This window comes from Streptomyces sp. NPDC034037 (genome assembly GCF_055575715.1).
On the sequence record NZ_JBVISC010000001.1, the window covers coordinates 780628 to 895970 of the forward strand.

Here is a 115343-nt window from a genome sequence, read left to right on the forward strand (position 1 = left end):
GAGATGTGGCGCAAGAGGGGGGGATTTTCGATACCTACGCGGGGTGCGAGAGAAGGGGACCACACACAAGAAGGCCCCCACCCAACCATAGCCACCCCCCGGGCCCCTTCGTACGCGTACGGGCGCGGTCAGCTCTCGGCGATCTGCTGCTCGTTCGGGACGGCACCGCCGAAGCGGCGGTCGCGCGAGGCGTACTCGAGGCAGGCGCGCCACAGGTCGCGGCGGTCGAAGTCCGGCCACAGCACGTCCTGGAAGACCATCTCGGCGTACGCGCTCTGCCACAGCAGGTAGTTGGAGGTCCGCTGCTCGCCGCTGGGCCGCAGGAACAGGTCCACGTCCGGCATGTCCGGGTAGTACAGGTACTTCGCGAAGGTCTTCTCGCTGACCTTGGACGGGTCGAGCCGGCCCGCCCGCACGTCCTCGGCGAGGGCCTGGGCGGCGTCGGCGATCTCGGCGCGCCCGCCGTAGTTCATGCAGAAGTACAGGGTCAGCCTGTCGTTGTCCTTGGTCTGCTCCTGGGAGATCTCCAGCTCCTTGGCGACCGACTTCCACAGCTTCGGCATCCGGCCGACCCAGCGCACGCGGATGCCGAGGTCGTCCAGCTGGTCGCGGGTCTTGCGGATGAAGTCGCGGTTGAAGTTCATCAGGAACTTCACCTCGTCCGGGGAGCGCTTCCAGTTCTCCGTGGAGAAGGCGTACAGCGAGATCGCGCCGACGCCCATCTCGATGCCGCCCTGGAGGACGTCCAGGACGCGCTCGGCGCCCACCTTGTGCCCCTCGGTGCGCGGCAGACCGCGCTCCTTGGCCCACCGGCCGTTGCCGTCCATGACGATGGCGACGTGCTTGGGCACCAGCTCGCCGGGGATCTTCGGCGGCCGCGCGCCCGTGGGGTGCGGCTCGGGGGTGGCGTACTCGCGGCGGGACCGTCCGAGGATTCCGCGTCGTGCCATGGGGCTCTCTCTCCTACGTGACTTCAAGGGGGTGCTGCTCAGCTTTTCTCTACGTACCGCAGTGAGCGCAGGCCGCGCTCCAGGTGCCAGTGCAGATAGGCCGAGACCAGCCCGCTGCCCTCGCGCGCGTGCCGCGCCTCGCACGCGTCCGCCGTTGCCCAGTCGCCGGTGAGCAGCGCGCCGAGCAGGGTGAGGGCCTCCTGCGACGGTACGACGCTGCCGGGCACCCGGCAGTCGACGCAGACGGAGCCGCCCGCCGCGACCGAGAAGAAGCGGTTCGGTCCGGGCAGGCCGCACTTGGCGCAGTCGCCGAAGCTCGGCGCGTAGCCGTTCACCGCCAGGGAGCGCAGGAGGAACGCGTCGAGGACGAGGTGCGGCGCGTGCTCCCCGCGCGCGAGGACGCGCAGCCCGCCCACCAGCAGCAGATACTGCTGCACGGCGGGCTCGCCCTCGTGGTCGGTGAACCGTTCCGCCGTCTCCAGCATGGCCGTGCCGGCGGTGTAGCGGGCGTAGTCGGCGGCGATCCCGCTGCCGTACGGCGCGATGGTCTCACTCTGCGTGCACAAGGGGAGCCCGCGTCCGACCAGCTCGCTCCCGCGCGCGAAGAACTGCACGTCGACGTGGGAGAAGGGTTCGAGCCGGGCCCCGAACTTCGACTTGGTGCGCCGCACCCCCCGCGCCACGGCGCGTACCCGCCCGTGACCGCGCGTGAGCAACGTGATGATCCGGTCCGCCTCGCCCAGTTTCTGGGTGCGCAGCACGATGCCGTCGTCGCGGAACAGACTCATGGGGCCATTCTCGCGCACGGCGGGGGGTGCGAGGTACGCCGTACGGCTGAGCGGTCAGACCACCTCGCCCCTGCTGCGGGCGTTCGCGTACGCCGTCGCCGCGCGCAGCCGTTCCGCCATGGTCGCCGTGCGGACCTCCTCCGGGGCGCAGTCCCACTCGCGGCCGCCGCCGTAGGGGCGCAGCTGGACGTAGGGGCCCTCGTGCCCCATCACCCGGCCGACGCGTCCGCTGGTGGTGTCCACGACGTACGAGCCGACGGGGAGGTGCGCGGGAAGGCTCACGGCGCGCTCCTCAGGGCGGCGGCCAGGCGTTGCGCCACGGCGACGGAACACCCGCCCAATTCGATGCGGGGGCAGGGTGCCTCCCTGGCCACCGTCGCGGGGTCGATCCGCAAGGACGGCAAGGTGATTTCCGCTCGCGCGAGTGCGGCGCGCAATTCCCTCAATGTTTCCTCCGCCTGTTCGACGCATACCACTGCGTGGCGCTTGGATTCCGCCTCCACGTGACTCCCCTTCGCCTTCGGATTTCACTCTTCGCACCCCTACGGTGACGTATCGCGCCTACACTCGGCAGGGGTCTGCCCTCTACAACTGCGGGGCAGTGGAAGGCGGTTGGCCATGGCCAATGGTTCACGTCAAGCGGCGTGGGAGTTCTTCGGCACGGAGCTGAAGCGGCGCCGCGAGGACGCGGGGATCACCCAGTCGGCACTGGGGGCCCGGGTTTTCGTCTCCGGCGGCTACATTGGGCAATTCGAACAGGCTATTCGTAAACCGCAGTTGGACGTGGCCGAGCGGATCGACGAGGTCCTGCAAACCGACGGTATTTTCGGACGCATGTGCCGGAAGCTGATCGACGACAACCGGTATGCCGATTACTTCGCGGCGGTCGTGGAGCTGGAGGCCGCGTCGACGCGGATCTGCGAGTTCGCTCCCACGCTGATTCCGGGCCTGTTGCAGACGGCCGAGTACGCGCGCGCGGTGACGATCGCCGTCAACCCGTTCGTCACGGACGAGTACGTCGCAGAGATCGTCACTGCCCGGCTTGAGCGGGCGCACATCCTCAAGGACGCTACACGTCCCGAGTATTGGGTCGTGCTGCATGAGAACGTGCTGTACATCCCGGTGGGTGGTCCGGCCGCGATGGCTGAGCAGCTGGACCACGTCGCGGCACTGATGCGTGAGCGGCATGCGCTCGTGATGGTGCTGCCGTACACAACGGGAGCGCACGCCGGCATGGGCGGAATGCTGAAGCTCATGGAGTTCGAGGACGCGCCACCAACTGCGTATACAGAGACGGAGTATTCGGGAACCCTGCTGGACGACCCGGCAGTGGTGAAGCGCGCACAGCGCACATACGATCTGCTCAGGGGCGCCGCAATGTCGCCGGAGGCGTCCCTCGCCCTGATCGAGTCGGCGGCTGAGGACTACAGACGATGCGCGAGTACGACCTGAGCAACGCCCGCTGGCGCAAGAGCAGCCACAGCAACGGCAGCGGCGGCGACTGCGTCGAGATCGCCCACGACTTCATCGGCGCCGCCCGCTGGCGCAAGAGCAGCTACAGCAACGGCCAGGGCGGCGACTGCGTCGAGGTCGCCGACGGGGTCCTCGGGGTCGTGCCCGTGCGGGACAGCAAGGTCCCGCAGGGCCCGGCCCTGATCATCGGCGCCCCCGCCTGGCAGGCGTTCGTCAACGGCGCCCGCGGCGTACCGCTCAGGTCAGTTGCGTGACCAGCATGACCACCGCCGCGACCAGCACCACCGCGCCCACCGCCCGCTCCATCAGGTAACCGGCGCGAGTGGGCTCGGTGGCGTCGTAGTCCTTCACGAACGGCTTCTGCAGAGGACGGTTCACCCTCCACAGAAGCTGCGGCTTCACCACTTGGACCGCCGCCATCACGATGAACACGCACAGGAACGCCACAGCCATGAAGGGGACCTCTCTCCGGCTCTTCCGGGCTCGCACCGCCCGGTGACGTCACGCTGCCCCCGAACAGGTCCCTGACACGCGGCGGCGGTCAGGAGAAGCTGCCGGACAGGCCCCCGCTTCCGTGCGCGTCGCCCGTGGCCCAAGATGCCCTCATGAAGAGTGACTTGTTCTCCAGTGACCACATGGCGCAGCCGGCCCTCGCCCCCGGGATGACCCTCCAGAACGCCAAGTCGATCAAGTACGCGGTGAACGGCGAGATGTTCGCCCGGCAGGGCGCGATGATCGCCTACCGGGGCGAGCTGCAGTTCGAGCGCAAGGGCCAGGGCGTGGGCGGCATGCTCAAGCGGGCCATGACCGGGGAGGGGCTGCCGCTGATGGCCGTGCGCGGCCAGGGCGAGGCGTGGTTCGCGCACGAGGCGCAGAACTGCTTCATCGTGGACGTCGAGCCGGGCGACGTCCTCACGGTCAACGGCCGCAACGTCCTTTGCTTCGACGCGACCCTCTCGTACGAGATCAAGACGGTGAAGGGCGCGGGGATGACCGGGGGCGGCCTGTTCAACAGCGTCTTCACGGGCTCGGGCCGCCTCGGCCTGGTGTGTGACGGCAACCCGCTGGTGATCCCCGTCTCCCCGCAGCAGCCCGTGTACGTCGACACGGACGCGGTGGTCGGCTGGACCGCCGACCTGGCCACCTCGCTGCACCGCTCGCAGTCCATCGGGTCGATGATCCGCGGCGGCTCGGGCGAGGCGGTCCAGCTGATGCTGCGGGGCGAGGGCTACGTCATCGTCCGCCCCAGCGAGGTGACGCCGCAGAAGGCGCAGCAGCACTGAGCGTGCCGCCGCGCCGAGCGGTCGGCGCGGCGGCAGGTCAGGCGGCTTGGCCGGCCCGCTGCTCGTAGCCGGCGAGGCGGACGCAGACGGTCAGGCCGCGCATCGCCTGCTCCAGGTCGGCGAGGCCGGGGTAGCTGGGCGCGATCCGGATGACGGCGTCGCGCGGGTCTTGGCCGTAGGGGTGCGTGGCGCCGGCCGGGGTCAGCACGATGCCGGCCTCGGCGGCGCGGCGCACGACCTCCTTGGCGCAGCCGTCGGGCACCTGGAGGGTGACGAAGTAGCCGCCCTTGGGCGAGGTCCAGGTCGCGAGGCCGGTGCCGCCCAACTCGGCCTCCAGGATGCGGGCGACCGTCTCGAACTTGGGCCCGAGCAGGGCGCGCTGGCGCTCCATGTGGGCGCGTACGCCGTCGGCGTCCCGCAGGAACAGCACGTGCCGCAGCTGGTTGATCTTGTCGGGGCCGATGGAGCGCTTCTGGTTGTTGGCCAGGAGCCACTGCACGTTGGCGGGCGAGGAGCCGAAGAAGGCGACGCCCGCGCCGGCGGCGGTGATCTTCGAGGTGGAGCCGAAGACGAACACCCGGTCGGCGTTGCCGGCCTCGGCGCAGGCGCCGAGGAGGTCGGCGATCTCGGTGGGCTCGTCGGTCAGGTGGTGGACGGCGTAGGCGTTGTCCCAGAAGATCCGGAAGTCGGGGGCGGCAGTCTCCATGCGGGCGAGGCGGGCCACGGTCTCGTCGCTGTAGGAGACGCCGTCGGGGTTGCTGTACTTGGGCACGCACCAGATGCCCTTGACCGCCGGGTTCTCGGCGGCGAGCCGCTCCACGGCGTCCATGTCCGGGCCCTGGTCGGTCATCGGCACGGGGATCATGTCGATGCCGAACCGCTCGCAGAGCGCGAAGTGCCGGTCGTAGCCGGGCACGGGGCACAGGAACGCGACGCGCTCCTGGTCCACCCAGCGCGACTCGGCGCCGGGCAGCTTCCCGAGGAGGGCGTGCACGAGGCAGTCGTGCATCAGTTCCAGGCTGGAGTTGCCGAGCGCGAGCAGCTGGCCCACGGGCACCTGGAGCAGGCCGGCGAAGATCTCGCGCAGCTCGGGCAGACCCTGGAGGCCGCCGTAGTTGCGTACGTCCGTGCCGTCGGCGGCGGTGTGGCGTCCGCCGGGCAGGGCGAGCAGGTCCTCGCTGAGGTCGAGCTGTTCCGGCGCGGGCTTGCCCCGGGTGAGGTCGAGGGAGAGCCCGCGCGCGGCGAGCTCCTCGTAGTCCTTCCGGGCCCGCTCCAGGAGCCCGTCCAGGGCCGGGGCGTCGGGGCTCAGCTCGGTGGTCATGGTGTTGCCTCTCGCAGGGTGCGGCTTCGGTGGGTCACGCCCCCGGTGGGGCACGCGGGGGTCGCGTTCGGTGCGTCGCGCCTGCCGAGAATACAAACCGGCTCCGCCCCGTGCGCCGGGCGCCCGGTCCACGAGACCGGCGGTGCCCCGGGCCGCCGGGGGGCCAGCCGCCGGGCCCCGCTCACCAAGGGGGGTGAAATGCCGTGTGCGGGGCCTTGACCGGCCCCCGCACCCCTCTTATGGTCGCCACGCCACCCACGACGTAGGACGTGGGATCTCTCCAGGGAGCAAGGGAGACACCGTGAGCGACCCGATCCCTCGAACCGCGACGCGGCCCGACCGCCGGTCCTTCCTGCGGTACACCGGCGCCCTGGGCGCGGCCGCCACCGTCACCACCACGCTCTCCGCCTGCTCCTCGGGGCCGGAGTCCACCAACGAGACCGGAGACGGCGGCCAGGGCGGCGACGCCACGCTCACCGCCGTCATCGGCTACGGCAACGACGGCAGCTGGGACCCGACGCAGACCGCCTCCGCCTTCGCCATGGCGGGCAACGAACACATCTACGAGGGTCTGCTCGGCACCGACCCGATCAGCCGCGAGCCCTACCCGGCGCTCGCCACCGAGATCCCCGGCGACCTCCGGGCGACCACGTGGAAGTTCACCCTGCGCCCGGGCGCCAAGTGGCACGACGGCAAGCCCGTCACCGCCGACGACGTGGTCTTCGTGTTCGACCGCATCCTCGACCCGAGGACCCAGACGCTCGCCAAGGGGTTCTTCGCGAGCTGGCTCAAGGAGGTCAGGAAGGTCGACGCGACCTCCGTCGAGCTGATCCTGAAGTTCCCCTTCCCCGACGGCGCCGCCCGCCTCTCCCTCGCGAAGATCATGCCGAAGCACGTCTTCTCGCGGCCCGGGGCCTGGGAGGACGCGACCAAGGGCAAGGCGGTGGGGTCGGGACCGTACCGGCAGACCGCGCACCACCCGAAGTCGAACACCACCTTCGAGGCCTTCGCGGACTACAACGGCCCCCGCAAGGCCGCGTTCAAGAAGATGAACTGGCTGACGATCGTGGACGCCGCGCCGCGCGTCGCGAAGATCTCCGGCGCGAGCGCGGACGCGGAGATCGCCGACAACATCCCCTACGCCAACATCGCCCAGCTGGAGAAGAGCGGCATGAGCGTCGAGGGCGGCGCCGGGATGAACAACCTCTTCCTGCTCTTCAACACCGCGCACAAGCCGTTCGACGACGTACGGGTGCGCCAGGCGCTGCACTACGCCATCGACCGCGACAAGATGATCGAGGCCGCCCTGCGCGGGCACGGCAAGGCGTCGACGTCCTTCCTGAACGAGGCCAACCCCTCCTACCGGCCCGCGCGGACCGTCTACGCGTACGACCTGGCGAAGGCGCGCAAGCTCCTGAAAGCGGCGGGCGTCGGCAAGCTGCGGGTCGAACTGATGGCGGTGAACGTCAGCTGGATCGTGGACTGCCTGCCGACCATCCAGGACGGCTGGGAGAAACTCGGCGTCGAGGTGACACTCGACCCGCAGGAGACCACCGCCGTCTTCACCAAACTGGACCAGAAGAAGGACTTCCACGTCGTCGCCGCCGCCTCGAACCCCAACCAGTTCGGGCTCGACGCCGACCTGATCATGCACTACAACTACGGCCCCGAGAACCTGTGGATGGGCTACGCCCGCTGGGCCGGCGACCCGGTCGCCAGGAAACTCTTCAAGGACATGGCGGCGGCCACCCGCGAGCCCGAGGCGAGCCGCAAGAAGACCATGATCCAGGAGTACATCGACGTCATCGCCGAGCAGGCGGTGCTCTATCCGGTCGTGCACAACGAACTCATGACGGCCTGGGACCCGAAGAAGATCGGTGGCGTGCGGGCCCAGCCGTATCCGGGGATCAACCTCCTCCAGGCCAAGTGGGCCTGACCACCGCCCAGTCCACCGGCCAGTTCGGGGGTCGTGCTCCGTGACCGCAGTCCTCAGAATCCTCGCCCGCCGCATCGCCCTGCTCGTCCCGCTGCTGCTCGGCATCGTGCTCTTCGTCTTCCTCGTGATGCGGTTCTCCGACGTCGACCCGGCCTCCGCCTTCTTCCAGGGCGCGAACCCGACCCCCGAGCAGCTGCACCGGTTCCGCGAGGAGAACGGCCTCCTCGACCCGCTGCCGGCGCGCTACATCGCCTTTGTCGGGGACCTCCTCCACGGCGACCTGGGCATCAGCGTCCTCAACCGCTCCCCCGTCCTGGACCAGGTCACCACCGCCCTGCCGCTCACCATGCAGCTGACGTTCCTCGGCCTCGGCATCGCCGTCGTGCTCTCGCTGACCCTCGGCGTGACCGCCGCGATCCACCGCGACCGGCTGCCGGACCAGCTCATCCGCGTCGTCTCCCTGACCGGCGTCGCGGCGCCCGGCTTCTGGCTGGCGCTCCTGATGATCCAGTACCTGGCCGTCGACCTCGGCTGGTTCCCGACCGGCGGCTACATCAACCCCGCCGACTCCCTCACCGGCTGGCTGCGGACCATGACGCTGCCCGCCCTCGCCCTCTCCCTGCCGGTGGCGGCCGGCCTCACCCGCGTCATCCGCACCGCCGTGGTCGAGGAGCTGGACAAGGACTACGTGCGTACGGCCATCGGCAGCGGCCTGCCCCCGGTGGTCGTCGTCGGCCGCAACGTCCTGCGCAACGCCCTCATCAACCCGCTCACCGTGCTCGGACTGCGCGTCGGCTACCTGCTGGGCGGCGCCGTCGTCATCGAGACGATCTTCTCGCTGCCCGGCATGGGCAAGCTGATGATCGACGCCGTGAAGAACGGCGACCCGGCCGTCGTCCAGGGCGTCGTCATCACCACCGCCGTCGGCTTCGTGATCGTCAACCTCGTCATCGACATCCTGCACCTGCTGGTCAACCCCCGTCTGAGGGGGACGAGTTGACGTTCACCTCGCGCAAGGCGCTGACCGAGCGCCTGTCCGTGCCCGGCCTGCGGCTCCGCCCGCTGCGCCGGCTGCCCGTCCTGTCCCGGGTCGCGGTGGGCGTCCTCGCCCTGGTCGTCCTGGTGGCCGCCCTCGCCCCGCTCGTCGCCCCGCACGACCCCCTCGACCAGCAGCCCCAGACCGACGGCACCGGCCACCCCTCCGCCGGCCACTGGATGGGCCAGGACAGCCTCGGCCGCGACATCCTCAGCCGGCTGATGTACGGGGCGCGCTGGTCGCTGGCCATCGGGCTCGGCGCGACCCTGCTGGCCCTCGCCGTCGGCGCGCTCGTCGGCGCGGTCGCGGCGACCTCACGCAAGGCCGTCGACGAGACGCTGATGCGCTGCCTCGACGTCGTCATGGCCTTTCCCGGCATCGCGCTCGCCGCCGTGCTCGTCGCGGTCTTCGGCGGCGGCATCACCGTACTGATCTGCGCCATCGCGTTCCTGTTCACCCCGCCGATCGCCCGCGTCGTCCGGGCCAACGTCCTGGACCAGTACGGCGAGGACTACGTCGTGGCCGAACGCGTCGTCGGCGCGCGCACCCCGCACATCCTCATCCGGCACGTCGCCGTGAACTGCGCGGCGCCCATCCTGGTCTTCTGCACCGTGCAGGTCGCCGAGGCCATCGTCTTCGAGGCCTCGCTCTCCTTCATCGGCGCGGGCGTCCGGCCGCCCGACCCCTCCTGGGGCAGCGTCATCGCCGACGGCAAGAACATGGTCCTGATCGGCGGCTGGTGGGCGACGGTCTTCCCCGGCCTGCTCATGCTGATCACGGTCCTCGCCCTGAACATCCTCTCCGAGGGCGTCTCCGACGCGTGGGCCGCGCCCTCCGGCCGGGACGTGCCCGACGCGGCCCGCGCCGAGGACCGCCTCGAAGCGCCCGAGCCCGGCACCGGCGAGGTCCTGGACCTGCCGGGCCTGACCGAGGCCGCCGCGCGGCTGCGCGCCCGCGCCCGGCCGCTGCCCGAGGGGCCGCCCGTCCTGACCGTCACCGGCCTCGCCGTCGGCTTCGCCCAGCGGCACGCCGGGACGGACATCGTCGACGGCATCGGCTTCCACGTACGCCCCGGCGAAGTCCTCGGCCTGGTCGGCGAGTCGGGCTGCGGCAAGTCGCTGACGGCGCTGACGGTGATGGGCCTGGAGCCCCGGGGCGCCCGGGTGCGGGGCAGCGTCGTGTTCGACGGGCGGGAGCTGGTCGGCCTGCCCGCGCGGGCCCGGCGCCGGCTCCTCGGCCACCACATGGCGATGATCTACCAGGACGCCCTGTCCTCGCTGAACCCGGCGATGACGGTCCGCTCCCAGCTGGGGCAGGTCGTCCGCAGGGGCGGCCGCCGCACGGCCGCCGACCTGCTCGAACTGGTGGGCCTGGACCCCGAGCGGACCCTGCGCAGCTATCCGCACGAGCTGTCCGGCGGCCAGCGCCAGCGCGTCCTGATCGCCATGGCCCTCTCCCGCGACCCGAAGCTGATCATCGCCGACGAGCCGACGACGGCGCTCGACGTCACCGTGCAGGCGCAGATCATCGAGCTGCTGCTGCGGCTGCGCGCGGAGCTGGGGTTCGCGCTGATCCTCGTCTCGCACGACCTGGCGCTCGTCGCGGACGTCACCGACCGGGTGGTGGTGATGTACGGCGGACAGATCGTCGAGACGGGCGTCACCGCCGACCTGGTGGACTCCCCGGCGCACCACTACACGCGCGGGCTGCTCGGCTCCGTGCTCTCCCTGGAGTCGGCGGCACGGCGGCTCACGCAGATCAAGGGCGTGGTGCCGTCCCCGGCGGACTTCCCGCCGGGCTGCCGGTTCGCGGACCGCTGCCCGCTGGCCTCGACGGTCTGCCGGGACGCGACCCCGGCGCTGGTGGGCCCGGCGACCCACGAAACGGCGTGCCACCATCCGGCAGTGCCCCGTCGGGAGGCGCCCCGAAGGGACACGGGGAACTGCGCGCCAAGCCACGACGATCCCACACAGGGGGACCCGACATGACCACTCCCCACACCCCCCTGATCCAGCTGAGCAGCGTGCACGTCACCCACCGAACCCGTTCCGGAGGGCTGTTCTCCCGGGACCAGGTCCACGCCCTCACGGAGGCGAACCTGGACATCGCCCCCGGCGAGACCCTCGGCGTCGTGGGCGAATCGGGCTGCGGCAAGTCCACCCTGGCCAAGGTCCTGGTCGGCGTACAGCGCCCCACCGGTGGAACGGTGACGTTCAGGGGCAGGGACCTCTGGACGATGGCCCCCGCGACAAGGCGGACGGAGATCGGCACCCGCACCGGCATGATCTTCCAGGACCCGTCCACCGCCCTGAACCGCAGACTGTCGGTGCGGCAGATCCTCCGGGACCCCCTGGACGTGCACCGGCGCGGCACGCCGAGGGAACGGGAGGACCGCGTACGGGAGTTGATGGCCCTGGTCGGTCTGCCCAAGGCCCTCGCGGACGGACTGCCCGGCCGGCTGTCCGGCGGACAGCGCCAACGCGTGGCCATCGCCCGCGCCCTGGCCCTCGAACCGGACCTGGTCGTCGCCGACGAACCGACCAGCGCGCTCGACGTGTCCGTGCGCGCCCAGATCCTCAACCTCCTCCTGGACCTGAAGGAACGCCTCGGCCTCGCCCTGGTCTTCGTCTCGCACGACATCCAGACGGTGCGCAGGATGAGCGACCGCGTCATCACCATGTACCTGGGCCGGATCGTGGAGGAGGCGCCGGCCGCCGAGATCCTGGACCGCGCCCGGCACCCGTACACCCGCGCCCTGTTCTCCGCCACGCCGGGCCTGCTGGCCCCCATCGACCCGATTCCGCTGGTGGGGCCGGTGCCCTCGGCGACCCGGCCGCCGAGCGGCTGCCCGTTCCGCACGCGCTGCTGGAAGGCGGACGCCATGTGCGCCGAGGTGATGCCGGACGCCGAACCGGCGGGCCCGGGGCACCGGTTCCGCTGCCACCACCCGGTCGGCGCGGGCCAGTCGACCCACGAACTCGCCGCCCAGGCCGCCGCCACGGCCCGAACCCCGGCCGCCGCCACGGCCGAACACCCCAGGGAGCGTCCATGACCCTGCCCACCCCGCTGACCGGTGTCGTCCCGCCCGTCTGCACCCCGCTGACACCGGACCGCGAGGTGGACACCGCCTCCCTCGTCCGGCTCGTGGACCACTTGATCGGGGGCGGCGTCGACGGCCTCTTCGTGCTCGGCTCCACCTCGGAGGCCGCGTACCTGACGGACCGGCAGCGGGCGCTGGTCGTCGACACGGTGGTCCGGCACGCCGGCGGCCGACTGCCGGTGCTCGCCGGGGCGATCGACATGACCACACCCCGCGTCCTGGACCATGTGCGGGTGCTCGCCGAGGCGGGCGCGGACGCGGCCGTCGTCACCGCGCCCTTCTACACGCGCACCCACCCGGCCGAGATCGCCCGCCACTTCCGGCTGGTCGCGGAACGCTCACCGGTGCCGGTCATCGCGTACGACATTCCGATGTCGGTGCACTCCAAGCTGAGCGCGGAGCTGGTACTGGAACTGGCCGCGGAGGGCGTGCTGGCGGGCCTGAAGGACTCCAGCGGCGCCGAGGGAGCCTTCCGGAGCGTGCTCCTCGGCAGGCGGTCGCTCCCGACGCCCTTCAGCGTCCTGACCGGTTCGGAGGTGACGGCCGACGCGGCGCTCGCGATGGGCGCGGACGGAGTGGTGCCGGGCCTCGGCAACGTCGACCCCGCCGGATACGTACGCCTGTACGCCGCCTGCCGCGAGGGGGACTGGGAGCGGGCACGGGCCGAACAGGAGCGGCTGTGCGCCCTGTTCGGGATGGTCACGGCGGGCGCCCCGACCCGGATGGGCGCCGGCTCATCGGCCCTGGGCGCCTTCAAGACGGCACTGCACCTGCGCGGCGTGATCACCTGCCCGAGGACGGCGGAACCACAGATCCCACTGTCCCCCACGGAGACGGAGACGGTGGGCAGACACCTGAGGGCGGCGGGACTGCTCTGAGGAGCTGCCCCTCGGAGCCACTGCCCCCATCCTGGCTCAGCGCAAGGCGTCGGCGAGATAGGCGTTGCGGGTTCTGATGAGGCGGGGCATGTACCAGCGCAGAACGGTGCGGTCAGCGACGCGGCCGAGAAGTCCGAACGGCGAGGCGTATTCGATGACGTCCCTCATGACGGTGCCGCCGGTGCCGTCCGGCTCGAAGCGGTGGCTGTGATGCCACCGCTTGAAGGGGCCGGACTCCTGCTCGTCCACGAAGCACCGGGGCGGTTCGTACGACGTGATGCGGGCAGTGAGCCGCCAGGTCAGGCCGAAGTGGCGCGCTTCGAAGGTCACCGTGTCGCCGAGCGAGAGGGCGCCTCGGGTCCTGCCACCGACCGCCCGCTCCGCCGAATCGGCCATCGACCGGGTGTGCGCCTCCACGTCAAGGCACGCCTCGCACACCCGCTCCGGGGGCGCGGCGACGGCTGTCACGACTTCGAAGCGCGGCACCGGGGCTCAGGACGGCGTGCGTGCCGTGACCAGCAGGCGGGTCACGTCCTCCGTGCGGAGGGTGAGCGCGCAGCCCGTCGTGGTGAGGACATCGCGTTCGGCGGTGGTGTAGGGGCCATCGGCCAGGGCGATCCGGGCGCCCTGGAGGAGCAGCGCCTCGCGGCCCGCGGGGGCGAGGTGGGGGGCCAGCGGGCCGAGCGCCTCGTGCAGTTCTATGGCGAGGCCCGGCGTGCAGTCGGCCCCGGTGGCGCGGCCGGTGTCCGCGGCGAGCGCGCCGACGAGGGCGACGAGCTGCTCCTCGGAGCAGTCGGCGTAGCCCGCGGCGCGCAGCGTGCCGACGGCCGTGTCGAGGGTGGTGCGCGTGAGGGAGCCCGCGCTCGACAGGACGGCGAGGACGACGGTGTGCACGGCGTCGCGCAGCATGGCGGAGAGCCGTGTGGTGGTGGGGTGGTCCAGGACGTCGGGGTCGAACAGGCCCTGGCAGGCGGCGCATTGGACGACGGGCCCCGCGTCGCCGCGCGGCACGACGGGCAGGCCGAGCAGCATGAAGCGGCGCCGGCCGGTGAGCCGCTGATAGTTGCGGTCGCCCCCGCAGGCGGGACAGAAGAACTCGCCGTCGCCGACGGCGTCCCAGGCGGTGTGCACGCCGACCACCCGCTTGCACAGCGCCCGACCGCGCGAGACGGGCCTTGCGGAGATACGGGCCTTCTTGCCGTTCGCTCCCCGTTCTGGCAGCACCACGCACCTCCGTGACTCCCCGGCTGCATTGCCGCGTTGGCGTGATGTTAGCCACATCGTTGATGCGGCGTCAGCATCTCGTGCCGAAGAGCGGTCCGGACATGGCCGGGAGATGACGCGGCCCCGCCCGCCGGGGAGGCGGACGGGGCCGGTGGGAACGCGGGGGCGGGTCAGCGCGCCGCGCGGTTGACGGCCGACACGACGGCCTTCAGCGAGGCGCGCGTGGTGTTGGCGTCGATGCCGATGCCCCACAGCACCTTGTCGCCGATCGCGCACTCGATGTACGAGGCGGCCTGCGCGGACGCGCCCTCGCTCATCGTGTGCTCCTGGTAGTCCAGCAGGCGTACGTCGATGCCGACGCCCTGCAGCGCGTCGAAGAACGCGGAGATCGGGCCGTTGCCGGAACCGGTCAGGACGGTGTCCGCGCCGTCCAGCGTCGCCTCGACGGTGAGGGTGTCGACGCCGTCCGTGTCGGTCGTGGTCTGACCGTTCTTGACCTGAATCCGACCCCACGGGTTGTCGGGGTTGGGCAGGTACTCGTCCTGGAAGACGCTCCAGATAGCGCCCGGGGTGACCTCGCCGCCCTCGGCGTCGGTCTTCTGCTGGATGATCTTGGAGAACTCGATCTGCATGCGGCGCGGCAGGTCCAGCTTGTGGTCGTTCTTCAGGACGTACGCGACACCGCCCTTGCCGGACTGCGAGTTGACGCGGATGACGGCCTCGTAGGAGCGGCCGACGTCCTTGGGGTCGATGGGCAGGTAGGGCACGGCCCACTCGATGTCGTCCACGGTCTTGCCGGCCGCGGCCGCCCGCGCCTGCAGCGCGTCGAAGCCCTTCTTGATGGCGTCCTGGTGGGAGCCGGAGAAGGCGGTGTAGACCAGGTCGCCCGCGTAGGGGTGACGGGGGTGGACCTCCATCTGGGTGCAGTACTCGTACACCCGCCGGACCTCGTCGATGTCGGAGAAGTCGATCTGCGGGTCGACGCCCTGGCTGAAGAGGTTCATGCCCAGGGTGACCAGGTCGACGTTGCCGGTGCGCTCGCCCTGACCGAACAGGCAGCCCTCGACGCGGTCGCCGCCGGCCATGACGGCCAGCTCGGCGGCGGCGACGGCGGTGCCGCGGTCGTTGTGCGGGTGGATGGACAGGCAGACGAACTCGCGCCGGGAGAGGTTGCGGGACATCCACTCGAAGCGGTCCGCGTGGGTGGAGGGCGTGGAGCGCTCGACCGTGGCGGGCAGGTTCAGGATGATCTCCCGCTCCGCGTCGGGCTGCCAGACGTCCATGACGCCCTCGCAGACCTCCAGGGCGAAGTCCAGCTCGGTGTCGGTGAAGATCTCGGGGCTGTACTGGTATCCGAACGTCGTACGGTCGTCCAGCAGCTTGTCGGCGTACTCCATGACCAGCCGGGTGCCGTCGACGGCGATCTGCTTGACCGCCTCGCGCGAGCCGCGGAAGACCACGTCGCGCCAGACGGGCGCGGTCGCGTTGTACAGGTGGACCGTCGCGCGGCGGGCGCCCTTCAGGGACTCCACGGTGCGCTCGATCAGCTCTTCGCGGGCCTGGGTCAGGACGGAGATCGTCACGTCCTCGGGGATCGCGTCCTCGTCCTCGACGATCGAGCGCACGAAGTCGAAGTCGGTCTGGCCCGAGGAGGGGAAACCGACCTCGATCTCCTTGTAGCCCATGCGTACCAGCAGGTCGAACATGGCACGCTTGCGGGCCGGTGACATGGGGTCGATCAGCGCTTGGTTGCCGTCGCGCAGGTCGGTGGAGAGCCAGCGGGGAGCGACCGTGATCCGCTTGTCCGGCCAGGTGCGGTCCGGGATGTCGACCTGCTCGTACCGGCCGTACTTGTGGATCGGCAGGGACGTGGGGCGCTGGAAGTTCGGCATGTGCGGGGCTCCTCGGAAGTGTCCTGAAGGACGGCCGACGGTCTTAGCGCAACGCCGAACTCCGCGGGGAGGGGGTCGGCCTCGACTACAGGCCCTCGCCGCGGCAGCTAAGGAGAAGCAGCCCGAATCGCATGATGTGCCGCAGCCTAGCCGAGTCGCGCCCGGCGCGCGGGCCCGTATCAGTATGCGGGACCGGCGCGGATTAAACGTCCGGCGGTGAGCAATCCCTCTATTTCAGCAATCATGGTGGCAGGTAGTGACAGCGGCATGACCCAGTGCCACATTGCCGCCATGACCGCCAAACCGACGGGCTTCGAACCCGTCTTCTGCACCATCGTGCCGCCGCACGTCCTGGACACCCTGGCCCGCAACCAGGACGCGGCGCTCGCCGGACCGGCCCGCCGCACCCTGGAACGGGACGCCGTGGAGCGCACCCGGCGCCGGCTGACCACCGTGATCGGCGCGCCCGCCGTCGCCCCGCCCGGGGAAGCCGCGGCGGACAAGCCGCACCGCACCGTCTACGACGCCAGGAACCGCACGCAGCTGCCGGGCCGCAAGGTCCGCGGCGAGGGCGACGAGCCCGGCAAGGACGCCACCGTCAACCGCGCGTACGCCGGTCTCGGCGCAACCTTCGAGCTGTTCCAGAAGGCGTACGAACGCAACTCCATCGACGGCAACGGCCTGCCGCTGGACGCGACCGTCCACTACGGCGAGGACTACGGAAACGCCTTCTGGAACGGCGAGCAGATGGTCTTCGGCGACGGCGACGGCGAGATCTTCCTGGACTTCACCATCCCCGTGGACGTCATCGGCCACGAGCTGACCCACGGCGTCGTGCAGTACACGGCGAACCTCACGTACTTCGGCCAGCCCGGCGCCCTGAACGAGTCGATGGCGGACGTCTTCGGCTCGATCATCAAGCAGTACACGCTCGGCCAGAGCGCCCGGGAGGCCGACTGGCTGATCGGCGCCGGCCTGCTCGCCCCGCGCGTCACCGGCAAGGCGCTGCGCTCCATGAAGGAGCCGGGCACGGCGTACGACGACGACGTGCTCGGCAAGGACCCGCAGCCCGCCGACATGGACCACTACGTCAGCACGGGCCGCGACAACGGCGGCGTGCACATCAACTCCGGCATCCCCAACCGCGCCTTCTACCTGGTGGCCGACGCCCTCGGCGGCCATTCGTGGGAGCGGGCGGGACAGATCTGGTACGCCGTGCTGACCGGTGGCGAGCTGGCGCAGGACGCCTCCTTCGAGGACTTCGCGAAGCTGACGGTGGCCGCCGCGCGCCAGAAGTACGGCGACGGCGACGAGCTGAAGGCCGTCACCGACGCCTGGACCACGGTCAAGGTGCCGGTCTCCGGTGGCGCGTCCAAGAAGGCCTGACGGCCGCCGAGGCCGCCTCCCACGGGCCTCCCACGGGCCTCCCACGGGCCTCCCTCGGGCCTCCCACGGCTGACGGCGCGCTACCGGCCGCCCGCGCGGTGGAGTAGACAGGAGCCATGCGTATCCAGGTGAAGCGCACGGGCGGTTTCGCGGGCATCGAGCGGCACGCCGAGGTGGACACCTCGGAGCTGGTCGATGCCCCCGAGTGGCACGCCCTGGCGGAACAGGCCCTGGCCGACGGCCGGGACACGCCCCCCATCGGGGTGCCGGACGGCTTCGGCTACCAGCTGACGGTGGACGGGCGCACGGTGTACTGCTCGGACCCGCGGCTGACCGAGCCCCAGCGGACCCTGATCTCCCGGGTCCTCAAGGAGGGCGCGTAAGAAAGCGTGGTGAGAACTGGAGGGCACGTAAAAAACCTGAGCGTTGTTCATCTTTTTCGGGTCCGCCCATTGACTTCCCTGCCCGGCGGTACGCAGGATCCCGCCCATGGCAGCGACCGCGGCGAGCCCGATATCCCTCTTCCCCCGCGACTTCCTGTGGGGCGTGGCCACCTCGGCCCACCAGGTCGAGGGCGCCGCCGACGAGCGCGGGCCCTCGGTGTGGGACGCGTTCACGGCCGTGCCGGGGAACGTGAAGGACGGCACGACGGCCGCCGTGGCCTGCGACCACTACCACCGCTACCGCGAGGACGTGGCGCTGCTGCGCGACCTCGGCGTGGACGCCTACCGCTTCTCCGTCTCCTGGCCCCGCGTGCTGCCCGCCGGCACCGGCCGGGTGCATGCGGCGGGCCTGGACTTCTACGACCGCCTCGTGGACGAGCTGTGCGCGGCGGGCGTGCGGCCGGTCGCCACCCTCTTCCACTGGGACACCCCGCTGGCGGTGCAGGAGGCGGGTGGCTGGCTGAGCCGTGACACGGCCGAACACTTCGCCGCGTACACCGCCGTCGTCGCGGCCCGCATCGGTGACCGCGTCGAGAAGTGGATCACCCTCAACGAGCCCGCCGAACACACCCTGCTCGGCCACGCGCTCGGCCGGCACGCGCCCGGCGAGCGGCTCCTGTTCGACGCGCTGCCGGCCGCCCACCACCAGCTCCTCGGCCACGGACTCGCGGTGCGGGCGCTGCGCGCGGCGGGCGCGCGGGACATCGGCATCGCCAACTCACACGGCCCGACCTGGGCCGCGTCGGCCGCCGAGGAGGACACGGCCGCCGCCGACCTCTACGACGTACTCCTCAACCGCCTCTTCGCCGACCCGCTGCTGCTGGGCCGGTACCCGGACGGCTTCGGCGCGTCGATGCCCGCCGACGATCTCGACGCCGACCTGGCGGTCATCTCCGAGCCGCTCGACTGGTACGGGATCAACTTCTACCAGCCGACGAAGGTGGGCGCCCCGCTCCCGCACGCCACCGAGTTCGCGGGCCTGAGCCTGCCGCCCGAACTGCCCTTCGCGCCCCGGGAGATCGAGGGCCACCCGGTCACGGACTTCGGCTGGCCCGTCGTACCCGAGGCCCTCACCGAACTCCTCACCGCCTTCCGCGACCGCTACGGCGACCGCCTCCCGCCGCTCGTCGTCACCGAGAACGGCTGCTCGTACCAGGGGCTGGACGACCAGGAGCGGATCGCCTACCTGGACGGGCACCTGCGGGCCCTGCACCGGGCCCTGGCGGCGGGCGTGGACGTGCGCGGCTACTTCGTCTGGTCGCTGATGGACAACTTCGAGTGGGCGGAGGGCTACCGGCAGCGCTTCGGCCTCGTCCACGTCGACCACGCCACCCTGGAGCGCACCCCGAAGGCCTCCTACCACTGGCTGCGCGCGGCCCTGCGGGCGCGGCGCGCGTGACGCGCCGCGCGCCGGATCAGGGGCGCGGCCCGAGGCCGGCGGCCACGGAGTGCGCGGCGGCCGAGGGTGTGTCCCCGGCCGCCACGGCGAAGTCCCGCAGCGTTCCGGCGAGCACGTCGTCGGGAGCGTACTCACCCAGGAAGTAGCCCGCGCCGGCCAGTTGGGCGAGGCCGTGCATGGAGCCGAAGAGCTGACGCACCAGCAGGTCGGGGTCGGCGTCCGCCCGGAAGCGGCCCGCCTCGACGCAGCGACGGATCGCGTCACGCGGGAAGCGCAGCATGAACGTACCGATCCGCCGGTCCTCGTCGGACAGTTCGAACCCGGCGAGGACCGAGCCGCCGAACATCACGGCGTACACGTCGGACTCGGCGCGGGCGAACTCCTGGTAGACGCGGCAGAGTCCGGCGAGCCCGGCGACGGGGTCGGCGGGATCGGCGCGGCGGCACTCCTCCTGGACCCGTGCGCCGAACCGGGCGAAGCCCTCCCGCATCACCTCGCGCACCAGAGCGGGCATCGAGCCGAAGTGGGTGTAGACGGCCATCGTCGACGCGCCGACCGCCTTGACCAGGCGTCGGGCGCTCAGCGCCGCCGGGCCCTGCTCGGCCAGGACGCGCGCGGCCTCGTCGAGGAGACGCCGGCGGACGTCGGCCGGCTCCCGTCCGCCGGTCGTGCGCCCGCTCGGGTTGCCGGTTGACATCCGCGCAGCATAACGCTGTGATGGCTATAACAGCGTTATGCTGTCCTGCCGAAAAAGACCGCGCGCCGCCCGTATACGGGAATGCCGGTCAGCCCCGCGTGGTTGCCGAAGGCGGCGGGGCGCAGCGGCGGGACGGGGGTCCACCGCTGCGCCCCGCCGCTTTCGGATGCCGTGGGCGCCCCGCGCCCTGTGGCGCGTCCGGAGCGTGTCCTGCCTAGAAGCCGAGCTTGCGCAGCTGGCGCGGGTCGCGCTGCCAGTCCTTGGCGACCTTCACGTGCAGGTCGAGGAAGACGGGCGTGCCGAGCAGCGCCTCGATCTGCTTGCGGGACTTGATGCCGACGTCCTTCAGCCGCTTGCCCTTGGGGCCGATGATGATGCCCTTCTGGCTGGGCCGCTCGATGTAGACGAACGCGTGGATGTCGAGCAGCGGCTTGTCGGCGGGCCGGTCCTCGCGGGGCAGCATCTCCTCGACCACGACGGCGATGGAGTGCGGCAGCTCGTCGCGGACGCCCTCCAGCGCGGCCTCGCGGATCAGCTCGGCGACCATCACCTGCTCGGGCTCGTCCGTCAGGTCGCCCTCGGGGTAGAGCGCGGGCCCCTCGGGCAGCAGCGGCACGATGAGGTCGGCGAGCAGGCCGACCTGCTGGTCGCCGACGGCGGAGACGGGCACGATCTCGGCCCACTCGAAGCCCAGCTCCTTGCCGAGCTGGTCGATGGCGATGAGCTGCTCGGCCAGCGTCTTGCTGTCGACGAGGTCCGTCTTGGTGACGATCGCGATCTTCGGCGTCTTCTTGATGGAGGCCAGTTCCTTGGCGATGAACCGGTCGCCGGGGCCGAGCTTCTCGTTCGCCGGCAGACAGAAGCCGATGACGTCGACCTCGGCCCAGGTGGTGCGCACGACGTCGTTCAGCCGCTCGCCGAGCAGCGTGCGCGGCTTGTGCAGGCCGGGGGTGTCGACCAGGATCAGCTGGGCGTCCGGCCGGTGCACGATGCCGCGCACCGTGTGCCGGGTGGTCTGCGGCTGGTCGGCGGTGATCGCCACCTTCTTGCCGACCAGAGCGTTCGTGAGGGTGGACTTGCCCGCGTTGGGGCGGCCGACGAAGCAGGCGAAGCCGGCGCGGTGGACGGCCTCGGACGGCTCGGCTGATGACGGGGTACGAACGCTCATGGCGCCCATTGTCCCTGATCCCGGGAGCGCCGCCGTACCGTGCGGCCCCCGCCGTGGGCCGGGGCCGGGAAAACAGCGGCTTCGGCGCGCCCGTCCCCGTCCTCGGACCGGCGCTACTCGCCCGCGGCCACCCGGGACCTGACCTCGCCGTCGGGCCCCGCCAGGAACACCGGCACACCGGCCCCGCCGAGGTCCCGCACCGCGGCAAGGTCCTCCGCGGGCAGCTCCGGCGCGCCGGAGACGACCGCCGCGGCCTCCAGGGACTCGGCGCCCGAGGCGACCGCCATCGCCACGGCCGTCCGCAGCGCGGACAGCCGCAGCGAGTCGAGCGCGACGGTCCCCGCCACGTACGTACGTCCCGTCTCGTCCCGCACGGCCGCGCCCTCGGGCACAGCGTTGCGGGCCCGGGCGGAGCGGGCGAGGGTGACGATCTTGCGGTCCTCGGGACCGAGGTCGGTGCTCTGCGTCATGGCACGAGCATAAGGAGGCGCGGACCGGCCGGCGGGCCCCGGGTGGATCAGCCCGCGACCGAGCGGATCGCCTCGCGGCGTCCCTCGGCCGAGGCCAGCCACGCCAGCTTGCCCGCCGTGTCGGTCTCGGCGTCAGGCAGCGGGGTGTGCAGCACGATGGTGAGGTCGGGCCGCGCGGGCACCTTCAGCTGCGTGGACTCCAGGAACAGCGTGCCCGCGACCGGATGCTCGATCTCCTTGGCGACCTGCCCGCCGGGCATGATGTCGCGTCGCTCCCACAGCTCGGCGAACTCCGCGCTCACCGCCTTGGCCTCGGCGATCACCGCGGCGAAGCCGTCGTCCCCGGGCTGGTCCGAGCACGCGGCCCGGTACATGGCCACCACCTGGGGCGCGTTGCGCTCCCAACTGCTGGCGCGAGCGCGGTAGATGGGGTCGGCGAAGAAGGTGAGCAGGCAGTTCTCGGAGGTCTCCGAGCGCATGCCGAGCACGGAGGCGGCCGCGTCGTTGTACATGACGCAGTTCCAGTACGCGTCCATGATGTGCGCCGGGTAGGGCATCCACGTGTCGATGATCCGGCGCAGGCCCGCGCACATGTTCATGTCGTCCCGCGCGACCTCGGGCGGCGGCGGGTTGAGTCCGGCCAGCACGTACAGATGGCGCCGCTCGGCGCCGCTGAGCCGCAGGACGCGCGCCACGGCGTCCAGGACCTGCGGGGACACGGAGATGTCCCGGCCCTGCTCCAGCCACTGGTACCAGGACGCCCCGACGCCGGCGAGCACGGCGACCTCCTCGCGGCGCAGCCCCGGCGTGCGCCGCCGCCCGCCACCGCCCGGCAGGCCCGCCTCCTCCGGGGTGATCCGCGCGCGGCGGCTCATCAGGAACTCCCGCAGCTCCCCCAGCCTGCGCGCCTTGGAACTCTCCGCGACGTACGGCGTCTCTGAGGTGTCCGAGGTATCCGAGGTGTCCGCGACCGATGCTGACGACATGTGTGGCGCTCCCCCAAGCCCTGACTGGTGTTCCGACCACCAGCATAAGTTCCCGCTCCCCAGCGTTGTTCCGGCTGCCGCAGGCTCATGGCCATGGCGATCGACACCTCACCCGCTCCCTCTCCCCAAGCCGCACCGCCGGCGCCGCACCCCCACGGCCCCGCGCTCTCCTCCCGTGACCGGCTCGTCCTCTTCGTCCTGTGCGCCGCGCAGTTCATGGTCTCGCTGGACTTCTCCGTGCTGAACGTGGCGCTGCCGGTGCTCGGCGCCGATCTGGGCATGAGTCACTCCGCGCTCCAGTGGGCGGTCACCGCCTTCGCGCTGCCCTCGGGCGGCTTCCTCCTCCTCTTCGGCAGGATGGGCGACCTGTTCGGGCGGCGCAGGCTCTTCCTCGCCGGGCTCGCGCTGTTCGGCCTGGCGTCGCTGCTCGCCACGTTCGCGTGGGACCCGGCGTCGTTCCTGGCCGGGCGGGCGCTGCAGGGCGTGGGCGCGGCGGCCATCGTGCCCACCGGCATGTCCCTGCTGACCACGACCTTCCCCGAGGGCCCGCAGCGCGACCGGGCGCTCGGCATCTCCGGCACGCTGCTCTCGCTCGGCTTCACGGTCGGCATGGTGCTCGGCGGCGTACTGACCGACACCCTCGGCTGGCGCTCCACGATGGGCCTGCTGACCCTCTTCGCGCTGATCGTGCTGCCGCTGGCGCCCCTGCTGCTGCGAGAGTCCCGCACCCCGGAGCGCCCGCGCCTGGACCTGCCCGGGGCCGCCACGGTCACCGGCGGTCTCCTCGCCCTGATCTACGCCCTGTCCACGGCCGCCGAGCGCGGCTTCGGCGGCACCGACGTGATCGTCACGCTAATGGCGGGCGTGGTGCTGCTCACGGCGTTCGGCTACGTGGAGTCGCGGGCCGCGGCCCCGCTGGTCTCCCTGCCCATGCTGCGGCGCCGCACGGTGGCGTGGGGCAACCTCGCCGGGCTCGTCACCTTCTCGATGATGTCGACGGTCGTCTTCGTGCTGACCCTCTACCTCCAGGAGGTCCTGCGCCTCTCGGCCTTCGAGACGGGCATGGTCTTCGGCGTGCAGGGCGTCCTGTCGGTGGTCGCCGGGATGTACGCGCCGAAGGTCATCGGCCGCTTCGGGGCGCGCCGCACCCTGGTCGGATCGCTGCTGGGCCAAGGCCTGTTCGTGGCGACGCTGCTCGGCATCGGCGAGAGCGGCTGGTCGGCGTACCTGGCCACGGCGGCGGTGTCGGTGGCGAGCATGTTCCACCTGGGCGCCATCGTCGCGTACGGCGTGACGGTCACCTCCGGGGTCCCCGACGAGGAGCAGGGTCTGGCGACGGGCCTGGTCACCTCGACCCAGCAGGTGGGCATCACGATCGGCATCCCGCTGCTCGGCGTCCTCGCGACGACCGCGGCGGACCTGCTCACGGGCGTCCGGACGGTCCTGCTCATCGACGCGCTGGCGGTACTCGCGGCGGCGGCAGCGGTCTTCGCGGGCCTGCGCCGCGGCGCCGCCCGCGCCTGACGGTGCCGACGACGGCCCGCCGCTCAGCGGCGGGCCGTCGCCCCGTGCGGCGCGCGGCGGGGCACGGCGGCGGGAGCCGGCGCCCACACCATCGCACGGACCATTCCACTCCGAGGTCCTTTGCCGGGCAGCCCGGAGCGGGAGAGTGCGCCCGCGTACCAGCAGTCGCTCAGGGGCGGTCTAGGCGCAGTCGTTGTGCTCGGGGCAGGCCCGCGACCACCAGGTCGTACGAGTCCTCGATCAGCTCCCTGAGCTGCTGGTCCGGGAGGGCGCCGTCGACCGTGACGGTGTTCCAGTGGCGCTTGTTCATGTGCCAGCCGGGGACGATCTCGGAGTGTGCGGCCCGCAGCTGCACCGCCATGTCCGGATCGCACTTGAGGTTGACGGTCAGCGGGCTCCCGGCGAGGGCCGAGAGCGCGAACATCTTCCCCGCCACCTTGAAGACCGAGGTCTCCGGCGTGAACGGGAAGTCCTCCACCGCGTCGTTGAAGGACAGGCAGAACGAGCGCAGTTCCTCGGGCGTCATCCGGCTTCCTCCTCCTCGGTCGCGCCCGCGGGCTCGACCGGCTCCACGAGCACCGTGACGATCTTGTTGCGGCGGCCGGCCGCCGACTCCGCGGTGAGGGTCAGCTCCCGGCCGTCCGGCAGCGGCACGACCGCCGACGCGCCCGCGATCGGCACGCGGCCCAGCTGCTTGGCGAGCAGGCCGCCGACCGTCTCCACGTCCTCGTCGTCGAACGCGTCGAGGCCGAACAGCTCCCCGAGGTCGCCGATGTCGAGGCGGGCCGTCACGCGGTAGCAGCCGTCGGCCAGCTCCTCCACGGGCGGCAGCTCGCGGTCGTACTCGTCGGTGATCTCGCCGACGATCTCCTCCAGGATGTCCTCGATGGTCACGATGCCGGCCGTGCCGCCGTACTCGTCGATGACCACGGCCACGTGGTTGCGCTCCTGCTGCATCTCGCGCAGCAGGTCGCCCGCGTTCTTCGTGTCCGGCACGAAGGTCGCCGGGCGCATCGCGGTCGACACCAGCTCGGACTCGCTGTCGCGGTTGATGTGCGTCTTGCGGGCCAGGTCCTTCAGATACACCATGCCGACGATGTCGTCCTCACTCTCCCCCGTCACGGGTATGCGCGAGAAACCGGAGCGCAGCGCGAGGGTGAGGGCCTGGCGGATCGTCTTGAAGCGCTCGATGGCGACCAGGTCGGTGCGGGGCACCATCACCTCGCGCACCAGGGTGTCGCCCAGCTCGAAGACGGAGTGCACCATGCGGCGCTCCTCGTCCTCGATCAGGGACTCCTTCTCGGCGAGGTCGACCATCGCGCGCAGCTCGGCCTCGGAGGCGAACGGGCCGCGCCTGAAGCCCTTGCCGGGGGTGAGGGCGTTGCCGATGAGGATGAGCAGGGGCGGGATCGGGCCCATGATCCGGGCCAGCGGCAGCAGGACGTACGCCGCCGCGGTCGCGGTGTTCATCGGGTGCTGGCGGCCGATGGTGCGCGGCGAGACGCCGACGGCCACATAGCTGACGAGGACCATCACCCCGATGGCGACCGCCAGGGCCTCCCAGGTCGCGGTGAACTCCTGCAGGCAGGCGTACGTCACGAGGGCCGAGGCGGCCATCTCGCACGCCACCCGCACGAGCAGCGCCACGTTGAGGTAGCGGGTGGGGTCGGCGGCGACCTGCGCGAGTTTCGCGCTGCCCCGGCGCCCGGAGCGCACCGCCTCGTCCGCGCGGAAGCTGGAGACGCGGGCGATGCCCGCCTCGGCGCAGGCCGCGAGCCATGCCACGACGACCAGGGCGACGGCCCCGGCGATCAGCTGGAAGCTCATGGCGCTACGAGACGGTGGGCGCCGGGGAGGGACCGGTGAGGCCCTTCTCGGCACGCCAGCCGTCGACGATGGCGGCCTGCAGGCCGAACATCTCGGCCTTCTCGTCGGGCTCCTCGTGGTCGTACCCGAGCAGGTGCAGCACGCCGTGGACGGTCAGGAGCTGGAGCTCCTCGTCCATGGAGTGCTGCGTCGGCGCCTCCTTGCCCTGCCGCACGGCGACCTCGGGGCAGAGCACGATGTCGCCGAGGAGGCCCTGCGGGGGCTCGTCGTCGTCCTTCATGGGCGGCCGCAGCTCGTCCATGGGGAAGGACATGACGTCCGTGGGCCCCGGCAGGTCCATCCACTGGATGTGCAGCTGCTCCATGGCGTCGGTGTCCACGACGATCACCGACAGCTCGGAGAGCGGGTGGATGCGCATCCGCGCGAGGGCGTAGCGGGCGATGTCGAGGATCGCCTGCTCGTCGACCTCGGTTCCGGATTCGTTGTTGACGTCGATCGACATGGTGGTGCTGGTCTACTTCCCGTCGCGGCTGTCGTGCTGCTCGTACGCGTCGACGATACGGCCGACCAGCTTGTGCCGGACGACATCGTGGGACGTGAGCCGGGAGAAGTGGATGTCCTCCACGCCCTCCAGGATCTGCTGGACCTCGCGCAGACCGCTCTTGGTGCCGCCGGGCAGGTCGACCTGGGTGACGTCACCGGTGATGACGATCTTCGAGTCGAAGCCGAGCCGGGTCAGGAACATCTTCATCTGCTCGGCGCTGGTGTTCTGCGCCTCGTCGAGGATGATGAAGGCGTCATTCAAGGTGTTGTGCGTCAGCAGGTAATCCTGCGTGACGTACAGCGAGTCCTCGGCGGCCACCTGGATACAGACGGCCTCCTCCCGGCCTGCGGGCTCGATGCTGTCGATGAAGCGCATCGGACGCCCGCCGCCGCCGGCCGCGTGATACTTGTCGCGCTTGCGGGTGAGGCGGAATGGCTCGATGCCTTCCGGGAGGCGGATGTCGACCACGTGCGCGTCACGCCGATGGGCGGCCAGCGCGGAGCCCTGCTCGCGGCCCTCAGCCGGGCGGCGTCGGGTGTAGGCGACGCCGCCGAGGGACTGGACCAGCGCGATCACGTCGTCCCGCAGCACGATCGACGTGGTCGAGTACTGGACACGGCAGGTGCGGTCGGTCTGGGCAACCGGGCCGCCGTCCGAGTCGAGCAGGCCCTGCAGCACCGCGAGACGGACTTCCGCGGTGTTGTACCGGTAGTCGTCCGGCACGAACTTGGAACAAGAACGACTGCCGACAAGGTCCAGTTCACGCAGGATGCGGGTGACCGGGTTCTCCAGAGTGACCACGTCACCAGGCGACTTCACCCTGTTCAACACGTAATCCGGGCCGCTCTTGTGCCGGACGGTGACTCCCGGAAGCGCCGCCTCCAGGGCCTGGGCGAGCTCGTGGTCCTCGGTGGCGAACGACGGAGTGGTGGAGCCGGTCAGGCAACCGTCACCGAGAAGCAGGCCGAGCGCGTACGGATCCATGGGGACCGTGCGCTCGGGGAACGCCACGGGTGCGGTGAGCATCGGCAGCTCGTACCGGCGGGCGTGCGCCGCTCGCAGGTTGCCGATCATGTCCCGGGTCTCCAGGACGCGCCACGGCTTGTCACGGCGCTTGTCCGAGGCCGTCCTGACCGTCCACAGATGCTCACCGCAGCACAGCGTCCACGAGCCGTCCTGAGCGGTAACGCGGTAGATGTCCTTCTCGCCCTGCGGATAGACACCGAGAACCGGAGTCGGCTCACCGTTGGAACCGATGACGAGGTCGCCGACCCGCAGGTCACCGATGGGACGCCAGCCATCCGGGGTCAGGACGTTGGTGAAGCGAGGCTGCGCACGGCCCCGCATGTAGGCGAGGGGGGCCACCTCGATGGTGCCCGCCGCCATCAGGCGCGGGATCGAGTCGGGGTCGAGCATGTCGTGCAGCGCGTCGTAGAGCGGGCGCAGGTACGGGTCGATCTTCTCGTACAGGGTGCCGGGCAGGAAGCCCAGGCGCTCGCCGGCCTCGACCGCGGGGCGGGTCAGGATGATGCGGTTGACCTGCTTGGACTGCAGGGCCTGCACGGCCTTGGCCATGGCGAGGTAGGTCTTGCCCGTGCCGGCGGGGCCGATGCCGAAGACGATGGTGTGCTTGTCGATCGCGTCGACGTACCGCTTCTGGTTCAGCGTCTTGGGGCGGATGGTGCGGCCGCGGGAGGAGAGGATGTTCTGCGTGAGGACCTCGGCGGGGGTCTCCTGGTCGCCGCCGCCGTTCTCGTCCGCCCTCAGCATGGCGATCGAGCGTTCCACTGCGTCCTCCGTCATCGGCTGACCGGTGCGGAGCACCAGCATCATCTGGTCGAACAAGCGCTGGATGAGGGCGACTTCGCGGGCCGTGCCCACGGCGCTGATCTCATTGCCCCGGACATGGATGTCGGCCGCCGGGAAGGCCTTCTCGATCACCCGCAGGAGAGCGTCGCCGGAACCGAGGACGGTCACCATGGGATGCTTCGCCGGGACCGTGAAGTGGGCTCGCGCCTCGTCCTGGCCTGCGGGGGGAGTGATGGGTGTCTGCGTCATGGGCCGGCTCTGAAGGCCTGCTCATCCTCCTCGTGCGGGGCGGGGGCCGCGTGGCCTTGCGGTTCCAGGGTACGACGGCGCTGCCGCTGTGCCGTAGGGGATTTCGTGCCGCCGCTGCGCGGCGGATGCTTTCCCACCCACCCGCCCGTTTGCCCCGGGTCCAGTCCTTGCCGAAACCCTCTTCCCCCCTACGCCTGCCTGAAGCCGATCGTCGGGACCGCTCGGCGTAGGGGCCAGGGGCGGCTCTGGGCCGGGAGCAGGGTTTCCAGGAAGCTGTAGCGGCGCAGCGCCACCGGGTCCTGCTCGTCGAACTCGCTCACCCGCCGCCACCAGGCGCCGACCTCCGCCCAGCCGGGCGCGGACAGAGACCCGCCGAACTCCTGCACGGAGAGCGCCGCCGTGAGGCCCGCGAAGGCCAGCCGGTCGGCCAGCGGCCAGCCGGCGAGGGTCCCGGTGACGAAGCCCGCCACGAAGACGTCACCCGCCCCGGTCGGGTCCAGCGCCTCCACCTCGATCGCGGGCACCTCCGCCGTCTCCCCGGTCCGCCGGTCCACCGCGTAGGCGCCCTCCGCGCCGAGGGTCACCACGGCCAGCGGCACGTGCTCGGTCAGCGCCCGTGCGGCGGCCCGGGGGCACGAGGTGCGCGTGTACCGCATCGCCTCTTCCGCGTTGGGCAGGAACGCCTCGCAGTGCCGCAGGTCGGGGAGGGTGGCGAGGTCCCAGCGTCCGGTGTCGTCCCAGCCGACGTCGGCGAAGATCCGGGTGCCGGTGGCGGCGGCGCGGGCGATCCAGGGGGCGGGGGTGCCGGGGGTCAGCGAGGCGACGGCGGCCCTGGCCCGGGGCGGGCAGGAGGGGGCGCCGCCGTCCGGGGCGTCGGCGTCCGGCGGCGGCTCGTGGCCGTGGCTGACCATGGTCCGCTCGCCCTCGTACGCCATGGAGACGGTCACCGGGGTGTGCCAGCCGGCGACGGTGCGCGACGAGGTGAGGTCGATGCCCTCGCCCCCTTCGAGCGCGTCCCAGCAGTACTCCCCGTAGTGGTCGTCGCCGAAGGCGGCGGCCAGGGAGGTGTGCAGACCGAGCCGGGCGAGCGCGGTCGCCATGTTGGCGACGCCGCCGGGGCTCGACCCCATGCCGCGCGCCCAGGACTCGGTGCCGCGCACCGGCGCGGAGTCGAGGCCGGTGAAGATGATGTCGAGGAAGACCGTGCCGGTGAGGTAGACGTCGCAGGCCGGATCGCCGGCTCTGCGGGACGCCTTCAGCGGGTCGACGGTGGGCTCTATGGATACGACCATGCAGGCAACGTAACGGACGAGGCGCCCGAGGTCCCGGGTTCTGTGATCGTCGCGTCGCCCGGCGCTACCAGCGCGGCACGGCAGGGGTCGTCCAGGCGGGGTCCGCGACCCGCATCGCGGCGGTGTCGTCCCGCTCCCGCAGGGCGCGGAAGTCCTCGTCCAGCCAGCGCGCGTGCAGGGCGGCGAGCTTGTCCCGGTCGAGTTCGACGCCGAGTCCGGGGCGGTCGGTGACGGCGATCCGGCCGGCCACGAACGGCAGCCGCTCGCGCAGCACGTCCTCGGCCTGCCAGGGGTAGTGCGAGTCGCAGGCGTGGTGGAGGTCGGGCACGGTCGCCGCCACGTGTGTCATCGCGGCGAGGCTGATGCCCAGGTGCGTGTTGGAGTGCATGGAGACGGCGACATCGAACGTCCGGCAGACCGCGGCCAGTTCGCGGGTGCGCCGCAGGCCGCCCCAGTAGTGGTGGTCGCAGAGCACCACCTGCACGGCGTCCTCGGTGAAGGCCCGCGGTATCTCCGCGAAGGTCGTCACGCACATGTTCGTGGCGAGCGGCACCGAGGTGCCCGCCGCGACCCGGGCCATGGCGGGGGTGCCGAGCGCGGGGTCCTCCAGGTATTCGAGTACGTCGGCGAGTTCGGCGGCGACCCGCAGCGAAGTCTCCACCGACCAGGCGCCGTTGGGGTCCAGGCGCAGCGGCCTGCCCGGGAAGGCCTCGGCGAGGGCGCGGATCGCGGCGATCTCCTCGTCCGGCGGGAAAACGCCACCCTTGAGCTTGAAGGAGCTGAAGCCGTGGCGCTCGGCGAAGAGGCGGGCCTGGGCGACGATGCCGGCCGGGTCGAGGGCGGCGCCCCAGCCGTCGTCGGGCTCGCTCGCGCGGCCCGGGGGATGTTCGGCCCACTTGTAGAAGAGGTACGCGCTGTACTCCACGGTGTCGCGCACCTTGCCGCCGAGCAGGGCGTGCACCGGCAGCCCGAGCGCCTTGCCGAGCGCGTCCAGGCAGGCCACCTCGAAGCCGGAGACGACGGACAGGCGCAGCTTGTCGGCGCTCTGCACGCCGCGCAGCCCGCCGACGTCCACCGCGTCCTCCACCCGTGCGGCGTTCACGGCCGTGTCGTCCGCGAGTGTGAACAGCCGGTTCACGTCCGAGACGTCCGTGCCGACCAGCCGGGCGGCGAGCGGCCGCGCGATCTCCAGATACTTCGTGTCGCCGTACGTCTCCCCGACGCCGGTCTCCCCGCCCGCCGTGACCACTTCGACGACGAGGCGGGGGGTGTAGGGCTGATGGACGCCCTGGGTGTTGAGCAGCGGCGGATCGGCGACGAGGACCGGTGTGAGGCGGACGTCCGTGATGACCAGACTCTGTCCATACATGAGAACGGAGACTAGGTATGCGAACGGTTGGCCGTCAATGGTGCGGTGCCCGGGGAGGCGGCCGTCCGGCGCCGGTAGTAGTGCACGGTGACCGCGCCCAGCAGGGGGCCCCAGAGGAGCAACGGCGCGTAGACGACGTTGAGCAGCCAGATGCCCCAGGTGGTGGCGTCCAGGTCCGCGTGGAGCGAGGCGGCCACACCTCGCCCCAGCTCCGCACCAGTCCCAGGGTGAGGAAGGCGAGGACCTCGGAGACCAGGCTGAGGCCGACGAGGGCCAGTGAGGCCGGGCGCCCCCATCTGCTCGTACTCGGCGGGGGCGAGCCCCACGGGGACGCCCACGGCGATGGCCGACCGCCAGAGCGCCGAGGGCACATTGGTCCAGGCGGCGCCCACGGCGGCGCGCCGGGCCCAGCGGGGCACACCGGGCAATACCTTCGCTGTCAGCATGCGAGCCATGCTCGTCGCGGGGGCGCACGCCCACATCGCCCCGCGGGGCCATCCCCTCTCCCCCACGAGGCGGAACCACGTGTACGACGGTCCCGGGCGGGCCCGGGGTGCGCGGTCAGTCGAACGCGTAGGCCTCGACCTCGGCGAGGTAGCGCGCCCGCAGGGCCTCGTCCGCCGCGTCGCGGTCCAGGAAGGCCGCCTCGAAGGAGTTCCGCGCCAGGGTGCGCAGCCGCTCCTGGTCGATGCCGAGGGCCTCGCGCACGGCGTGGAAGGTGTCGTCGACGTACCCGCCGAAGTAGGCCGGGTCGTCGGAGTTGAGCGTGCACATCAGCCCGGCGTCCAGCATCCGCGCCAGCGGGTGCTCCTCCAGCGTGTCGATGGCGCGCAGCCGGACGTTGGAGAGCGGGCAGAGCGTGAGCGGCACGCGCTCGCGGACCAGACGCTCGACCAGCTCCGGGTCCTCCATGCAGCGCAGCCCGTGGTCGACGCGCTCGACGCGCAGCACGTCCAGGGCCTCGGTGATGTACGCGGGCGGGCCCTCCTCGCCGGCGTGGGCGACGAGCCGCAGGCCGAGGGCGGCGGCGGCCTCGTACACCTCCTTGAACTTGACCGGCGGGTGGCCGACCTCGGCCGAGTCGAGGCCGACGCCGATGATCCGGCCGAGGTGGGGCCTGGCCGCCTCCAGCGTCTCCATCGCGGACTCGGCGGACTCGTCGCGCAGGAAGCACATGATGAGCCGCGTGGAGACGCCGTGCCGCTCCTCGCTGCGCTCCAGCGCGCGGCTCAGGCCCTCGACGACGGTGGCGAGGGGGACGCCGCGCTTCATGTGGGCCTGCGGGTCGAAGAAGATCTCCGCGTGGCGCACGCCCTGGGCGGCGGCGCGGGTGAGGTAGGCGTCCGCGAGCTGCTCGAAGTCGGCCTCGGTGCGCAGCACGGCCATCAGGCCGTAGTAGAGGTCGAGGAAGGACTGGAGGTCGTCGAAGAGGTAGGCCTTGCGCAGTTCCTCGGTGTCGGCGTAGGGCAGGTCGACGTCGTTGCGCGCGGCGAGTTCGAAGGCCAGCTCGGGTTCGAGGGTGCCTTCGATGTGGAGGTGGAGTTCGGCCTTGGGGATCGGCATGGTGCGGTCTCGCTCAGTTCTGTGCTGTGGGGGGGGGGTGGGCTCAGGTGCGTTTGGGCAGGGGGACGCGGGACAGGTCGCGGGCGATGGTGAGTTCGCCCGTGAAACCGGCGGCGCGGGCCTGCTGTGCGTAGACGTCCGGGTCGGGGTAGCGCTGGCTGAAATGCGTCAGCACGAGATGGCGCACGCCCGCGTCGAGGGCCACCCGGGCGGCCTGACCCGCGGTCAGGTGCCCGTGGTCGGTGGCCAGTCGTACGTCCTCGTCCAGGAACGTCGACTCGATGACCAGCATGTCGCAGCCCTCGGCGAGCGCGTGGACGCCGTCGCAGAGCCGGGTGTCCATCACGAAGGCGAAGCGCTGCCCGCGCCGCGCCTCGCTGACCTCTTCCAGCGTGACACCGCCGAGGCTGCCCTGCCTCTGGAGCCGCCCGACGTCGGGTCCCTGGATGCCGCGCTCGGCGAGCAGGCGGGGCAGCATGCGGCGCCCGTCCGGCTCGACGAGGCGGTAGCCGTACGACTCGACGGGATGGGAGAGCCGCACCGCGTCGAGGGTGTAGGAGGGGCCGGTGGCCAGCGGCCCGTCGGCGGTGACCGGGGCCTCGGTGAGCGAGACGGTCTCGCGGTAGGCGGTCGCGTACCGCAGCCGGTCGAAGAAGCGCTGCCCGGAGGCCGGGTAGTGGGCGGTGACGGGGTGCGGGACCCGGTCGAGGTTGATGCGCTGGATCACTCCGGCGAGGCCCAGGGAGTGGTCGCCGTGGAAGTGCGTCACGCAGATCCGGTGCAGGTCATGGGCGGCGACCCCGGCGCGCAGCAGCTGCCGCTGCGTGCCCTCGCCGGGGTCGAAGAGGATGCCCTGGCCGTCCCAGAGCAGGACGTAGCCGTTGTGGTTGCGGTGCCGGGTCGGGACCTGGCTGGCGGTGCCGAGCACCACCAGTTCACGTGACGACAAGAGGAGCCGGCCCCGCTATCCGGGGGGCCACTGGAGGCCGCGGCCGCCCATGATGTGGGCGTGGGCGTGGAAGACCGTCTGTCCGGCGCCCGTACCGGTGTTGAAGACGGTGCGGTAGCTGTCCAGGCCCTCCGCCGCGGCGATCGCCTCGGCTTCCCGCAGCACGTCGGCGGCGATCTGCGGCTCGGCGGCGGCCAGCGACGCGGCGTCGGGGTGGTGCGCCTTGGGGATCACCAGGACGTGCGTGGGCGCCTGCGGGTTGATGTCGCGGAAGGCGACGGTCGTCTCGGTCTCGCGCACCACGGTCGCCGGCACCTCCCCCGCGGCGATCTTGCAGAACAGGCAGTCGCTTCGCGCTTCACCCGCCATGGGTCCGGCCTCCTCGTCAGCAGTGATCCGTACGCACGGAATGCTATCCCTCCGCGTCACGAGGGGGCGCGGCACCAGGGGAACACACCCCCTCGCGCGCGGGCGCGGGCGGGGCCACGGCGCCCCGGGGAGGTCCGGCGCCACCTCGGCCGGGTTCTCCCGCGGCGCGGCGAGCACGCTCCGTACCGCCTCGGCCAACCGCGAGTCGTGGCCCACCGCCTGGGGGTGGTCACCACCGTCCGGGGGCCGGCCGGGTCACCGGGTCATTTTCCCGGGACGCAGTCGCAGGTGGGGGTCGGCCGCGGGTGCGGAGTGACGGTCACCGTGACGGTGGTCGTGGGGCCGGGCTCCGGCTCGTCGTGGGCGGGCGGCGGCTGCGAGCCGGGCGGCGGGGAGGACGCGCCGCCGCCGGCCCCGCAGTTGCCGAGGACGTCGACGCGGAACCACTGCTTGCCGTCGACCTTCGCGGTGAGGTCCCCCCGTACGCATCTGCCGTTGACGACGGCGCGCACGGTGCCCTCGACGGTGATGTCCTTGCCGTCGTCGGACTCGCCCCGGCAGTCCACCTCGACCACGGCCTCGGGCGTCGGGGCGCCGCTCTTGGGGGTCACCCGGTCCCGGTAACGGGCGGTGCAGCTCAGCCACGCCACGTCCAGATGCCGGCGCTCCAGCTGCTTCGTGCCCAGCTGGTCGACGGTGAGCGAGACCGCCGAGGTGTTCAGGCCGCCGGCCACGGGGTCGCACGCCGTGACGCCGAGCGCGGCGGCGCCCGCGAGCCAGAGGGCGTACAGGATCGGGGTACGCCGTTTCCCTGCGTTCCGTTGCCGTAACCGCCTCAATGCCCCCATGGGCGGCAGAGTGCCACTTCGGGCGGCGGTGCGGTAGACCGCATGCGGCCATGTGCCGGCGGCCCGGCGAGGGCGGGCCCGTCAGGACCAGCGGCCGGTGCGGCCCAGGAGCAGCGCCGTCGCCGCCGTCCCCGCGGTCGAGGTGCGCAGCACGCTGCGGCCGAGACGGTACGGCTTCGCGCCGGCCTCGGCGAAGGCCGCCAACTCGTCCGGGGAGACGCCCCCTTCGGGTCCGACGACGAGCACGATCCGGCCGCTCGCCGGGAGTTCGGCGGTGGCCAGCGGCTCGCTGCCCTCCTCGTGCAGGACGGCCGCGAAGTCGGCGTCCGCGAGGAGGGCGGCGACCTGCTTGGTGGAGGCGGCGTCGGCCACCTCGGGGAAGCGGGCGCGGCGCGACTGCTTGCCCGCCTCGCGGGCGGTGGCCCGCCACTTGGCCAGCGCCTTGAGGCCGCGCTCGCCCTTCCACTGCGTGATGCAGCGCGAGGCGGCCCACGGCACGACGGCGTCGACGCCGGTCTCCGTCATGGTCTCGACGGCCAGTTCCCCGCGGTCGCCCTTGGGCAGCGCCTGGACGACGGTGATGCGGGGCGACTCCTCGGGCTCCTCGGTGACCGCGTCCATCCGTACGACGAGCCGGTCCTTGCCCTCGGTGTCCAGGACCACGCAGTGCGCCCAGCGGCCCGCGCCGTCGGTCAGGACGACGTCCTCGCCGGCGCGCAGCCGCTTCACGGAGACCGCGTGCCGCCCCTCGGGTCCTTCGAGCACGTAGTGTCCGTCGGCGCGCGCGTCGAAGTGCTCGACGACGAAGACGGGGGCGGTCACGGCGTGCCGTCCCGGTCCTCGCGGGCCGCCGCGTCCCTCGCCTCGGCCAGCTCGGCCGCGAGGACCTCCACGAGCTGCCCGGCGGGCAGCTCCCGGGCGAGGCGGTGGCCCTGTCCGGCCCACAGGGCCATGCCCTGGGCGTCCCCGGCCTTCGCGGCGGCCTTGCGCAGGCCGCTGGTCAGGTGGTGCACCTCGGGGTAGGCGGCGGGCGCGTACGGGCCGTGCTCGCGCATGAAGCGGTTGACGAGGCCGCGGGCGGGCCGCCCGGAGAACGCCCGGGTCAGCTCGGTCCGCAGGAAGAGCGGGTTGGTCATGGCCTGCTTGTGCAGCATGTTGGCGCCCGACTCCGGGGTGACCAGGAACGCCGTGCCGAGCTGCGCCGCGTCGGCGCCCGCCGCGAGCACCGCGGCGATCTGCGCGCCGCGCATCAGGCCGCCGGTCGCGACGAGGGGGATCTGCACGGTCTCGCGGACCTGCGTGACGAGGGAGAGCAGCCCGATCCCGGCGCCGTCGGCCTCGGGGTCGTCGCGGTGGGTGCCCTGGTGGCCGCCCGCCTCGACGCCCTGGACGCAGACCGCGTCGGCGCCGGCCCACTGGGCGGCCTGCGCCTCCTCGGGCGTGGTGACGGTGACGACGGTGAGGGTGCCGACGCGGGCGAAGGAGTCCAGGACGTCGCGGGTGGGGCAGCCGAAGGTGAAGGAGACGAGCGGCACGGGGTCGTCGAGGAGGATGGCGAGCTTGGCGTCGTAGCCGTCGTCGCGCCCGCTGTCGGGGTCGCCGAGCGGGGTGTCGTACCAGGTGGCCTCGCCGGCGAGCTGGCTGCGGTAGACGTCGACCGCGGCGGCGTCGGCGGTGTCGGGCTGCGGCATGAAGAGGTTGACGCCGAAGGGCCGCGAGGTCAGCCCCCGGACCTGCTTGATCTCCTCATACATCCCGTCGGCGGTCTTGTACCCGGCGGCGAGGAATCCCAGCCCCCCGGCCTCGGAGACGGCCGCGGCCAGCCGCGGACAGGACGCACCGCCCGCCATGGGGGCCTGCACGATCGGATGGCGGCAGAGCTCGGTCAGCACGGAGGACATACAAGCATCGTGCCATGCCCCACCCACCCCACCGAACGCCACCCCACAGCCCCCCGCAAGGGCCACGAGCCCGCCACACGCGGGCTCCGCCACGGGAAGCGAGAACCCCGTAAGGGGCACGAGGAACGGCGCGAGCAACCCCGTAAGGGGCGCGGGGAACGGCGCGAGCAACCACCCACAACCCGCACGGGAAGTCCCATCAGGGGCGCGGGGCTGTGACACGTGCGGCTCCGCCGCGGGGCGCGAGCAACCAAAAGCCGACCCGCACGGGAAAAGCAGGGCGCCCCCGGGCACGGAACAACCACCCGGGGACACAGTGACCCAGCTCCAGGCGCTACCGCCCGTTGAACGCGTCCTTCAGCCGCGAGAACAACCCCTGCTGCCCCGGCTGGAACTGCCCGGTGGGCCGCTCCTCGCCACGCAGCTGGGAGAGTTCCCGCAGCACCCGCTCCTGCTCGGCGTCGAGCTTCGTCGGCGTGAGGACCTCGACGTGCACGATGAGGTCACCGCGCCCGCCGCCCCGCAGATGCGTGACACCGCGCCCGTGCAGCGGCACCGACTGGCCGGACTGCGTGCCCGGCCGGATGTCGATCTCCTCCACGCCGTCCAGCGTCTCCAGCGGCACCTTCGTGCCGAGGGCCGCCGCGGTCATCGGGATGGTGACCGTGCAGTGCAGGTCGTCGCCGCGCCGCTGGAAGACGGCGTGCGGCAGCTCATGGATCTCGACGTAGAGGTCGCCGGCGGGGCCGCCGCCGGGGCCGACCTCGCCCTCGCCCGCGAGCTGGATCCGCGTGCCGTTGTCGACACCTGCGGGGATCTTGACGGTCAGCGTCCGCCGCGACCGGATGCGGCCGTCCCCGGCGCACTCCGGGCAGGGCGTCGGCACGACGGTCCCGAAGCCCTGGCACTGCGGACACGGGCGCGAGGTCATGACCTGCCCGAGGAAGGACCGCGTGACCTGCGACACCTCGCCGCGACCGCGGCACATGTCACAGGTCTGGGCGGACGTCCCCGGCGCGGCACCCTCGCCGCTGCAGCTCGTGCAGACGACCGCCGTGTCGACCTGGATGTCCTTGGTGGTGCCGAAGGCGGCCTCGTCGAGGTCGATCTCCAGCCGGATCATGGCGTCCTGGCCACGGCGCGTGCGCGAGCGCGGCCCGCGCTGCGACGCCGTCCCGAAGAACGCGTCCATGATGTCGGAGAAGTTGCCGAAGCCACCGGCGCCGAAGCCGCCCGCGCCCCCGCCGCCCGCTTGGGACAGCGGGTCGCCGCCGAGGTCGTAGACCTGCTTCTTCTGCGGGTCCGACAACACCTCGTAGGCGGCGTTGATCTCCTTGAAGCGCTCCTGAGTCTTCGGGTCCGGATTCACATCCGGGTGAAGCTCACGCGCCAGCCTCCGGAAGGCCTTCTTGATCTCGTCCTGGGAAGCGTCGCGGCGCACGCCGAGTACGGCGTAGTAGTCCGTGGCCACTTACGACTCCGCCAGGATCTGTCCGACGTAACGTGCCACTGCGCGTACTGCTCCCATCGTTCCCGGATAGTCCATGCGGGTCGGTCCGACCACGCCTAGTTTCGCGACTGCCTCGCTGCCCGAACCGTAGCCGACCGAGACCACGGAGGTGGAGCTGAGGCCCTCATGGGCGTTCTCATGACCGATCCGTACGGTCATGCCCGAATCCGTGGCCTCGCCGAGCAGCTTGAGGAGCACGACCTGCTCCTCAAGGGCTTCGAGCACCGGCCGGATCGTGAGGGGGAAGTCGTGTCCGAAGCGGGTGAGATTGGCGGTTCCGCCGATCATCAGCCGTTCCTCGGTCTCCTCGACCAGCGTTTCGAGGAGGGTGGAGAGGACCGTGGCGACCGTGCCGCGGTCCTCGGTCTCGAATGCCTCGGGCAGGTCCTGCACCAGCTGCGGCACGTCCGCGAAGCGGCGCCCCGCGACCCGGCTGTTGAGCCGGGCCCGCAGATCGGCCACCGACGTCTCCCCGAAGGGCGCCGGGCAGTCGATCATGCGCTGCTCGACCCGGCCGGTGTCGGTGATCAGTACGAGCATCAGGCGCGCCGGCGCGAGCGAGAGCAGCTCCACGTGACGCACGGTCGAGCGCGTCAGCGAGGGGTACTGCACCACGGCGACCTGCCGGGTCAGCTGCGCGAGCAGCCGCACCGTACGCCCCACGACGTCGTCGAGGTCGACGGCGCCGTCGAGGAAGTTCTGGATGGCGCGGCGCTCGGGGGCGGTCATCGGCTTGACGCCGGCGAGCTTGTCGACGAAGAGCCGGTAGCCCTTGTCGGTCGGGATGCGCCCGGCGCTGGTGTGGGGCTGGGCGATGAACCCTTCCTCCTCCAGCGCCGCCATGTCGTTGCGCACCGTGGCCGGGGAGACGCCGAGACTGTGCCGCTCGGTGAGCGCCTTGGAGCCGACGGGCTCCTCCGTCCCGACATAGTCGTGGACGATGGCGCGCAGCACTTCGAGCCTGCGTTCACTGAGCATCGCGCACACCTCCAGCCGTCATCCGTCGCGGTGTTCCCCGCTCTGGCACTCAACGCGGGTGAGTGCCAGCTTGTCAAAGGCTCAGTGTACGGCCGTGGGGTACGGGCCCGGCAAGGCCGGACCCCACCTTGGTCCGCCGGGGGCCCGCCGGGGGTCCGCCGGGGGTCCGCCGGACGTTCGTCGGGGGTTCGTCGGAGGCTGCCGAGGGGCCGCGCACCGGCTAGCGTCACCGTATGGATGTGGAGCCGGCATGGGAAGCGGCGGGCTGGGAACGGCTCGCACCTGGTGTGGGGCGGTGCCGCCTGCCGGTGTGGGACTGCACGGCGGGGCTCGTCGTCGGTGCCGACGCGGCCCTGATGATCGAGGCGGGGTCGAGCCTGGCCGAGGGCGCGGCGCTGCGGACGCGGGCGAGGGAGCTCCTCGGCGGCGGGCGGCGCGTGACGCATCTCGCGTTGACGCACCCCCATTTCGACCACGTCCTCGGGGCGGCGGCGTTCGCGGGCGTGGAGGTGTACGGCGCGGTCGGCATCGAGACGGTCCTCGCCGAGGGCCGCGAGGAGCTGCGCGCGGACGCGGTGCGGCACGGCGTGGACCCCGAGGCCGCGGCGGAGGCCGCCGACCTCCTGGTCCGTCCGCACCACCTGGTGTGCGGCGAGTGGACGCTGGACCTCGGCGGGCGCCAGGTCCTGCTCGCCAACGTCGGCCCCGGGCACTCGGGGCACGACCTGGCGGTCCTGGTGCCCGCGGCGGACGGCGGGCGGGAGGTCGTCTTCTGCGGCGACCTCGTCGAGGAGTCGGGCCAACCGCAGGCGGGGCCGGACGCGGTGCCGGGGCGGTGGCCGGCGGCGCTGGACCGGCTGCTCGCGCTGGGCGGCGAGGACGCGCGGTACGTGCCGGGGCACGGTGCGGTGGTGGATGCCGCTTTTGTCCGTGCGCAGCGCGCCACACTGGCGGCCCGATTCGGCGTGTCGTAGCGGTCCGTCCGCGCTCTCTTCCTATCGTCGGGAAAATGCGCCCACCCGTCTCCCGCCGCCACCCCGCCGAGGGCCCCACGGGCCCGCAGCGCCGCCTGTACTCTCCCGACCTGACGCCTCCCTGGAAGAAGCCGAAGGCCGTTCCCGAGGTGGCGGCGGACGCCGGCCTCGTGGTGGAGGAGGTGGGCACCGGGTTCTGCGGGGCGGTGATCCGCTGCGAGAAGACGGCGCAGGGGCCGACGGTGACGCTGGAGGACCGCTTCGGCAAGCACCGCGTCTTCCCGATGGAGCCGCGGGGCTTCCTCCTGGAGGGCAGGACGGTCACGCTGGTCCGCCCCGCCTCGGCTGCGGCCGCCGCTCCCGTACGCCCCGCGCGCACCGCGTCCGGCTCGGTGGCCGTGCCCGGGGCGCGGGCCAGGGTCGCCCGCGCCGGGCGCATCTACGTCGAGGGCCGGCACGACGCGGAACTGGTCGAGCGGGTCTGGGGCGACGACCTGCGCGTGGAGGGCGTCGTCGTGGAGTACCTGGAGGGCATCGACGACCTCCCCGCGATCGTCGCCGGTTTCTCCCCCGGCCCCGACGCGCGCCTCGGCGTCCTGGTGGACCACCTCGTCCCCGGGTCCAAGGAGTCCCGCATCGCGGCACGGGTGACCGGCGAGCACGCGCTGGTGGTGGGCCACCCCTACATCGACGTGTGGGAGGCGGTGAGACCGGCCTCGGTGGGCATCGAGGCGTGGCCGCGGGTCCCGCGGGGGCGGGACTGGAAGACGGGCGTGTGCGAGGCGCTGGGGTGGCCGCCGAACACGGGTGCGGCCTGGCAGCGGATCCTGGGCTCGGTGCGCAGCTACAAGGACCTGGAGCCGGCGCTCCTCGGCCGGGTGGAGGAGCTGATCGACTTCGTCACGCTGCCCTGAGGGCGGCTCCGCCGCCGGGACGGCTCCCCTCAGTCGACCAGGTCCCGCACCACCGCGTCCGCCAGGAGCCGGCCCCGGAGCGTGAGGACGGCCCGCCCGTCCGCGTAGGGGCGGGCCTCCAGCAGTCCCTCGGCCAGTGCCTTGCGCGATACCGCCAGACCGGCCTCCCGCAGCAGCGAGAGCGGGCAGCCCTCGCGCAGCCGCAGCTCAAGCAGGATCCGCTCGACCCGCCGGTCCTCGGCGGAGAGCACCTCGCGCCCCGCCCCGGGCGACCTGCCCGCGGCGAGCGCGGCGGCGTACGCCCCCGGGTGCTTCACGTTCCACCACCGCACGCCCCCGGCGTGGCTGTGCGCCCCCGGCCCGGCCCCCCACCAGTCGGCGCCCCGCCAGTACAGCTCGTTGTGCAGGCACCGCCCCGCCTCGGAGGTGGCCCAGTTGGACACCTCGTACCACGCGAAGCCGGCGCCGCTCAGCGCCTCGTCGGCGATCAGGTACCGGTCGGCGTGGACGTCGTCGTCCGTCATCGGCACCTCCCCGCGCCGGATGCGCCGGGCCAGCTGCGTGCCCTCCTCCACGATCAGGGCGTAGGCGCTGATGTGGTCGGGTCCGGCGCCCAGCGCCGCGTCCAGCGTGGCCCGCCAGTCGTCGTCGCTCTCCCCCGGCGTGCCGTAGATCAGGTCGAGGTTGACGTGCTCGAAGCCGGCCGCCCGCGCCTCGGCGACGCACGCCTCGGGCCGCCCGGGCGTATGCGTGCGGTCGAGCACCTTCAGCACGTGCTGCCGCGCGCTCTGCATGCCGAACGAGACCCGGTTGAAGCCGCCCTCCCGCAGCTCCGCCAGGTAGGCCGCGTCGACCGACTCCGGGTTCGCCTCGGTGGTGATCTCCGCGTCGTCCGCGAGCCCGAACTCGTCCCGTACGGCGGCGAGCATCCGTACGAGGTCACGGGCGGCGAGCAGCGTCGGCGTACCGCCGCCGACGAAGACGGTGCGCACCGGGCGGGGGTCGTCGCCGAGGACCTTCCGCGCGAGGCGCACCTCGTCGGTCAGGGTGTCGGCGTAGTTGTCGCGCGAGGCGAGCACACCGCCGGAGCCGCGCAGCTCGGTCGCGGTGTAGGTGTTGAAGTCGCAGTAGCCGCAGCGCGTGGCGCAGTACGGAACGTGCAGGTAGAAGCCGAGAGGGCGGGAGGCCGCGCCGTCCAGGGCGGACGCGGGCAGCGCCCCGTCCTCGGGCATGGGCTCACCATCGGGCAGTGCGGAAGGCATACGTCGATTGTCCCGCACCGCCGGACCACACCCGGCGCCCCTCCGCACCGACCCACCCCACCGCCCGGCCCGCCTGCTCCGTGCACCGGCCCGTCCACCCGGCCTGCTCCGTGCACCAGCCCGTCCGCCTGGTCCGTCCACCGGCTCGTCCGCCTTGATCCATCCGCCCGGCCCATCCACCCGGCTCGTCCACCCGCCTGCTCTGTGCACCGGCCCGTCCACCGGCTCGTCCGCCTTGGTCCGTCCGCCGGCTCGTCCGCCTTGGTCCGTCCGCCGGCTCGTCCGCCTGCTCCCTCCACCCGGCCCGTCCACCCGCCTGCTCCGTGCACCGGCCCATCCACCCGGGCCCATCCGTCCGGCCCGTCCACCGGCTCGTCCGCCTTGATCCATCCGCCCGACCCACCCGCCCGGCCTGCTCCGTGCACCGGCCCTCCACCCGGCCCGTCCGCCCCGCCCATCCACCCGGCCCGGTCTAGTTCGCCCGGAGCACCAGCAGTGCCACGTCGTCGTCCGGGGGCCGCTCCGAGAACTCGTGCACGAGTTGTCGGATCCACTCCGCTACCAGCCCCGCGTCGAGTCCCGCGCAGTCCGCGAGGGCCTGGGCGAGGCCGTCGCCGTCGTCGAGCTGGGAGCGTCCGGAGCGCCGCTCGGTCACCCCGTCGGTGACGCACAGGAGGGTGTCGCCGGTGCGCAGCTCGAAGCTCTCGCTGGTGTACGTCTCGTCGTCGATGACGCCGAGCAGCATCTGCGGGGAGGCCGCCGCCCGCACCTGTCCCGAGGGGGAGAGCAGCAGCGGCAGCGGGTGCCCGGCGCACGCGATGGTGCAGCGCACGCCGCCCTCGTAGGGGACCAGCTCGCCGTAGAGGAGGGAGAGGAAGCGCGAGGTGGGGCCGTCGGGCGACACGCCCTGGCCACCCGCGACGGCGACGACGGCGGCCGCCGCGTCCGCCGCCTCGGTCGCGTCGTCGAGGAGCAGCTGGTTGAGGCGGTCGAGGACCTCGGCGACCTGGTAGCCCTCGCGGGCGAGCAGCCGCAGCCAGGGCCGGGCGAGGCCGATGACGACGGCGGCCTCGGGCCCCTTGCCCTGGACGTCGCCGAGGGCGAAGCACCAGCGCCCCTCGCCCGCCTGGAACACGTCGTAGAAGTCGCCGCCGGGCCCGCCCTTGTCCCGTGGCTCGTACACCAGGCCGCTCTGCACGCCGGGGATCTGCGCGACCTTGCTGGGCAACAGGCCCCGCTGGAGGATCTGGCTGATGTTGGCCTGCCGCTGGTAGCGGCGGGCCGTGCTGACGGCGAGCGCGACGCGCCGGCTGAAGTCCTCGACCAGGCCGGTGACTTCGTCGGGGAAGGGGACGTCCCCGGCCCGTGCGCGGTGCACGGCCGCGGGCGGGGCGAATCCCGCCCGGCCGATCACCAGTGTGCCGAGCGCCCGGCCGCCCGCGATCAGGCGGTACCCGAGCGCCGTGCCGAACGGCTCGCCGCCCAGCGCCTCGCCCGGCCAGCGCACCGGGAACGCGCCCGAGCCGGTCGCCTCGGGCAGCTGGGGCGGGTCCTTCTCCAGGACGCGGCGCAGTTCCTCTATGCGGTGCTCGCTGGTGTGCCAGACGCGGGCGAGCCGCGCGCCCGGCGCCCCGGTGGCCGCGCGGCCCGGGCCCTCCGAGGCGTCCTCCAGCCAGATCGCGCACCAGTCGGCGAGGCGCGGGACGAGCAATTGTCCCGCGAGCGCGGCCACCAGGTCCTCGTCGAACTGCCCGGCCAGCAGGTCGGACGCCTCGGCGAGGAAGCTGAGCGCGCCGCGGCCCACCCACTCCGTGTCGTGCGTGACCCGCTTGGGCAGGGGCGCGAGGATCTCGTCGGTGCGCAGGCCGCCCAGCGCCGCCTGCTCACCGGCGTACGACTCGCTCTCGTGCCCCGCACCGGCCCCCTGGACGGGCAGCCGCGCCCAGACGGTCTTGGTGCCCGTGCGGTAGGTGATGCCCCAGGACTCCGAGAGCGTGGCGACCAGTTGCAGGCCTCGGCCGTACTCGGGGGTGCCGGGCGGCGGCGGTCCCTGCTCGCTGCGCAGCGCGCGGGAGGGGTGGTGGTCGGAGACCTCGATGACGAGGGTCTCGGGGTCCTCGCCGGGCACGGCGCCGTCGAGACGGCACAGCAGTTCGACGGCGGTGCCCGCGTGCACGACGGCGTTCGTCACCAGCTCGCTGACCAGCAGCACCGCGTCGTCGGTGAGGCGTACGGTGATCCCGGCGGCCGCGGGCACCCCCAGCTCGGTCCAGTCGGCGAGCGCCGCGCGCACGAACCGGCGGGCGGCGGCGGGTGCCAGGGGGTTTCCGGGCAGGGAGGTGCGCACCACCGCCGGTGGTCCGGGGCGGGCCTGATTCTCGGCGGAAGCACCGAATTCGGTCTCCCGTTGCATCGGAATGGACCCCACGGTTGCGCTCCTGAGCAGTTCGGGTGATTACGCCTCAGGCGACACCGCCAGGGTGACAGACTGGCCGCGCCCATAAGCACCGAGTTACCGAAGTGGGCCGCCATGAGTGACAACCGTGCTATGCCCGGGCCCGCCTCCGGCCGGATCGCGGCGTCGGCACCCGCTGCCACCTCCCCCGCGCCCGCGACGGCCGAGCCCGCCCTGGAGACCGCCACCGTGACCGCGACCACCGCCGGGGGCTCCGGGGACTTCGGGGCCGCCGACACCGCTGCCCCCGCCGGATACTCAGGGGTCGGCGGTGCCGCCGGTGCCGCCGAACTGCGCCCGCTCCTCGCCGCCCTGCGGGCCGCGCGGGACGGGGCCTTCACCAAGGTCGCCCCCGTCGGCGAGGGCATCACCGCCGAGCTGTACGCGGTCTTCAACGAACTGCTCGACCGCTCGCTCCACTTCGACGCCGAACTGGTCCGCGTACGCCGGGAGATCATCCGGCACGGCCGCCTGGGCGAGCGGTTCGACCCGAGCCCCGGGCAGGGCAGGTGGGCGGGCCGGGTCCAGGAGGTGAACTCCCTGCTCGACGCGCTGGTCGCCCCGGCCGCCAACGCCACCCGGGTGCTGAACGCCGTGGCGGGCGGCGACCTGACCCAGCGCGTCGATCTGCACGACGGCAGCCGGGAGCTGCGGGGCGACCTGCGCGGGCTCGGCCGCGCCGTCAACACGATGGTCGACCAGCTCTCCCTGTTCACCGGCGAGGTGACGCGGGTCGCCCGTGAGGTCGGCACCGAGGGGCGGCTCGGCGGGCGCGCCAAGGTGCGCGGCCTCTCGGGGAGTTGGCGCGATGTCACCGAGGCCGTGAACACGATGGCGGCGCGGCTCACCGCGCAGGTGCGGGACATCGCCCTGGTGACCACGGCGGTGGCGCAGGGCGACCTGACGCGTACGGTGACGGTGGAGGCGACCGGCGAGCTGCTGGAGCTGAAGCTGACCGTGAACACCATGGTCGAGCAGCTGTCCGCCTTCGCCGCCGAGGTGACGCGGGTGGCCCGCGAGGTGGGCACGGAGGGCCAGTTGGGCGGCCGGGCCCAGGTGCGCGGCGTGTCCGGTGTGTGGAAGGACCTGACCGACAACGTCAACTTCATGGCGTCGAACCTCACTTCACAGGTCCGCAACATCGCCCAGGTCACCACCGCCGTCGCCAACGGCGACCTGAGCCAGAAGATCACCGTCGACGCCCGGGGCGAGATCCTGGAGCTGAAGTCGACGGTGAACACGATGGTCGACCAACTCTCCGCCTTCGCGGACGAGGTCACCCGCGTCGCCCGCGAGGTCGGCACCGAGGGCAATCTGGGCGGCCGGGCCCAGGTGCGGGGCGTGTCCGGCGTATGGAAGGACCTCACGGACAACGTCAACTTCATGGCCGACAACCTCACTTCGCAGGTGCGCAACATCGCGCTGGTGTCGACGGCCGTCGCCCAGGGCGACCTCGGCAAGAAGATCACGGTGGAGGCGAAGGGGGAGATCCTGGAGCTGAAGTCGACGATCAACACGATGGTGGACCAGCTCTCCGCCTTCGCGGACGAGGTCACCCGCGTCGCCCGCGAGGTCGGCACCGAGGGCAATCTGGGCGGTCAGGCCCAGGTGCGGGGCGTGTCCGGCGTATGGAAGGACCTCACCGACAACGTCAACTTCATGGCGTCGAACCTCACCTCGCAGGTCCGCAACATCGCCCAGGTCACCACCGCCGTCGCCAACGGCGACCTGTCGAAGATGATCACGGTGTCGGCGCGCGGGGAGATCCTGGAGCTGAAGGACACCGTCAACACCATGGTGGAGCAGCTGCGCGCCTTCGCCGACGAGGTGACGCGGGTGGCCCGCGAGGTCGGCACGGACGGCAGGCTGGGGGGCCGCGCGCAGGTGCTCGGGGTGTCGGGGGTCTGGAAGGACCTCACCGACAACGTCAACTACATGGCGGACAACCTCACCGGCCAGGTCCGCAACATCGCGCAGGTCGCGACCGCCGTGGCGCAGGGCGACCTGTCCAAGAAGATCGACGTGGACGCGCGCGGCGAGATCCTGGAGCTGAAGACCACCATCAACACCATGGTGGACACGCTGTCCTCCTTCTCCTCGGAGGTCACCCGGGTGGCCCGCGAGGTCGGCTCCGAGGGCCAGCTGGGCGGCCAGGCGCGCGTCGAGGGCGTCTACGGCACCTGGAAGCGCCTGACGACGAACGTGAACGAGCTGGCGCTGAACCTCACCACCCAGGTCCGCGCCATCGCCGAGGTCGCCTCCGCCGTCGCCCAGGGCGACATGACCCGGGCCATCACCGTCGAGACGCGCGGCGAGGTCTCCGAGCTGAAGGACAACATCAACCTCATGGTCTCCAACCTCCGGGAGACCACCCGCGCCAAGGACTGGCTGGAGTCCAACCTCGCCCGCCTCGCCGGCCTGATGCAGGGCCACCGCGACCTGATGGAGGTCGCCGACCTGATCCTGCGCGAGCTGACCCCGCTGGTGAACGCCCAGTACGGCGCCTTCTTCCTGGCCGACCCGGACGCCGCCGAGTCCCCGGCGCCCACGCAGGTCACCGCGAAGGGCCTCGCCTTCATCGCGGGGTACGGCGCGGCGCAGGACGCGGTGGTGGACACCGGCGGGATGCCCGCGCAGGGGCTGGTGCGCCAGGCGGCCCAGGAGAAGAAGCGCATCCTGGTCGAGGAGGTGCCGCCGGACTACATCAAGATCCACTCGGGGCTCGGGGACGCCGCCCCCGCCACCGTCGTGATCATCCCGATCCTCTTCGAGGACAAGCTGCTCGGCGTGATCGAGCTGGCGACGTTCTCCCGCTTCTCCGACGTCCACCTGGCCTTCTTCGACCAGTTCGTGAACACCATCGGCGTCGCGATCAACACCATCATCGCCAACTCCCGTACGGAGTCACTGCTCGGCCAGTCGCAGCGCCTGGCCACCCAGCTCCAGGAGCGCTCGGACGAACTCCAGCGCCAGCAGGCGGAGCTGCGCCGCTCGAACGCCGAGCTGGAGGAGAAGGCGGCGCTGCTCGCCACCAGCTCCCAGTACAAGTCGGAGTTCCTCGCGAACATGTCGCACGAGCTGCGCACGCCGCTCAACTCCCTGCTGATCCTGGCCCGGCTGCTCTCCGACAACCCCGACGACCACCTCTCCGACCAGGAGGTGCAGTTCGCGGCGACGATCCACCGCTCGGGCTCGGACCTCCTCCAGCTCATCAACGACATCCTGGACCTGTCGAAGATCGAGGCGGGCCGGATGGACGTACGCCCGAAGAGGCTGCCGCTGATCAAGGTCCTCGACTACGTCCACGCCACGTTCCGCCCGCTCACCCTCGACCGGGGTCTGGCCTTCGAGGTGGTGGTCGACGAGGACGTGCCGCCCGAGATGTTCTCCGACGAGCAGCGCCTCCAGCAGATCCTGCGCAACCTCCTGTCGAACGCGGTCAAGTTCACCGCGGGCGGCCGCGTCGAACTGCGGGTCAGCCGCGTCCGGGACGACCGTGCCGGAGCCGGGGACAGCGCGGGCGAGGGGGCGTCCCACGCCGGCGACGACGTGCTCTGCTTCGCCGTCAGCGACACCGGCATCGGCATCCCGGCCGAGCAGCTGCCGGCGATCTTCGAGGCGTTCCAGCAGGCCGACGGCACCACCAACCGCAAGTACGGCGGCACCGGCCTCGGCCTGTCCATCAGCCGCGAGATCGCGGGCCTGCTCGGCGGCCGCATCACCGCCGAGAGCCGCCCCGGCCAGGGCTCCACCTTCTCGCTGTACGTGCCGGTGGTGCACCCGGGCCACGGCGCGGCCGCCGTCGCCTACGCCGCCGCGTGCGCCCAGCAGCCGCCCGAGCAGCGGGAACCCGCCGCGCCGCGGCCGCACACCGCTCCCGACCCCGAACCCGACGGCTGGCCCACCCCGACCAAGCTGGAGGAGTGGAAGGCGGGGAGCGCGGGGCGCCTGCTGCCGGGCCGCAAGGTGCTCATCGTCGACGACGACATCCGCAACGTCTTCGCGCTGACCCATGTGCTCAGCCGCGTCGGCATGCCCGTCCTGTACGCGGAGAACGGCCGCGAGGGCATCGAGACCCTGGAGCGCAACCCGGACGTCGACCTCGTCCTGATGGACATCATGATGCCGGAGCTCGACGGCTACGAGACCATGGCCGCCATCCGCCGCAGCCCCCGCTGGCAGGGCCTGCCCATCGTCGCCCTCACCGCCAAGGCCATGCCGGGCGACCGCGAGAAGGCCATCTCCCGGGGCGCCACCGAGTACGTGCCCAAGCCCGTGGACGTGGACCAGCTCCTCGGCGTCGTCTGCGCCCTGCTCGACCCCGGGGACGCGGCGCCCGACGGCCGGCCCGCGCCGGCCGACGCGGCGCCCGTCCTGCCGGAGCAGGCCGGCGCCCGAGGAGAGCGAGCCGTGCCGCCGGCCGCCGATTGAGGCCCCTCGGCCGGTGCGCGGCGCCGGCTTTCCGGGTTCCCGGACCGCGAGACGGGCGGGGCCGGCGGCTCAGGCCTCGCCCGCGACGGGCGGGGCCGATCGCTCAGGCCTCGCGCGAACCCGCGTACATCTCGTCGATCAGGTGCTTGTACTCCCGCTCGACGACCGGGCGCTTCAGCTTGAGGCTGGGGGTCAGCTCGCCGTGCTCGACGTCCAGGTCGCGCGGCAGGAGGCGGAACTTCTTGATGGTCTGCCAGCGCTGGAGGCCTTCGTTGAGCTGCCGCACATAGCCCTCGATCAGCTCGACCGTGGCGGGGGCGGCGCAGACCTCGGCGTAGGACTTGCCGCCCAGGCCGTTCTCCTCGGCCCAGCCGAGGATCGCGGGCTCGTCGAGGGAGATGAGCGCCGTGCAGTAGTTCTTGTCGGCGCCGTGCACCAGGATGTTGGAGACGTAGGGGCACACGGCCTTGAACTGGCCCTCGACCTCGGCGGGCGCGATGTACTTGCCGCCGGACGTCTTGATGAGGTCCTTCTTGCGGTCGGTGATCCGCAGGTAGCCGTCGACGGACAGCTCGCCGATGTCGCCCGTGTGGAACCACCCGTCGGACTCCAGCACCTCGGCCGTCTTGTCCGGCAGCCCGTGGTAGCCCTCCATGATGCCGGGGCCGCGCAGCAGGATCTCGCCGTCGTCCGCGATGCGCACCTCGGTGCCGGGCAGCGGCTTGCCGACCGTGCCGGTGCGGTAGGCCTCGCCCGGGTTGACGAAGGAGGCGGCGGAGGTCTCGGTCAGGCCGTACCCCTCCAGGACGTGGATGCCGGCGCCCGCGAAGAAGTACCCGATGTCCGGCGCGAGCGCGGCCGACCCGGAGACCGCGGCGCGCAGCCGTCCGCCGAAGGCCTCGCGCAGCTTGGAGTAGACGAGCGCGTCGGCGGCCCGGTGCTTGGCGCGCAGCCCGAAGGGCACCGAGGCCGTGCCGGTCCTGCGGAAGTTGTCCTGGCTGACCTTCGCGTACTCGCGGGCCACCTCGGCGGCCCACTGGAAGATCTTGTACTTGGCTCCGCCGCCGGCCCGGGCCTTGGCGGCGACGCCGTTGTAGACCTTCTCGAAGATGCGGGGCACGGAGGCCATGTACGTCGGCTGCACCACCGGCAGATTCTCGATGATCTTGTCGACGCGGCCGTCGACGGCGGTGACGTGCCCCAGCTCGATCTGCCCGGAGGTCAGCACCTTGCCGAAGACGTGCGCGAGCGGGAGCCACAGGTACTGCACGTCGTCGGGGCCGAGCAGGCCGGTCGCCGCGATGGCCTTCGCCATGTACGACCAGTTGTCCTGCGGCAGGCGCACGCCCTTGGGGCGGCCCGTGGTGCCGGAGGTGTAGATGATCGTGGCGAGCTGGTCCTTGGAGATCGCCGCGACCCGCTCCTTGACGGCGGCCGGGTTCTTCTCCAGGTGGGCGGCGCCCCGGGCCTCCAGCTCGGCGAGCGTGAGCAGCCAGCCCTCGGGGTCGCCCTCGGCGGGGCCCGCGCCCTCGGCGTCGATCACCACGACGTGGCGCAGCTCGGGCAGCTCGGTCCGCTTCTCGCGCGCCTTGGCCAGCTGTGCGGCGTTCTCCGCGATCAGCACCCGGCTGCCGGAGTCGGCGACGATGAACGCGGACTCCTCGGCGTTGGTCTGCGGGTAGACGGTCGTGGTGGCCGCGCCGGCGCACATGATGCCGAGGTCGGCGAGGATCCACTCGACGCGCGTCGAGGAGGCGAGGGCGACCCGGTCCTCGGGGCTCAGCCCCAGCTCGATCAGGCCCGCGGCGATGGCGTAGACACGCTCGGCGGCCTGCCCCCAGCTGAGCGACTTCCACTCGTCGGGGCCCTCGCCGGAAGGAGCCGGCACGGGGTAGCGGTAGGCCTCGGCGTCCGGCGTGGCCGCCACGCGCTCCAGGAAGAGGTGCGCCACGGAGGGCGGACGGTTCTCGATCAAGGTCTGTGTGTCGCTCACGACATCCTCCGGGCCCACGACGGTGCGGCGAACTGGCTGGCGGCGGCTTCTGCTTCTTACGGCTGCTTCGTGTGTCTTCGTATGTCTTCGTCGTACGCGTGCTTCGTACGTCCACGGCGTACGCCTGCTTCGTACGACTACTTGCCCTGTCGGCTACTTGTTTAACTAGCGAGTAACCTACGAGTGGAGATCAGAGTAGAGCGCCGACGCCCGGTGCGTAAGGGGCATCTGCCGGTCACTTCCCGCGGACACCGCCTTCCCCGGACATGCCGCGGGCCCGGCGCGGTGGAGCGCCGGGCCCGTGGGGGCAGCGGCCGGGCCGGGGCCGGGCCGCTGGACCGGTTACTTCTTCGCCTTGCCCGGTCCGCTGTCGTCGCTGGAGAGCACCGCGATGAAGGCCTCCTGGGGCACTTCCACGGAGCCGACCATCTTCATCCGCTTCTTGCCTTCCTTCTGCTTCTCCAGGAGCTTGCGCTTACGGGAGATGTCACCGCCGTAGCACTTGGCGAGGACGTCCTTGCGGATGGCGCGGATGGTCTCGCGGGCGATGACCCGGGAGCCGATGGCCGCCTGCACGGGCACCTCGAAGGCCTGGCGCGGGATCAGCTCGCGCAGCTTGGCGACGAGCCGCACGCCGTACGCGTACGCCTGGTCCTTGTGCGTGACCGCCGAGAAGGCGTCGACCTTGTCGCCGTGCAGCAGGATGTCGACCTTGACGAGCTGCGCGGACTGCTCGCCCGTGGGCTCGTAGTCCAGCGAGGCGTACCCGCGCGTCTTTGACTTCAGCTGGTCGAAGAAGTCGAAGACGATCTCCGCGAGCGGCAGCGTGTAGCGGATCTCGACGCGGTCCTCGGAGAGGTAGTCCATGCCGAGCAGGACGCCGCGCCGGTTCTGGCACAGCTCCATGATCGAGCCGATGAACTCGCTGGGCGCGAGGATCGTGGCGCGCACGACCGGCTCGAAGACCTGGTCGATCTTGCCCTCGGGGAATTCACTCGGGTTGGTGACGACGTGCTCGGTGCCGTCCTCCATGATCACGCGATAGACCACGTTGGGCGCGGTGGCGATCAGGTCGAGGCCGAACTCGCGCTCCAGGCGCTCGCGGATCACATCGAGGTGCAGCAGCCCGAGGAAGCCGACGCGGAAGCCGAAGCCGAGCGCAGCCGAGGTCTCCGGCTCGTACACCAGCGCGGCGTCGTTGAGCTGGAGCTTGTCCAGGGCCTCGCGCAGGTCCGGGTACTCCGAGCCGTCCAGCGGATACAGGCCCGAGAACACCATCGGCTTCGGGTCCTTGTAGCCGCCGAGGGCCTCGGTCGCGCCCTTGTGCAGGGAGGTGATCGTGTCGCCGACCTTGGACTGGCGGACGTCCTTCACGCCGGTGATGATGTAGCCCACCTCGCCGACGCCGATGCCGTCGGCGGAGGTCATCTCGGGGGACGACACACCGATCTCCAGCAGCTCGTGCGTGGCCCCGGTGGACATCATCCGGATCCGCTCGCGCTTGTTGAGCTGGCCGTCGACGACTCGTACGTACGTCACGACGCCGCGGTAGGAGTCGTAGACCGAGTCGAAGATCATCGCGCGGGCGGGGGCGTCGGCGACGCCGACCGGCGGCGGGATCTCGGCGACGACCTTGTCCAGCAGCGCCTCGACGCCCATGCCGGTCTTCGCGGAGACCTTCAGCACGTCGGCGGGGTCGCAGCCGATGAGGTTGGCCAGCTCCTCGGAGAACTTCTCCGGCTGGGCGGCCGGCAGGTCGATCTTGTTGAGCACCGGGATGATCTTGAGGTCGTTCTCCATCGCCAGGTAGAGGTTGGCGAGAGTCTGCGCCTCGATGCCCTGGGCCGCGTCGACCAGGAGGATCGTGCCCTCACAGGCCGCGAGCGAACGCGAGACTTCGTAGGTGAAGTCGACGTGGCCCGGGGTGTCGATCATGTTGAGGATGTGCGTACTGCCCTGGTCGGGGCCCTCGTTCGGGGCCCAGGGCAGACGCACCGCCTGGGACTTGATCGTGATGCCGCGCTCGCGCTCGATGTCCATGCGGTCGAGGTACTGAGCACGCATCTGCCGCTGCTCCACCACCCCGGTGAGCTGGAGCATGCGGTCGGCGAGCGTGGACTTGCCGTGGTCGATGTGCGCGATGATGCAGAAATTGCGGATCAGAGCCGGGTCGGTACGGCTCGGCTCGGGCACATTGTTAGGGGTCGCGGGCACGCAGGGTCCTGTCTCTTGAGGCGCCTGTAGCCTCGGGTCGGATCTATACGTAGCTTCCATGGTCCCACGGGTGGGGCACTGCGCTCGGTTTGGGCCGGTCCGAGAGCGGCTGGTACCGTGGGCAGCTGTGTCTCGTAGCCCTCTCAAGCGTCGAGGCGCGTGTCATCACACCCATCTGCAGTACCTCTGCAGTACCTGAACCTGAGAAGGCTCTTTCGTGGCGAACATCAAGTCCCAGATCAAGCGGATCAAGACCAACGAGAAGGCGCGTCAGCGCAACAAGGCGGTCAAGTCTTCCCTGAAGACCGCGATCCGCAAGGCCCGCGAGGCCGTTGCCGCCGGTGACACCCAGAAGGCCGCCGAGCTCACGCGTGAGGCCACGCGCCAGCTCGACAAGGCCGTCTCCAAGGGCGTCATCCACAAGAACCAGGCCGCCAACAAGAAGTCGGCGCTTGCGACGAAGGCCGCGTCCCTCAAGGGCTGAACCCTTCTCCCCGGCCGGTGCGCCGGGGTCTGATCAATCCTTCCGCGAGGGTAATTCGAGCCCTCTACCTCGAATCGCGGTCAGACCACGCAGTACGCCACGCTGCGCCAATGCCCCCGGCCCACTCCGGGGGCATTGCTGTATCCGGGGGCGGGTTGTGTCCGGGGGCGCTGCTGTGCCCGGGGCGGGCTGCTGTGCCCGGGGCGGGCTGTGAGGGGTGTACCCCCTAGGGCGCGGCGCTGTGCTGCGGGCTGGGGTGAGGGGCCGGGGGGATTTTGCGGCCGGCCACGGCGTACCCCCTAAGGGGCGCGGGGAACTGCGCAACCAGCCACGACGTGCCCGTCACGAGCGCGACGGGCTCCGGGCCCAGCTCCGTCAGGGGCGCGGCAATGACGGCCCGAGCTGCCCGTAAGGGGCGCGGGGAACCGCGCGACCAGCCCGGGGGCGACCCGCAGGGGACGCCGATCGGCCGGCCCGGCGGGGGCGAACGCTAACGGCGCCCTGACCGCGCCGCCCGCGCAATCGCGACGACGGCCTTCTCCAAGGCGTACTCCGGATCGTCCCCGCCCCCCTTGACCCCCGCATCGGCCGCCGCGACGGCGATAAGCGCCTCGGCCACCCCGTCCGGCGTCCAGCCACGCATCTGCTGACGCACCCGGTCGATCTTCCAGGGCGGCATCCCCAGCTCGCGGGCGAGATCCGCGGGACGGCCACCCCGCGCGGAGGAGAGCTTGCCGATGGCACGAACCCCCTGCGCGAGCGCGCTGGTGATCATGACGGGGGCGACACCGGTCGACAAGGACCAGCGCAACGCTTCGAGCGCCTCGGCCGCCCGTCCCTCCACGGCCCGGTCGGCGACGGTGAAGCTGGAGGCCTCGGCCCGGCCCGTGTAGTACCGCCCGACGACCTCCTCGTCGATCGTGCCCTCGACGTCCGCCGCCAGCTGCGACACCGCCGAGGCCAGCTCCCGCAGATCGCTGCCGATCGAGTCGACCAGGGCCTGGCACGCCTCCGGGCTCGCCGAACGGCCGATGGTGCGGAACTCGCCCCGCACGAACGACAGCCGGTCCGCCGGCTTCGTCATCTTCGGGCAGGCGACCTCGCGCGCGCCGGCCTTGCGGGCCGCGTCGAGCAGGGCCTTGCCCTTGGCGCCGCCGGCGTGCAGCAGGACGAGGGTGATCTCCTCCGCCGGCGCCCCGAGGTACGCCTTCACGTCCTTGATCGTGTCCGCCGACAGGTCCTGCGCGTTCCGCACCACCACGACCTTGCGCTCGGCGAAGAGCGAGGGGCTGGTCAGCTCGGCGAGCGTGCCGGGCTGGAGCTGATCGGAGGTGAGGTCGCGCACGTCCGTGTCCGCGTCGGCGGCGCGGGCGGCTGCCACCACCTGCTGCACGGCGCGGTCGAGGAGCAGGTCCTCCTGCCCCACGGCGAGCGTGAGGGGAGCGAGCGGATCGTCGTGAACTGTCTTCCTGGCCATCGCGCCCAAGCATCCCACGCCCCACCGACAGCTGACCCCGGACACCGCGCCCCACCGACAGCCCACCCCGAGCACCGGCCCCACCGACAGCCGACCCCGAGCACCGCACCGCCCCCCACCGTGCCGTTCCCGGACGGGCGGCCCGGGGTCGGTGGTCGCCGGACGGGCGGTCCGGGGCGGGCGGTCGTCGGACGGGCGGCCCCGTGTCGGAGAATGGGCCGGTGACCGACGTACGACATGTCCTGGTGCTGCCCGACCGCGATGCCGCGGAGGACGTCGCCGAAGAGCTGCCCGACCGTTTCGGCGTCGCCGAGGAACCCCAGCTCGTCCGGGACGCGCTGGCCGGCGAGGACGACGCCGAGGACGCCCAGTGGCTGGTCGTGGTCGAGGACCCCGACGCCCGCCTCGACCCCGCGGCCCTCGACGCCCTGGCCGCCGAGCACGAGGGCTGGCTGGAGGTTCCCTAGGGGCCCCGGCGCCGGGAGGTCAGCCGCTCTTGGGGATGACCTGGATGTCGAGGTCGATGGTGATGCTGTGCCCGACGGCCGCGATGCCGCGCGCCAGCATCGTCTGCCAGGTGATCGTGAAGTCGTCGCGGTGCAGCTCGGTGGTGGCGCGGCAGGCCACCCGGGTCTCGCCCTCCAGCCCCTGCCCGACCCCGAGGTACTCGGTGTCCAGGGTGACGGTGCGGGTCACGCCGTGCAGCGTGAGGCCGCCCGAGACGGCCCAGCGGCTGCCGCCCTTGTGCACGAAGCGGTCGCTGTAGAACTCCATCGTCGGAAAGCGCCCCACGTCGAGGAAGTCGCCGGAACGCAGGTGGTCGTCGCGCATCCCCACCCCGGTGTCGATGGAGGCCGCGTCGATGACGACGTGCATCGCGGAGTCCTCCATCCGCTCGCCCATCCGTATCGCGCCCGCGAAAGTGTTGAACCGCCCGTGGATGCGGGCCAGCCCGATGTGCCGCGCGGAGAACGCGACCGAGGAGTGCAGGGGGTCGATCTCCCATTCCCCGGGTTCGGGGAGCGCGGGCGGCGGGGCCACCTGGAGCATGACGTCACCGAGCGAGGCGTGCGTGTCCTGGCCGACCGTGGCGCCTCCCCGGTACGGGGTGAACCCTTCCGCCGAGACCACAAGGCGGTACTCCCCCGCCGGGACGGTCGTCACGAACGACCCGTAGGGGTCCGTCCCGCCACCGACCACCTTGCGGCCCATGGCGTCCGACACGGCGAACTCCGCGTTGCGCACGGGTTCGTTGACGGGATCGAGCACCCGGCAGCTGAGCACCCCCGCGTTCGGCGGAACCGTGAACGCCGACATGAGTCCCGTCCGCCCCACCCGATTCGTACGGTTTCCCACCCAACGGCCGAACACGTGCGACACACCCCCGCGATCCTTGACAACACCTGCAAACTGCGACGAATAGGCATTCGATCACCGTTGTGGCTTTCGATGCAACACGGCCCTACATCACGGCAATGCTGCCGATGCGCTGGAACTGTCGCGACTGGCCCGAAATGGCCTCCGTGGGGGGTAAGAGTGAGAGTGGGTCCCGGGCGGACGGCGCGCTACGGCGGTCGGGTGGCGGCTTCGAGGCGCGGGGCCGACCTCGGGCCGGCGCTCACCACCGCGACCGCCCCGTCCACATCCGTGCGCAGCACCCGCGTCCCCTCGGCCCGCAGCGCCGCGACGGTGACGGGCGCGGGATGGCCGTACGAGTTGTCCGCCCCGCAGGAGATCAACGCCAGCCTGGGCGCCACCCTGCGCAGCAGCTCCGGGTCCTGGTGGGCCGAGCCGTGATGCGCCACCTTGAGCACGTCCACGGACGTCAGCGCCGCCCCGGCCGGGGTGCGCAACAGCGCGCGCTGCGCGGGCGGTTCGAGATCGCCGAGGAGCAGCAGCGTCAGTCCCGCGGTCCGCACGAGCAGCGTGACGCTCGCGTCGTTCGGCCCTTCGGGTGCCGTCACCGGCCCGGCCGGGGGCCAGAGCACCTGCCAGTCCAGTGGCCCCGCCCGGCGCCGCTCCCCCGCGACCGCCCGCGTCACCGGAACGCGCGCGGCGGCCGCCTGCTCCCGCACGAACTGAGCCTGCTCCGGCGGCTCCTGGAACCCCGTCGTCTGGATCACGCCCACCTCACGCCCCCGCAGCACTCCCGGCAGGCCCGCGACGTGGTCGGCGTGGAAGTGCGTGAGGAGCACCAGGGGCACCCGGGTGATCCCGAGCGAGCGCAGGCAGCGGTCGACCGCCACCGGGTCCGGGCCCGCGTCGACGACCACCCCGGCGCCGTCCCCCGCCGCCAGCACCGCGGCGTCGCCCTGCCCCACGTCGCACATCACCATGCGCCATCGCGGCGGCGGCCACCCCGCGATCACCCGTGTGAGGGGCGGCGGCTGAATGACCGTCAGCAGGAGCAGCAGCGCGCAGGCCGCGGCGAGCCACGGATGCCGGGCCAGGCGGCGGCCCACCAGGACGAGCCCCGCCGTGGCGAGCGCGAGCAGCAGTCCGCCACGCCATCCGCCCGGCCAGTCGACCCCGCTGCCCGGCTGCGCCGCGCCGGTGCGGGCGATCTCCGCGATCCACTCGACCGGCCAACTCGCGCACCACGCCAGCGCCTCGGCGACCGGCATCGCCACCGGCGCCAGGGCCAGCGCCGCGAACCCGAGCACCGTGGCGGGCGCGACGGCGAACTCCGCGAGCAGATTGCACGGCACCGCGACCACGCTCACGCGGGCGGCGATGACCGCGACGACCGGCGCGCACACCGCCTGCGCGGCCGCCGCCGCGGCCAGCGCGTCGGCGCACCGCGGCGGCATCCCCCGCCCTCGCAGCGCCGCGCTCCAGCGGGGTGCCAGGGTGAGCAGGGCGCCGGTGGCGAGCACGGAGAGCAGGAAGCCGTGGCTACGGGCCAGCCATGGGTCGTACAGGACCAGCAGCAGGACGGCGGCGGCGAGCGCCGGGATGAGCGATCTGCGCCGTCCGGTGGCGATGGCGAGGAGCGCGATGAGCCCACAGGCCGCGGCCCGCAGCACGCTCGGATCCGGTCGGCAGACGATGACGAAGCCCAGGGTGAGCAGCCCGCCCAGCAGCGCCGTCGTGCGCAGCGGAAGCCCCAGCTTCGGGGCGAGCCCCCGCCGTTCGACCCGCTGGGCGCTGCCCGGCGGCCCGATGAGCAGGACCAGGATCACAGTGAGGTTTCCCCCGCTGACGGCGAGCAAATGCGTCAGGTCAGTCGCCCGGAACGCCTCTTCCAGTTCGGCCGGTACCCGGGAGGTGTCCCCGACCACCAGCCCGGGGAGCAGCGCTCGGGCGTCGGCCGGCAGCCCGTCCGTGGCCTCCCGCAGTCCGCCCCGCAGCTCCCCGGCGAGCCGCTGCGCCCCGGACGGGCCCTCCACCACCTGGGGCGCCCACCCGCCGGTCACCCGCAGCACGGCCGCGACCTTGTCCCCCTGTGCCAACGGCGGCGCCAGCCGCGCCCGTACCCGCAGCCGGGTGGAGGGCAGCAGGGCCAGCCAGGCGTCACCGGGGCGGGACGCGGCAGGACCCTGTCGAGCCCCTTCCCCGTGCGGCGGGCCTTGGCCCCGGCTGCGGGGCGGGTCCGGTGCGCTCGCGGCGCCCGTGTTCTCGCCCCGCACGACGACCAGCACCGGAGTGCGCGTCACGGTCTCCGTGCCGTCCGCCTGCCTGACGCGGACGACGTCGGCGTGGAGCACCACCGAGGGCGGCATCGCGTGCGCGCTCGCCACCCGGGGTCTGGTCCGCCGGGGGTCCGACGTCACCACCACCTCCGCCTCCACCTGCGCGTATTCCTCGGCGAGGGCGGGGACGGGGCCTCGGTGGAGGTCCGCCCCGTGCAACGCCGCCGAGGCCGCGGAGGCGGCGGCGCACAGCAAGGTCGCCGCCAGGGAGAACCGCCCCCACGGGGACCCGCGGCCACGCCGCTGCCACCGGCCTCGGCGCCACCCCCGAGCCGTCCACGCCGCCAGCACCGCGCCGGCGACCGCCACGCAGACCGCCACCGTGGTGACCGCCCACCGCGGCGGGGCGTCCAGCATCAGAGCCGCCGCCGCCCACGCCGCCAGGGCGGGCGGCACCAGGCGGAGGTCCACCGGCCCCTCCTGCCGGGGGTGTGCGGCACCGAGACGGTGTCCCGAGGAGACGTGGACCTCCGCACGTGTCGCCCTGGACCGGGACCCCGGCGTCATGGCCGCACGAGATCCTGGAGATCGGCGAACCGCCGGTCCCCGATGCCGTTGACCTCACGCAGCTCTTCCACGGTGCGGAAACCGCCGTGTTCGGTGCGGTAGTCGATGATGTGCTGGGCCAGCACCGGGCCCACGCCGGGGAGTTCGTCCAGCTGCTCCGCGGTCGCCGTGTTCAGTCCGACCGGGCCCGTGGCGGCCGGCCCCGCGGCCCCCGCCGACCCCGCGGCCGCCGAACCCGCGCCCGCGGCCGTGCCGGTGCCGCCGCCCCCGGCGGGCGGTCGCGGCGCTCCGACCACCACCTGCTCGCCGTCCGTCAGGAACCGCGCGCGGTTCAGCCCCGCCAGGTCGGTGCCCGGGCGGGCCCCGCCCGCCGCCCGCAGCGCGTCCGCCACCCGGGAGCCCGCGGGGAGCCGGCGGACACCGGGGTGGCGGACCTTCCCGCTGACGTCCACGACAATCCCGCCGCCGCCCTGCCCGGCCGCCGCTCCCACCGCACCGCCCGTGTCGGCCGCCGCCCGCCCCGCCGGCGCCGGAGGTCCGGCCGAGGGAGCCGGTCGCGCGCCTCGATCGGCGGCTGCGCCCGCCGCGCGCACCACCTCCGGTGCTCGCACCGGTCGCGCCCGCCCTGTCCAGAAGTGCTGTGCCGCGAGGACGGCGGCGACGACCAGGACCACGGCGAGCGCGATGACGCCGCGCCGCTCCATGCCGCACCGCGACTGGAGCCACACCGGCAGCCGCTCCCGTACCGCGAGCCCCATCCGCTCCCGTCGCGAGGGCCCCGCCTGCGGATCCTCCAGCCCCGAAGCGGACTCCGCCTCCAGCAGCCCGCCGGGCCCCGCCTCCGGGGCAACCGGCCTCGCGCCCGCCGCGACGGGCTCGCCATGCGCCCGGCCCTCTCCCCCGTCCCCCGCGCGCCGCGCCCACGCCGGCACAGCGCCGGCCGAACGCGTCACGTCCAGCGGCTTCGCGCCCAACCCGGGTGCGGCAGGCGGTGGTTGCGGCTCGGCGAAGAGGCTCTCCGCCCGCAGCCGCACCGCCTCCGCCGAGGCCTGTCCGCGCCGGACCCGGCCCGGACCGCGGCCCCGGACGTGAGGGTGCTGTGCGCTGGCCCGGCGGTGGCGCGTACGGGCCTGGCGGTGCTGTGCGCGGCCGTCGGAGGCGCGGTCCCGGCCGGGACCACTCGTCACGGAAGCCGCACGGGAGGATGCTCGAAGTGAAGTCATGCCGACGACGGTAGGCACCGCGGCGACATTGTGTTGATCTTGGTCAATTCCGGGGGATTACCCGGCAGTTGTGGATAACTCCGTCACCCGCACGAAGGAAATCACCCTCTCATCGCGAGGGGACCAGCCCCTCATCGCGGGGAGACCACTGCCCCCAGCAGCCCGGGGCCCGTGTGCGCGCCGATCACCGCGCCCACCTCGCTGACGTGCAGCTCCCCCAGGCCGGGCAGCCGCTCCCGGAGGCGGTCCGCGAGGGCCGCCGCCCGGTCCGGCGCCGCCAGGTGGTGCACCGCGACGTCGACCCGGCCCGTCCCGGCTCGTTCGACGACGATCTCCTCCAGGCGGGCGATCGCCTTCGACGCCGTACGCACCTTCTCCAGCATGTCGATGCGGCCGCCGTCCAGCTTCAGGATGGGCTTCACGGCGAGCGCGGAGCCCAGCAGCGCCTGCGCGGCGCCGATGCGGCCGCCCCTGCGCAGATAGTCGAGGGTGTCGACGTAGAAGTACGCGGACGTGGCCGCGGCGCGCTTCTCGGCCGCCGCCACGGTCTCCTCCACCGAGTCGCCCGCCTCCGCGGCCTGTGCCGCCGCGAGGGCGCAGAAGCCGAGGGCCATCGCGACCATGCCGGTGTCCACCACCCGCACCGGCACCGGCGCGTCCTTCGCCGCGAGGACCGCGGCGTCGTACGTACCGGAGAACTCGGCGGACAGGTGCAGCGAGACGATGGCCGTGGCGCCGCCCTCGGCGACCTCGCGGTATGTCTCGGCGAAGACCTGGGGGCTCGGCCGGGAGGTGGTCACCGACTTCCGCTTCTGCAGGGCGAGGGCGAGGGAGCGGGCGGAGATCTCGGTGCCCTCCTCCAGCGCCTGGTCACCCAGGACCACGGTCAGGGGCACCGCGGTGATGCCGTGCCGCTCCATCGTCCGCTGCGGCAGGTAGGCCGTGGAATCCGTGACGATCGCGACATGGCGGGACATGAGCTGGAGGTTACCCGCCTGGACCACCGGGCGGCAGCCCGGCCCCCGATCCCCCTGGCTCGCCCCGTCCACCCGGTTTCCCGGGGGCACCCGGCGTCACGGGCGGTTCAGGTCGTGCTCTCGGGCTTGGCCTTCTTCTCCCACGGATAGGTGGGCCTCGCGGCGGGCGGCGTGATCGCGGGCCGCGCCGCCTCCCCGGGCTCCGGCGCCGCGGGCTCGGACCAGGACTGCTCGGTGTCCTTGGCGGGCTGCGCCGGGGGCTCGGGCCAGGCGGCCGCGGCCCGCGTCGGCGCCGGACCGGTGGTCCAGTGCCGCAGGGCGCCCGCCTCCATGTCGATCTGTGTGCTCAGCGCGTCCAGGTCGTCGTCGGCGAACCGGTGGGCGCGGTCGCGCGCCGACCACCGCAGCGAGTCGGCCGCCTTGACGATCCGCTCCGTGCGCTCCCGCAGGCCCGGGAGCCGCTCGGCCGTGGCGGCCTTGTCCGGGTCGCGCTCCAGGCGGCGCAGCTCGCCGTCCAGCTCGTGCCCATGGGCGCTGAGCCGGTCGAAGAGCCCGAGGGACTCCTTCAGGGAGGCGTCCTCGACCGCGCCCGCCCGCAGGACGTCCTGGGTGGCCCGCATCGAGGAGCGCAAGGACAGGCGCAGCTGGGCCAGTTCGCCCGCGGTGCCCGGCTGGGCGAAGCTCTTCGCGCGCAGGGTGGTGTCCTCCACCGTGCGGCGGGCCTCGGAGATGGTGCGGTCCACGCCCCGCTTGGCCGCCTTGACGACCTTCACCGTGGCATACACCCCCACCAGCAGGAACAGCACGACGAGCAGCGCCACGATCACACCCACGGCTTCCACATGACGCCCCTCTCCGAGTCCGGTCCCGCCCGCTCCGGCGGCGGTCCCTCCACCGTAAACGGAGAAGGCAGGTCGGAGGTTCCATCGGAACCCCCAACCTGCCCGTAAGGGAAGACCCCTATGCGCTACGCGGGAACGATGTTCACCAGCTTCGGCGCCCGCACGATCACCTTGCGGATGCCCGCGCCGTCCAGCGCGGCGACGACCTTCTCGTCGGCCAGGGCCACCTTCTCCAGCTCCTCGTCGGAGATCGACGGGGAGACCTCCAGGCGCGCCTTGACCTTGCCCTTGATCTGCACGACGCAGGTCACGGACTCGTCCACGACGTAGGCCGGGTCGGCGACCGGGAAGTCCTGGTGGACGACGGAGTCGCTGTGGCCCAGCTTGCGCCACAGCTCCTCGGCGATGTGCGGGGCCAGCGGCGCGATCAGCAGCACCAGGCGCTCGGCGACGGACCTCGGTACCGCCCCGCTCGCCTTCGTCAGGTGGTTGTTCAGCTCGGTGATCTTGGCGATGGCGGTGTTGAACCGCATGCCGTCCAGGTCCTGGCGCACGCCGTCGATCGCCTTGTGCAGGGCGCGCAGGGTGGCCTCGTCGACGTCCGTCTCGGCGACGTCCGCGACGGTGACCTCGCCGGTCGCCTCGTCGACGATCAGGCGCCACAGGCGCTGCAGCAGGCGGTACTGGCCGACGACCGCGCGGGTGTCCCAGGGGCGCGACACGTCCAGGGGGCCCATCGCCATCTCGTACAGCCGCAGGGTGTCCGCGCCGTACTCGGCGCAGATCTCGTCCGGCGTGACGGCGTTCTTCAGGGACTTGCCCATCTTGCCCAGCTCGCGCTTGACCTGCTCGCCCGCGAAGAAGAACTGCCCGTCGCGCTCCTCGACCTCGGCGGCCGGCACCGGGAAGCCGCGGCTGTCCCGGTAGACGTAGGCCTGGATCATGCCCTGGTTGTACAGCTTGTGGAAGGGCTCGGCGGAGGAGATGTGCCCCAGGTCGAACAGCACCTTGGACCAGAAGCGCGCGTACAGCAGGTGCAGCACGGCGTGTTCGGCGCCGCCCACGTACAGGTCGACGCCACCGGTGGGCTGTCCCTCGCGCGGGCCCATCCAGTACTGCTCGACGGCGGGGTCGACCAGCTGCCGGTCGTTGCCCGGGTCCAGGTAGCGCAGCTCGTACCAGCACGAACCGGCCCAGTTGGGCATGGTGTTGGTCTCGCGGCGGTACTTCTTGGGGCCGTCGCCCAGGTCCAGGGTGACGTTGACCCAGTCCTCGTTGCGGGACAGCGGGGTCTCCGGGGAGGTGTCCGCGTCGTCCGGGTCGAAGGTGCGCGGCGAGTAGTCGTCGACCTCCGGCAGCTCCAGGGGCAGCATCGACTCGGGCAGCGAGTGGGCGATGCCGTCCGCGTCGTAGACGATCGGGAAGGGCTCGCCCCAGTAGCGCTGGCGGCTGAACAGCCAGTCGCGCAGGCGGAAGTTGACGGTGCCCTCGCCGATGCCGCGGGTGGCCAGCCAGCCGGTGATGCGGGCCTTGGCGCCCGTGACGTCCAGGCCGTCCAGGGAGACCTCCTCGTTCGAGGAGTTGATCAGCTTCGCCTCGTAGGAGGAGAAGGCGTCGTCCCAGGCGCTGGTGTCGGTGCCGCGGCCGTCCGAGGGCTCCACCACGCAGCGCATGGGCAGGTGGAAGGCGCGCGCGAAGGCGAAGTCACGGCTGTCGTGCGCCGGGACGGCCATGATCGCGCCGGTGCCGTAGCCCATCAGGACGTAGTCGGCGATGAAGACCGGGACCTGCTCGCCGCTGACCGGGTTGGTGGCGTAGACGCCGGTGAAGACGCCGGTCTTCTCCTTGGCGTCGGCCTGGCGCTCCACGTCGGACTTGGAGGCGGCGAAGGCGCGGTACTTGGCGACGGCCTCGGCCGGTGTGGCGTGGCCGCCGGTCCACACCTCGTGGGTGCCCTCGGGCCAGGCCGCGGGGACGACCTTGTCGACCAGCTCGTGCTCGGGCGCCAGGACCATGTAGGTCGCGCCGAACAGGGTGTCCTGGCGGGTGGTGAAGACGGTGATGGCGTCGCCCTCGGTGCCCACGGGGAAGTTCACGCGGGCGCCTTCGGAGCGGCCGATCCAGTTGCGCTGCTGCAGCTTGATGGCCTCGGGCCAGTCCAGCGCGTCCAGGTCGTCCAGCAGGCGGTCGGCGTACGCGGTGATACGCATGTTCCACTGGCGCAGCTTGGCCTTGAAGACGGGGAAGTTGCCGCGCTCGGAGCGGCCGTCGGCGGTGACCTCCTCGTTGGCCAGGACGGTGCCCAGGCCCGGGCACCAGTTGACGGGCGCGTCGGAGGCGTAGGCCAGGCGGTACTGGCTCAGTACGTCGGCGCGCTCGGCGGCGTTCAGCTCGCTCCACGCGCGCGTGGAGCCAGGAACCACGCGATCACCGCTGTCGAACTGTGCGACCAGGTCGGCGATCGGGCGGGCCTTCTTGGCGTCGGCGTCGTACCAGGAGTTGAAGATCTGGACGAAGATCCACTGGGTCCACTTGTAGTAGTCCGGGTCGATCGTCGCGAACGAACGCCGCTTGTCGTGGCCCAGGCCCAGGGCGCGCAGCTGGGCCTTCATGTTCTCGATGTTGGCCTCGGTGGAGACCCGGGGGTGGGTGCCCGTCTGCACGGCGTACTGCTCGGCGGGCAGGCCGAAGGCGTCGAAGCCGAGGGTGTGCAGGACGTTGTGCCCGGTCATGCGCTGGAAGCGGGCGAAGACGTCCGTGGCGATGTACCCCAGGGGGTGGCCCACGTGCAGGCCCGCTCCGGAGGGGTACGGGAACATGTCCATGACGAACTTCTTGGGCTTGGCCGCCAGAGCGGCCTCGGCCTCGTCGCGCGCGGCCAGCTCACCGCTCGGGTTCGGCGCCTCGTAGGTGCCCTCGGCGTCCCAGAAGTCCTGCCAGCGTGCCTCGATGTCAGCGGCCAGAGCGGCCGTGTAGCGGTGCGGCGCGGCCACCTCGGAGGCGGCGGCAGAATTCGTTTCGCTCATGATCCTCAAAGCTCCATCGATCGTCTCTGCCTGCGGAATTGACCGTGTGGGTCAAACAAAAATGCCCCTCGCACAGGAGGGGACGCCGCGCCGATGCCGACCGCGATTCAGCGGCGGTCGGGAGTGATCAGCGCGGCCCGCCAAGCAGAAGGCGTACGGCACGCATGGCGTCAGGGTACCGCAGCCCTCCCGCGGCCCGCGACGAGCCGGCGGGCGGGGTGGCGCGGGTCTGCGGGCGGGGTTGCGCGGGCCGGCGGGCGGGGCGCCGGACTGCCGCGCCCGCGACCTTTGGCCAATGATTACTCCGCGTACCGCCCACTATCGGGGCAACACCACGAGCACATGACCCTTTGATAACAACGCAATAACTCAAACCTCGTACCCACCGGTATGGAGCGACTTAGCATGCGGCGGGACCGAACCTTTCGGAGCCGCCCCCATGAACTCATCGCACCCTCATCGCCGCAGCCGTCTGCTCGGCGCCGGAGCACTGCTGCTGATACCCCTGCTCGTCCTCGCGGGCAGTGACGGCTTCCGGGCCGCCCTGGACTTCACCACCGGCGTCCTGTGCCTGGTCTCCCTCACCGCGGCCGTGGTGTGGGGCCTGGTCGCCACCGACCGCCTCTTCCTGCGCTCGCGCCAGCGGCTGCTCGCCCAGGCCGTGCACCGGGCCACGGCGGTCGCCTCCGTCGGCTTCCTGCTGCTCCACGGCACCGTCAAGGTCGCCCTGGACCATGTGCCGCTCCTCGGCGCCCTGGTGCCCTTCGGACTGGGCGTCACCGGCGGCGCCGGGCTCATCGGCCTCGGCTCCCTCGCGGGGCTGCTCATGGTGGTCACAGGGGTCACCGGCGCCCTGCGCAGCGCCTTCGCCTCCCCCGCGCGGGTCGCCTCGCGCTGGCGGGCGCTGCACACGCTGGCCTACCCCGCCTGGTGCGCGGCGCTCGTCCACGGCCTGTACGCGGGCCGGCCGCCGAAGCCGTGGGTGATCACCATGTACTGCCTGTGCCTCGTCGCCGTCGCCGGGGCCGTGGCCCTGCGCGCGGCACCACCGCCCGTCAAGCGGGAGGTCGCCGCCCGCCTCCTGGCCCTGCTCGAACCGGAGCGCGGCACCCCGCCGCCCCCGGGCCATCCTCCCGTACGAGGCCCCCTGTTCCCGCCGCTGCCCGACGCGAGCCCCGAGCGCGCCCCCGCCCCCGGTCCCGTCGCCGGCATCTGGGCGGCCTACCGGGCGCTGACCGAGCCCGCGCGCCCCGCCGGCCCCCCGCCACCGCGCGCGGAACCCGCGGAGCGCTGGCCCACCCCCTGCCCGCCCCCGCCCGCGCAGGCCCCGTACATCCCCCCGCAGCCCGCGTACGACACGGCGCGGTGGCCCCGCCACGACTCCGGGTGCGACAGCGGCCCCGCCACCGAGCCGCTGCCCCGGCCCTATCAGGCCCCCAGCACGGGCGAGCCCTGGAACGCCGCCACCGGAGGCCACCCGTGAACGCGCCGCTGCCCGACGTCCCCGAGGTCCGCGTCGTCGGCCTCCCCCTGCTCACCTCGGGTTTCGACCTCGTCGAACGCCTGGACCTGACCATGCACCTGAAGGTGCACGGCCCCCTGGAGCCGATGGCGGGCGAACCGCTCGCCCGCCTCGCCGAGCACATCGCGCTGCGCGGCCGCGGCGGCGCCGGGTTCCCGTTCGCCCGCAAGCTGCGGGCCGTCGCCGAGGCGGCGATACGCCGCGGGGTGCGCCCCGTGGTGGTCGTCAACGGCAGCGAGGACGAACCCGCCTGCCGCAAGGACACCGTCCTCATCAACCGCGCCCCGCACCTCATCCTGGACGGCGCCCTGCTCGCCGCGGAGGCCCTCGGCGCCCGCACCCTCGTCATCGGCGTGACCCGCGACTCCACCGAGGCCTCGATGCACGCCGCCCTCGCCGAGCGCGGCCTCGGCAACCGGCGCGGCTCGGCCCTGCGCGCGCGGGTGCAGCGCAATCCGGTGCGCATGGTCACCGGCGAGTCCTCCGCCCTCGTCCGCTCGGCCGACGGCGGCCCCCCGCTGCCGCCCGGCCGCAAGGTGCGTACGTCCGACTCCGGGGTCGGCGGCGCGCCCACGCTGCTCTCCAACGCGGAGACCTTCGCCCAGCTCGCCGTGGCCGCGCGGATCGGCGCCGACCGCTACGGCCGCACCGGGCTGCGCGAGGAGCCCGGCACGGTCCTGCTCACCCTCTCCGGAGCGGTCGCCCGGCCGATGGTCGTGGAGGTCCCCACCGGAGTGCCCCTGCGGTACGTCCTCCAGCTCGCCGGCACCCCGCCGCTCCCCCAGGGCGTGCTGACGGGCGGCTATCACGGCAAGTGGCTGGACAGTGTCACCGCGCACGACGCGGTCGTCTCGCGCGCCGGCCTGGAGGCCTGCGGCGGGACGCTGGGGGCGGGCGCGATCCTGCCGATCGGCGAGGGCACCTGCCCGCTCGGCGAGTCCCTGCGGGTCGCCCACTGGCTGGCCGGGGAGAGCGCCGGGCAGTGCGGTCCCTGCTACCTCGGCCTGCCCGCGGCGGCCCGCGGCCTCGCGGACGTGCTCCAGGGGGGCGGGCCGACCGCCCTGGAGGCGCTGCGCGAGGTGACCCGGGCCGTGAAGCGGCGCGGGGCGTGCAAGCACCCCGACGGCTCCGCGGCCTTCCTGGAGTCCACGATCGCGGCGTTCACGGACGACCTCGCGGCACATGTCCTGGGGGACGGTTGCGGCCGCCCCGTCGAGGGCGTCCTGCCGCTCCAGGCCGAGGCTCCCCCGGTCACGGCGCCCAGCGGGCGCAAGCTGGCCGTCGACTGGACCCTGTGCGAGGGGCACGGGCTGTGCGCGGACATCGTCCCGGAGCTGATCCAGCTCGGCCCGGACGGCTTCCCCTCCGTGGCGGAGGCCTCCGTACCGCGCTACTCCGAGGCACGTGCCTCGCGCGCGGTGCGCCGCTGCCCGGCGCTCGCCCTGCGCATCGAGGAGGACCCGAAGGCGGCGCCCCCTGCCCGGCCCTCTCCGCCCGCCGCGCTCCCGCCCGGCCGGGGCCGGCGGGCGCTCGGCAGCGGGCGGCAGTGAGCGGCAGTGAGCGGCAGTGAGCGGCGGAGAAAGCGCCGGAAACGAGAAGTGGGCCACCCGATCCGGGTGGCCCACTCTCATCTGCTGTGGAGCTAAGGAGAATTGAACTCCTGACCTCCTGCATGCCATGCAGGCGCTCTACCAACTGAGCTATAGCCCCTTGCTGCGTCCGCCCGGTTTCCCCGGCGGCTCCGCCAACATTACACGGTCATACCCGTGCTCCACCAAATCGTTTCCGGTCTGGACCGATACCGCCCGATAAGGCCGGTACTGTCAGCCTGCGTGACCGTGATCGCGTTCGCCGCCACCCGCCGCCGCGTCCCGCTGGCCGCCGGGGCCTGCCTGCTCTCCTTCACGGCCTTCTGGCTCGCGCAGCGCGCCGCCGATGTCTCGATGATCGACCTCATGGTCTACCGCGCCGAGGGCGAGACGGCGCGCGCGGGCGGTGACCTCTACGCGCTGCGCACCACCGAAGCCCATCTGCCGACCACCTACCCGCCGTTCGCGGCGCTCCTGTTCACGCCGCTGACCCTCCTGGAGATCCCGGACATGCGCGCCCTGGCGACCCTGGGCAACCTGTTCCTCCTGTGGGCGTTCGTCGCCCTGTCCCTGCGGCTCGTCGAGGAGGGCGGCCACGCGCGCGTGGAGCACGTCCGCGCGGAGAGCGCCCTGTGGGTGTCGGCGGCCGCCGTCTGGTGCGAGCCCGTGTGGACGACGCTGCGCTACGGACAGATCAACCTGCTGCTCGCCGTCCTCGTCCTGTGGGACCTGTCCCGGCGGCCCGGGCACCGCTGGACGGGGGCGGGCATCGGCATCGCCGCGGCGGTCAAACTCACCCCCGGCCTCTTCGCGGTGTTCCTGCTGCTGACCGGGGCCGCGCAGGCACTGCGGCGCGGCGGGTGGCGGCCCCCGGTACGGCACGCGTGCGTGGCGGTCGTCTCGTTCGCCGGTGCGACGCTCCTCGCGGGGGTCGTCCTGCCCCGCGACTCGTGGCGGTTCTGGACCCGGATGGTCTTCGAGGCGGGCCGGGTCGGGCTCGTGGAGGACACCGCCAACCAGTCGCTGCGGGGTGTCCTCGCGCGGCTCCTGCACACCACCGAGCCCGGCGTCTGGTGGATGGTGTCGGCGGCGGCGTGCGGTGCGCTCGGCCTCGGCGTCGCGGTGGCCGCCGCGCTGCGCGGGGAGCGGGCCCGGGCCACGCTGTCCTGCGCGGCGACGGCGCTCCTGGTGAGCCCGGTGTCGTGGTCGCACCACTGGGTGTGGTGCGTGCCGATGGTGCTGCTCCTGGGGACCGAGGCGGCCCGCCGGGGCGGCCGGGTCCGCTGGACGGGCGCCGGAGCCGTCTTACTCGTCTTCTGCTCGTACGCCCTGTGGTGGGTGCCGCACGGAGCCGGTCGACTCGAACTCGGCCAGAATTATGGCCAGATGACGCTGTCCGCCCTCTACGGAGTGACCGCTTTGGGGTTTTTGCTGACCGAGGTCACGCGGTGGCGAACGAGTAGAACCGCTTGAGGGTGCAGTGCTCGTCGAGCAACCGGCCGTAGATCGGCTCCCCTTCGAGCTCCCGGTAGGTCTCGATGGGGTCGCCTTTTATGATCAGCGCGCGGGCGCATTCCTCGCACCAGTACTGGTACTCGGCGTTGACCGGCTCCATGTCGCGGACGATCGGTGTGCCACTGCCGCACCAGTCGCATTTCCGCCTGTGTGCACCCATCGATCAGCTCCAGCTGTGGCCGCAGGCGGTACAGACGTAACTGACCCCGCCGTTGTCACCGAGTACTTGGGCGACGTGGGCCGAGCCGCAGGAAGGACACTTGAGGAGCGTTCGGAGCGCGGCACGGCCTCGTGTCGCCGCCGCGTCGAAGAGGCGGTCGACCTCTTCGAGGATGCTCGCAGGCATCGCGCTCTCCCTCCCTCGGGCTGCGTCCCCTTCCGGCCGTTTGATTCTGCCACGCTCCGAGCGGGCCGGTCAGCGACGCCTTCGTACCAGTCCGGACACGGCACCGACGCCGAGAGGCCGGCGAGCGCGTGGCGGCACAACAGAAAATCCCGCCCCCTGACGGGGACGGGATTTCCGAACTGTGGAGCTAAGGAGAATTGAACTCCTGACCTCCTGCATGCCATGCAGGCGCTCTACCAACTGAGCTATAGCCCCTTGCCCCACGCGGATCGAGCCGCGTGGTGTCCCGGCCCGCTCTGCGGGCCGAACAAGAAGAACTTTAGCCTGCGACCAGCCGGAATGTGAAATCCGGGTCCGGTGCCCGCCCGACCGGGCGGCCGAGCGGTCCGCGGGCGCTCAGTCGTCGTCGCCGAGCACCGGCTCCGGCAGCGTGCCGGCGTTGTGCTCGAGCAGGCGCCAGCCGCGCGCGCCCTGGCCGAGGACCGACCAGCAGCAGTTGGAGAGACCCCCGAGCCCTTCCCAGTGGAGGGACTCCAGACCGAGGAGGCGACCGATCGTGGTGCGGATGGTGCCGCCGTGGCTGACCACGACCAGCGTGCCGTTGTCGGGCAGCTTGTCCGCGTGGCGCAGCACGACGGGCGCGGCGCGGTCGGCGACCTCGGTCTCCAGCTCGCCGCCACCCCGGCGCACCGACTCGCCGCGCTTCCACGCGGCGTACTGCTCGCCGAAGCGGGCGATGATCTCGTCGTGCGTCAGGCCCTGCCACGCACCGGCGTACGTCTCCCGCAGGCCCTCCTCGTACGTGACGGGGAGGCCGGTGACGGCGGCCAGCTCGCTCGCGGTGGCCGCCGCCCGCTTGAGGTCGGACGCGATGATCGCGTCCGGCTTCAAGGAGGCGAGCAGCCGGGCGGCGCGCCTGGCCTGGTGGACACCCGTGTCGGTCAGCTCGATGTCCGTGGAGCCCTGGAAGCGGCGCTCAAGGTTCCAGGCCGTCTGGCCGTGCCGCCACAGGATGATCCGGCAGCCGCGGTTGTTCACCGAAGCTCACCGTCCAGGTCAGCCTCCTCGGCCCGCTGCTGCTCGGCGTGCTGGGCGGCCTTGCCGCGGGTCGCCTTCGCCTCCTCGGGCAGGTCGATCTCGGGGCAGTCCTTCCACAGGCGCTCGAGCGCGTAGAAGACGCGCTCCTCGCTGTGCTGGACGTGCACGACGATGTCGACGTAGTCGAGGAGGATCCAGCGGGCGTCGCGGTCGCCCTCACGGCGGACCGGCTTGGCGCCGAGCTGCTTGTTCAGCTGCTCCTCGATCTCGTCGACGATCGACTTGACCTGGCGGTCGTTGGGCGCGGAGGCGAGCAGGAAGGCGTCCGTGATGGAGAGCACGTCGCTGACGTCGTACGCGATGATGTCGTGCGCGAGCTTGTCGGCAGCCGCCTGGGCGGCGACGTTGATGAGCTCGGTGGAGCGGTCCGTGGCGGTCACTGGTGAGCTTTCCTTCAGATGGTCAAGACACCCCCAGGGTCTCACGGACCGCCGCCCCCGCCCCAGACGATTGCGTCACCGCCTCCGCGACCCACGCTCTCACCTCGTCGCGTAGTCCTGTCCGAGGATCACGGAGACGTCGGCGTTCGCCGTGGTGCGGCCCTTGCGGACGGCGCCGGTGGGCAGGCCCAGGGTCTTGGCGACCTCGGTGGCCTGCGCCTTCCGCGCCGCGTCGGCGTAGGTGACCCGGGAGGCGGTCCTGGCGGCGGAGCCCGCGCCGCCGTCGACGAAGGTGTAGCCGCCGTTGACCAGGGAGATCCGGGCCTCCTGCGCCGCGCCCTTGGCACCGGAGGCGTTCGTGACGGCGACCCGGACGGCCGCGCCCTGCTCGGGGCTCTTCACCGCGCCGCCGAGGATGTCCTTGACCACCCGGTCGCCGGCCTGGTCGGCGAGGGTGCCGTCCGCCCGTACGGGGAGCAGCGTCGTCTTGTAGTCGCCGCCCTTCGCGCGTTCGGCGAGCTTGGCGAGGAAGGCGCCGAGGTCCTTCTCCTTCAGCGAGGGGTCGAGGATCTGGGTGAGCGACTCCACGGTGGTCGTGGCCGCCTGCGGGTCGGAGGAGAGCTTGCGCAGGACCCCCTGCATGACCTGGCCGAAGCGGGCGAGCTGCGCGCTCTCGCTCTCGCCGGACGCGCGGTAGGTGGCGTAGGCGACGGCCATCGGCCCGCTCAGGGTCTGCCGCTCGCCCTTCTTCACCAGGGGCGCCTCGCCATTCCCGGCCTTCGGGTCGGGCACGTCGGTGTCGGTGTCGACGTCGATGTTGCCGACGAGCTCCACGAGGTTGTCCAGATACGGGGTGTCCAGGCGCCAGGTGCCCTCGACCTCGGTGCCGAGGACCGTGTCGATGGCCTCCCTGGTGCCCGTCGAGCCGTCGTCGTCGACGGACTTGCCGAGCGTCGTGGCGCTGCCGTTGTCGTCCGAGACGGACAGGGAGTTCGGGAGCAGGACGGTGGCGCCCTGGCCGGTGGTGGTGTTGTTCACCAGGAGCGCGGTGGAGGTGCCGCCGGCCTTGGTGTTGTGCAGGTGCAGGACGATCACGTCGCGCTTCTGCGGTCCGCCCGCGCCCGCGGCGCCGTCCTCGCCGCCCGACCGGCCCGGCAGCAGGCCCGCGAACCAGAGGTAACCGACGCCGCCGGCGACGACCAGGGCGAGGACCACGGCGAGCGCGACGACGCGGGAGCGTCCACGCCGCTTGGCCTCCTCGCGCCGCTCGGTGCGGCTCTCGGTGAACTTCAGCCAGTCGATGACGTCTTCGGAGTCCTCGTCGGGCTCCTCGATGAACGAGAACTGCTCGGTCTTGTAGTCCGGCTGCGACGCCGTCCGCGGCTGCGGCTCTGACTCCGGCTCCGGTTCCGGTTCGGGCGGAAGGTCCTGCGGGGGCTGCTGGGCCTGCGGTTGCTGCTGCTGAGGGACCCAGGCGGTGTTGTCGTACGAGGTCGCGGCGGGGGCCTGCGCGTCGTACGCCTGCTGCTGCGCGCCGGCGTACGGGTCGTACCCGTACCCCTGGTACTGCTGGGGCACCTGCGGCTGCTGAGGCGCCTGGTACTGCTCGGGCGCTTGAGACTGCTGGGGCACCTGGGGCTGCTGCCTGTGCTGCTGCCTGTGCTGCTGCCCCTGCGGCTGCCGCACCAGCTGATACACCGGCTGCCCGTACTCGTCGTACCCGACGACCTCGTACTGATCGACCCCGTACTGGTCGGCCCCGTACGGGTCGCCCCCGTACTGGGCACCCCCGTACTGGTCGGCCGCGTACGCACCCCCGTACTCGCCCGCATACGGGTCGCCGCCCGCATAAGGGTCGTACTGTCGGTCGTTCACCGGTGGTGCCCCTCTCGGCTCATTCGCCGCGGTACAGCTCGCGCTTGTCGATGTAACGCACCACGCCGTCCGGCACGAGGTACCAGACAGGATCGCCCTTGGCGACCCGCGCGCGGCAGTCCGTGGACGAAATGGCCAGGGCCGGCACCTCCACCAGGGAGACACCGCCCTTGGGGAGGCCGGGGTCGGCCAGGGTGTGGCCGGGCCGGGTCACACCGATGAAGTGCGCGAGGGAGAACAGCTCTTCCGTGTCCCGCCAGGTGAGGATCTGGCCGAGGGCGTCGGCGCCCGTGATGAAGAAGAGGTCCGTCTGCGGATTGAGGGCCCGCAGGTCCCGCAGCGTGTCCGTGGTGTACGTCGCCCCGCCGCGGTCGATGTCGATGCGGCTCACGGAGAACTGCGGGTTCTCCGCGGTCGCGATGACCGTCATCAGATAACGGTCCTCGGCCGGGGACACCCGCTTGTCGCTCTTCTGCCACGGCTGCCCGGTCGGCACGAACACCACCTCGTCCAGGTGGAACTGCGCGGCGACCTCACTGGCCGCCACGAGGTGTCCGTGGTGGATCGGGTCGAACGTGCCGCCCATGACGCCGAGGCGGCGCTTGCCGTTGCTCACCGGACCGGTCCCCGGAAAGTTCTCCGGACCGGTAGGCATGTCCTGCTCTCCCATGCGTGCAGACCCTACCGGCCCGGCCGAGGGGCCCCGCTCCGGTCCCGCCGGTTCCCGGGGTCGCGGCGGTCCCGGCGGTTCCTAGCGGTCCCGGTTGAAGCGCGTGGTGATCCACAGGAGCAGCAGGAGGGCGGCGAACGCGCCGCCACCGGTCAGGAGGGGGCTGAGGCTTTCGTGGTTGCCACCGTGCTCGCCGCCCTCGGAGGCGAGAGTGACCAGCTGGGCGGCGGTGCTGTGGAGGCTCATCTCAGGCAGGACCTATCCGGGGGTGGGATGGACGTAAGGACTTCCGGGCCATCGTATGCGGGGGCCCGGCTCCGGCTCACGCCGACTCAGCTCTCGCGGCCGTCGCCGCCGTCTCGCGGGCCCCGCCCGTCGCCCCGATGGCCCTGCTCGCCGCCGGGCCCGCCCGGCTGGTCCTCGTCCCCGCCCCGGCGGTACCCGCGCAGCAGGAACCACCCCACGAGGACGCACCCGACGACCATGACGATCAGCACGATCCGCAGCAGATTGCCGGCTCCCTGCTGCTCGGCGGCCTTGGCCGCCTCCGTGAACCAGGCTGCCCCGGCGTTGTGCTCCATGACGGAAGACTCCTTCTGTGCGCTGCCCTGTCACGGTATCTCCGCCTAGGCTGGGCCCCACCTCGGGGGCATGAGGAGGATCAGACATGGGGGAATCGGCATGACCGACGGCAACCACCACGACACCGGCGCGCGCGGCGAGGGCCACGAGCGCGTGCCGGGCCGGCAGCGCAGGCGTTTCCCCGGCATCTCCTCGCGGGCCTACGAGCATCCGGCGGACCGCTCGGCCCTGGTGGCCCTGCGCAAGCTCAGCGGTTTCGACACGGTCTTCAAGGCGCTCAGCGGTCTGCTGCCCGAGCGGAGCCTGCGGCTGCTGTTCCTCTCGGACTCCGTGCGGGTCTCCGACGCGCAGTTCGCCCACCTCAACACCATGCTGCGGGACGCCTGTTACATCCTGGACCTGGAGAAGGTCCCGCCGATGTACGTCAACCAGGACCCCAATCCCAACGCGATGTGCATCGGCCTGGACGAGCCGATCATCGTCGTGACCACCGGCCTCGTGGAGCTGCTGGACGAGGAGGAGATGCGGGCGGTCGTCGGCCACGAGGTGGGGCACGCCTTGTCCGGCCATTCGGTGTACCGCACGGTCCTGCTGTTCCTGACCAACCTCGCGCTGAAGGTCGCGTGGATCCCGCTGGGCAATGTCGCGATCATGGCGATCGTGACGGCGCTGCGGGAGTGGTTCCGCAAGTCGGAGCTGTCCGCCGACCGCGCGGGCCTGCTGGTCGGCCAGGACATCAAGGCCTCCATGCGCGGCCTGATGAAGCTCGCGGGCGGCAACCACCTGCACGAGATGAACGTGGACGCGTTCCTGGAGCAGGCCGAGGAGTACGAGGCCGGGGGCGACCTGCGCGATTCGGTCCTGAAGATCCTGAACGTCCTGCCGCGCACGCACCCGTTCGCCACGGTGCGCGCCGCCGAGCTGAAGAAGTGGGCCGAGTCCCGCGACTTCCAGCGGATCGTGGACGGGCACTACCCGCGCCGCGACGAGGACAAGGACACCTCGGTCTCCGACTCCTTCCGGCAGTCGGCAGCCGCGTACGCGGACGACGTGCGCAGCAGCAAGGACCCGCTGATGAAGCTGGTCAGCGACCTCGCGGGCGGCGCGGGGGACCTGGGCGGCAAGCTGCGCGGGAAGTTCACGGGGCAGGGCGGCCAGGACACCGACCGCCCCTCGCCGGACAAGTAGGGCGCCGGACCCGGGCGTCCACCGGGGGTCGGTCAGAGCGAGGGCTGGGCGGCGGCCGCCAGCGAGCCGCACAGCGCCGTCACCCGCCCGGTGGCGTACGGGTCGGTGCCGGCCGGGCCACCCGCCTTCGCCCGCTCCCCGGCGAGCAGCGGCCGCAGCTGGTTCGCCGAGTCGGCCGCGCAGGTGAGCGGCCCGGCCTGGGTCGTGGAGGCGGCCAGCTCGGCCCGGTGCGTCCGCAGGTCGTCGCGGTCGAAGCGGAAGTGCAGCTCACGCCGGACGGTGAACAGGGACGCCTTGGCCCCGCCCGTGCCCAGGGGCCGCAGCGCGTAGACGAAGGTGTGGTCCGCGCTCACCTCCAGGGTGTCGCGGTCCGTCTCGGCGAGCCGCAGCGTGCCCCGGACCCTGACCTGCTGATCGGCGAGCTTGGTCCTCGTCGGGTCGAACCGCACCAGCCAGCCGGTCGGCGCGTGCCGCCCGTCGGCGGCCGGCCGGGTGAAGCTCTGGTCGAACTGCCCGAACTGCCGCGGGTCGAGGAGCATCCGCACGGAGCGCGGTGAGCCGCCGGTGAGCGTGGCGGGGTCGAGGGAGGAGGCGACCAGGTAGTCCTTGGCGGTGGTCAGGGCGGCCGTCACCTGACTGTCCGAGAAGTGCGCGGTGCGGTGCGCGTCGGGCACCTCGATGCCGCCCGCGCCCGCCCGCAGGCGCCCGGCGGGGCTGTGCGCGTACAGCTCGGCGACCTTCGCGGAGCCGGGCACACGGCCCTGCGGGGCGAGCGGGATCACGGTCATCCGCAGTGACTCGGAGCGCTTGGGCCCAGGGCCCTGGTAGGGGTGGCGGATGCCCATGAAGATCGCCGTGCCGAAGGCCAGGGCGATCAGGACGACGAGGAGGGCGGCCTGCCGGGACAGGCCGCGGTGGAGCACCGGGATGCGGCGCACGGCGCGCGTGTGGTCGCCCATGCGCTCCCGCGCGGAGAACTCCTGCAGGCGCGCAGCCCGTACGAACGACTCGTCGAAGACGACCGAGCCGTACTCGTCCTCACCGCCGCCGGGAGCGCCCTCGGGGGCTCCGGCGGGTGGCTCTGCCGGCCCGCCCATACCTTCAGAGTAGGTCGGCGGGCGGCCGGGTAAACGCCCCACCGCACATCGGGTTCCGCCCCGGGCTCACGGGGTGCGGGGCTCCGCCGGGACGGCCGGACGGCCGAATTCCGCCGGGGCCGAGGAGGTCGAGGTCAGCTCCTTCCCGGCGGTGTCGGCGGTCGGCCCCCTTCCGGTGGAGGCGGGGGCCGGCACGTGGTCCTGGCGCTCCGAGGAGGCTCCCCGGTAGACCGCGGCGAAGGCCAGGGCGACCATGCCGACGCCCAGCAGGAGGGCGAGCACCCAGGCGACGGGGCGGTGCCAGCGGGCCGGGTGGCGGCCGGGGCGGCCGTAGCCGTCGGGGTCGTCGGCGTCGTCGATGTGGGCGTCGTCGAAGTCGTCGGGGCCGTACCCGGTGCCGTCGTGGAGGCCGAGGACGTCGTCGTAGAAGTCGTCGTCCGCCGTGTCGTGGCCCGGGCGGCGGGGGCGGCCCCGGCGCGCTTCCGCCTCGGAGGCCTCGGCGCGCGCCTGGGCGGCGGCCAACAGCCGCTCCACGGCCGACGGTTCATGGATCGCAGCGGCCCGGACGAAGTCCTCGTCGAAGACCACGGAGGCGAACTCTTCGTCCGCGCCCCCGCGGTCGCGCTCGTCGTCGGGCTCCCGGCCGTCAGGGAACGACGGCGTGCCCCCCACGTCCTCCGGCACCCTTCCAGCCTAGACCTGGAAGGGGCAATTTGGGCAGGGCGCAAGGGAATTCGGCGTGCGCGGATCTCACCGCACGTGGCCGTCGCCCGTCACGATGTACTTGGTGGAGGTCAGCTCGGGCAGTCCCATCGGGCCGCGCGCGTGCAGCTTCTGCGTGGAGATGCCGATCTCGGCGCCGAAGCCGAACTGCCCGCCGTCGGTGAAGCGCGTCGAGGCGTTGACGGCGACCGTCGTGGAGTCCACGAGCTGCGTGAAGCGGCGCGCGGCCTGCTGGGAGGTGGTGACGATGGCCTCGGTGTGTCCCGAGGTCCACAGCCGGATGTGCTCGACGGCCTGCTCCAGGGTGTCCACGACGGCGGCGGCGATGTCGTAGGAGAGGTACTCGGTCTCCCAGTCCTCGGTGGTGGCGGGCACGACGGTGGCCTTCGTCGCGTCGCCGTACGCGAGGACGCGCTCGTCGGCGTGGACGGTGACGCCGGCCTCCGCGAGGGCGTCCAGGGCGCACGGCAGGAACGCGTCGGCGATGTCCTTGTGCACCAGCAGGGTCTCGGCGGCGTTGCAGACGCTGGGGCGCTGCGCCTTGGAGTTGATCAGGATGTCGACGGCCATGTCGATGTCGGCCGCCGCGTCCACGTAGACGTGGCAGTTGCCTGTGCCGGTCTCGATGACCGGGACGGTGGACTCCTCGACGACGGTCTTGATGAGCGAGGCGCCGCCGCGCGGGATGAGCACGTCCACGAGGCCGCGGGCGCGCATCAGCTCCCGCACGGAGTCGCGGCTCTCGCCCGGCACCAGCTGGACGGCGTCGGCGGGCAGCCCGGCGCCGTGCACCGCGTCGCGCAGGACGCGCACCAGCGCGGTGTTCGACTCGTACGCCGACGACGAGCCCCGCAGGAGCACGGCGTTGCCGGACTTCAGGCACAGGACGGCGGCGTCCACGGTGACGTTCGGGCGGGCCTCGTAGATGATCCCGACGACGCCGAGGGGGACGCGGACCTGGCGCAGGTCGATGCCGTTGGGGAGCGTGGAGCCGCGGACGACCTCGCCGACCGGGTCGGGCAGGGCGGCCACGTCCCGCACGTCGGCGGCGATGGCGCGGACCCGCTCGGGGGTGAGGGTGAGCCGGTCGACGATCGCCTCGTCGGTCCCGGCCTCGCGGGCGCGCGCGACGTCCTTGGCGTTGGCCTCGACGATCTCGGCGGTCCGCACCTCCACGGCGTCGGCGATGGCGAGCAGCGCGTCGTCCTTGGTGGCGCGCGGGAGCGGCGCCAGCGTGGCGGCGGCGCCGCGGGCGCGGTAGGCGGCCCGCGCGACCGGGGAGAGGTTGTCGTAGGGCGAGACGGGAGAGAGCGACGTCATGCCCGCAGGGTAAACCCCGCGCGGGGAGCGTCCACCCGGTGTTCCAGTGGCCGAGACCGGCTGTCCGGGGCCGGTGGCGGCTCAGAAGGGGTGCACGCCCACCGGAGTGGCCGGAAGCGGCCCGTACCCCTCGGCGATCCGCTGGTGGTAGGTCTCCCGGTCGATCACCTCGAGCCCCACGATCTCCCAGGCCGGCAACCGCGCGCTCTGCCGGTGCTCGCCCCACAGCCGCAGCGCGACCGCGGCGGCGTCGTGCAGATCGCGGGCCTCTTCCCAGTAACGGATCTCGGCGTGGTCCGGCGCGTAGCGGCTCGTGAGGAGGAAGGGGTGGTCGTGGGCGAGCTGCTCCAGGCCCCGGCGCAGCTCGTCCAGCGGCGTCTGGGCGCCGGAGACGCTCAGGGTGACGTGCCACAGCCGGGGCAGCTGCGCCGGCTCGCTCTCGCCGCTCTCGCGCGCCTGCCCCTCGTGCCCGGCGGCCGCCTCGCCGTCGTACGCCTCGCCCGCGGCGACGCTCGTCAGCGCCCGCCCGGCCGACCCGCGGGACGCCGCCCCAGGGCGCACTCGTCTCACGACGGCCTCCTTTACGCAGTGTCGGTGCGGCCACGCAACGGTCGTACGGAACTGTCTTCCACAGAGTTGAGCAGGCCAAGGGGCCCCGCGGGGCGGTTTTGGGGAGTTTCACCTCGCGCGGGCCGCCCGGCGGGGGCCGCGTCCGATCGTTTTCGGCCGGGGACGGGTGCGCTCCCTGGGGCGCGTGGTCGGACGGGACCTGGGTCTTCGCCGGCGTTATCCGTGGAGCAGGACGAGGTCGTCCCGGTGCACGACCTCGCGCTCGTACGCGGGTCCGAGGTCCCGGGCGAGGTCGTGCGTGGAGCGGCCGAGGAGCCGCGGGAGCTCCCTGGCGTCGAAGTTCACCAGGCCGCGCGCTACGGCCCGCCCCCGGGCGTCGCGCAGCTCGACCGGGTCACCGGCCGAGAAGTCGCCCTCGACCGCCGCGATGCCCGCGGGGAGCAGCGATTTGCGGCCCTCGACGACCGCGCGCACCGCCCCGTCGTCGAGCGTGAGCGCGCCGCGCGGCTCGGAGGCGTGCTGGAGCCACAGGAGCCGGTCGGCGGAGCGGCGGCCCGTGCGGTGGAAGTAGGTGCCCGTGGCGCGGCCCGCGAGGGCGTCGCCGGCCTGGCTGGCGGAGGTCAGCACGACCGGGATGCCGGCCGCGGCGGCGATCCGCGCGGCCTCGACCTTGGTGACCATGCCGCCGGTGCCCACGCCCGCCTTGCCCGCGCTGCCGATCTGGACGTGCGCTATGTCGGCGGGGCCCGTGACCTCGGCGATCCTGGAGGTGCCGGGTTTCGCGGGGTCACCGTCGTACAGGCCGTCGACGTCGGAGAGCAGGACGAGCAGGTCGGCGTGGACGAGGTGGGCGACGAGGGCCGCGAGGCGGTCGTTGTCGCCGAAGCGGATCTCGTCGGTCGCCACCGTGTCGTTCTCGTTGACCACGGGCAGCGCGCCCATCGCGAGCAGCTGGTCCAGGGTGCGGGACGCGTTGCGGTGGTGGGCGCGGCGGGCCATGTCGTCCGAGGTGAGGAGCACCTGGCCGACGCGTACGCCGTAGCGGGCGAAAGAGGCGGTGTAGCGGGCCACGAGGAGCCCCTGTCCGACGCTGGCGGCCGCCTGCTGGCGGGCCAGGTCCTTGGGGCGCCGTCCGAGGCCCAGCGGGGCGAGCCCCGCGGCGATGGCGCCGGAGGAGACCAGGACGATCTCGCGCGCACCGCCCGCGCGGCTCTTGGCCAGTACGTCGACGAGGGCGTCGACGCGGTCGGCGTCCAGCCCTCCCGAGGCGGTGGTCAGGGACGACGACCCGACCTTGACGACGACCCGCTGGGCCTCTGCCACCGACTGCCTTGCCGCTGTCACGCGCTTCCCCACATCGTCCCGACGTCCCGGATCTGCAATCTACGTGAGGACCCGGAGGGCGCGCGCACCCGTTTCGCGGAGCGGACCCGGGTGTCCGAGGGGCCGCGAGGGGAAAAACGGCCCTGGGGTTCCGTCTTCTTTGCCCCCATATCCGGTGATTGATATCACGCAAGATTGCTAGGGAGCCACCGCGCGTCATACGGTCAGTGGTCGACTTCGACTTCCCCCTCCATTTCCTCACCATCCCCGCCAGGAGCCCACGCCCGTGCCCTCTGCCGGACTCGTCCCTCGACGCATCGTGCAGCTCTCCGCGCTGTTCACGATGCTCGCGCTCTTCACGGCCCAGCTCGTGAGCGCGCTGCTCCCCTGCGTCCCGGTGTTCATCGCCGCGGCCGCCGCGAACCTCGCGCTCGACATCTATCTGCAGTACAAGCAGCCGGGCCTCCTGTCGCTCCTCGGCAAGATCCGTTTCGACGTCACCGTCCGCCAGCTCCTGCGCGACATGCTGGTGCTGGTGGGTCTGCTGCGCATAGACGGCATCGAGCCGCTGGCCGAGCAGTCGCCGCTGACGATCGCACTGCTCGCCTTCTACGCCCTGCACTTCGGCTGCCAGGCCGTCGCCGTGCTGGTGCGCCGCGCCCGCGCGCTGCCCATCGTCACGCGCAACATCGACGCCTCGGCGCTGCACCTGACGGCCGCCCCGCCGCGGCTCCTCTACCGTCGCCAGGCCCACCGCCTGCTGACATTCTCGGTGCCCGCGACCGTGGGCCTGCTGCTCACCGCGGCCACCACGGACGCGCTCTGGGGCGGCCTCGGTCTCGGCGTCTCGATCGCGCTGATCGGCGGCGGGGCGCTGTACCTCGCCACGTGGCTGCTGCCCAAGAAGCGGGCGAAGAACGATGAGCGGGTCCTGGAGTGGCTCGACCAGTGGCTGGCCGAGTACAAGCCGACCGTCGCCATGTACTTCTCGGGCGGCACCACGTCCGCGTACCAGGCGAACATGTGGCTCTCCACGCTCTCCAAGCTCGACGGCAAGCCGCTGATCGTGCTGCGCGAGCGGTTCATGGTGCAGAAGATCGACGCCACCGACGTCCCGATCATCTGCTTCCCGAAGGTCGCGACGATGTTCTCCCTGGAGACCTCGACGCTGAAGATGATGCTGCACCCGGCGAACGCCGCGAAGACCTCGCAGGTGCTGCGCATCCCGACGATCAAGCACGCCTTCATCAACCACGGCGAGAGCGACAAGCTGTCGTCCTGCAACCCGTACGCGAAGGCCTACGACGAGGTCTGGGTGGCCGGTCCCGCGGCCCGCGACCGCTACCAGCTCGCGGACATCGGCGTCGACGACAAGGACGTCGTGGAGGTGGGCCGCCCGCAGCTCTCCCCGATCCTGCCGTTCTCCGGCGCGCCCACGGGCCCGTACACGACCGTGCTGTACGCCCCCACCTGGGAGGGCTGGGACGGCAACCCCGGCAACACCTCGGTCGTCCTGGCCGGTGAGAACATCGTCCGCGAACTCCTCGCCGACCCGGGCGTGCGCCTGCTCTACAAGCCGCACCCGATGACCGGCTCCCAGGACCCGCGCGCCGGCGCGGCCAACGAGCGCATCAAGGCGATGATCCTCGCGGCCAATACCAAGCGCTCCGGTACCCGCCCCGGCCCCGAGGTCGCCGCCGAGCTGGAGCGCCGCACGGCCGCCCTGGACGAACTCACCGCCCGCAAGTTCCGCAAAAGCGCGGACGAGCAGGAGCGGATGATGCTCCAGGGCACACCGGACGGCGACGCGCAGGCCGCGGTGGCCGAGGCGACGGCCGCGTGGGAGACCGCCTTCTGGGCGTCCTTCCCCGAGTGGGAGCACCAGATCATCACGGGCGCGCGCCCGGCGATCTTCTCCTGCTTCAACCAGGCGGACCTGCTGATCAGCGATGTCTCCTCGGTCGTCTCGGACTGGCTGAGCAGCGAGAAGCCGTACGCCGTCGCCAACACGGCCGGCATGTCGGAGGCCGAGTTCCGCGCGAGCTTCCCGACGGTGTCCGCGGCGACGATCCTCGCCCCCGAGGCGGACGGCGTGGCGGCCCTCCTGAAGTCCGTGCGCGCCCCGGAGCTGGACGTCCACGCCGAGGCCCGCGCCGAGCTGAAGGAGCACCTCCTCGGCCCCTCGGACCCGCCGTCGCTGACCCGCTTCAACGCCGCGGCCCTGGCCCTGTGCGCCAAGTCCGACGCCCGCCGCGCCCGCATGGCCTCTCGCATCGACGCGGACATCCCCGGCCAGCGCGTCGCGGAGGAGGCGGCGGAGGAGACGGCGCAGGATCCCTCGGAGTCCAACGGCGCGGAGGACTCGGTCTCCGCGTGAGCGTCCCCGCCTGACGTACGGGTCCGACGCGCACACGATTCGACGCGCACATGAGAAGGGCCCCGGAGCTTTCGCTCCGGGGCCCTTCTCATGTGCCAGTGAAAACCTGCTGCTGCCAGGGGGAAACCTGCTGCCTAGAACGGCTCGAAGTCGTCGTAGGCGCGCTGGGCATCGTCCCGCTCCGCCTCGCGGTCCTTGCGGCGCTGGGCGGCCGGGCGGGGCGCTTCGAGGCGGTGGTCCTCGCCGCGCCGGCCGAGCATCTCGGCGCCGGCCATCATCGTGGGCTCCCAGTCGAAGACGACCGCGTTCTCCTCCGGGCCGATGGCGACGCCGTCGCCGGCGCGGGCGCCCGCCTTCATCAGCTGGTCCTCGACGCCGAGGCGGCTGAGGCGGTCCGCGAGGTAGCCGACGGCCTCATCGTTGTTGAAGTCGGTCTGGCGGATCCAGCGCTCCGGCTTCTCGCCGCGCACGCGGTAGATGCCGTCGTCCTCGCGGGTGACGGTGAAACCGCTGTCGTCCACGGCCTTGGGCCGGATGACGATGCGGGTCGCCTCCTCCTTCGGCTTCGCGGCACGCGCGGCGGCGACCAGCTCGGCCAGGCCGAAGGACAGCTCCTTGAGGCCCTTGTGGGCGACGGCCGACACCGCGAAGACGCGGTAGCCGCGCGCCTCCAGGTCGGGGCGCACCATCTCGGCGAGGTCCTGGCCGTCGGGGACGTCGATCTTGTTGAGGACGACGATCCGCGGCCGGTTCTCCAGGCCCGCGCCGTACAGCCGCAGCTCCTCCTCGATGACGTCGAGGTCGGAGACGGGGTCGCGGTCGGACTCCAGGGTCGCCGTGTCGAGTACGTGCACGAGCACGCTGCACCGCTCGACGTGCCGCAGGAATTCGAGGCCGAGGCCCCGGCCCTGGCTGGCGCCCGGGATGAGACCGGGCACGTCGGCGACGGTGTAGACGGTCGAGCCCGCCGTGACGACGCCCAGGTTCGGGACGAGCGTCGTGAAGGGGTAGTCGGCGATCTTCGGCTTGGCGGCGCTCAGCACGGAGATCAGCGAGGACTTGCCGGCGCTCGGGTAGCCCACCAGGGCGACGTCGGCGACGGTCTTGAGCTCCAGGACGAGGTCGCGCTCCTCGCCGGGCACACCGAGCAGCGCGAAGCCGGGGGCCTTGCGCCGGGCGGAGGCGAGGGCCGCGTTGCCGAGGCCGCCGCGGCCGCCCTGGCCGGCGACGAAGGTGGTGCCCTGGCCGACCATGTCCGCGAGGACGTTGCCCTCGCGGTCCATGACGACGGTGCCGTCGGGGACGGGCAGGACGAGGTCCTGGCCGTCCTTGCCGGAGCGGTTGTCACCGGCGCCGGGCTGGCCGTTGGTGGCCTTGCGGTGCGGGCTGTGGTGGTAGTCGAGCAGCGTGGTGACGTCCTGGTCGACGACCAGGATCACGTCACCGCCACGGCCGCCGTTGCCGCCGTCCGGGCCGCCGAGCGGCTTGAACTTCTCACGGTGGACGGAGGCACAGCCGTGGCCTCCGCTACCCGCGGCGACGTGCAGCTCGACGCGGTCCACGAAGGTGGTCATGGTGGGGTGCCTCCAGAAGGAACGTGCGGGGGGTGTCTCTTACGTAACACGCGAAAGGCGGACCCGCTTCCCCGCCGGGGAAGTGAGGTCCGCCTCGCGATGTGGAACCGATCAGGCGACCGGAACGATGTTCACGACCTTGCGGCCGCGGTGGGTACCGAACTCCACCGCACCGGCGTCGAGCGCGAACAGCGTGTCGTCCTTGCCACGGCCGACGCCGGAGCCCGGGTGGAAGTGGGTGCCGCGCTGGCGGACCAGGATCTCACCGGCGTTGACGACCTGACCGCCGAAGCGCTTCACGCCGAGCCGCTGAGCATTGGAGTCGCGACCGTTCCGAGTGGACGATGCGCCCTTCTTGTGTGCCATCTTGTCTCAGTCCCTTACTTCGCAGCCGTGGGGATACCGGTGATCTTGATCGCCGTGTACTGCTGACGGTGACCCTGACGACGGCGGTAACCGGTCTTGTTCTTGTAGCGAAGGATGTCGATCTTCGCGCCCTTGTGGTGGTCCACGACCTCGGCCTGGACCTTGATGCCGGCAAGGACCCACGGGTCGCTGGTCACGGCGTCGCCGTCGACAACGAGCAGGGTCGAGAGCTCGACCGTGTCGCCAACCTTGGCAGTGGAAATCTTGTCAACCTCAACGATGTCGTCGACAGCAACCTTGTGCTGGCGACCACCGCTGCGCACGATGGCGTACACGCGGATCTCTCTCTCGCTCGGAACGGGACCCCCGCAGTCCAGCCACCCGGGAGCAGGCGGCCTCTCCCAGTCCCGGGACAGTGCCCGCGGCTCGGGAGGAAAAGGGTTTACAGGGGGTGGGCGTGCATAGGAACACGCCGACGGTCAAGGTTACGGGGCCCCACCTGTGGGGTCAAACCGGGCCCCGCTCCCCCGCTCACGTGGTCGGCTTCTCACCGTCCGGCGGCAGCGGCTTGACGCCCTTGCACAGGTCCGTGGCGTCGGCCGCGCCCGGCCAGGCGACGGTCCGCGTGCGGTTGAAGTGCGCGCGGTAGGTGTCGTGCACCGAGTCGTCGTCGATCTTGACGATCGCCTCGTCGTTCTCGCGCAGCGCGGGCGCCGTGTAGTTCTGCGAGCCGGTGAAGGAGACCTTGTTCCGCTGCCCGTCGTACATGCCGTCGATGAGCAGGTACTTCGAGTGGATGATGTAGGGCGTCACCAGCTTGGTGCCGGGGTTCAGCGGGTCCCTGTCGTCGTTGTAGCAGCGCACGGAGGGGCCGCCGGACGCGTGCAACTGCTCCCAGGTGCCGGGGGTGCCGCCCTGGCTCTTGGCGCTGTCGGTCTCCGCGTACAGGAGGCTGACGTCGCAGCCGGCCTTCTTCAGGGAGACCAGCTTGTCGGCGATCTGCTCGCGCGTGATCTTGAATATGGCGGCGCGGACCTTGGTGTGCTGCGTGACGCCCGCCGCGTCCTTGTAGGTGCACCGGATGTTGTTCATGACCGAGTACATGGTGTCGGTCTCGTTGACCGTGCCGTTGCGCGGGAAGAAGTAGGCCTTGTAGCGGCCGCTGCTGACCGTGCGGTAGTCCCAGCCCTGCCAGTCCCTGCCGAGCATGTCCGAGAAGTACTCGGCGTACGCGTCGTACATGGCGGGATTGTCCGGCAGCAGCAGCGCGTCGTTGAAGAACTTCGTGTGCGCGGACGGCGTGGAGTTCGACGTGGTCTGCACGACGACGTCCCTGGCGCCCTCGACCTGCGAGAACAGCCAGAACTTGTTGTGCATGATCGACTTGCCGTACCGCGGGTCGCCCAGGCACGACTTCCCGGTCGGGCAGAGCCGCACGAACGACGACTTGGCCGTGCTCGTGCCGAGCGAGGCGACGAGCCTGGCGTACGCGCCGTTCGCCGGCCGGTCGGTCTTGCTGGTCTCGTCCAGCAGGATCTGGACGTGCACGCCGCGCCGCTTGGCGGCCACCAGCGCGTCGACCACGGGGGCCTCCCACACGTGGTAGACCGCGACCTTGATCGTGGAACCCGGCACCGCCGCGTTCGTCAGCTCGATCAGCCGGGTGCGGATCGCGTGCTGCTGGTCGACGTCGCCCTTCGGGTCGTTGAAGATCGGGCCCTCGGTCCAGGTCGGCGTGCCGTCCGCCGAGGCGGTCCCCGCCGTGCCCGCGGCCTGGATCCCCGCCGCCGACAGGACCGTGGCCAGCGCCACCGCCCGGCGTCCGCCCTTGACCGGTTTCACCGCACGGTGCCGTCCCGTGCCTCGCAGGCGCACGTGCGCCATCTGTCATCCCTCCCTGGCCCGGGCGCGCTGTCTCCCCATAGACGCGCCCACGCCCCTGTTCATCCGTCAGACCGCATGAGTTTTACAGGTGTTGCTTCCGCGCTCAAAGGCGAGGGTGGCCCCTTCACGCTTTCGAGCTGTGGTGCCACTGTTTTCCGGACACGGCGGTGCCCCCCTGCTCAGCCCTCGCGGGAGAACAGGGGGGCACCGGAGCGCGAAGCGGTCAGCCCTCGTCGGAGGCGGTCGCGGAGACGCCCGAGGGCGCCTGCTCCGCCGCGGTGGCCTTCTTCGCGGTCGCCTTCGACGCCTTCTTGGCCGTCGTCTTCTTCGCGGCCGTCTTCTTGGCCGCCGTCTTCTTGGCGGCGGCCTTCTTCGCGGGCGCCTTCTTGGCGGCCTTGCGGGCCGTCTTCTTCGCCGGAGCCGTCTCCTCGGCCGGGGCCTCGGGGGCGGCCGGTGCGGCCTTGTCCGCCGACGGGACGACCACGACGGCCGCCTCCTCGGACGCGGTCGGCGCGGCGGCCTTGCGCACCGCGCGGCGGCGCGGACGGGCCGGGGCGGCGTCAGCGGCGGGCGCCTCGGCCACAGGCTCGGCGGCGGGCTCCGCCACCGGCTCGGCCTTGGGCGCCGGGGTCACGACGACCTCGGCGGCCTCGGGCTCGCTCTGCGCGGCCTTCGGCGAACCGGCGGGCGACGTGGCCTTGCGGACGGCACGGCGGCGCGTACGTCCCTTCGGCGCGGCGTCCTCGGCGGGCTCCGCGGCGGGCGCCTCGTGCGCCGCCTCGACGGCCTCGGGGCTGCCCACCATCGGGTCTTCGGCGGCCGGCGCCACGGTGCGCGCGGTGTCGGAGGCGACGACCGGGACCTCGGCCTCGGCGGCCTCCGTCTCGGCCCTGGCGGCCGCGGCCTTCTCGGCGGCCTTGGCCCGCTTGCCCGAGCGCTTGCGCGGCTCGGCCCTGGGGGCCTCGGCCTGCGGGGCCTCCTCGGGCGAGGCCTCCTCCGGGGCGCTCTCGGCGCGCGGGGCGCCCGCGGGGGCCGAGGCCCGTCGCGTGGCCCTGCGCCGCGAGCGGCCACCGCGCGAGGCGGCGGCCTCGGCCTCGGCCGGGCTGCTGTACAGCTCCTCGTCCGGGACGAACTCCGGCTCGGGCAGCGCCACCGGAGCGGCGGCCTCCGCCGCGACCTCGGCTTCCGTCTCGTGGATATCGGCGACGTCCACCACGTCGTCGGCGTCGAGCTCGTGGCCCTCGTCCGTGTCCTGGGTGTGCTCGTGACCGTGGTCCTGCTGGTCCGCGCCGCCCCGGCCGCGCTTCTTGCGCTTGCCGCCGCCACCGACGGAGGTCGGCTGCTCCATGTGCACGATGACACCGCGGCCGTTGCAGTGCACGCAGGTCTCGGAGAAGGACTCCAGGAGCCCCTGGCCGACGCGCTTGCGGGTCATCTGGACCAGGCCGAGCGAGGTGACCTCGGCGACCTGGTGCTTCGTACGGTCGCGCCCGAGGCATTCGAGCAGGCGGCGCAGGACCAGGTCGCGGTTGGACTCCAGGACCATGTCGATGAAGTCGATGACGACGATGCCGCCGAGGTCGCGCAGCCGCAGCTGACGCACGATCTCCTCGGCCGCCTCCAGGTTGTTCCTCGTCACCGTCTCTTCGAGGTTGCCGCCCTGGCCGGTGAACTTGCCGGTGTTGACGTCGACGACGATCATCGCCTCGGTCTTGTCGATCACCAGCGAGCCGCCGCTGGGCAGCCAGACCTTGCGGTCCAGGGCCTTGGCGAGCTGCTCGTCGATCCGGTACGTCGCGAAGACGTCGACCTCGGACGTCCACTTCGAGAGGCGGTCGGCCAGGTCGGGCGCGACGTTCGCGACGTAGCCGTGGATGGTCTGCCACGCCTCGTCACCGGAGACGATGACCTTGGAGAAGTCCTCGTTGAAGATGTCGCGCACGACCCGGACGGTCATGTCCGGCTCGCCGTACAGCAGGCCCGGGGCGCTCGTGGAGGCCGCCTTCGCCTTCTTCTGGATCTCTTCCCACTGCCCCTGCAGACGCTCGACGTCGCGGCGCAGCTCGTCCTCGCTCGCGCCCTCGGCGGCGGTGCGCACGATGACGCCCGCGTCCTCGGGGACGATCTTCTTGAGGATGGTCTTCAGGCGCGCGCGCTCGGTGTCGGGCAGCTTGCGGCTGATGCCGGTCATCGACCCCTCGGGGACGTAGACCAGGTAGCGGCCGGGCAGCGAGACCTGGCTGGTCAGGCGGGCGCCCTTGTGGCCGATCGGGTCCTTGGTGACCTGCACGAGGACCGACTGGCCGGACTTGAGGGCCGACTCGATGCGACGGGGGCCGTTGGCCATGCCGAGCGCCTCGAAGTTGACCTCGCCGGCGTAGAGCACGGCGTTGCGGCCCTTGCCGATGTCGATGAAGGCGGCCTCCATCGACGGCAGGACGTTCTGCACCTTGCCGAGGTAGACGTTCCCGACGTAGGAGGTCGCCTGTTCCTTGTTGACGTAGTGCTCGACGAGGACGTTGTCCTCGAGGACGCCGATCTGGGTGCGCTCGCCGTTCTGGCGGACGACCATGACGCGCTCGACGGCCTCGCGGCGCGCCAGGAATTCCGCCTCGGTGATGATCGGGACGCGGCGGCGGCCCTGCTCGCGGCCCTCGCGGCGGCGCTGCTTCTTGGCCTCCAGGCGGGTCGAGCCCTTGATGGACTGGACCTCGTCGGCGCCCGTGCCCAGCTCGCGCTCGGGGTCCTTCGCACGCCGCTCCCGCGGCTCGCGGACCTTGACGACCGTGCGCTCCGGGTCGCTGTCACCCGGCTCGCCCTCGGCGGAGTCACCGGCGCGACGGCGGCGGCGACGGCGGCGACGGCTGCTGCTGGAGCCGGAACCGGCGCCGTCCGAAGCCGCGTCGTCCGCCTCGTCGGCGTCCTCGGCGTCCTGCTCGGCGGTGTCCTCGGCGTCCTGGTCCGCCTGCTCGGCGGCGGTGTCGTCGGACTCGGCGGCGGCGTCGTGCTGCTCGTCCTGGTCGGCCAGGTCACCGCGGCGACGGCGGCGGCCACCGCGACGGCGACGGCGGCCCTGGCGCTCGCCGGACTCCTCCGCGTCGTCGTCGAGGTCGGCGGCGTCGGTCTGCTCGGCGCTGTCCTCGGCCTCGTCGGCCGGCTGCTCCTCGACGGCCGCGACGGGCTCGCGCTCCTCGGCGGCGGGCTGCTCGTCGGCGGCGCGACGGCGGCGGCGACGGCGCGGGCCGGTCTCCTCCTCCGCGACGGGCGCGGGGGCGGCGGCCCGGGCGGGGGCCGCAGGCTTCTCGGCGGCTTCCTCCGCGGCCTCGGCGGCGGCCGCGGCGGCGGCGCTCTCCGGGGTCTGGAACATCGGCGCGGAGAAGACCGGCGCCTGGAAGACGGCGACGGCGGGGCGGGCGGGCTTGCGGCCGCCATCGGCCGCGTCGTCGGCGAGCTGCGCCTTGCGGGCCTTGTGGCCGGCGGGCGCGGAGAATCCGGTGGCCGCGGTCTTGCGGGTGGCGCGGCGGCGACGGCCGCGGGGGGCGTCGTCCGTCTCGTCGGCTTCCTCGGCCGGGGCGGCGGGCGCCTCGGGGGCCTGCTCGGCGGGCTGCGGCTCAGCGGCGGGCGCGGCGGTGCCACGGGTGGCGCGGCGGCGCGCACGGCGCGGGGCGGCGTCCTCGGCGGCCGGCTCGGGCTCGGGCTCGGCGGCGGGCGCCTCCTCGGCGACGGCGGGCGTCTCTTCGGCGGCGGCGGTCTGCGGAGCACCGGCGGGCGCGGAGGCGCGACGGCTCGCACGACGACGGGCACGCGGCGCCGGGGCCGCCTCTTCCTCGACCTCGGCCACGGCGGGCGCGGTGACGTCCTCGGCGACCGACACGGCCTCCGCGACCTCAGCGGCCTGCGGAACACCAGCCGGCTCACCCTGCGGAGCACCAGCCGGCGCCGAAGCACGACGGCTCGCACGACGACGGGCACGCGGCGCCGGGGCCGCCTCTTCCTCGACCTCGGCCACGGCGGGCGCGGTGACGTCCTCGGCCACCGACACGGCCTCCGCGACCTCAGCGGCCTGCGGAACACCGGCCGGCTCACCCTGCGGAGCACCAGCGGGCGCGGAAGCGCGACGGCTCGCACGACGACGGGCACGCGGCGCCGGGGCCTGCTCTTCCTCGACCTCGGCCACGGCGGGCGCGGTGACGTCCTCGGCCACCGACACGGCCTCCGCGACCTCAGCGGCCTGCGGAGCACCGGCGGGCTCACCCTGCGGAGCACCAGCCGGCGCCGAAGCGCGACGCGTCGCACGGCGGCGCGCACGCGGCGCGGGGGTGGTGTCCTCGGCGGCGGCGGGCGGCTGCGTGGTCTCGTCGCTCTCGGCGGCGGGGGCGGCCGGTATGGCCGGCGCCGCCTGCTGGGCGGCGCCCGTCGGCGGGCCCGCGGGGCGCGAGGCCGCGCGGCGCCGGCGGCGCGGCGGCAGGGTGTCGCTGGGGCTGTCGTTCTGCGGACCCTCAGTGGGTTCGTTCGGCTCAAGCATGCGGGCGGTTCTCCCGTCACGCTCCCGGGCGCCGCGCCTTGTCCGGTGATGTCCGCGGCTCGCGCTAGATGCGCGGGGCCGCCATCCGGGGGCGTGGGCGCCGCACGGGAGCTCTCTATGTCTTGTCTCGCCGGTTCCGTACGCCCAATTGCGGACGGCCTGGCGAAAGTCTCGGTCAGTGCGCTGCCCGACCCAGGTGGCTCCCGAGTACGAGGGCGGCGCTTCGACGTACGTCCTTACCGGGGGCCTTCCGGCGCCGGCGCCTTCGCGGCGGCAGATACGGCGGCCGTGGGTGGGGCGGCCGTGACTGCCTCGCGGTCGGGCGCGAGCGGGTCGGTCACCGTGCCGGTCTCTTCATCGAAAAGCCCCTGCGCCAGCCTGGTCACCGCTGCGGGGACCGGCGGCGCCAGGTCGGCCACGGCTCGGAGACCGGACAGGACGTCGTCAGGTCGTACGGCAGGTGTCACGTGCCGAACAACCAGCCGCAGTATCGCACAGGGCTTGTCGCTCGGCCTATCGGCGGCGCGGGCGATCCCCTCGCCGTCGGTGACCGCCTCCAGGCTCACGACGGCCTCGCGGGCGTCGAAGGTGCGCATGCCGTTCTTCGTTCGGCGCTGCACCTCGACCGACTCCGCGGCGCGGAACAGCTCGGCCGCGCGCTGCGCCCGCTCCGGTTCCACGCCTTCCAGGCGCAGTTCCCAGACGGAGGCGGTGAGCCGGTCGGCGAGGCCCGAGGTGCGGGACTCGACGGCGTCGATGATGTCCAGACCGTCCGGCAGCGACTCGTCGAGCAGCTCGCGCAGCTGGTCCGGGTCGCGCGGCGCGGTGAGCGCGATCTCCAGGTACTCGGCCTCACTGCCCGTGCCGGTCGGGGCGGCGTTGGCGTACGACACCTTGGGGTGCGGGGTGAACCCAGCCGAGTACGCCATGGGCACCTCGGCGCGGCGCAGCGCACGCTCGAAAGCGCGCTGGAAGTCACGGTGACTGGTGAACCGGAGGCGGCCGCGCTTGGTGTAGCGCAGGCGGATGCGCTGCACCGCGGGTGCGGGCGGCGGGCCTTCGGGCTGTCGCTTGCCCAGGGGAACTTCTCCTTGTGTGCGGTCCGGGAAACCCCGCGTCGGCGGGGAGCAGTCCTGGATGACGCCTACCCGGCATTCGCCGGTCGACATCACCCCCGCACAGGCGGGGAAACTGCTTTCCCAGAATTCTTCTCCAGATTACGCGGCTCCGGCGTGTCGGTGGTCCGCCGGGGAGCCGGTACCGCCACCGGCACCGCCTCCTTCGGCGCCCCGAACAGCGCGCGCCGCACATCGGCCCGTGCCTGGCGCACGCTGTGCCGCGCGGCGGCGAGGGCCTGGCGCGTGGCGCGCCGGACCTCCGTGGCGGCCCGGGCGGCGGGGCGCCACACGGCGTCGCGGACCAGGTGCCCGACGGGGGTGAGGAGGGTGCGGTACACCCACCGCACCGGCTCGACGAAGATCCACCGAAGGAGTTTGGCGAGGAAGCGGCCGACGACGAGGGAGAGGTGCCCGGCGACGCGCCAGGCGTGGCCGAGCGCGTCGCCGATCTCCCGCGCGACGACGGCGACGGCCCGGCCGACGGGCGCGAGCACCCAGCGCCACACGGCGACGACGGGGACGACGAAGATCCAGCGGAAGAGGGTCGCCAGGGCGGTCCAGACGCCGCCGGCCAGCCACGCGACACCGCGGCCGATCCCCAGGGCCAGCCAGGCGAGGCCGTGGCCGAGCGGGGTCAGGACGGTGCGGTACAGCCATGCGGCGGGCACCACGACCAGCACCCGCCCCAGCCAGGCGAGGCCGATGCCGACCGGCACGACCACGTACCGCCACAGGGCCACCCACGGCCACACGAAGACCGCCTTGAACAGCCACACCAGGGCGGCGCCGATGCCGCGCCCGGCGAGCGCCGCGCCGCTGCCGACGGCCCGGGCCAGCCGGACGATGCCGTGGCCGATCGGCGTCAGCACGCGCGCGTAGAACCACGCGGCCGGGATCGCGACGAGGTGGCGCCACAGCCAGGCGCCGCCCGCGCCGATGCCCCGGGCCAGCCGGGCGATGCCGTGGCCGAGCGGGGTCAGGACGGCCCGGTACAGCCATGCGGCGGGCGCCACGACCAGCATCCGCCCCAGCCAGGCGAGGGCGGTGCCGACCGGCACGGCCACGTACCGCCACAGGCCCACCCAGGGCCAGACGAAGACGGCCTTGAGCAGCCAGGTCAGTACGGCGGCGATGGCGCGTCCGACCGGTCGCAGGCCGCGGAGGTACACGAAGCGGCCGCAGACGGCGAGCGCGTCCCAGACCAGGCGCACCGGCACGACGAGCACCAGCACCACGATCCGCACCGGCAGCCGGATCGCGACGGCCAGACACCCCTCGGCCTGGGGAGGCCGGGGGTCGGCCTGCCCCGGCGGGGGCTGGCCGGCAGCCGCGTGGGGAGGTCGTTTTTCCAGGTCCATGTCGTCCTAGACGCGCGGGAGTCCGGTTCGGATCCAGTAGCGCAGCTTTCCGCCCCGCTCGTCCTCGAAGACGCCGCCCGCGGCCTCGATGACCTTGCGGGAGCCGGTGTTGTCGGTGTCGCAGGTCACCAGCACGGATTCCAGGCCCAGTTCGGCCGCGTACGGCAGACAGGCGCGCAGCATGCCGGTGGCGTGGCCGCGGCGGCGGGCGGTGGGGCGGACGTCGTAGCCGATGTGGCCGCCGTACTCGCGCAGGAAGCGGGTGGCGATGGTGTGCCGGATGGCGAGGCGGCCGAAGTAGTCGGCGCCGTCGACGTACCAGAGGGTGGTGACGGGGACGGAGTGCGGCGCCGCGGGGTGGGCGGCGGCGTCGACCTCGGCGAGGTACCGCGCGAAGACGGCGGGGTCGTGCCACTGGCCGCCGTAGTCGCGCAGGGTGCGGCCGAGCGTGGTGTCGTCGTCCGGACCGCCCCGCCCCTCGGCCCGGAACTCCTCCATCGCGGCGATGTAGGAGTGGTGTACCAGGGCGGTGGGCGGGGTCAGTCGCGGCACGTGCGGCTACTTGACGACCGTGAGCGGCAGGAGCTTCTTGCCGGTGGGGCCGATCTGGATGTGCGTGTCCATCTGGGGGCACACCCCGCAGTCGAAGCACGGTGTCCAGCGGCAGTCCTCGACCTCGGTCTCGTCGAGCGAGTCCTGCCAGTCCTCCCAGAGCCAGTCCTTGTCGAGACCGGAGTCCAGGTGGTCCCAGGGCAGGACCTCTTCGTAGGTGCGCTCACGCGTGGTGTACCAGTCGACGTCGACGCCCATCTCGGGCAGCGTCTTGGCGGCGCAGCGCATCCAGCGCTCGTAGCTGAAGTACTCGCGCCAGCCGTCGAAGCGGCCGCCCTCCTCGTAGACGGCGCGGATGACGGCGCCGATGCGGCGGTCGCCGCGCGAGAGGAGGCCCTCCACGATGCCGGGCTTGCCGTCGTGGTAGCGGAAGCCGATCGAGCGGCCGTACTTCTTGTCGCCGCGGATCTTGTCGCGGAGCTTCTCCAGGCGCGCGTCGGTCTCCTCGGCGGAGAGCTGCGGGGCCCACTGGAACGGCGTGTGCGGCTTGGGCACGAAGCCGCCGATCGACACCGTGCACCGGATGTCGTTCGAACCGGAGACCTCGCGGCCCTTCTGGATGACCTTCGTCGCCATGTCGGCGATCTGGAGCACGTCGTCGTCGGTCTCGGTGGGCAGGCCGCACATGAAGTACAGCTTCACCTGGCGCCAGCCGTTGCCGTAGGCCGTGGAGACGGTGCGGATGAGGTCTTCCTCGGACACCATCTTGTTGATGACCTTGCGCATGCGCTCGGAGCCGCCCTCGGGGGCGAAGGTCAGGCCCGACCTGCGGCCGTTCCTGGTCAGCTCGTTGGCGAGGTCCACGTTGAAGGCGTCGACGCGGGTGGAGGGGAGGGACAGGCCGATCTTGTCCTCCTCGTACCGGTCGGCGAGGCCCTTGGCGACCTCGGCGATCTCGGTGTGGTCCGCCGAGGAGAGCGAGAGCAGGCCGACCTCTTCGAAGCCGGTCGCCTTGAGACCCTTCTCCACCATGTCGCCGATGCCGGTGATGCTTCGCTCCCGCACGGGGCGCGTGATCATGCCGGCCTGGCAGAAACGGCAGCCGCGGGTGCAGCCGCGGAAGATCTCGACGGACATGCGCTCGTGGACGGTCTCCGCGAGCGGGACGAGGGGCTGCTTGGGGTAGGGCCACTCGTCGAGGTCCATGACGGTGTGCTTGGAGACCCGCCACGGCACGCCCGACCTGTTGGGCACGACGCGGGCGATCCGCCCGTCCGGGAGGTACTCGACGTCGTAGAAGGCCGGGATGTAGACGGACCCGGTCTTCGCGAGGCGCAGCAGGACCTCCTCGCGGCCGCCGGGGCGGCCCTCCGCCTTCCAGGCGCGGATGATCTCGGTCATGTCGAGCACGGCCTGCTCGCCGTCACCGATGATCGCCGCGTCGATGAAGTCGGCGATCGGCTCGGGGTTGAAGGCGGCGTGGCCGCCGGCGAGCACGATCGGGTCCTCGACGGTGCGGTCCTTGGACTCCAGCGGGATGCCCGCGAGGTCCAGGGCGGTCAGCATGTTGGTGTACCCCAGCTCGGTGGAGAAGCTGAGTCCGAAGACGTCGAACGCCTTCACGGGGCGGTGGCTGTCCACGGTGAACTGCGGGACCCGGTGCTCGCGCATCAGGGCCTCCAGGTCGGGCCACACGCTGTACGTGCGCTCGGCGAGCACGCCGTCGCGTTCGTTCAGCACCTCGTAGAGGATCATGACGCCCTGGTTGGGCAGTCCGACCTCGTAGGCGTCGGGGTACATCAGCGCCCAGCGGACGTCGCAGCTCTCCCACGGTTTGACGGTGGAGTTGAGCTCACCGCCGACGTACTGGATGGGCTTCTGCACATGCGGGAGCAGGGCTTCGAGCTGTGGGAAGACCGATTCGACAGACATCGCGAACCTTCATGAGCCGGCAGGGGTGACCATCAAGCGTACCCCGGGGTTCACCTGCTCAATGACGCCCGCGTCCTCCGCCGGGACGCCTCGGCCCACGCGCCGGGCAGCGCGCGTTCGCTGTCCGTCGCCGCCGCCTCCTCCTGGCCGAACAGCAGACCCCAGGTGAACGCGGACTCCCCCGCCAGGTGTGCCTGGACCGCCAGGGCGCGCAGGGCCTCGCGGGCGACGACGCTGTCCTGGTGGTCGCCGAGCACGCTCTGGACGGCCTTCATCCGCTTCGCGAACCGCTGGGCGGGCCTGCCGAGGGCGGGCACCGCCGCCTCCCCGGCGTACCGGGCGCGCTTGGCGGCCTTGCGGGCGGCGTGCAGGGCGCGGTCGCGCTCCTGGCCGGGGGCGAGCGCCAGGGCGTGTTCGACGCGGGCGGCGAGGCGGGCGTAGTCCTTGAGCAGGGCCTTGGGGAGCGCCTTGGCGGGCGGCGCGGAGGCGGCGGGGCGCAGTGGGGGCGCGGCGAGCAGGGCGTCGACGGCGTCGAGCAGGGCGAGGTAGCGCCGGCTGTCCAGGGCGGCGAGGGTGCCGGCCCGCGCGTCGGTGCGCCGGGCGACGGACCAGGCGCGCAGCCGGCCGCGCACCGGGCCGAGGGTCAGGGTGCCCGGCAGCGCCTCGACGCGGGCGGTGAGCCGCTCGGTGAGGACTTCCTGGTCGCGGTCGACGCCCAGCTCGCCCGCGAGCCACTTCAGCTCCTCGCCGAGGGGGTCGGTGGCGGTGCGGTCGAGGATCTTGCGGTACGACGTGAAGGCGCTGCGCATCCGGCGGGTGGCGACCCGCATCTGGTGCACGGAGTCGGGCAGGTCGCGGCGGACGGCGGGGTCGAGCGAGACGATGGCGTCGCGCTGGGCGCGCAGGTAGGCGACGAGGTGGTCCCCGGCGCTCCCGGGCCCTTCGCCGACGGCGTCGCGCACGGCCTCGGCGACGGCGGCGCTCTTGCCGGCCTTCTTGCCGCTCGGCGCCGCGCCCTCCTGGGGCCGCACACCTGGCGCGGTCGCGGTGAGGGCCCGGCTGAGCTTGGAGGACGAGGAGGAGCGGCGTACGCCCGCCTTCTTCAGCTTCTTCTCGACCTTGTCCAGGACGGCGGGGTCGGCGCCGTCGGCCAGTTCCACCTCGATCTCGGACCAGGCGGTGGTGGTGCCGCCCGGGGTGAGGCGCTCGGCCCGCACCGCGTCGACGCCGACCTCGGCGAGCAGCTTGCCGCGCGCGTCGAGGAGGTGGCGCACGTTCCGCGAGGTCAGCAGGCGGACGACGGGGGTGAGCCGGGTCTCGCGGACGCGGGAGCGCACGAGGGCGAGGAGGGCTTGCGGCACCTCGTCGGAGAGGGGCGCGTGGATCTCGTCCCGCACGCCTTCGGCGAGGGAGACCGGCAGTTTGAGGTGCCAACCCTCGTCGGGGCCGCCGGTGCGGCGCCGCAGGGTGATCGCGGCGGCGGCCAGGCGCTGGTCGCGGGTGTCCCAGTAGACGGCGTCCAGTTCTTGGACGCCCTTGTCGACGACCTCGCCGACCCCGGGCACTCCGGTGAGGTCGGGTGGCTCGGCGTCCGCCCCGACGTCGTACTTCCGCTCGATCTCGCGCTTCGTCCCCGTCTCGTGCTTCGTGTCCGCCATGAAGTGAATCTAGACGCGAAACGCGAACCCAAACAGGGTTGGGCGGGCCTATGCGGACATCGGGCGCTGCACCTTGATCGACTGGAGCAGTCCGACGGCCACCCAGACCGCGAACATCGAGGAGCCGCCGTAGGAGACGAAGGGCAGCGGAAGGCCCGCGACCGGCATGATGCCGAGGGTCATCCCGATGTTCTCGAAGGCCTGGAACGCGAACCAGGCGATGATCCCGGCGGCGACGATCGTGCCGTACAGCTCGGTGGTCTCCCGCGCGATGGCGCAGGCCCGCCACAGGACGACGCCGAGCAGGAGCAGGATGGCGCCGGCGCCGACGAAGCCCAGTTCCTCGCCCGCGACGGTGAAGACGAAGTCGGTCTGCTGCTCGGGCACGAACTGGCCGGTGGTCTGGGAGCCCTTGAACAGGCCGGTGCCGGTCAGGCCGCCCGAGCCGATGGCGATGCGCGCCTGGTTGGTGTTGTAGCCGACGCCGGCCGGGTCGAGCGCGGGGTTGGCGAAGGCCGCGAAGCGGGCGATCTGGTAGTCGTCCAGGACGCCGAGCTGCCATATGGCGACGCCGCCGGCGACGCCCGTGCCGAGCAGTCCGAAGACCCAGCGGTTGGAGGCGCCCGAGGCGAGCAGCACGCCGAGCACGATCATCACCATGACCATGACCGAGCCGAGGTCCGGCATCAGCATGACGATCGCGATCGGTACGGCGGCCAGGCCCAGGGCCTGCACCACCGTGCGGTGGTCGGGGTGTTCCCGGTCGCCCGCGTCGACGCGGGCGGCGAGGAGCATCGCCATGCCCAGGATGATCGTGATCTTCACGAACTCGGAGGGCTGCAGGGAGAAGCCGCCGCCGAGGACGATCCACGCGTGCGCGCCGTTGATGGTCGCGCCGAGCGGGGTGAGGACGAGCAGGACGAGGAAGACGGAGATGCCGTAGAGGATCGGCACGGCGGTGCGCAGGGTGCGGTGGCCGAGCCAGACGGTGCCGATCATCAGCGCGAAGCCGATGCCGGTGTTCATCAGGTGCTTGAGCGCGAAGGAGTACGGGTCGTCGCCGACCAGCTCGGTGCGGTTGCGGGTCGCGGAGTACACGAGCGCGGTGCCGATCGCGGAGAGCGCGATGGCCGCGAGGAGCATGGGCCAGTCGAGCCGGCGCACTATCGAGTCGCGGGCCAGGAGCCGGGACATGTTCGAGCGCTCGGGGCCGTACCCGGGAACGGAGAAGCCGTTGCCGGTCATCAGTCACGCCTCCAGTCGGCCGGGGCGCCGGCGAGTTCCTGCTGATCGTCCTGAGGTCCGTCCGGCCGGTCGGCCGGCTGCTGTTCCTCCGGGCGGCCGCTCGGCGGCTCGGCCGTGTCGGGCTTGTAGGGCTTGACCTTGGGGGCGTCGATGGAGCCGTCGGGCTGGATCTTCGGCAGGGTCTTCTGCGGCTCGGGCAGGAGCGCCTTCTTCAGGTTCTGCCTGCCGCTGTCGTCCAGGCCGTAGATCGCGTCGTAGATCTTGCGGACGGCGGGTCCCGAGGCGCCGGAGCCGGTGCCGCCCTGGGAGATCGTCATGACGATCGTGTAGTCCTTGGTGTAGGTCGCGAACCACGAGGTGGTCTGCTTGCCGTAGACCTCGGCGGTACCCGTCTTGGCGTGCATCGGGATCTTGTCCTGCGGCCAGCCGCCGAACCGCCACGCGGCCGTACCGCGCGTGGCGACGTCCGCGAGGGCACCGTCTATGTCCTTCTGGAGTGCGGCGTCCATCGGCAGCCTGCCGTGCGACTTGGGCTGGATCTCGCGGATCCGCTTGCCGTCGGCGCTGATGATCGCCTTGCCGACGGTGGGGTCGTGCAGGGTGCCGCCGTTGGCGATGGCGGAGTAGATGGTCGCCATCTGGATCGGCGTGACGAGGGTGTCGCCCTGGCCGATGGAGTAGTTGACGGAGTCACCGGCGCGCATCTTCATGCCTTCGAGGCAGTTCTCGTACGCGATGCGCGCCGCGTAGTCGCCGCCGCTCTTCTTGCCCTGCTTGCACCAGGCGTCCTTGTTGGCCTTCCAGTAGTCCTTCTTCCACTGGCGGTCGGGGACGCGGCCGGTGACCTCGTTGGGCAGGTCGATGCCGGTCTCCTTGCCGAGGCCGAACTGGTGGGCGGTCTTGTAGAACCAGTCCTTGGCGTCGGGCCGCGGCTTGTTGCCGCCGTCCTTGGCCCACTGGTCGTGCGAGAGCTTGTAGAAGACGGTGTCGCAGGAGACTTCGAGGGCCTGGCCGAGGGTGATGGAGCCGTGGCCCTTGGACTCGAAGTTCTTGAAGGTCTGGCCGCCGATGGAGTACGAACTGGGGCAGGGGTAGCGGCCGTTGAAGTCGTAGCCCGCGTTGACGGCGGCGGTCGTCGGGATGACCTTGAAGATCGAGCCGGGGGCCGCCTGGCCCTGGATGGCGCGGTTGAGCAGCGGGTAGTTGGACTTCTTGCCGGTGAGCCGGGCGTAGTCCTTGCCGGAGATGCCGCCGACCCAGGCGTTGGGGTCGTACGTCGGGTTGGAGGCCATGGCGACGACGCGGCCCGTCTTGTTCTCCATGACGACGACGGCGCCCGCGTCGGCCTTGTAGTTCTCGCCGGTGTTCTTGTCGAACTCCTGGCGGGCCTTCTTCATCGCGTCGTTCAGCCAGTACTCGGAGACGGCCTGGACGCGCGCGTCGATGCTGGTGACGACGTTCGCGCCGGGCTCGGCCTTGTCGGCCTTCGCCTTGCCGATGACCCGGCCGAGGTTGTCGACCTCGTAGCGGGTGACGCCGGCCTTGCCGCGCAGCTGCTTGTCGTACGTGCGCTCGAGACCGGAGCGGCCCACCTGGTCGGAGCGCAGGAACGGGGAGTCGGTGTCCTTGGCCTTGTTGATCTCGTCGTCGGTGACGGGCGAGAGGTAGCCGAGGACCTGCGCGGTGTTGGACTTGCCGGGCGCGGGGTAGCGGCGCACGGCGGTGGGCTCGGCGGTGATGCCGGGGAAGTCCTCGGAGCGCTCGCGGATCTGGAGGGCCTGCTTGGGCGTGGCCTCGTCGGTGATCGGGATGGGCTGGTAGGGGGAGCCGTTCCAGCAGGGCTGCGGGGTCTTCGCGTCGCACAGGCGGACCTTGTCGGCGACGTCCTTGGGGTCCATGGCGAGGACGTCGGCGAGCTTGGCGAGGACCGCCTTGCCGTCGTCCTTCATCTTCATCAGGTCCGTGCGGGAGGCGGAGACGACCAGGCGCGTGTGGTTGTCGGCGATCGGCACCCCGCGGGCGTCGAGGATCGAGCCGCGCACGGCGGGCTGGACGACCTGCTGGACGTGGTTGCCGGAGGCCTCCTTGGCGTACTCCTCGCCGTTGCGCACCTGGAGGTACCACAGGCGGCCGCCGAGGGTGAGCAGCAGGGAGACGACGAGGATCTGCAGGACGATGAGACGGATCTGGACGCGCGGGGTCCGGCCGGTCTCCGGGATGTTGGTCACTGCTGCCCTCCCCGGGTGCGAGCGGCTGCCCTGACGTCGTCGGCGGCGTGCTTCGCCCTCACAGTCGCTTGACCCCCTTGATGCGTCCGGCGCGGGCGACGCGGGCCTTGGCCGTCTTGGCCCGCAGGCCGCCGCGCCGGCCGCCGCCGATGCTCAGTCCGGTACCGGAGGCGAGCCAGCCGGAGGAGACGTCCGAGGCCTTGTTGGCCGGGGAGCCCTCGCCCAGCGGGTCGTTCTCGGCGCGTCTGGCGAGCGCGATGATCAGCGGCACCGTGAAGGGCGCGAGCAGCAGGTCGTAGAGCGCGGCGGTGAACAGCAGCCCGCCGAGGCCCACATGGCGGGCCGCGGTGTCCCCGACGAGGGCGCCCACGCCCGCGTACAGCAGCGTCGAGCCGAGGGCGGCGCCCACGACCACGGTCAGCGGCCCGGTGGCGGAGCGCAGCCGGCCGGTCTCGGGCTTGGCGAGGCCCGCGAGGTAGCCGACGACGCAGAGCACCAGGGCGTACCGCCCGGCGGCGTGGTCGGCGGGCGGGGCCAGATCGGAGAGCAGGCCCGCGCCGAAGCCGACGAGGGCTCCGCCGACGTGGCCGTAGACCAGGGCGAGGCCGAGGACGGTGAGCAGCACCAGGTCGGGCACGGCGCCCGGCAGCTGGAGCCGCGCGAGGACGCTGACCTGGATCACCAGGGCGACGACGACCAGGGTGGCGGAGAGCAGGATTCGGTTGAAGCGCATGGGTCCGGTCTCCTACTGCTCGTCGCCGTCGGGCACCGCGCCGCCGGGCACCGTGCCGTCGGCCGCGCCGTCGGCCGGCTTTCCCGACGGGGTGGCCGTGACGGTGACCGTCGGGGTCGGCTTGGGCTTGGCGGGCTTGGGCGGCAGGACGGTGTCGCGCGGGTCCTCGCGGGGTGCCTCGACGACGATGCCGACGATGTCGAGCTTGGTGAAGCCGACGTAGGGCTTCACGTAGACGGTACGGGTGAGGTCGCCGCCCGAGGGGTCGACGCGGACGACCTCGCCGACGGGGACGCCGGGCACGAACGGCCTGTCCTTCTGCGAGCCGAAGGTGACCAGGCGGTCGCCTTTCTTGACCTTGGCCTTGCCGTTGAGCAGCTGGACGGAGAGCGGGCGGTCGCCCTGGCCGGTGGCGAAGCCCAGCTCGTCGGTCCGCTCCATGCGGGTGCCGACGGTGAAGTCCGGGTCGTTGGCGAGCAGCACGGTGGCGGTGTCCGGGCCGACCGTGGTGACGCGGCCGACCAGGCCGTCGCTGTTGAGGACGGTCATGTCGCGCCGGATGCCGTCGTGCGCGCCGGCGTCGATGGTGACGGTCCAGGAGAAGCCCTGGGCCGCTCCTATGCCGATGACCTCGGCGCCCTTGATGCCGTACTGTCCGGCGCCGGCCTTCTTGAGCATGCCGTCGAGCTGGCGCACGCGGCTGCGGTTGCGGTCGTCGCTGCCGAGCTTGGCCTTCAACGCGGCGTTCTGGCGCTCCAGTTCGGCGATGCGGTCGTGGCGGTCACCGGAGTCGCGGACCGCGCCGATGGCGTTGCCGATCGGGTCGACGGCGGAGGACATCCCCTCCTCGACCGGGCCGAAGACGGTGGCGGCGGCCTGGCGGGCACCGTCGACCGGCGAGTCCTCACCGCCGCGGATGTCCACCGTGATCAAAGCGAACGCGATGGCGATCAGCAGCACCAGGAGCAGCCGGCTCTCTCGTGTGTCCCTCACGTGCGGCGGCGTGCCTTCCTCGATCGGATTCCGCGGAATCTGCGCGTTCCACGGGGTTCTGGGGAATTGTTCTGCCTTGCCTGAATTCTTCTTGTGCCTCTATGTCAACGATCCGCCGCACGAGGTGGCGGCACTCGTACGGCGGATCTTTTCACGTCACGTCATCTGCGGGGCTGGGCGTCCAGCACCTGCTGCAACGCCTCGAATTCCTCCACGCACTTCCCGGAGCCGAGCGCCACGCTGTCCAGCGGGTTCTCGGCGATGTGGATCGGCATGCCGGTCTCGCGGCGCAGCCGCTCGTCCAGGCCGCGCAGCAGGGCGCCGCCGCCGGTCAGGACGATGCCGCGGTCCATCACGTCGCCCGACAGCTCGGGCGGGCACTTGTCGAGAGTGGTCTTGACCGCGTCCACGATCGCGTTGACCGGCTCCTCGATGGCCTTGCGGACCTCGGCGGCGGAGATGACGACCGTCTTGGGCAGCCCGGAGACCAGGTCGCGGCCGCGGATCTCGGTGTGCTCGTCGGCGTCCATGTCGTAGGCCGAACCGATGGTGATCTTGATCTGTTCGGCCGTGCGCTCACCGAGGAGGAGGGAGTACTCCTTCTTGATGTGCTGGATGATCGCGTTGTCCAGCTCGTCGCCCGCGACGCGGATCGACTGTGCCGTGACGATTCCTCCGAGCGAGATGACGGCGACCTCGGTGGTGCCGCCGCCGATGTCGACCACCATGTTGCCCGTGGCCTCGTGGACCGGCAGGCCGGAGCCGATGGCCGCCGCCATGGGCTCCTCGATGATGTGCACCTGGCGGGCGCCCGCCTGCGAGGAGGCCTCGATGACGGCGCGGCGCTCCACGCCGGTGATGCCGGAGGGCACGCAGACGACCACGCGCGGACGCGCGAGGTAGCGCCGCTTGTGGATCTTCAGGATGAAGTAGCGGAGCATCCGCTCGGTGATCTCGAAGTCGGCGATCACGCCGTCCTTCAAGGGACGTACCGCGACGATGTTGCCGGGCGTGCGCCCGATCATCTTCTTCGCTTCCGCGCCGACCGCGAGGATGCCACCGGTGTTGGTGTTGATCGCGACGACGGACGGCTCGTTGAGTACGATCCCCCGACCCCTGACGTACACCAGCGTGTTGGCGGTCCCGAGGTCGACAGCCATGTCACGGCCGATGAACGACATGTTGTTCCCCATGAGGATGCGTCTGGCCTTCCCTATTGGAGCTTGTGATGGCTTTTTAGGTAGGCGAGGTGGGTGCTGAGTGGCAGTGGAGGCTTCCATCGTAGTCTCGGCCGCGCGAAGACGGCGCGAGGGTCTTCGCCATTGTCAGCAGATGATGCGCCGCCCCGCTTGTGGAGACGTGCCATAGGGGGCACGGGTTCCCCCGATCGGGGCGCGTGCGCCGGGGACGGCCGGATCGCTCCGGCCGTCCGGGTCGCGCGGCGTGTCGCTGACACCTCGTCAGCGGGCGGTCCGGCGGACGCGCGGACGACTCGCGAGGGCTCGCGGGAGTCGCGCGGGAGGCGCGGGAGGCGCGGGAGGCGCGGGAGGCGCGGGAGGCGCGGGTGGCGCGGGAGGTTACGCCACGCCGGGGAAGAAGATCTTCAGCTCGCGCTCGGCGGACTCCTCGGAGTCCGAGGCGTGGATCAGGTTCTCCCTGACGATGGTGCCGAAGTCGCCGCGGATGGAGCCGGGCGCGGCGGCGATCGGGTCGGTCGGACCGGCCAGGGCGCGCACGCCCTCGATGACCCGCTCGCCCTCGACGACCAGCGCGACGACCGGACCGGAGGACATGAACGCGACCAGCGGCTCGTAGAACGGCTTGCCCTTGTGCTCGCCGTAGTGCTGCTCCAGGGTGTCCTGGTCCAGCGAACGCAGCTCCAGCGCGGAGATCGTCCAGCCCGCCTTGCGCTCGATGCGGCCGATGATCTCCCCGATCAGGCCACGACGGACGGCGTCGGGCTTCAGCAGGACGAGGGTGCGCTGGCTCATGTGCGGCTCCAAAAGGTGTGCTCACGATCGGTCGATCTCCGCGATCGCATGGGATTGGGCCGCACGATACCGGGGGTGGCTACGCGGTGTTACCTCCGGCCCGTGCCTGCTCGTCGGCCATCGCCGCGAACCGGGCCTTCGCCTCGTCGATCTGCCGCCCGAAGTGGACCGACGCCCACCACAGGGCGGCGAACACGGCGCCCATGAAGAACATCGTCGGCACCACGAAACCGCTCGCGATCAGCGCGATCTGCAGGGCCCAGCCCAGCTGCACGCCGCCGGGCCGGGTGATCATGCCGCACAGCAGTACGCACAGCAGCATCGCGACGCCGCTGACCGTCCAGACCGTGCCCATGGTGAGGTCGGGGTCCTTCATGGCGACCAGTCCGGCGAAGCCGATGACGAAGAACTCGCCGATCAGCGTCGAGGCGCAGAGCGTACGCACGGGGGTCAGCCCCTTCCCAGGAGCAGCCGGGCCTCGCCGACCGTGATGACGGAACCTGTGACGAGGACGCCGCCGCCGGCGAACTCGCCCTCCTCCTCGGCGAGGGTGATCGCCGCCTCCAGGGCGTCCGGCAGGCGCGGCTCGACCTGGACGCGGTCGTCGCCGAAGACCTCGACGGCGATGGCGGCGAGCGTGTCGGCGTCCATCGCGCGGTCGCTGGTGTTCTGCGTGATGACGACCTCGGCGAAGAGCGGCTCGAAGGCCTCCAGGACGCCCCGCATGTCCTTGCCGTCGCTCGCGCCGACCACGCCGATGAGGTTGCTGAAGTCGAAGGCCTCGCTGATCGCGGCGGCGGCGGCGCGGGCGCCCGCGGGATTGTGCGCGGCGTCCAGGACGATGGTGGGCGAGCGCCGCACGACCTCCATGCGGCCCGGCGAGGAGACCGAGGCGAAGGCCTTGCGGATGGCCTCGATGTCCAGCGGGCGGGCGTGCTGGGAACCGATGCCGAAGAACGCCTCCACGGCGGCGAGCGCCACCGAGGCGTTGTGCGCCTGGTGCTCGCCGTGCAGGGGCAGGAAGACCTCCTCGTACTCCCCGCCGAGGCCGCGCAGGGTCAGCAGCTGGCCGCCGACGGCGACCTGGCGGGCGACGACGCCGAACTCCAGGCCCTCGCGGGCCACCGTCGCGTCGACCTCGACGGCCTTCTTCAGGAGCACCTGGGCGGCGTCGACCGGCTGCTGGGCCATGATCACCGTCGCGCCCTGCTTGATGATGCCGGACTTCTCCGTGGCGATCTCGCCGGGCGTGGAGCCCAGGCGGTCGGTGTGGTCCAGGTCGATGGGCGTGATGACGGCGACGGAGCCGTCGATCACGTTCGTCGCGTCCCAGCTGCCGCCCATGCCGACCTCGACGACCGCCACGTCCACCGGGGCGTCCGCGAAGGCCGCGTACGCCATGCCGGTGAGGACCTCGAAGAAGGAGAGGCGGTACTCCTGGGCGGCGTCGACCATCTCCACGTACGGCTTGATGTCCTGGTAGGTCTCCACGAAGCGCTCGGCCTCGATGGGGGCGCCGTCCAGGCTGATCCGCTCGGTGATCGACTGGACGTGGGGCGAGGTGTAGCGCCCGGTGCGCAGCTCGAAGGCGGAGAGCAGGGCCTCGATCATGCGGGCCGTGGACGTCTTGCCGTTCGTCCCCGTGATGTGGATCGAGGGGTACGCGCGCTGGGGCTCGCCCAGGACGTCCATCAGGGCGGCGATGCGGCTGACCGAGGGCTCCAGCTTCGTCTCGCCCCAGCGGCCCGCCAGCTCCGTCTCGACCCCGCGCAGCGCCCTGTCCACCTCCGGGTCGGCGGGGCGGCCGGGGATGTCGCCCTGCGGCGGGCCGGCCAGGGTGCGCAGGGTGCGGCTGCCCGCCTCGATCACCGCGAGGTCGGGGTCCCGGTCGGTCTCGGCGCCCACGATGGTCTCGAAGGCGTCGGCGTCGTCGGCGGGGTGGTCTGCGTGCTCGTCGCGCGGGGGGAGGTCACTCACGTACGCCAGTCTACGGAGCGCCACCGACACTCGGCGTCCGGACCTGGCGGACGGGGCCGGGCGGGAGCGTCGGGACCTTCGGCCCGTCCGATTCGGGACCTTGGTCCCTCCACTTCGGCGGGCCGCCCGGCAAACTTGGCGATCATGGACATAGGTATCGACCTCGGCACTGCGAACACCCTCCTCTACGTGCGCGGCAAGGGGATCGTGCTCAACGAGCCGTCCGTCGTCGCCGTGCGGTCGGACCGGGGAGGCAGGGGCGGCGTGCTGGCCGTGGGGACGGAGGCCAAGGAGACGATCGGGCGCACGCCCGGGTCCATCACCGCGATCCGTCCGCTGCGGGACGGCGTGATCAGCGACTACGAAGCCGCCGAGGAGATGATCCGGCACTTCGTGCGCAAGGCGGTGCCCGGCCGGCGGCCCCGTATCCGCATGGTGGTGTGTGTGCCGAGCGGGGTCACGCCCGTCGAGCGGCGGGCCATCGTGCACGCCTCGCAGCGGGCCGGCGCGCGCGCCGTCCACCTGGTGGAGGAGCCGATGGCCGCCGCGATCGGGGCGGGGCTGCCGGTCGCCGAGCCGCGCGGGTCGATGGTCGTCGACATCGGCGGCGGCACGACCGAGGTCGCCGTCATCTCGCTGGGCGGGATCGTCACCGCGCAGTCGCTGCGCGTCGGGGGCGACCGGCTGGACACGGCGATCACCGACTTCGTCCGCAAGGAGCACTCCCTGCTCATCGGTGAGCGCACCGCCGAGGACATCAAGGTCGCGATCGGCTCGGCGTGGCCCGTGCCGGGCGAGGACGCCCTGGAGATGCGGACGTTCACCGTGCGGGGCCGGGAGAAGGTCGCGGGTCTGCCCAAGACGGTGGACCTGACGGCGCGCGAGGTGCGGGCCGCGCTGGACGAGCCCGTGGAGCACATCATCGCGGCGGTGAAGACCACGCTGGAGGAGTGCCCGCCGGAACTGTCCGGCGACATCATGGAGCACGGCATCGTGCTGACCGGCGGCGGGGCGCTCCTGCCGGGCCTCGACCTGCGGATCGCCTCCAACACGGGCATCCCCGTCTTCGTGGCCGAGACCCCGCTGGACAGCGTGGCGCTGGGCTGCGGCAAGTGCGTGGAGGACTTCGACGGCCTGGAACGGGTGATGTCAGCGGCGTGAGGCCCTCCGGGACGGGTGAGCGCCGGGTGCCGGGCGAGGCCCTTCGGGACGGATCGGTGCCGGGTAACGGGTGGGTGGGTGGGAGAGGTCCCTGCGGTCAGGACAGGTCCCCCGCGGGCAGGCAGGCGACGACCTCGTACGCCCCGTCCACCGGCCCCGCCGAGAACTCTCCGCCCACCGCCCGGACCCGCTCCGCCATCCCCGTCGTACCGCTCCCCGAGGAAACCGGCGCCGACGCGGGCGCCGCCACCGGCAGCGCGTTGCGGACGGCGATCCCAAGGCGCCCGTCCGCCACCTCCACCCGGACGGTGACCCGCTCCCCCGGCGCGTGCTTCGCCGCGTTCGTCAGGCACTCCTGCACCACCCGGTGGACCGCGGCCTGCCGCAGCGGCGAGAGCCGGTGGGCCGCGGGAGCCACCAGCAGCTCCACGGGGCTGCCCGCGCGCCCGCTGCGCTCCGCCAGCTCGGGCAGCGCGTCGAGGCCGGGCGTGGGCGCCCCGTCCACACCACGCTGGACGATGATCTCGTTGAGCATGCGGTGCGCGCTGCGCGCCGTCTCGGACAGTTCCTCGAAGCCGTCCGCGAAGGGCCCGCCCTCGGCCCGGCGGGCGAGCACCTGGGAGCGCACGCTCAGCAGCGTCAGCTCGCGCCCGACGAAGTCGTGCACGTCGCGCGCGATGCGGGCCCGCTCCTGCTGGACGGCGTGGAGCATGTCCGTCTCCGCGCGCTGCGTCTCCAGCGCGCGGACGAGGTCCTGCCGGTTCGCGGCGACGCCGACCCCCGCCGCGAGCACGCCGATCGGCACGACGAGGCTCAGGAACTCGCTGAGCGTCTCGCCCCGGTGCGGCGGCCAGCCGGGGAGCAGGAACATGGCGTAGGCGAACGCGACGTAGCCGAGGACGCCGAGCGTGCCGGCCCGGCGCCCGCGGTAGCGCGCGAGCGAGTACAGCGCGAACTGCACCAGCGTCAGCTCGTGCAGCCAGCCGAGCAGCAGCAGCGCGACGGCGTACGGCAGCCAGGGCGCCGCCCGCCGCAGCAGCAGGGAGGCGGCGCCCGCCGTCAGGACGAGCGCCGCCGTGGGGCCGGTGAGGGAGTTGTCCGCCGCCGCGAGGCCCGGCACGTCCAGGCTCATCAGCGCCAGCGCGCTCAGCGCGGTCACCAGGTCGAGGGCGCCGGCCGTGCGCGCCCAGCGGCCGGCGAGGCGACGGCCGGCGGCCGTCGCCCGGCGGATCGCCTGGGCGGCGGGGCGGTTGTGCATGCTCTCCATCATCCAGGGCCCTTCAGCCCGATTCATCAGACTTATGGCACTGATTTGGTGATTTGCGGCACGGGCTTGTCCGGGCGCCCGGCGCGGCTGACCGGCCCTCGTCCGCGCCGGGGGTCAGATCTGACCATGTGGTATGCCCAGAATTCCGCCCGGCGGACCCATCAGCTCGCCGGTGACGCCGGGGTCCTGCTGTGGGCCGCGCTGTGGGCCGCCGTCGCCGTGACCGCGTACCGGCTGGCCTGTCTGCTCGCCCTGCCCCGCGCCCTCCAGGAGCGCAGGGCGCCGCTGCCGCTGGTCGGCGGGCGCTTCGACACGGCGCTGCGGCGCGTGGCGGACGCCGTCGACGCGATGGATCCGGTGACCGTGCGCACGGCGGTGGCCGTCGGCGCCGTCGCCCTGTTCGTCGTCCCCGTGGGCCTGGTCCTCGTGGTGTGGCTGCCGCGCCGGCTGCGCTGGATCCGGCAAGCGGGCGCGGCCCGGGACCTGGCCGCCTCCGACGACGGCCGCGACCTGCTGGCGCTGCGTTCGCTGCTCCGACCGCTGGACGAGGTGGCCGCCACCGCCTCGGAGATCCCCGACGCCACGCCGGGCAGCCTCGCCTGGGGCTGGCGGCACGGCGATCCGGAGATCCTGGAGGCGCTGGCGGGCGCGGAGCTGGAGCGGCTGGGCCTGGAGATCGCGCCGCGCGAGGACGGCCCTGTCGTGCCGCGCGGGGGCCGCCTCGCCGGGTTCTTCGAGCCGGTGGACCTCATCGGTCCGGCGGGTCCCGCCGACGAGCGGGCGCCCGAACGCCGTCCCATCGGCTGACGGCGTACGACGAAGGCTCCCGGGACCGATCGTCATCGGTTCCGGGAGCCTTCGGTGTCGCATGCCTACGCGGCCGGCAGCGCCGCCAACTGGGCGGTCAGGCGGGCGATGTCGCCCTCCGCCTTCGTCAGGCGGCCACGGATCTTGTCCACGACCTGGTCCGGCGCCTTGGCGAGGAACGCCTCGTTGCCCAGCTTGGCCTCGGCCTGCGCCTTCTCCTTCTCGGCGGCGGCGAGGTCCTTGGCGAGGCGCTTGCGCTCGGCGGCCACGTCGATCGTGCCGGACAGGTCGAGCGCGACCGTGGCGCCCGAGACCGGCAGCGTCGCCGTCGCCGTGAACGCGTCGCCCTCCGGCAGCAGGCGCAGGAGCTGGCGGATGGCGGCCTCGTGCGGGGCGAGTGCCGTGCCGTCCAGGGCGAGGCGGGCCGGGACCTTCTGGCCGGGCTGGAGGCCCTGGTCGGCGCGGAAGCGGCGCACCTCGGTGATGACCTGCTGGAGGGTCTCGATCTCCCGCTCCGCGGCCGGGTCGCGGAAGCCGCTGTCGGCGGGCCAGTCGGCGATGACGAGGGACTCCCCGCCGGTCAGCGCCGTCCAGAGCGTCTCCGTGACGAACGGGACGATCGGGTGGAGCAGGCGCAGCGTGACGTCCAGGACCTCACCGAGGACGCGGGCCGAGACCTTGGCGCCCTCGCCGCCCGCCATGAACGTCGTCTTGGACAGCTCGACGTACCAGTCGAAGACCTCGTCCCACGCGAAGTGGAAGAGGGCGTCGGAGAGCTTGGCGAACTGGAAGTCGTCGTAGAGCGCGTCGACTTCGGCGACCGTCGCGTTCAGGCGGGAGAGCACCCAGCGGTCGGTGGCGGACAGCTGCTCGGCCGGGGGCAGGTCGCCCTCGATCGTGGCGCCGTTCATCATCGCGAAGCGGGTGGCGTTCCAGATCTTGTTGGCGAAGTTGCGCGAGCCCTGGACCCAGTCCTCGCCGATCGGCACGTCCGTGCCGGGGTTGGCGCCGCGGGCCAGGGTGAAGCGCAGGGCGTCCGAGCCGTACTTGTCCATCCAGTCCAGCGGGTTGACCGCGTTGCCGAAGGACTTCGACATCTTCTTGCCGAACTGGTCGCGGACCATGCCGTGCAGCACGATCGTGTGGAACGGCGGGGTGCCGTCCATCGCGTACAGGCCGAACATCATCATCCGGGCGACCCAGAAGAAGAGGATGTCGTAGCCGGTGACCAGCACGGAGTTCGGGTAGAACTTCGCGAGCGACTCGGTCTGTTCGGGCCAGCCGAGGGTGGAGAAGGGCCACAGGCCGGAGGAGAACCACGTGTCGAGCACGTCGTTGTCCTGGCGCCAGCCCTCGCCGGTGGGGGCCTCGTCGTCGGGGCCGACACAGACGATCTCGCCGTTCGGGCCGTACCAGACCGGGATGCGGTGGCCCCACCAGAGCTGGCGCGAGATGCACCAGTCGTGGAGGTTGTCGACCCAGTCGAAGTAGCGCTTCTCCATCTCCTGGGGGTGGATCTTGACCTTGCCGTCGCGGACCGCGTCGCCGGCGGCCTTCGCGAGCGGGCCGACCTTGACCCACCACTGCATCGACAGGCGCGGCTCGACGGTGGTCTTGCAGCGCGAGCAGTGGCCCACGGAGTGGGTGTACGGGCGCTTCTCGGCGACGACGCGGCCCTCGGCGCGCAGCGCCGCGACGATGGCGGAGCGGGCCTCCAGGCGGTCCAGGCCCTGGAAGGGGCCGTGCGCGGTGATGACCGCGTGCTCGTCCATGACGGCGATGTTCGGCAGCGAGTGGCGCCGGCCGATCTCGAAGTCGTTCGGGTCGTGGGCCGGGGTCACCTTGACGGCGCCGGTGCCGAACTCGGGGTCGACGTGCTCGTCGGCGACGACCGGGATGGTGCGGTCGGTCAGCGGCAGCTTGATCTGCTTGCCGACGAGGTGCTGGTAGCGCTCGTCGTCGGGGTGGACCGCGACGGCGGTGTCACCGAGCATCGTCTCGGCGCGGGTGGTGGCGACGACGAGCGTCTCCTCTCCCTCGCCGTACTTGATCGACACCAGCTCGCCGTCGTCGTCCTGGTACTCGACCTCGATGTCGGAGATCGCCGTCAGGCAGCGGGGGCACCAGTTGATGATGCGCTCGGCGCGGTAGATCAGCTCGTCGTCGTAGAGCTTCTTGAAGATGGTCTGGACGGCCTGCGAGAGGCCCTCGTCCATGGTGAAGCGCTCGCGCTGCCAGTCGACGCCGTCGCCGAGGCGGCGCATCTGGCCGGAGATCTGGCCGCCGGACTCGCCCTTCCACTTCCAGACGCGCTCGATGAACGCCTCGCGCCCGAGGTCGTGGCGGGACTTGCCCTCCTTGGCCAGCTCGCGCTCGACCACGTTCTGCGTGGCGATGCCCGCGTGGTCCATGCCGGGCTGCCACAGCGTCTCGTGGCCCTGCATGCGCTTGCGGCGGGTCAGGGCGTCGATCAGCGTGTGCTCGAAGGCGTGGCCGAGATGGAGCGCGCCGGTCACGTTCGGCGGGGGGATGACGACGGCGTACGGCGGCTTCTCGCTCTTCTCGTCGGCGGAGAAGTAGCCCCGTTCCACCCAGCGCTCGTACAGCGGCCCCTCTACCTCGGCCGGCGCGTACTGGGTCGGCAGTTCGGGAGTGGTCGCTGGGGGCTGCTGCTGAGCGTTCTCGGTCACCCGGTCAGTTTAGGGGGGTCGCGGCGCGGTCCCGAAACCGGAATGTTCGACAACGCTTGCCGTCCGGGGCGCCACGGGGGCCCCGCGTCCTCCAGGATGTCCGGGACACATCAGAGTCCGGAGGGGGACCCCCACGATGAGCGACCACCAGCCCGGCCCGTACGAGGGTCAGCAGCCCGGCCCTTACGGGCAGCAGCCCCAGCAACCCGGCCCGTACGGGCAGCAGCCCCAGCAACCCGGCCCGTACGGGCAGCAGCCGCCGCAGCCGGGGTACGGCTTTCCGCCGCCCCCGCAGCAGGCGCCGCAGCAGGCGCCGCGACAGGGCGGCGGCAAGAAGACCGGCCTGATCATCGGCGCCGTCGCGGTGGTCGCCGCGCTCGGCGTCGGCGCGTACTTCCTCTTCGGGGCGGGCGGCGGCTCGGCCTCGGTCGAGGACGACGGGGCGCACCGGCTGGTGCCGCCGTCCTCGGTGGGCGAGTACAGGGGGAGCGCGGACAAAGTCGATGACGGTCCGCTCGGCCGCAACGACAAGAAGAACGCCGAGGGGATCGGGGTCAAGAACCCCCACAACGTCTCGTTCGCCTACACCTCGGGTTCGATCAGCAAAGGGACGCAGATGAGCTTCCAGGGGATGTACGGCGAGATAGCCGATCCGGCGGAGGCCCTCGACGCGGGCTTCGCCAAGGTCGCCGCGAACACCGAGAAGGAGTCGCACGCCGACAACGGGGGCGGCGAGCGGATCAAGCTGGCCGGCAGCCCCGAGAGCGTCGAGCCGGACGCGCTCGACAACGCCCTCATGAAGTGCCAGACGGCCGAGCTGACGGACGGCGGCAACACGGTCGAACTGCCGATCTGCATCTGGGCCGACCACAGCACGTACGGCGTCGTCGTCGGCGCCGACATGGCGGCGATGGCAAAGGGAAGCGGCGGCATGGCCACCACCGACGTCGCCCACTTCGCGGCCACCCTGCGCAAGGCGGCCCGCGTCGAGGAGTGAGCGCGGACGGCGGGTGAGCGCGGACGGGGGGTGCGTTCGGGGTGTGGAACAGCTCTTCAACAACTGCGCATCGATCCGCTCCGGTGGCGTCGTCCTCCCGTGTTCGTCCGACAGGATGTTCGGAACGCGTAAGCATCGGGAGGGAACCCAAGCAATGAGTCACAACCAGCCGGGACCGTACGGCGGCGGTCAGCCCCAGCAGCCCGGCCCCTACGGGCAGCAGCCGCAGGCCCCGCAGCCCGGCTACGGGTATCCCCCGCAGGCACCCCAGGGCGGCTACGGGTACCCCCCGCAGGCGCCGCAGCAGGCGCCCCAGCAGGGTGGGTACAGCTCGCCCGAGCAGCCGGGGTACTACGGGCAGCAGCCGCAGGCCCCCTACGGGCAGGTGCCGCCGCCTCCGCCGCCCGGGGGCGGGAAGAAGAAGACCGGCCTCGTCATAGCGGCGGTCGCCGTGGTCGCCGCCGCGGCGGTCGGCGGGT

Annotated in this window: 97 protein-coding genes and 2 tRNA genes (1 of these 99 running past the window's edge); 26 read left to right on the forward strand and 73 right to left on the reverse strand. The window is 72.3% G+C overall.

All coding sequences use genetic code 11. The features are described from left to right. Nucleotides 1-128: 128 nt before the first annotated feature. The 3 genes from ACZ516_RS03555 to ACZ516_RS03565 are packed head-to-tail and all read right to left on the reverse strand — an operon-like array spanning nucleotide 129 to nucleotide 2020. Entirely contained in the window at nucleotides 129-950 is an 822-nt protein-coding gene (locus ACZ516_RS03555; RefSeq protein ID WP_361080972.1) for an isoprenyl transferase, read from the reverse strand. Between the two features lie 38 nt (nucleotides 951-988). Next, nucleotides 989-1738, reverse strand: coding sequence for a DNA repair protein RecO (recO, locus tag ACZ516_RS03560; RefSeq protein ID WP_358586422.1), 750 nt, complete (start codon nucleotides 1736-1738; stop codon nucleotides 989-991). Nucleotides 1739-1792: 54 nt separating this feature from the next. After that, on the reverse strand, nucleotides 1793-2020 hold the full coding sequence (locus tag ACZ516_RS03565) for a hypothetical protein (RefSeq protein WP_358586426.1): 228 nt from the start codon (nucleotides 2018-2020) through the stop codon (nucleotides 1793-1795). 336 nt (nucleotides 2021-2356) lie between these two features. Between ACZ516_RS03565 and ACZ516_RS03570 the strand changes: the two genes are divergently transcribed. Both ACZ516_RS03570 and ACZ516_RS03575 read left to right on the forward strand, forming a co-directional pair. Continuing rightward, entirely contained in the window at nucleotides 2357-3190 is an 834-nt protein-coding gene (locus tag ACZ516_RS03570; protein WP_469008277.1) for a helix-turn-helix domain-containing protein, read from the forward strand. Continuing rightward, entirely contained in the window at nucleotides 3172-3465 is a 294-nt protein-coding gene (locus ACZ516_RS03575) for a DUF397 domain-containing protein (protein WP_469008278.1), read from the forward strand. Before ACZ516_RS03570 ends, ACZ516_RS03575 begins: the two co-directional genes overlap by 19 nt. On the opposite strand, the gene ACZ516_RS03580 is transcribed toward ACZ516_RS03575, so the two are convergent. Then, nucleotides 3449-3664 (reverse strand): DUF6199 family natural product biosynthesis protein, encoded by a 216-nt coding sequence (locus tag ACZ516_RS03580; RefSeq protein ID WP_469008279.1) that lies wholly within the window; start codon nucleotides 3662-3664, stop codon nucleotides 3449-3451. The genes ACZ516_RS03575 and ACZ516_RS03580 overlap by 17 nt on opposite strands. Before the next feature lie 152 nt (nucleotides 3665-3816). Here ACZ516_RS03580 and ACZ516_RS03585 point away from each other — a divergent pair, with 152 nt between their 5' ends. Then, a complete protein-coding gene (locus ACZ516_RS03585) occupies nucleotides 3817-4494 on the forward strand; it encodes an AIM24 family protein (protein WP_358697884.1) in 678 nt (225 codons plus the stop codon). A 37-nt stretch (nucleotides 4495-4531) separates the two neighbouring features. Here the strand turns inward: ACZ516_RS03585 and ACZ516_RS03590 are convergent, their stop codons facing one another. Further along, nucleotides 4532-5815 (reverse strand): aspartate aminotransferase type Ic, encoded by a 1284-nt coding sequence (locus ACZ516_RS03590; RefSeq protein WP_469008281.1) that lies wholly within the window; start codon nucleotides 5813-5815, stop codon nucleotides 4532-4534. A 301-nt stretch (nucleotides 5816-6116) separates the two neighbouring features. On the opposite strand from ACZ516_RS03590, the gene ACZ516_RS03595 reads away from it, so the two are divergent. From ACZ516_RS03595 to ACZ516_RS03615, 5 genes are read left to right on the forward strand one after another with little or no spacing between them, the layout of a single operon-like run. Further along, nucleotides 6117-7751, forward strand: a complete 1635-nt coding sequence (locus ACZ516_RS03595; RefSeq protein ID WP_469008283.1) for an ABC transporter substrate-binding protein — start codon at nucleotides 6117-6119, stop codon at nucleotides 7749-7751. 40 nt (nucleotides 7752-7791) lie between these two features. After that, complete coding sequence (locus ACZ516_RS03600) at nucleotides 7792-8751, forward strand: ABC transporter permease (protein WP_358586410.1); 960 nt, start codon at nucleotides 7792-7794, stop codon at nucleotides 8749-8751. Further along, entirely contained in the window at nucleotides 8748-10775 is a 2028-nt protein-coding gene (locus ACZ516_RS03605) for a dipeptide/oligopeptide/nickel ABC transporter permease/ATP-binding protein (RefSeq protein ID WP_469008284.1), read from the forward strand. Before ACZ516_RS03600 ends, ACZ516_RS03605 begins: the two co-directional genes overlap by 4 nt. Further along, nucleotides 10772-11839: an oligopeptide/dipeptide ABC transporter ATP-binding protein gene (locus tag ACZ516_RS03610; RefSeq protein WP_469008285.1), complete on the forward strand. Its 1068-nt coding sequence runs from the start codon at nucleotides 10772-10774 to the stop codon at nucleotides 11837-11839. The genes ACZ516_RS03605 and ACZ516_RS03610 overlap by 4 nt, the downstream gene beginning before the upstream one ends. Next, nucleotides 11836-12765 (forward strand): dihydrodipicolinate synthase family protein, encoded by a 930-nt coding sequence (locus ACZ516_RS03615; RefSeq protein ID WP_469008287.1) that lies wholly within the window; start codon nucleotides 11836-11838, stop codon nucleotides 12763-12765. The genes ACZ516_RS03610 and ACZ516_RS03615 overlap by 4 nt, the downstream gene beginning before the upstream one ends. A 36-nt stretch (nucleotides 12766-12801) precedes the next feature. Here ACZ516_RS03615 and ACZ516_RS03620 read toward each other — a convergent pair whose 3' ends face one another. The 3 genes from ACZ516_RS03620 to leuA all read right to left on the reverse strand — a co-directional run bounded on the left by ACZ516_RS03620 (nucleotide 12802) and on the right by leuA (nucleotide 15881). Further along, on the reverse strand, nucleotides 12802-13251 hold the full coding sequence (locus ACZ516_RS03620; RefSeq protein ID WP_469008288.1) for an SRPBCC family protein: 450 nt from the start codon (nucleotides 13249-13251) through the stop codon (nucleotides 12802-12804). 6 nt (nucleotides 13252-13257) lie between these two features. Next, a complete protein-coding gene (locus tag ACZ516_RS03625) occupies nucleotides 13258-13989 on the reverse strand; it encodes a TerB family tellurite resistance protein (RefSeq protein ID WP_469008289.1) in 732 nt (243 codons plus the stop codon). Between the two features lie 170 nt (nucleotides 13990-14159). After that, nucleotides 14160-15881, reverse strand: coding sequence for a 2-isopropylmalate synthase (gene leuA, locus ACZ516_RS03630; protein WP_358586396.1), 1722 nt, complete (start codon nucleotides 15879-15881; stop codon nucleotides 14160-14162). A 291-nt stretch (nucleotides 15882-16172) separates the two neighbouring features. On the opposite strand from leuA, the gene ACZ516_RS03635 reads away from it, so the two are divergent. The 3 genes from ACZ516_RS03635 to ACZ516_RS03645 all read left to right on the forward strand — a co-directional run bounded on the left by ACZ516_RS03635 (nucleotide 16173) and on the right by ACZ516_RS03645 (nucleotide 19109). Continuing rightward, nucleotides 16173-17267 (forward strand): M4 family metallopeptidase, encoded by a 1095-nt coding sequence (locus tag ACZ516_RS03635; protein ID WP_358699143.1) that lies wholly within the window; start codon nucleotides 16173-16175, stop codon nucleotides 17265-17267. 116 nt (nucleotides 17268-17383) lie between these two features. Next, nucleotides 17384-17650: a protealysin inhibitor emfourin gene (locus ACZ516_RS03640; RefSeq protein ID WP_358586393.1), complete on the forward strand. Its 267-nt coding sequence runs from the start codon at nucleotides 17384-17386 to the stop codon at nucleotides 17648-17650. 106 nt (nucleotides 17651-17756) lie between these two features. Then, nucleotides 17757-19109 carry a GH1 family beta-glucosidase gene (locus ACZ516_RS03645; protein ID WP_361081005.1) on the forward strand — a complete coding sequence of 451 codons (1353 nt, stop codon included), beginning with the start codon at nucleotides 17757-17759 and terminating at the stop codon, nucleotides 19107-19109. 16 nt (nucleotides 19110-19125) lie between these two features. On the opposite strand, the gene ACZ516_RS03650 is transcribed toward ACZ516_RS03645, so the two are convergent. From ACZ516_RS03650 to ACZ516_RS03665, 4 genes are all read right to left on the reverse strand, one after another. Further along, the gene (locus ACZ516_RS03650; protein WP_361081007.1) at nucleotides 19126-19806 is read right to left on the reverse strand and encodes a TetR/AcrR family transcriptional regulator; all 681 of its coding nucleotides are present in this window, start codon (nucleotides 19804-19806) and stop codon (nucleotides 19126-19128) included. A gap of 214 nt (nucleotides 19807-20020) precedes the next feature. After that, on the reverse strand, nucleotides 20021-20983 hold the full coding sequence (era, locus tag ACZ516_RS03655) for a GTPase Era (protein WP_467464725.1): 963 nt from the start codon (nucleotides 20981-20983) through the stop codon (nucleotides 20021-20023). A 104-nt stretch (nucleotides 20984-21087) separates the two neighbouring features. Continuing rightward, nucleotides 21088-21444 (reverse strand): cytidine deaminase, encoded by a 357-nt coding sequence (locus ACZ516_RS03660; RefSeq protein WP_358586385.1) that lies wholly within the window; start codon nucleotides 21442-21444, stop codon nucleotides 21088-21090. 47 nt (nucleotides 21445-21491) lie between these two features. Further along, the gene (locus ACZ516_RS03665) at nucleotides 21492-22319 is read right to left on the reverse strand and encodes a helix-turn-helix transcriptional regulator (RefSeq protein ID WP_361081048.1); all 828 of its coding nucleotides are present in this window, start codon (nucleotides 22317-22319) and stop codon (nucleotides 21492-21494) included. 204 nt (nucleotides 22320-22523) lie between these two features. On the opposite strand from ACZ516_RS03665, the gene ACZ516_RS03670 reads away from it, so the two are divergent. Then, nucleotides 22524-23954, forward strand: a complete 1431-nt coding sequence (locus tag ACZ516_RS03670; RefSeq protein WP_469008291.1) for an MFS transporter — start codon at nucleotides 22524-22526, stop codon at nucleotides 23952-23954. 169 nt (nucleotides 23955-24123) lie between these two features. Here the strand turns inward: ACZ516_RS03670 and ACZ516_RS03675 are convergent, their stop codons facing one another. The 15 genes from ACZ516_RS03675 to hrcA form a co-directional block, all read right to left on the reverse strand. Next, nucleotides 24124-24480 (reverse strand): MmcQ/YjbR family DNA-binding protein, encoded by a 357-nt coding sequence (locus ACZ516_RS03675; protein WP_469008292.1) that lies wholly within the window; start codon nucleotides 24478-24480, stop codon nucleotides 24124-24126. Beyond that, nucleotides 24477-25781 (reverse strand): hemolysin family protein, encoded by a 1305-nt coding sequence (locus ACZ516_RS03680; protein WP_358585975.1) that lies wholly within the window; start codon nucleotides 25779-25781, stop codon nucleotides 24477-24479. The genes ACZ516_RS03675 and ACZ516_RS03680 overlap by 4 nt, the downstream gene beginning before the upstream one ends. Before the next feature lie 4 nt (nucleotides 25782-25785). Next, nucleotides 25786-26283 carry an rRNA maturation RNase YbeY gene (gene ybeY / locus ACZ516_RS03685; protein ID WP_358585977.1) on the reverse strand — a complete coding sequence of 166 codons (498 nt, stop codon included), beginning with the start codon at nucleotides 26281-26283 and terminating at the stop codon, nucleotides 25786-25788. A 12-nt stretch (nucleotides 26284-26295) separates the two neighbouring features. Continuing rightward, nucleotides 26296-28383, reverse strand: a complete 2088-nt coding sequence (locus tag ACZ516_RS03690; RefSeq protein ID WP_469008294.1) for a PhoH family protein — start codon at nucleotides 28381-28383, stop codon at nucleotides 26296-26298. A gap of 188 nt (nucleotides 28384-28571) precedes the next feature. Further along, nucleotides 28572-29675, reverse strand: a complete 1104-nt coding sequence (locus tag ACZ516_RS03695) for a carbohydrate kinase family protein (RefSeq protein ID WP_358585981.1) — start codon at nucleotides 29673-29675, stop codon at nucleotides 28572-28574. 64 nt (nucleotides 29676-29739) lie between these two features. Then, complete coding sequence (locus tag ACZ516_RS03700; protein ID WP_469008296.1) at nucleotides 29740-31044, reverse strand: glucarate dehydratase family protein; 1305 nt, start codon at nucleotides 31042-31044, stop codon at nucleotides 29740-29742. A gap of 11 nt (nucleotides 31045-31055) precedes the next feature. Next, on the reverse strand, nucleotides 31056-31241 hold the full coding sequence (locus tag ACZ516_RS03705; protein ID WP_469008297.1) for a hypothetical protein: 186 nt from the start codon (nucleotides 31239-31241) through the stop codon (nucleotides 31056-31058). 364 nt (nucleotides 31242-31605) lie between these two features. Beyond that, nucleotides 31606-32607, reverse strand: a complete 1002-nt coding sequence (locus ACZ516_RS03710) for an adenosine deaminase (protein ID WP_361075560.1) — start codon at nucleotides 32605-32607, stop codon at nucleotides 31606-31608. Between the two features lie 43 nt (nucleotides 32608-32650). Beyond that, nucleotides 32651-33556, reverse strand: coding sequence for a ribonuclease Z (locus ACZ516_RS03715; protein ID WP_361075563.1), 906 nt, complete (start codon nucleotides 33554-33556; stop codon nucleotides 32651-32653). A gap of 15 nt (nucleotides 33557-33571) precedes the next feature. Then, nucleotides 33572-33925: a histidine triad nucleotide-binding protein gene (locus tag ACZ516_RS03720; RefSeq protein WP_358585989.1), complete on the reverse strand. Its 354-nt coding sequence runs from the start codon at nucleotides 33923-33925 to the stop codon at nucleotides 33572-33574. Nucleotides 33926-34188: 263 nt separating this feature from the next. Continuing rightward, on the reverse strand, nucleotides 34189-34773 hold the full coding sequence (locus ACZ516_RS03725) for a hypothetical protein (protein WP_469008299.1): 585 nt from the start codon (nucleotides 34771-34773) through the stop codon (nucleotides 34189-34191). Between the two features lie 81 nt (nucleotides 34774-34854). Further along, on the reverse strand, nucleotides 34855-35595 hold the full coding sequence (locus tag ACZ516_RS03730; RefSeq protein WP_358585992.1) for a 16S rRNA (uracil(1498)-N(3))-methyltransferase: 741 nt from the start codon (nucleotides 35593-35595) through the stop codon (nucleotides 34855-34857). After that, complete coding sequence (locus tag ACZ516_RS03735; protein WP_469008300.1) at nucleotides 35592-36674, reverse strand: nitronate monooxygenase; 1083 nt, start codon at nucleotides 36672-36674, stop codon at nucleotides 35592-35594. Before ACZ516_RS03735 ends, ACZ516_RS03730 begins: the two co-directional genes overlap by 4 nt. Nucleotides 36675-37008: 334 nt before the next feature. Then, nucleotides 37009-38145: a molecular chaperone DnaJ gene (gene dnaJ / locus ACZ516_RS03740; RefSeq protein WP_358585996.1), complete on the reverse strand. Its 1137-nt coding sequence runs from the start codon at nucleotides 38143-38145 to the stop codon at nucleotides 37009-37011. Beyond that, nucleotides 38146-39162 carry a heat-inducible transcriptional repressor HrcA gene (gene hrcA / locus ACZ516_RS03745; RefSeq protein ID WP_358585998.1) on the reverse strand — a complete coding sequence of 339 codons (1017 nt, stop codon included), beginning with the start codon at nucleotides 39160-39162 and terminating at the stop codon, nucleotides 38146-38148. Between the two features lie 233 nt (nucleotides 39163-39395). On the opposite strand from hrcA, the gene ACZ516_RS03750 reads away from it, so the two are divergent. Together ACZ516_RS03750 and ACZ516_RS03755 are read left to right on the forward strand one after the other, a co-directional pair. After that, nucleotides 39396-40136 (forward strand): MBL fold metallo-hydrolase, encoded by a 741-nt coding sequence (locus tag ACZ516_RS03750; RefSeq protein ID WP_467464718.1) that lies wholly within the window; start codon nucleotides 39396-39398, stop codon nucleotides 40134-40136. A gap of 35 nt (nucleotides 40137-40171) precedes the next feature. After that, complete coding sequence (locus tag ACZ516_RS03755; protein WP_469008302.1) at nucleotides 40172-41050, forward strand: DUF3097 domain-containing protein; 879 nt, start codon at nucleotides 40172-40174, stop codon at nucleotides 41048-41050. Between the two features lie 29 nt (nucleotides 41051-41079). On the opposite strand, the gene hemW is transcribed toward ACZ516_RS03755, so the two are convergent. Both hemW and ACZ516_RS03765 read right to left on the reverse strand, forming a co-directional pair. Further along, nucleotides 41080-42312 (reverse strand): radical SAM family heme chaperone HemW, encoded by a 1233-nt coding sequence (hemW, locus tag ACZ516_RS03760; RefSeq protein WP_469008303.1) that lies wholly within the window; start codon nucleotides 42310-42312, stop codon nucleotides 41080-41082. Nucleotides 42313-42784: 472 nt separating this feature from the next. After that, nucleotides 42785-44740 (reverse strand): SpoIIE family protein phosphatase, encoded by a 1956-nt coding sequence (locus tag ACZ516_RS03765; RefSeq protein ID WP_469008304.1) that lies wholly within the window; start codon nucleotides 44738-44740, stop codon nucleotides 42785-42787. Nucleotides 44741-45079: 339 nt separating this feature from the next. On the opposite strand from ACZ516_RS03765, the gene ACZ516_RS03770 reads away from it, so the two are divergent. Beyond that, the gene (locus ACZ516_RS03770; RefSeq protein WP_469008715.1) at nucleotides 45080-49198 is read left to right on the forward strand and encodes a HAMP domain-containing protein; all 4119 of its coding nucleotides are present in this window, start codon (nucleotides 45080-45082) and stop codon (nucleotides 49196-49198) included. Nucleotides 49199-49301: 103 nt separating this feature from the next. Here ACZ516_RS03770 and ACZ516_RS03775 read toward each other — a convergent pair whose 3' ends face one another. Together ACZ516_RS03775 and lepA are read right to left on the reverse strand one after the other, a co-directional pair. Then, nucleotides 49302-51191: an AMP-dependent synthetase/ligase gene (locus tag ACZ516_RS03775; protein WP_358590135.1), complete on the reverse strand. Its 1890-nt coding sequence runs from the start codon at nucleotides 51189-51191 to the stop codon at nucleotides 49302-49304. A gap of 342 nt (nucleotides 51192-51533) precedes the next feature. Next, nucleotides 51534-53405 (reverse strand): translation elongation factor 4, encoded by a 1872-nt coding sequence (gene lepA / locus ACZ516_RS03780; protein WP_358699157.1) that lies wholly within the window; start codon nucleotides 53403-53405, stop codon nucleotides 51534-51536. Nucleotides 53406-53622: 217 nt separating this feature from the next. On the opposite strand from lepA, the gene rpsT reads away from it, so the two are divergent. Then, nucleotides 53623-53889 (forward strand): 30S ribosomal protein S20, encoded by a 267-nt coding sequence (gene rpsT, locus ACZ516_RS03785; protein ID WP_055564969.1) that lies wholly within the window; start codon nucleotides 53623-53625, stop codon nucleotides 53887-53889. 490 nt (nucleotides 53890-54379) lie between these two features. Here rpsT and holA read toward each other — a convergent pair whose 3' ends face one another. Continuing rightward, nucleotides 54380-55366 carry a DNA polymerase III subunit delta gene (gene holA, locus ACZ516_RS03790; protein ID WP_358590140.1) on the reverse strand — a complete coding sequence of 329 codons (987 nt, stop codon included), beginning with the start codon at nucleotides 55364-55366 and terminating at the stop codon, nucleotides 54380-54382. Between the two features lie 221 nt (nucleotides 55367-55587). Here holA and ACZ516_RS03795 point away from each other — a divergent pair, with 221 nt between their 5' ends. Beyond that, a complete protein-coding gene (locus ACZ516_RS03795; RefSeq protein WP_358590142.1) occupies nucleotides 55588-55833 on the forward strand; it encodes a hypothetical protein in 246 nt (81 codons plus the stop codon). A gap of 19 nt (nucleotides 55834-55852) precedes the next feature. Here ACZ516_RS03795 and ACZ516_RS03800 read toward each other — a convergent pair whose 3' ends face one another. The 6 genes from ACZ516_RS03800 to leuS all read right to left on the reverse strand — a co-directional run bounded on the left by ACZ516_RS03800 (nucleotide 55853) and on the right by leuS (nucleotide 65633). Beyond that, a complete protein-coding gene (locus ACZ516_RS03800) occupies nucleotides 55853-56737 on the reverse strand; it encodes a YceI family protein (RefSeq protein WP_469008717.1) in 885 nt (294 codons plus the stop codon). Nucleotides 56738-56931: 194 nt separating this feature from the next. Beyond that, nucleotides 56932-59565 (reverse strand): ComEC/Rec2 family competence protein, encoded by a 2634-nt coding sequence (locus ACZ516_RS03805; protein ID WP_469008306.1) that lies wholly within the window; start codon nucleotides 59563-59565, stop codon nucleotides 56932-56934. Beyond that, complete coding sequence (locus ACZ516_RS03810; RefSeq protein WP_469008307.1) at nucleotides 59562-60788, reverse strand: ComEA family DNA-binding protein; 1227 nt, start codon at nucleotides 60786-60788, stop codon at nucleotides 59562-59564. Before ACZ516_RS03810 ends, ACZ516_RS03805 begins: the two co-directional genes overlap by 4 nt. 131 nt (nucleotides 60789-60919) lie before the next feature. Continuing rightward, complete coding sequence (locus ACZ516_RS03815; RefSeq protein WP_469008309.1) at nucleotides 60920-61765, reverse strand: DegV family protein; 846 nt, start codon at nucleotides 61763-61765, stop codon at nucleotides 60920-60922. 107 nt (nucleotides 61766-61872) lie between these two features. After that, nucleotides 61873-62607, reverse strand: a complete 735-nt coding sequence (locus tag ACZ516_RS03820; protein ID WP_469008310.1) for a hypothetical protein — start codon at nucleotides 62605-62607, stop codon at nucleotides 61873-61875. A gap of 125 nt (nucleotides 62608-62732) precedes the next feature. Further along, complete coding sequence (gene leuS, locus ACZ516_RS03825) at nucleotides 62733-65633, reverse strand: leucine--tRNA ligase (protein WP_469008312.1); 2901 nt, start codon at nucleotides 65631-65633, stop codon at nucleotides 62733-62735. A gap of 439 nt (nucleotides 65634-66072) precedes the next feature. On the opposite strand from leuS, the gene ACZ516_RS03830 reads away from it, so the two are divergent. Further along, nucleotides 66073-67116 (forward strand): hypothetical protein, encoded by a 1044-nt coding sequence (locus tag ACZ516_RS03830; protein WP_469008313.1) that lies wholly within the window; start codon nucleotides 66073-66075, stop codon nucleotides 67114-67116. Then, nucleotides 67113-68705, forward strand: coding sequence for an NADH-ubiquinone oxidoreductase-F iron-sulfur binding region domain-containing protein (locus ACZ516_RS03835; protein ID WP_469008315.1), 1593 nt, complete (start codon nucleotides 67113-67115; stop codon nucleotides 68703-68705). Before ACZ516_RS03830 ends, ACZ516_RS03835 begins: the two co-directional genes overlap by 4 nt. A gap of 87 nt (nucleotides 68706-68792) precedes the next feature. Here the strand turns inward: ACZ516_RS03835 and ACZ516_RS03840 are convergent. Continuing rightward, a tRNA-Ala gene (locus tag ACZ516_RS03840) sits at nucleotides 68793-68865 on the reverse strand. 122 nt (nucleotides 68866-68987) lie between these two features. Between ACZ516_RS03840 and ACZ516_RS03845 the strand changes: the two genes are divergently transcribed. Next, nucleotides 68988-70217 (forward strand): glycosyltransferase 87 family protein, encoded by a 1230-nt coding sequence (locus tag ACZ516_RS03845; protein ID WP_469008316.1) that lies wholly within the window; start codon nucleotides 68988-68990, stop codon nucleotides 70215-70217. Here the strand turns inward: ACZ516_RS03845 and ACZ516_RS03850 are convergent. The 9 genes from ACZ516_RS03850 to ACZ516_RS03890 all read right to left on the reverse strand — a co-directional run bounded on the left by ACZ516_RS03850 (nucleotide 70186) and on the right by ACZ516_RS03890 (nucleotide 75209). Continuing rightward, on the reverse strand, nucleotides 70186-70419 hold the full coding sequence (locus ACZ516_RS03850; RefSeq protein ID WP_358586772.1) for a hypothetical protein: 234 nt from the start codon (nucleotides 70417-70419) through the stop codon (nucleotides 70186-70188). The two genes, ACZ516_RS03845 and ACZ516_RS03850, sit on opposite strands and share 32 nt — an antisense overlap. Nucleotides 70420-70422: 3 nt before the next feature. Next, nucleotides 70423-70605, reverse strand: coding sequence for a hypothetical protein (locus ACZ516_RS03855; protein ID WP_358586770.1), 183 nt, complete (start codon nucleotides 70603-70605; stop codon nucleotides 70423-70425). 182 nt (nucleotides 70606-70787) lie between these two features. Then, a tRNA-Ala gene (locus ACZ516_RS03860) sits at nucleotides 70788-70860 on the reverse strand. Between the two features lie 141 nt (nucleotides 70861-71001). Continuing rightward, entirely contained in the window at nucleotides 71002-71643 is a 642-nt protein-coding gene (locus tag ACZ516_RS03865) for a histidine phosphatase family protein (protein WP_358586769.1), read from the reverse strand. Next, nucleotides 71640-72083 (reverse strand): ribosome silencing factor, encoded by a 444-nt coding sequence (gene rsfS / locus ACZ516_RS03870; protein ID WP_358586766.1) that lies wholly within the window; start codon nucleotides 72081-72083, stop codon nucleotides 71640-71642. The genes ACZ516_RS03865 and rsfS overlap by 4 nt, the downstream gene beginning before the upstream one ends. Nucleotides 72084-72182: 99 nt before the next feature. Then, complete coding sequence (locus ACZ516_RS03875; protein WP_469008318.1) at nucleotides 72183-73958, reverse strand: LCP family protein; 1776 nt, start codon at nucleotides 73956-73958, stop codon at nucleotides 72183-72185. 19 nt (nucleotides 73959-73977) lie between these two features. Continuing rightward, nucleotides 73978-74628: a nicotinate-nucleotide adenylyltransferase gene (nadD, locus tag ACZ516_RS03880; RefSeq protein WP_358586763.1), complete on the reverse strand. Its 651-nt coding sequence runs from the start codon at nucleotides 74626-74628 to the stop codon at nucleotides 73978-73980. Nucleotides 74629-74709: 81 nt separating this feature from the next. After that, entirely contained in the window at nucleotides 74710-74874 is a 165-nt protein-coding gene (locus tag ACZ516_RS03885) for a hypothetical protein (protein ID WP_358586761.1), read from the reverse strand. A gap of 86 nt (nucleotides 74875-74960) precedes the next feature. After that, the gene (locus ACZ516_RS03890; protein WP_358586775.1) at nucleotides 74961-75209 is read right to left on the reverse strand and encodes a hypothetical protein; all 249 of its coding nucleotides are present in this window, start codon (nucleotides 75207-75209) and stop codon (nucleotides 74961-74963) included. A 100-nt stretch (nucleotides 75210-75309) separates the two neighbouring features. Here ACZ516_RS03890 and ACZ516_RS03895 point away from each other — a divergent pair, with 100 nt between their 5' ends. Next, nucleotides 75310-76398: a M48 family metallopeptidase gene (locus tag ACZ516_RS03895; RefSeq protein WP_469008319.1), complete on the forward strand. Its 1089-nt coding sequence runs from the start codon at nucleotides 75310-75312 to the stop codon at nucleotides 76396-76398. Between the two features lie 32 nt (nucleotides 76399-76430). On the opposite strand, the gene ACZ516_RS03900 is transcribed toward ACZ516_RS03895, so the two are convergent. The 5 genes from ACZ516_RS03900 to proB form a co-directional block, all read right to left on the reverse strand. Further along, nucleotides 76431-77495, reverse strand: coding sequence for an SCO2583 family membrane protein (locus ACZ516_RS03900; RefSeq protein ID WP_469008320.1), 1065 nt, complete (start codon nucleotides 77493-77495; stop codon nucleotides 76431-76433). Between the two features lie 66 nt (nucleotides 77496-77561). After that, the gene (locus ACZ516_RS03905; protein ID WP_469008321.1) at nucleotides 77562-78179 is read right to left on the reverse strand and encodes an SCO2584 family spore wall biosynthesis protein; all 618 of its coding nucleotides are present in this window, start codon (nucleotides 78177-78179) and stop codon (nucleotides 77562-77564) included. A 66-nt stretch (nucleotides 78180-78245) separates the two neighbouring features. Beyond that, nucleotides 78246-79538, reverse strand: coding sequence for a glutamate-5-semialdehyde dehydrogenase (locus ACZ516_RS03910; RefSeq protein WP_469008323.1), 1293 nt, complete (start codon nucleotides 79536-79538; stop codon nucleotides 78246-78248). Between the two features lie 81 nt (nucleotides 79539-79619). Beyond that, a complete protein-coding gene (locus ACZ516_RS03915; RefSeq protein WP_361075622.1) occupies nucleotides 79620-80108 on the reverse strand; it encodes a hypothetical protein in 489 nt (162 codons plus the stop codon). Nucleotides 80109-80324: 216 nt separating this feature from the next. Further along, entirely contained in the window at nucleotides 80325-81452 is a 1128-nt protein-coding gene (proB, locus tag ACZ516_RS03920) for a glutamate 5-kinase (protein WP_469008324.1), read from the reverse strand. A gap of 265 nt (nucleotides 81453-81717) precedes the next feature. On the opposite strand from proB, the gene ACZ516_RS03925 reads away from it, so the two are divergent. Then, complete coding sequence (locus ACZ516_RS03925; RefSeq protein ID WP_361075625.1) at nucleotides 81718-83808, forward strand: hypothetical protein; 2091 nt, start codon at nucleotides 81718-81720, stop codon at nucleotides 83806-83808. A 134-nt stretch (nucleotides 83809-83942) separates the two neighbouring features. Here ACZ516_RS03925 and obgE read toward each other — a convergent pair whose 3' ends face one another. From obgE to folC, 18 genes are all read right to left on the reverse strand, one after another. Further along, nucleotides 83943-85382 (reverse strand): GTPase ObgE, encoded by a 1440-nt coding sequence (gene obgE / locus ACZ516_RS03930; RefSeq protein WP_468752076.1) that lies wholly within the window; start codon nucleotides 85380-85382, stop codon nucleotides 83943-83945. A 111-nt stretch (nucleotides 85383-85493) separates the two neighbouring features. Continuing rightward, nucleotides 85494-85748, reverse strand: a complete 255-nt coding sequence (gene rpmA, locus ACZ516_RS03935) for a 50S ribosomal protein L27 (protein ID WP_010986870.1) — start codon at nucleotides 85746-85748, stop codon at nucleotides 85494-85496. A gap of 14 nt (nucleotides 85749-85762) precedes the next feature. Further along, nucleotides 85763-86083, reverse strand: coding sequence for a 50S ribosomal protein L21 (gene rplU, locus ACZ516_RS03940; protein WP_055566950.1), 321 nt, complete (start codon nucleotides 86081-86083; stop codon nucleotides 85763-85765). Between the two features lie 196 nt (nucleotides 86084-86279). Next, nucleotides 86280-87632 (reverse strand): phospholipase D-like domain-containing protein, encoded by a 1353-nt coding sequence (locus ACZ516_RS03945; RefSeq protein ID WP_358586743.1) that lies wholly within the window; start codon nucleotides 87630-87632, stop codon nucleotides 86280-86282. A gap of 223 nt (nucleotides 87633-87855) precedes the next feature. Beyond that, nucleotides 87856-92157, reverse strand: coding sequence for an Rne/Rng family ribonuclease (locus ACZ516_RS03950; protein ID WP_469008326.1), 4302 nt, complete (start codon nucleotides 92155-92157; stop codon nucleotides 87856-87858). Between the two features lie 236 nt (nucleotides 92158-92393). Continuing rightward, entirely contained in the window at nucleotides 92394-93194 is an 801-nt protein-coding gene (locus tag ACZ516_RS03955; RefSeq protein ID WP_469008327.1) for a TIGR03936 family radical SAM-associated protein, read from the reverse strand. Nucleotides 93195-93325: 131 nt separating this feature from the next. Beyond that, nucleotides 93326-94633, reverse strand: coding sequence for a hypothetical protein (locus ACZ516_RS03960; RefSeq protein WP_469008328.1), 1308 nt, complete (start codon nucleotides 94631-94633; stop codon nucleotides 93326-93328). 6 nt (nucleotides 94634-94639) lie between these two features. Further along, the gene (locus tag ACZ516_RS03965) at nucleotides 94640-95185 is read right to left on the reverse strand and encodes a GNAT family N-acetyltransferase (RefSeq protein WP_467464705.1); all 546 of its coding nucleotides are present in this window, start codon (nucleotides 95183-95185) and stop codon (nucleotides 94640-94642) included. A gap of 6 nt (nucleotides 95186-95191) precedes the next feature. After that, nucleotides 95192-97117 (reverse strand): TIGR03960 family B12-binding radical SAM protein, encoded by a 1926-nt coding sequence (locus ACZ516_RS03970; protein WP_358590298.1) that lies wholly within the window; start codon nucleotides 97115-97117, stop codon nucleotides 95192-95194. Between the two features lie 50 nt (nucleotides 97118-97167). Next, nucleotides 97168-98775 carry a CYTH and CHAD domain-containing protein gene (locus ACZ516_RS03975; protein WP_469008330.1) on the reverse strand — a complete coding sequence of 536 codons (1608 nt, stop codon included), beginning with the start codon at nucleotides 98773-98775 and terminating at the stop codon, nucleotides 97168-97170. A 48-nt stretch (nucleotides 98776-98823) separates the two neighbouring features. Beyond that, nucleotides 98824-100020: a rod shape-determining protein RodA gene (rodA, locus tag ACZ516_RS03980; protein WP_358582217.1), complete on the reverse strand. Its 1197-nt coding sequence runs from the start codon at nucleotides 100018-100020 to the stop codon at nucleotides 98824-98826. Next, nucleotides 100020-102248 carry a penicillin-binding protein 2 gene (gene mrdA, locus ACZ516_RS03985; RefSeq protein ID WP_469008331.1) on the reverse strand — a complete coding sequence of 743 codons (2229 nt, stop codon included), beginning with the start codon at nucleotides 102246-102248 and terminating at the stop codon, nucleotides 100020-100022. Before mrdA ends, rodA begins: the two co-directional genes overlap by 1 nt. 58 nt (nucleotides 102249-102306) lie before the next feature. Beyond that, on the reverse strand, nucleotides 102307-102981 hold the full coding sequence (gene mreD, locus ACZ516_RS03990) for a rod shape-determining protein MreD (protein WP_358582212.1): 675 nt from the start codon (nucleotides 102979-102981) through the stop codon (nucleotides 102307-102309). 12 nt (nucleotides 102982-102993) lie between these two features. After that, nucleotides 102994-103974, reverse strand: a complete 981-nt coding sequence (gene mreC, locus ACZ516_RS03995; protein ID WP_469008333.1) for a rod shape-determining protein MreC — start codon at nucleotides 103972-103974, stop codon at nucleotides 102994-102996. A gap of 161 nt (nucleotides 103975-104135) precedes the next feature. After that, nucleotides 104136-105155, reverse strand: coding sequence for a rod shape-determining protein (locus ACZ516_RS04000; RefSeq protein ID WP_030564059.1), 1020 nt, complete (start codon nucleotides 105153-105155; stop codon nucleotides 104136-104138). Between the two features lie 396 nt (nucleotides 105156-105551). Continuing rightward, complete coding sequence (ndk, locus tag ACZ516_RS04005) at nucleotides 105552-105965, reverse strand: nucleoside-diphosphate kinase (protein WP_055702325.1); 414 nt, start codon at nucleotides 105963-105965, stop codon at nucleotides 105552-105554. A gap of 79 nt (nucleotides 105966-106044) precedes the next feature. Next, on the reverse strand, nucleotides 106045-106410 hold the full coding sequence (locus ACZ516_RS04010; protein ID WP_361075652.1) for a DUF4233 domain-containing protein: 366 nt from the start codon (nucleotides 106408-106410) through the stop codon (nucleotides 106045-106047). A 5-nt stretch (nucleotides 106411-106415) separates the two neighbouring features. Then, nucleotides 106416-107942 (reverse strand): bifunctional tetrahydrofolate synthase/dihydrofolate synthase, encoded by a 1527-nt coding sequence (gene folC, locus ACZ516_RS04015; protein ID WP_469008334.1) that lies wholly within the window; start codon nucleotides 107940-107942, stop codon nucleotides 106416-106418. A gap of 144 nt (nucleotides 107943-108086) precedes the next feature. Here folC and ACZ516_RS04020 point away from each other — a divergent pair, with 144 nt between their 5' ends. Beyond that, nucleotides 108087-109103, forward strand: a complete 1017-nt coding sequence (locus tag ACZ516_RS04020; protein WP_361075658.1) for a rod shape-determining protein — start codon at nucleotides 108087-108089, stop codon at nucleotides 109101-109103. A 97-nt stretch (nucleotides 109104-109200) separates the two neighbouring features. Here ACZ516_RS04020 and ACZ516_RS04025 read toward each other — a convergent pair whose 3' ends face one another. After that, the gene (locus ACZ516_RS04025) at nucleotides 109201-110361 is read right to left on the reverse strand and encodes a sensor histidine kinase (RefSeq protein ID WP_469008336.1); all 1161 of its coding nucleotides are present in this window, start codon (nucleotides 110359-110361) and stop codon (nucleotides 109201-109203) included. A 135-nt stretch (nucleotides 110362-110496) separates the two neighbouring features. Between ACZ516_RS04025 and ACZ516_RS04030 the strand changes: the two genes are divergently transcribed. Beyond that, nucleotides 110497-111177, forward strand: coding sequence for a hypothetical protein (locus ACZ516_RS04030; RefSeq protein WP_469008337.1), 681 nt, complete (start codon nucleotides 110497-110499; stop codon nucleotides 111175-111177). A 65-nt stretch (nucleotides 111178-111242) separates the two neighbouring features. On the opposite strand, the gene ACZ516_RS04035 is transcribed toward ACZ516_RS04030, so the two are convergent. Next, the gene (locus tag ACZ516_RS04035) at nucleotides 111243-113867 is read right to left on the reverse strand and encodes a valine--tRNA ligase (RefSeq protein WP_358582196.1); all 2625 of its coding nucleotides are present in this window, start codon (nucleotides 113865-113867) and stop codon (nucleotides 111243-111245) included. A 136-nt stretch (nucleotides 113868-114003) separates the two neighbouring features. On the opposite strand from ACZ516_RS04035, the gene ACZ516_RS04040 reads away from it, so the two are divergent. Next, nucleotides 114004-114864, forward strand: coding sequence for a hypothetical protein (locus ACZ516_RS04040; RefSeq protein WP_361075670.1), 861 nt, complete (start codon nucleotides 114004-114006; stop codon nucleotides 114862-114864). 154 nt (nucleotides 114865-115018) lie between these two features. After that, nucleotides 115019-115343: the 5' portion of a hypothetical protein gene (locus ACZ516_RS04045; protein ID WP_469008338.1), read on the forward strand. 704 nt of this gene lie beyond the right edge of the window; 325 of the gene's 1029 nt are visible here — the first part of the coding sequence; it begins with the start codon at nucleotides 115019-115021; its stop codon lies beyond the right edge, outside the window.

Coding starts and splice junctions, on each gene's coding strand:
- ACZ516_RS03555 (WP_361080972.1), bottom strand. CDS start 950: ATGGCACGACGCGGAATCCTCGGACGGTCCCGCCGCGAGTACGCCACC.
- recO (WP_358586422.1), bottom strand. CDS start 1,738: ATGAGTCTGTTCCGCGACGACGGCATCGTGCTGCGCACCCAGAAACTG.
- ACZ516_RS03570 (WP_469008277.1), top strand. CDS start 2,357: ATGGCCAATGGTTCACGTCAAGCGGCGTGGGAGTTCTTCGGCACGGAG.
- ACZ516_RS03575 (WP_469008278.1), top strand. CDS start 3,172: ATGCGCGAGTACGACCTGAGCAACGCCCGCTGGCGCAAGAGCAGCCAC.
- ACZ516_RS03580 (WP_469008279.1), bottom strand. CDS start 3,664: ATGGCTGTGGCGTTCCTGTGCGTGTTCATCGTGATGGCGGCGGTCCAA.
- ACZ516_RS03585 (WP_358697884.1), top strand. CDS start 3,817: ATGAAGAGTGACTTGTTCTCCAGTGACCACATGGCGCAGCCGGCCCTC.
- ACZ516_RS03590 (WP_469008281.1), bottom strand. CDS start 5,815: ATGACCACCGAGCTGAGCCCCGACGCCCCGGCCCTGGACGGGCTCCTG.
- ACZ516_RS03610 (WP_469008285.1), top strand. CDS start 10,772: ATGACCACTCCCCACACCCCCCTGATCCAGCTGAGCAGCGTGCACGTC.
- ACZ516_RS03615 (WP_469008287.1), top strand. CDS start 11,836: ATGACCCTGCCCACCCCGCTGACCGGTGTCGTCCCGCCCGTCTGCACC.
- leuA (WP_358586396.1), bottom strand. CDS start 15,881: ATGCCGAACTTCCAGCGCCCCACGTCCCTGCCGATCCACAAGTACGGC.
- ACZ516_RS03635 (WP_358699143.1), top strand. CDS start 16,173: ATGACCGCCAAACCGACGGGCTTCGAACCCGTCTTCTGCACCATCGTG.
- ACZ516_RS03640 (WP_358586393.1), top strand. CDS start 17,384: ATGCGTATCCAGGTGAAGCGCACGGGCGGTTTCGCGGGCATCGAGCGG.
- ACZ516_RS03645 (WP_361081005.1), top strand. CDS start 17,757: ATGGCAGCGACCGCGGCGAGCCCGATATCCCTCTTCCCCCGCGACTTC.
- ACZ516_RS03650 (WP_361081007.1), bottom strand. CDS start 19,806: ATGTCAACCGGCAACCCGAGCGGGCGCACGACCGGCGGACGGGAGCCG.
- era (WP_467464725.1), bottom strand. CDS start 20,983: ATGGGCGCCATGAGCGTTCGTACCCCGTCATCAGCCGAGCCGTCCGAG.
- ACZ516_RS03660 (WP_358586385.1), bottom strand. CDS start 21,444: ATGACGCAGAGCACCGACCTCGGTCCCGAGGACCGCAAGATCGTCACC.
- ACZ516_RS03665 (WP_361081048.1), bottom strand. CDS start 22,319: ATGAGCCGCCGCGCGCGGATCACCCCGGAGGAGGCGGGCCTGCCGGGC.
- ACZ516_RS03670 (WP_469008291.1), top strand. CDS start 22,524: ATGGCGATCGACACCTCACCCGCTCCCTCTCCCCAAGCCGCACCGCCG.
- ACZ516_RS03675 (WP_469008292.1), bottom strand. CDS start 24,480: ATGACGCCCGAGGAACTGCGCTCGTTCTGCCTGTCCTTCAACGACGCG.
- ACZ516_RS03680 (WP_358585975.1), bottom strand. CDS start 25,781: ATGAGCTTCCAGCTGATCGCCGGGGCCGTCGCCCTGGTCGTCGTGGCA.
- ybeY (WP_358585977.1), bottom strand. CDS start 26,283: ATGTCGATCGACGTCAACAACGAATCCGGAACCGAGGTCGACGAGCAG.
- ACZ516_RS03690 (WP_469008294.1), bottom strand. CDS start 28,383: ATGACGCAGACACCCATCACTCCCCCCGCAGGCCAGGACGAGGCGCGA.
- ACZ516_RS03695 (WP_358585981.1), bottom strand. CDS start 29,675: ATGGTCGTATCCATAGAGCCCACCGTCGACCCGCTGAAGGCGTCCCGC.
- ACZ516_RS03700 (WP_469008296.1), bottom strand. CDS start 31,044: ATGTATGGACAGAGTCTGGTCATCACGGACGTCCGCCTCACACCGGTC.
- ACZ516_RS03710 (WP_361075560.1), bottom strand. CDS start 32,607: ATGCCGATCCCCAAGGCCGAACTCCACCTCCACATCGAAGGCACCCTC.
- ACZ516_RS03720 (WP_358585989.1), bottom strand. CDS start 33,925: ATGGCGGGTGAAGCGCGAAGCGACTGCCTGTTCTGCAAGATCGCCGCG.
- ACZ516_RS03725 (WP_469008299.1), bottom strand. CDS start 34,773: ATGGGGGCATTGAGGCGGTTACGGCAACGGAACGCAGGGAAACGGCGT.
- ACZ516_RS03735 (WP_469008300.1), bottom strand. CDS start 36,674: ATGTCCTCCGTGCTGACCGAGCTCTGCCGCCATCCGATCGTGCAGGCC.
- hrcA (WP_358585998.1), bottom strand. CDS start 39,162: ATGCTCAGTGAACGCAGGCTCGAAGTGCTGCGCGCCATCGTCCACGAC.
- ACZ516_RS03750 (WP_467464718.1), top strand. CDS start 39,396: ATGGATGTGGAGCCGGCATGGGAAGCGGCGGGCTGGGAACGGCTCGCA.
- ACZ516_RS03755 (WP_469008302.1), top strand. CDS start 40,172: ATGCGCCCACCCGTCTCCCGCCGCCACCCCGCCGAGGGCCCCACGGGC.
- hemW (WP_469008303.1), bottom strand. CDS start 42,312: ATGCCTTCCGCACTGCCCGATGGTGAGCCCATGCCCGAGGACGGGGCG.
- holA (WP_358590140.1), bottom strand. CDS start 55,366: ATGGCCAGGAAGACAGTTCACGACGATCCGCTCGCTCCCCTCACGCTC.
- ACZ516_RS03805 (WP_469008306.1), bottom strand. CDS start 59,565: ATGACGCCGGGGTCCCGGTCCAGGGCGACACGTGCGGAGGTCCACGTC.
- ACZ516_RS03810 (WP_469008307.1), bottom strand. CDS start 60,788: ATGACTTCACTTCGAGCATCCTCCCGTGCGGCTTCCGTGACGAGTGGT.
- ACZ516_RS03815 (WP_469008309.1), bottom strand. CDS start 61,765: ATGTCCCGCCATGTCGCGATCGTCACGGATTCCACGGCCTACCTGCCG.
- leuS (WP_469008312.1), bottom strand. CDS start 65,633: ATGAGCGAAACGAATTCTGCCGCCGCCTCCGAGGTGGCCGCGCCGCAC.
- ACZ516_RS03830 (WP_469008313.1), top strand. CDS start 66,073: ATGAACTCATCGCACCCTCATCGCCGCAGCCGTCTGCTCGGCGCCGGA.
- ACZ516_RS03850 (WP_358586772.1), bottom strand. CDS start 70,419: ATGGGTGCACACAGGCGGAAATGCGACTGGTGCGGCAGTGGCACACCG.
- ACZ516_RS03855 (WP_358586770.1), bottom strand. CDS start 70,605: ATGCCTGCGAGCATCCTCGAAGAGGTCGACCGCCTCTTCGACGCGGCG.
- nadD (WP_358586763.1), bottom strand. CDS start 74,628: ATGGGAGAGCAGGACATGCCTACCGGTCCGGAGAACTTTCCGGGGACC.
- ACZ516_RS03885 (WP_358586761.1), bottom strand. CDS start 74,874: ATGAGCCTCCACAGCACCGCCGCCCAGCTGGTCACTCTCGCCTCCGAG.
- ACZ516_RS03890 (WP_358586775.1), bottom strand. CDS start 75,209: ATGGAGCACAACGCCGGGGCAGCCTGGTTCACGGAGGCGGCCAAGGCC.
- ACZ516_RS03895 (WP_469008319.1), top strand. CDS start 75,310: ATGACCGACGGCAACCACCACGACACCGGCGCGCGCGGCGAGGGCCAC.
- ACZ516_RS03900 (WP_469008320.1), bottom strand. CDS start 77,495: ATGGGCGGGCCGGCAGAGCCACCCGCCGGAGCCCCCGAGGGCGCTCCC.
- ACZ516_RS03910 (WP_469008323.1), bottom strand. CDS start 79,538: ATGACGTCGCTCTCTCCCGTCTCGCCCTACGACAACCTCTCCCCGGTC.
- obgE (WP_468752076.1), bottom strand. CDS start 85,382: ATGACCACCTTCGTGGACCGCGTCGAGCTGCACGTCGCCGCGGGTAGC.
- rpmA (WP_010986870.1), bottom strand. CDS start 85,748: ATGGCACACAAGAAGGGCGCATCGTCCACTCGGAACGGTCGCGACTCC.
- ACZ516_RS03945 (WP_358586743.1), bottom strand. CDS start 87,632: ATGGCGCACGTGCGCCTGCGAGGCACGGGACGGCACCGTGCGGTGAAA.
- ACZ516_RS03950 (WP_469008326.1), bottom strand. CDS start 92,157: ATGCTTGAGCCGAACGAACCCACTGAGGGTCCGCAGAACGACAGCCCC.
- ACZ516_RS03960 (WP_469008328.1), bottom strand. CDS start 94,633: ATGGACCTGGAAAAACGACCTCCCCACGCGGCTGCCGGCCAGCCCCCG.
- ACZ516_RS03970 (WP_358590298.1), bottom strand. CDS start 97,117: ATGTCTGTCGAATCGGTCTTCCCACAGCTCGAAGCCCTGCTCCCGCAT.
- ACZ516_RS03975 (WP_469008330.1), bottom strand. CDS start 98,775: ATGGCGGACACGAAGCACGAGACGGGGACGAAGCGCGAGATCGAGCGG.
- rodA (WP_358582217.1), bottom strand. CDS start 100,020: ATGACCGGCAACGGCTTCTCCGTTCCCGGGTACGGCCCCGAGCGCTCG.
- mreD (WP_358582212.1), bottom strand. CDS start 102,981: ATGCGCTTCAACCGAATCCTGCTCTCCGCCACCCTGGTCGTCGTCGCC.
- ACZ516_RS04000 (WP_030564059.1), bottom strand. CDS start 105,155: ATGTCGTTCATCGGCCGTGACATGGCTGTCGACCTCGGGACCGCCAAC.
- ndk (WP_055702325.1), bottom strand. CDS start 105,965: ATGAGCCAGCGCACCCTCGTCCTGCTGAAGCCCGACGCCGTCCGTCGT.
- ACZ516_RS04020 (WP_361075658.1), top strand. CDS start 108,087: ATGGACATAGGTATCGACCTCGGCACTGCGAACACCCTCCTCTACGTG.
- ACZ516_RS04025 (WP_469008336.1), bottom strand. CDS start 110,361: ATGCACAACCGCCCCGCCGCCCAGGCGATCCGCCGGGCGACGGCCGCC.
- ACZ516_RS04030 (WP_469008337.1), top strand. CDS start 110,497: ATGTGGTATGCCCAGAATTCCGCCCGGCGGACCCATCAGCTCGCCGGT.
- ACZ516_RS04040 (WP_361075670.1), top strand. CDS start 114,004: ATGAGCGACCACCAGCCCGGCCCGTACGAGGGTCAGCAGCCCGGCCCT.